This window comes from Corynebacterium sp. UMB9976 (assembly GCF_030212265.1).
Classification (GTDB): domain Bacteria; phylum Actinomycetota; class Actinomycetes; order Mycobacteriales; family Mycobacteriaceae; genus Corynebacterium.
This window is the reverse complement of sequence record NZ_JASODY010000003.1, coordinates 57672-162123: the sequence shown is the minus strand read 5'-3', so window position 1 is coordinate 162123 and position 104452 is coordinate 57672. Positions and strand designations below refer to the sequence as shown.

General features: G+C 67.1%; 91 protein-coding genes and 1 riboswitch (1 of these 92 running past the window's edge). Of the genes, 59 read left to right on the top strand and 32 right to left on the bottom strand.

From position 1 onward, the window contains the following. The first annotated feature begins 287 nt into the window (after positions 1-287). Positions 288-438: riboswitch (TPP riboswitch) on the top strand. The 5 genes from QP140_RS03405 to QP140_RS03385 all read left to right on the top strand — a co-directional run bounded on the left by QP140_RS03405 (position 432) and on the right by QP140_RS03385 (position 5539). Further along, entirely contained in the window at positions 432-2069 is a 1638-nt protein-coding gene (locus QP140_RS03405) for a bifunctional hydroxymethylpyrimidine kinase/phosphomethylpyrimidine kinase (protein ID WP_284758146.1), read from the top strand. Its footprint overlaps the riboswitch before it by 7 nt. 136 nt (positions 2070-2205) lie before the next feature. Beyond that, entirely contained in the window at positions 2206-3546 is a 1341-nt protein-coding gene (gene glmM, locus QP140_RS03400) for a phosphoglucosamine mutase (RefSeq protein WP_284758144.1), read from the top strand. A 210-nt stretch (positions 3547-3756) separates the two neighbouring features. After that, a complete protein-coding gene (locus QP140_RS03395; RefSeq protein ID WP_284758142.1) occupies positions 3757-4071 on the top strand; it encodes a hypothetical protein in 315 nt (104 codons plus the stop codon). Then, positions 4068-5201, top strand: coding sequence for a hypothetical protein (locus tag QP140_RS03390; RefSeq protein ID WP_284758141.1), 1134 nt, complete (start codon positions 4068-4070; stop codon positions 5199-5201). The genes QP140_RS03395 and QP140_RS03390 overlap by 4 nt, the downstream gene beginning before the upstream one ends. Next, positions 5195-5539: a hypothetical protein gene (locus tag QP140_RS03385; RefSeq protein ID WP_284758139.1), complete on the top strand. Its 345-nt coding sequence runs from the start codon at positions 5195-5197 to the stop codon at positions 5537-5539. Before QP140_RS03390 ends, QP140_RS03385 begins: the two co-directional genes overlap by 7 nt. Positions 5540-5569: 30 nt before the next feature. Here QP140_RS03385 and QP140_RS03380 read toward each other — a convergent pair whose 3' ends face one another. From QP140_RS03380 to QP140_RS03370, 3 genes are all read right to left on the bottom strand, one after another. Then, positions 5570-6250 (bottom strand): alpha-ketoglutarate-dependent dioxygenase AlkB family protein, encoded by a 681-nt coding sequence (locus tag QP140_RS03380; RefSeq protein WP_284758138.1) that lies wholly within the window; start codon positions 6248-6250, stop codon positions 5570-5572. Positions 6251-6386: 136 nt separating this feature from the next. After that, the gene (locus QP140_RS03375; protein WP_284758136.1) at positions 6387-7181 is read right to left on the bottom strand and encodes a MerR family transcriptional regulator; all 795 of its coding nucleotides are present in this window, start codon (positions 7179-7181) and stop codon (positions 6387-6389) included. Positions 7182-7336: 155 nt separating this feature from the next. Then, the gene (locus QP140_RS03370) at positions 7337-8293 is read right to left on the bottom strand and encodes an alpha/beta hydrolase (protein WP_284758135.1); all 957 of its coding nucleotides are present in this window, start codon (positions 8291-8293) and stop codon (positions 7337-7339) included. Between the two features lie 2 nt (positions 8294-8295). Between QP140_RS03370 and glmS the strand changes: the two genes are divergently transcribed. From glmS to groL, 7 genes are all read left to right on the top strand, one after another. Further along, the gene (gene glmS, locus QP140_RS03365) at positions 8296-10158 is read left to right on the top strand and encodes a glutamine--fructose-6-phosphate transaminase (isomerizing) (RefSeq protein WP_284758133.1); all 1863 of its coding nucleotides are present in this window, start codon (positions 8296-8298) and stop codon (positions 10156-10158) included. 63 nt (positions 10159-10221) lie between these two features. Next, complete coding sequence (locus QP140_RS03360; protein ID WP_284758132.1) at positions 10222-11163, top strand: ADP-dependent NAD(P)H-hydrate dehydratase; 942 nt, start codon at positions 10222-10224, stop codon at positions 11161-11163. 10 nt (positions 11164-11173) lie between these two features. Further along, complete coding sequence (gene alr, locus QP140_RS03355) at positions 11174-12436, top strand: alanine racemase (RefSeq protein WP_284758131.1); 1263 nt, start codon at positions 11174-11176, stop codon at positions 12434-12436. Next, on the top strand, positions 12423-13067 hold the full coding sequence (gene tsaE / locus QP140_RS03350) for a tRNA (adenosine(37)-N6)-threonylcarbamoyltransferase complex ATPase subunit type 1 TsaE (protein WP_284758130.1): 645 nt from the start codon (positions 12423-12425) through the stop codon (positions 13065-13067). The genes alr and tsaE overlap by 14 nt, the downstream gene beginning before the upstream one ends. Positions 13068-13150: 83 nt before the next feature. After that, a complete protein-coding gene (gene tsaD, locus QP140_RS03345) occupies positions 13151-15745 on the top strand; it encodes a tRNA (adenosine(37)-N6)-threonylcarbamoyltransferase complex transferase subunit TsaD (RefSeq protein ID WP_284758129.1) in 2595 nt (864 codons plus the stop codon). 331 nt (positions 15746-16076) lie between these two features. Then, positions 16077-16376 (top strand): co-chaperone GroES, encoded by a 300-nt coding sequence (groES, locus tag QP140_RS03340; protein WP_041628457.1) that lies wholly within the window; start codon positions 16077-16079, stop codon positions 16374-16376. A gap of 11 nt (positions 16377-16387) precedes the next feature. Then, on the top strand, positions 16388-17998 hold the full coding sequence (groL, locus tag QP140_RS03335) for a chaperonin GroEL (RefSeq protein ID WP_284758125.1): 1611 nt from the start codon (positions 16388-16390) through the stop codon (positions 17996-17998). Between the two features lie 566 nt (positions 17999-18564). On the opposite strand, the gene QP140_RS03330 is transcribed toward groL, so the two are convergent. Further along, positions 18565-18969, bottom strand: a complete 405-nt coding sequence (locus QP140_RS03330; RefSeq protein WP_070758343.1) for a DUF5319 domain-containing protein — start codon at positions 18967-18969, stop codon at positions 18565-18567. A gap of 224 nt (positions 18970-19193) precedes the next feature. On the opposite strand from QP140_RS03330, the gene guaB reads away from it, so the two are divergent. From guaB to guaA, 6 genes are all read left to right on the top strand, one after another. Then, positions 19194-20753 (top strand): IMP dehydrogenase, encoded by a 1560-nt coding sequence (guaB, locus tag QP140_RS03325; protein WP_070758344.1) that lies wholly within the window; start codon positions 19194-19196, stop codon positions 20751-20753. A 148-nt stretch (positions 20754-20901) separates the two neighbouring features. After that, complete coding sequence (locus QP140_RS03320; RefSeq protein WP_284758122.1) at positions 20902-22080, top strand: GuaB3 family IMP dehydrogenase-related protein; 1179 nt, start codon at positions 20902-20904, stop codon at positions 22078-22080. Between the two features lie 228 nt (positions 22081-22308). Continuing rightward, on the top strand, positions 22309-23340 hold the full coding sequence (locus tag QP140_RS03315; protein WP_284758120.1) for an ABC transporter substrate-binding protein: 1032 nt from the start codon (positions 22309-22311) through the stop codon (positions 23338-23340). A gap of 2 nt (positions 23341-23342) precedes the next feature. Continuing rightward, positions 23343-24449: a FecCD family ABC transporter permease gene (locus tag QP140_RS03310; RefSeq protein WP_284758118.1), complete on the top strand. Its 1107-nt coding sequence runs from the start codon at positions 23343-23345 to the stop codon at positions 24447-24449. Beyond that, positions 24446-25270 (top strand): ABC transporter ATP-binding protein, encoded by an 825-nt coding sequence (locus tag QP140_RS03305; protein WP_284758116.1) that lies wholly within the window; start codon positions 24446-24448, stop codon positions 25268-25270. Before QP140_RS03310 ends, QP140_RS03305 begins: the two co-directional genes overlap by 4 nt. Positions 25271-25343: 73 nt before the next feature. Continuing rightward, positions 25344-26915 carry a glutamine-hydrolyzing GMP synthase gene (gene guaA / locus QP140_RS03300; RefSeq protein ID WP_284758114.1) on the top strand — a complete coding sequence of 524 codons (1572 nt, stop codon included), beginning with the start codon at positions 25344-25346 and terminating at the stop codon, positions 26913-26915. A gap of 194 nt (positions 26916-27109) precedes the next feature. Here guaA and QP140_RS03295 read toward each other — a convergent pair whose 3' ends face one another. Beyond that, the gene (locus QP140_RS03295; RefSeq protein ID WP_284758112.1) at positions 27110-27685 is read right to left on the bottom strand and encodes a hypothetical protein; all 576 of its coding nucleotides are present in this window, start codon (positions 27683-27685) and stop codon (positions 27110-27112) included. 260 nt (positions 27686-27945) lie between these two features. Here QP140_RS03295 and QP140_RS03290 point away from each other — a divergent pair, with 260 nt between their 5' ends. The 6 genes from QP140_RS03290 to QP140_RS03265 all read left to right on the top strand — a co-directional run bounded on the left by QP140_RS03290 (position 27946) and on the right by QP140_RS03265 (position 33845). Beyond that, positions 27946-28806, top strand: coding sequence for a hypothetical protein (locus QP140_RS03290; RefSeq protein ID WP_284758165.1), 861 nt, complete (start codon positions 27946-27948; stop codon positions 28804-28806). After that, on the top strand, positions 28803-30464 hold the full coding sequence (locus QP140_RS03285) for a Y-family DNA polymerase (protein ID WP_284758110.1): 1662 nt from the start codon (positions 28803-28805) through the stop codon (positions 30462-30464). The genes QP140_RS03290 and QP140_RS03285 overlap by 4 nt, the downstream gene beginning before the upstream one ends. Positions 30465-30727: 263 nt before the next feature. After that, on the top strand, positions 30728-31414 hold the full coding sequence (locus QP140_RS03280; protein WP_284758109.1) for a hypothetical protein: 687 nt from the start codon (positions 30728-30730) through the stop codon (positions 31412-31414). A gap of 121 nt (positions 31415-31535) precedes the next feature. After that, positions 31536-32699, top strand: coding sequence for a sucrase ferredoxin (locus QP140_RS03275; protein WP_284758107.1), 1164 nt, complete (start codon positions 31536-31538; stop codon positions 32697-32699). Continuing rightward, on the top strand, positions 32692-33447 hold the full coding sequence (locus QP140_RS03270; protein ID WP_442874994.1) for an AzlC family ABC transporter permease: 756 nt from the start codon (positions 32692-32694) through the stop codon (positions 33445-33447). The genes QP140_RS03275 and QP140_RS03270 overlap by 8 nt, the downstream gene beginning before the upstream one ends. Then, the gene (locus QP140_RS03265) at positions 33444-33845 is read left to right on the top strand and encodes a branched-chain amino acid transporter permease (protein WP_070758361.1); all 402 of its coding nucleotides are present in this window, start codon (positions 33444-33446) and stop codon (positions 33843-33845) included. The genes QP140_RS03270 and QP140_RS03265 overlap by 4 nt, the downstream gene beginning before the upstream one ends. A gap of 235 nt (positions 33846-34080) precedes the next feature. On the opposite strand, the gene QP140_RS03260 is transcribed toward QP140_RS03265, so the two are convergent. The 3 genes from QP140_RS03260 to QP140_RS03250 form a co-directional block, all read right to left on the bottom strand. Then, positions 34081-34737: a methionine ABC transporter permease gene (locus QP140_RS03260; protein ID WP_041628562.1), complete on the bottom strand. Its 657-nt coding sequence runs from the start codon at positions 34735-34737 to the stop codon at positions 34081-34083. Positions 34738-34835: 98 nt separating this feature from the next. After that, positions 34836-35927 carry a methionine ABC transporter ATP-binding protein gene (locus QP140_RS03255; RefSeq protein ID WP_284758104.1) on the bottom strand — a complete coding sequence of 364 codons (1092 nt, stop codon included), beginning with the start codon at positions 35925-35927 and terminating at the stop codon, positions 34836-34838. An 87-nt stretch (positions 35928-36014) separates the two neighbouring features. After that, positions 36015-36884: a MetQ/NlpA family ABC transporter substrate-binding protein gene (locus QP140_RS03250; protein ID WP_012359664.1), complete on the bottom strand. Its 870-nt coding sequence runs from the start codon at positions 36882-36884 to the stop codon at positions 36015-36017. A 256-nt stretch (positions 36885-37140) separates the two neighbouring features. Between QP140_RS03250 and QP140_RS03245 the strand changes: the two genes are divergently transcribed. From QP140_RS03245 to QP140_RS03220, 6 genes are all read left to right on the top strand, one after another. Next, positions 37141-40626 (top strand): error-prone DNA polymerase, encoded by a 3486-nt coding sequence (locus tag QP140_RS03245; RefSeq protein ID WP_284758103.1) that lies wholly within the window; start codon positions 37141-37143, stop codon positions 40624-40626. A 172-nt stretch (positions 40627-40798) separates the two neighbouring features. Then, on the top strand, positions 40799-42136 hold the full coding sequence (locus QP140_RS03240) for an alpha/beta hydrolase family esterase (protein ID WP_284758102.1): 1338 nt from the start codon (positions 40799-40801) through the stop codon (positions 42134-42136). A gap of 138 nt (positions 42137-42274) precedes the next feature. Further along, positions 42275-42934: an ECF transporter S component gene (locus QP140_RS03235; protein ID WP_442874993.1), complete on the top strand. Its 660-nt coding sequence runs from the start codon at positions 42275-42277 to the stop codon at positions 42932-42934. Between the two features lie 21 nt (positions 42935-42955). Continuing rightward, a complete protein-coding gene (locus QP140_RS03230; RefSeq protein WP_284758101.1) occupies positions 42956-44656 on the top strand; it encodes an ABC transporter ATP-binding protein in 1701 nt (566 codons plus the stop codon). Next, positions 44653-45438, top strand: coding sequence for an energy-coupling factor transporter transmembrane component T family protein (locus tag QP140_RS03225; protein ID WP_070758374.1), 786 nt, complete (start codon positions 44653-44655; stop codon positions 45436-45438). The genes QP140_RS03230 and QP140_RS03225 overlap by 4 nt, the downstream gene beginning before the upstream one ends. After that, complete coding sequence (locus tag QP140_RS03220; RefSeq protein ID WP_284758100.1) at positions 45431-46114, top strand: hypothetical protein; 684 nt, start codon at positions 45431-45433, stop codon at positions 46112-46114. The genes QP140_RS03225 and QP140_RS03220 overlap by 8 nt, the downstream gene beginning before the upstream one ends. Positions 46115-46211: 97 nt before the next feature. Here the strand turns inward: QP140_RS03220 and QP140_RS03215 are convergent, their stop codons facing one another. Then, a complete protein-coding gene (locus tag QP140_RS03215) occupies positions 46212-47552 on the bottom strand; it encodes a saccharopine dehydrogenase family protein (RefSeq protein WP_284758098.1) in 1341 nt (446 codons plus the stop codon). A gap of 171 nt (positions 47553-47723) precedes the next feature. On the opposite strand from QP140_RS03215, the gene QP140_RS03210 reads away from it, so the two are divergent. The 3 genes from QP140_RS03210 to QP140_RS03200 all read left to right on the top strand — a co-directional run bounded on the left by QP140_RS03210 (position 47724) and on the right by QP140_RS03200 (position 49631). After that, positions 47724-48281 (top strand): tRNA (cytidine(34)-2'-O)-methyltransferase, encoded by a 558-nt coding sequence (locus tag QP140_RS03210; protein ID WP_284758161.1) that lies wholly within the window; start codon positions 47724-47726, stop codon positions 48279-48281. A gap of 86 nt (positions 48282-48367) precedes the next feature. Beyond that, positions 48368-49231, top strand: coding sequence for a bifunctional methylenetetrahydrofolate dehydrogenase/methenyltetrahydrofolate cyclohydrolase (locus QP140_RS03205; RefSeq protein WP_141759423.1), 864 nt, complete (start codon positions 48368-48370; stop codon positions 49229-49231). 28 nt (positions 49232-49259) lie between these two features. After that, positions 49260-49631, top strand: coding sequence for a DUF3017 domain-containing protein (locus QP140_RS03200; RefSeq protein WP_070758380.1), 372 nt, complete (start codon positions 49260-49262; stop codon positions 49629-49631). 109 nt (positions 49632-49740) lie between these two features. Here the strand turns inward: QP140_RS03200 and metX are convergent, their stop codons facing one another. After that, a complete protein-coding gene (gene metX, locus QP140_RS03195; RefSeq protein WP_284758095.1) occupies positions 49741-50907 on the bottom strand; it encodes a homoserine O-acetyltransferase MetX in 1167 nt (388 codons plus the stop codon). A 15-nt stretch (positions 50908-50922) separates the two neighbouring features. Beyond that, entirely contained in the window at positions 50923-52245 is a 1323-nt protein-coding gene (locus QP140_RS03190; RefSeq protein WP_070761523.1) for an O-acetylhomoserine/O-acetylserine sulfhydrylase, read from the bottom strand. Between the two features lie 495 nt (positions 52246-52740). On the opposite strand from QP140_RS03190, the gene QP140_RS03185 reads away from it, so the two are divergent. Then, positions 52741-53421: an MOSC domain-containing protein gene (locus QP140_RS03185; RefSeq protein WP_070758384.1), complete on the top strand. Its 681-nt coding sequence runs from the start codon at positions 52741-52743 to the stop codon at positions 53419-53421. Positions 53422-53603: 182 nt separating this feature from the next. Here QP140_RS03185 and QP140_RS03180 read toward each other — a convergent pair whose 3' ends face one another. Further along, positions 53604-55841: an NADP-dependent isocitrate dehydrogenase gene (locus QP140_RS03180; RefSeq protein WP_284758091.1), complete on the bottom strand. Its 2238-nt coding sequence runs from the start codon at positions 55839-55841 to the stop codon at positions 53604-53606. 232 nt (positions 55842-56073) lie between these two features. Here QP140_RS03180 and QP140_RS03175 point away from each other — a divergent pair, with 232 nt between their 5' ends. The 10 genes from QP140_RS03175 (at position 56074) to QP140_RS03130 (ending at position 67736) form a co-directional block, all read left to right on the top strand. Next, the gene (locus QP140_RS03175; RefSeq protein ID WP_336620620.1) at positions 56074-57282 is read left to right on the top strand and encodes an MFS transporter; all 1209 of its coding nucleotides are present in this window, start codon (positions 56074-56076) and stop codon (positions 57280-57282) included. A gap of 54 nt (positions 57283-57336) precedes the next feature. After that, positions 57337-58371, top strand: coding sequence for an exodeoxyribonuclease III (locus QP140_RS03170; RefSeq protein ID WP_148813224.1), 1035 nt, complete (start codon positions 57337-57339; stop codon positions 58369-58371). Positions 58372-58388: 17 nt separating this feature from the next. Continuing rightward, positions 58389-59270: a trimeric intracellular cation channel family protein gene (locus QP140_RS03165; protein ID WP_284758088.1), complete on the top strand. Its 882-nt coding sequence runs from the start codon at positions 58389-58391 to the stop codon at positions 59268-59270. 11 nt (positions 59271-59281) lie between these two features. After that, on the top strand, positions 59282-60334 hold the full coding sequence (gene trpS / locus QP140_RS03160; RefSeq protein ID WP_148813228.1) for a tryptophan--tRNA ligase: 1053 nt from the start codon (positions 59282-59284) through the stop codon (positions 60332-60334). A 147-nt stretch (positions 60335-60481) separates the two neighbouring features. Then, a complete protein-coding gene (yhjD, locus tag QP140_RS03155; protein WP_284758085.1) occupies positions 60482-61567 on the top strand; it encodes an inner membrane protein YhjD in 1086 nt (361 codons plus the stop codon). Between the two features lie 92 nt (positions 61568-61659). Further along, positions 61660-63027: an adenosine deaminase gene (locus QP140_RS03150; protein ID WP_284758083.1), complete on the top strand. Its 1368-nt coding sequence runs from the start codon at positions 61660-61662 to the stop codon at positions 63025-63027. 208 nt (positions 63028-63235) lie between these two features. Continuing rightward, complete coding sequence (locus tag QP140_RS03145; RefSeq protein WP_284758158.1) at positions 63236-64210, top strand: substrate-binding domain-containing protein; 975 nt, start codon at positions 63236-63238, stop codon at positions 64208-64210. Then, a complete protein-coding gene (locus tag QP140_RS03140) occupies positions 64211-65359 on the top strand; it encodes an ABC transporter permease (protein WP_284758081.1) in 1149 nt (382 codons plus the stop codon). 155 nt (positions 65360-65514) lie between these two features. Then, positions 65515-66258, top strand: a complete 744-nt coding sequence (locus tag QP140_RS03135) for an ATP-binding cassette domain-containing protein (protein ID WP_284758156.1) — start codon at positions 65515-65517, stop codon at positions 66256-66258. Between the two features lie 155 nt (positions 66259-66413). Then, positions 66414-67736 (top strand): hypothetical protein, encoded by a 1323-nt coding sequence (locus QP140_RS03130; RefSeq protein WP_284758080.1) that lies wholly within the window; start codon positions 66414-66416, stop codon positions 67734-67736. A 181-nt stretch (positions 67737-67917) separates the two neighbouring features. On the opposite strand, the gene QP140_RS03125 is transcribed toward QP140_RS03130, so the two are convergent. The 4 genes from QP140_RS03125 to QP140_RS03110 form a co-directional block, all read right to left on the bottom strand. Beyond that, a complete protein-coding gene (locus QP140_RS03125) occupies positions 67918-69198 on the bottom strand; it encodes a hypothetical protein (RefSeq protein WP_284758079.1) in 1281 nt (426 codons plus the stop codon). An 11-nt stretch (positions 69199-69209) separates the two neighbouring features. Further along, positions 69210-69386 carry a hypothetical protein gene (locus tag QP140_RS03120; protein WP_187441111.1) on the bottom strand — a complete coding sequence of 59 codons (177 nt, stop codon included), beginning with the start codon at positions 69384-69386 and terminating at the stop codon, positions 69210-69212. Positions 69387-69467: 81 nt separating this feature from the next. Then, positions 69468-70565, bottom strand: coding sequence for a C40 family peptidase (locus tag QP140_RS03115; RefSeq protein WP_284758077.1), 1098 nt, complete (start codon positions 70563-70565; stop codon positions 69468-69470). Next, positions 70565-70909: a hypothetical protein gene (locus QP140_RS03110; RefSeq protein WP_284758075.1), complete on the bottom strand. Its 345-nt coding sequence runs from the start codon at positions 70907-70909 to the stop codon at positions 70565-70567. The genes QP140_RS03115 and QP140_RS03110 overlap by 1 nt, the downstream gene beginning before the upstream one ends. Before the next feature lie 135 nt (positions 70910-71044). Between QP140_RS03110 and upp the strand changes: the two genes are divergently transcribed. Then, positions 71045-71692: a uracil phosphoribosyltransferase gene (gene upp, locus QP140_RS03105; RefSeq protein WP_012359692.1), complete on the top strand. Its 648-nt coding sequence runs from the start codon at positions 71045-71047 to the stop codon at positions 71690-71692. Here the strand turns inward: upp and QP140_RS03100 are convergent. Beyond that, on the bottom strand, positions 71633-73240 hold the full coding sequence (locus QP140_RS03100) for a phospho-sugar mutase (protein WP_284758072.1): 1608 nt from the start codon (positions 73238-73240) through the stop codon (positions 71633-71635). The two genes, upp and QP140_RS03100, sit on opposite strands and share 60 nt — an antisense overlap. Next, a complete protein-coding gene (locus QP140_RS03095; protein WP_284758070.1) occupies positions 73237-74085 on the bottom strand; it encodes a purine-nucleoside phosphorylase in 849 nt (282 codons plus the stop codon). Before QP140_RS03095 ends, QP140_RS03100 begins: the two co-directional genes overlap by 4 nt. A gap of 143 nt (positions 74086-74228) precedes the next feature. On the opposite strand from QP140_RS03095, the gene QP140_RS03090 reads away from it, so the two are divergent. After that, complete coding sequence (locus QP140_RS03090; protein WP_070759557.1) at positions 74229-75440, top strand: amidohydrolase; 1212 nt, start codon at positions 74229-74231, stop codon at positions 75438-75440. Positions 75441-75549: 109 nt separating this feature from the next. Here QP140_RS03090 and QP140_RS03085 read toward each other — a convergent pair whose 3' ends face one another. The 4 genes from QP140_RS03085 to QP140_RS03070 form a co-directional block, all read right to left on the bottom strand. Beyond that, positions 75550-76107 carry a DUF1707 SHOCT-like domain-containing protein gene (locus tag QP140_RS03085; RefSeq protein WP_284758068.1) on the bottom strand — a complete coding sequence of 186 codons (558 nt, stop codon included), beginning with the start codon at positions 76105-76107 and terminating at the stop codon, positions 75550-75552. Positions 76108-76116: 9 nt separating this feature from the next. After that, positions 76117-77730, bottom strand: a complete 1614-nt coding sequence (gene glpK, locus QP140_RS03080) for a glycerol kinase GlpK (protein WP_284758066.1) — start codon at positions 77728-77730, stop codon at positions 76117-76119. Between the two features lie 18 nt (positions 77731-77748). After that, positions 77749-78327, bottom strand: coding sequence for a hypothetical protein (locus QP140_RS03075; protein ID WP_284758065.1), 579 nt, complete (start codon positions 78325-78327; stop codon positions 77749-77751). 284 nt (positions 78328-78611) lie between these two features. Continuing rightward, positions 78612-80354, bottom strand: coding sequence for an acetyl/propionyl/methylcrotonyl-CoA carboxylase subunit alpha (locus QP140_RS03070; RefSeq protein WP_284758155.1), 1743 nt, complete (start codon positions 80352-80354; stop codon positions 78612-78614). A gap of 332 nt (positions 80355-80686) precedes the next feature. Here QP140_RS03070 and prpD point away from each other — a divergent pair, with 332 nt between their 5' ends. After that, positions 80687-82210: a 2-methylcitrate dehydratase PrpD gene (gene prpD, locus QP140_RS03065; protein ID WP_284758063.1), complete on the top strand. Its 1524-nt coding sequence runs from the start codon at positions 80687-80689 to the stop codon at positions 82208-82210. Positions 82211-82361: 151 nt separating this feature from the next. Beyond that, positions 82362-83549, top strand: a complete 1188-nt coding sequence (locus tag QP140_RS03060; RefSeq protein WP_284758060.1) for a bifunctional 2-methylcitrate synthase/citrate synthase — start codon at positions 82362-82364, stop codon at positions 83547-83549. Between the two features lie 99 nt (positions 83550-83648). On the opposite strand, the gene QP140_RS03055 is transcribed toward QP140_RS03060, so the two are convergent. The 3 genes from QP140_RS03055 to QP140_RS03045 form a co-directional block, all read right to left on the bottom strand. Continuing rightward, a complete protein-coding gene (locus QP140_RS03055) occupies positions 83649-84299 on the bottom strand; it encodes a Maf family protein (protein WP_284758058.1) in 651 nt (216 codons plus the stop codon). A gap of 63 nt (positions 84300-84362) precedes the next feature. After that, positions 84363-84695: a hypothetical protein gene (locus tag QP140_RS03050; RefSeq protein ID WP_284758056.1), complete on the bottom strand. Its 333-nt coding sequence runs from the start codon at positions 84693-84695 to the stop codon at positions 84363-84365. Between the two features lie 48 nt (positions 84696-84743). Continuing rightward, complete coding sequence (locus QP140_RS03045) at positions 84744-86240, bottom strand: acyl-CoA carboxylase subunit beta (protein ID WP_284758054.1); 1497 nt, start codon at positions 86238-86240, stop codon at positions 84744-84746. Between the two features lie 102 nt (positions 86241-86342). Here QP140_RS03045 and QP140_RS03040 point away from each other — a divergent pair, with 102 nt between their 5' ends. The 4 genes from QP140_RS03040 to purE all read left to right on the top strand — a co-directional run bounded on the left by QP140_RS03040 (position 86343) and on the right by purE (position 89654). Beyond that, on the top strand, positions 86343-87224 hold the full coding sequence (locus QP140_RS03040; protein WP_284758052.1) for a biotin--[acetyl-CoA-carboxylase] ligase: 882 nt from the start codon (positions 86343-86345) through the stop codon (positions 87222-87224). Next, complete coding sequence (locus QP140_RS03035; RefSeq protein ID WP_284758050.1) at positions 87224-87766, top strand: hypothetical protein; 543 nt, start codon at positions 87224-87226, stop codon at positions 87764-87766. The genes QP140_RS03040 and QP140_RS03035 overlap by 1 nt, the downstream gene beginning before the upstream one ends. Positions 87767-87834: 68 nt before the next feature. Then, positions 87835-89097 carry a 5-(carboxyamino)imidazole ribonucleotide synthase gene (locus QP140_RS03030; RefSeq protein WP_284758153.1) on the top strand — a complete coding sequence of 421 codons (1263 nt, stop codon included), beginning with the start codon at positions 87835-87837 and terminating at the stop codon, positions 89095-89097. A 29-nt stretch (positions 89098-89126) separates the two neighbouring features. Further along, a complete protein-coding gene (gene purE, locus QP140_RS03025; RefSeq protein WP_070759582.1) occupies positions 89127-89654 on the top strand; it encodes a 5-(carboxyamino)imidazole ribonucleotide mutase in 528 nt (175 codons plus the stop codon). A gap of 124 nt (positions 89655-89778) precedes the next feature. On the opposite strand, the gene QP140_RS03020 is transcribed toward purE, so the two are convergent. From QP140_RS03020 to QP140_RS03000, 5 genes are all read right to left on the bottom strand, one after another. After that, positions 89779-90102: a hypothetical protein gene (locus QP140_RS03020; RefSeq protein WP_284758047.1), complete on the bottom strand. Its 324-nt coding sequence runs from the start codon at positions 90100-90102 to the stop codon at positions 89779-89781. Between the two features lie 13 nt (positions 90103-90115). Then, positions 90116-90946, bottom strand: coding sequence for a carbohydrate ABC transporter permease (locus QP140_RS03015; RefSeq protein WP_070759584.1), 831 nt, complete (start codon positions 90944-90946; stop codon positions 90116-90118). Continuing rightward, a complete protein-coding gene (locus tag QP140_RS03010; protein ID WP_246818143.1) occupies positions 90943-92001 on the bottom strand; it encodes a carbohydrate ABC transporter permease in 1059 nt (352 codons plus the stop codon). Before QP140_RS03010 ends, QP140_RS03015 begins: the two co-directional genes overlap by 4 nt. A gap of 309 nt (positions 92002-92310) precedes the next feature. Then, complete coding sequence (locus tag QP140_RS03005) at positions 92311-93564, bottom strand: ABC transporter substrate-binding protein (protein ID WP_284758044.1); 1254 nt, start codon at positions 93562-93564, stop codon at positions 92311-92313. 187 nt (positions 93565-93751) lie between these two features. Continuing rightward, complete coding sequence (locus QP140_RS03000; protein ID WP_070758257.1) at positions 93752-94828, bottom strand: ABC transporter ATP-binding protein; 1077 nt, start codon at positions 94826-94828, stop codon at positions 93752-93754. 61 nt (positions 94829-94889) lie between these two features. On the opposite strand from QP140_RS03000, the gene QP140_RS02995 reads away from it, so the two are divergent. The 4 genes from QP140_RS02995 (at position 94890) to QP140_RS02980 (ending at position 99006) form a co-directional block, all read left to right on the top strand. Then, on the top strand, positions 94890-96143 hold the full coding sequence (locus tag QP140_RS02995; protein WP_284758042.1) for a sensor histidine kinase: 1254 nt from the start codon (positions 94890-94892) through the stop codon (positions 96141-96143). A 96-nt stretch (positions 96144-96239) separates the two neighbouring features. Then, entirely contained in the window at positions 96240-97034 is a 795-nt protein-coding gene (locus QP140_RS02990; RefSeq protein WP_284758151.1) for a response regulator, read from the top strand. A gap of 181 nt (positions 97035-97215) precedes the next feature. Next, on the top strand, positions 97216-98187 hold the full coding sequence (locus QP140_RS02985; protein ID WP_284758040.1) for an ABC transporter ATP-binding protein: 972 nt from the start codon (positions 97216-97218) through the stop codon (positions 98185-98187). Between the two features lie 60 nt (positions 98188-98247). Continuing rightward, on the top strand, positions 98248-99006 hold the full coding sequence (locus QP140_RS02980; RefSeq protein WP_284758039.1) for an ABC transporter permease: 759 nt from the start codon (positions 98248-98250) through the stop codon (positions 99004-99006). Between the two features lie 97 nt (positions 99007-99103). Here the strand turns inward: QP140_RS02980 and QP140_RS02975 are convergent, their stop codons facing one another. Both QP140_RS02975 and QP140_RS02970 read right to left on the bottom strand, forming a co-directional pair. Then, on the bottom strand, positions 99104-99898 hold the full coding sequence (locus QP140_RS02975) for a TIGR03089 family protein (RefSeq protein WP_284758038.1): 795 nt from the start codon (positions 99896-99898) through the stop codon (positions 99104-99106). Between the two features lie 37 nt (positions 99899-99935). Continuing rightward, complete coding sequence (locus QP140_RS02970) at positions 99936-101720, bottom strand: LCP family protein (protein ID WP_284758037.1); 1785 nt, start codon at positions 101718-101720, stop codon at positions 99936-99938. Positions 101721-101923: 203 nt separating this feature from the next. On the opposite strand from QP140_RS02970, the gene QP140_RS02965 reads away from it, so the two are divergent. The 3 genes from QP140_RS02965 to QP140_RS02955 all read left to right on the top strand — a co-directional run. Then, a complete protein-coding gene (locus QP140_RS02965) occupies positions 101924-102988 on the top strand; it encodes an SDR family oxidoreductase (protein WP_284758035.1) in 1065 nt (354 codons plus the stop codon). 10 nt (positions 102989-102998) lie between these two features. Further along, on the top strand, positions 102999-103955 hold the full coding sequence (locus tag QP140_RS02960; RefSeq protein ID WP_070758271.1) for a glycosyltransferase family 2 protein: 957 nt from the start codon (positions 102999-103001) through the stop codon (positions 103953-103955). 296 nt (positions 103956-104251) lie between these two features. Then, positions 104252-104452, top strand: the 5' portion of a protein-coding gene (locus QP140_RS02955) for a sugar phosphate nucleotidyltransferase (RefSeq protein ID WP_070758273.1). Its footprint extends 912 nt past the window's final position; only the first 201 of its 1113 coding nucleotides appear in the window; its start codon is at positions 104252-104254; its stop codon lies off the right edge, out of view.

The window sequence follows — 104452 nt, the reverse complement described above, 5'->3', positions numbered from 1 at the left end:
ACTTCGTGCTCTCAATGGAAACTGCTCCCCACTAGTCGGTAACTGATTTCTCAGTCCAACTAATGGGGAGCAGTTCATCGGCCGGGCGGGGGTTTCGGCGTTCCTGGGGTGGGTGCAGCCCTGGGGAGGTGCTGTTGCAGGCATTGGGGGGCAGTTGCGGGCTTGGGGGCAGTTGCGGGCATCGGTGCGGCTGCAGGCATGGGACACACCCGCGGTCAACGAACGATCCGGCCTAGCCCGGACCAACCTCAGCCCGACAGTTGCTAGGCTGTGGAGCCACAGGTCAAAAATACCGCAAGGGGTGCGGCCCTGACCGCCCGCAATCCGCGCAAATGCGCAGGTGGCAGATACTCGCCGCCAGCCGTCGAGGCCGCTGAGAACACACCCTAAGAACCTGATCTAGTTCGTACTAGCGAAGGGATGCTCGCACCATGCAACACTCCACACTGTCCAACCAGCCCGGTACCAGCGGCGACGCGACCGCGAACACCGCCAACGCCAACCCAACCCCCGCGATCCCGCGCGTGCTCTCCATCGCGGGCACCGACCCCACCGGTGGCGCGGGCCAGACCGCGGACCTGAAGTCCATCGCAGCGGCCGGCGGCTTCGGCATGTCCGTCATCACCGCCCTGGTCTCCCAGAACACCCACGGCGTGCAGGCCATCGCGGAGATCGACCACGCCTTCGTCCGCAAGCAATTCGACTCCATCTTCGGGGACGTCACCGTCGACGCCATCAAGATCGGCATGCTCGGCGACGCAGCGACCGTCGCCCTCGTCCGCGAGGCGCTGCGCGAGAACCTGGCGCCCGTCGTCGTCCTCGACCCGGTCATGGTCTCCAGCTCTGGTCACCGCCTGCTGGAGGAGGACGCGGAGGACGCGGTGCGCGGCCTGGTTGCGGACGTGGACGTCATTACCCCGAACGTCCCCGAGCTCGCCGTCCTGACGGGGAAGAACGCCGCCACCGACTACGACGCCGCCGTCGCCCAGGCCCAGCCGCTCGCCAGGGAGAACGACACCATCGTCATCGTCAAGGGCGGCCACCTCAGCGGGGAGCGCGCGGACAACGCCGTCGTATACCCGGACGGGCGGGTGGACCGGGTGCCGACCTACCGCATCGATACGCGCAATACCCACGGCACCGGCTGCAGCCTCTCCTCGGCGCTGGCCACCCGCATGGGGCTCGGCGAGGACGCCGGGACCGCGCTGCGCTGGTCGACCCGCTGGCTGCACGAGGCGATCGAGAACGGTGAGAAGCTGCAGGTCGGCGACGGCACCGGCTTCGGCCCCGTCGACCACAGCCACCGTTCCCGCCGGCTCGAGCAGGTCGCGAGCAGCGAGATCTGGCCGCACCTGCGTGGCGAGCTGCCGGAAGGTCAGGGCTACGCCGCCGCCCCGACCCCGCACCTGGAACCGGCGGGGCCGCACACCCGCCGTCTGTGGGAGCTGACGGGCCAGGTGTGGCAGGAGATCATGGAGCTGCCGTTCATCCGTGGGCTGGCTTCCGGGCGACTGCCGGAGGAGGATTTCAACTTCTACCTCGCCCAGGACGCCCTGTACCTGAACCGCTACTCGCGCGCGCTGGCGGAGCTGTCCACCAAGGCGCCGGATTCCGCGGGCCAGGTGATGTGGGCGAACTCCGCGGCCGGCTGCATCGAGGGCGAGGCAGAGCTGCACCGTTCCTGGCTGAAGGGCCGTGGGATCGAGGACGCGTCCGCGAATCCGGTGGCGCCGTCCCCGGTCACGCTCGCGTACACGAACTTCCTGGTCGCGACGGCCGCCGTGGAGCCGTATGTGTGCGGGGTCGCCGGGGTGCTGCCGTGCTTCTGGCTGTACGCGGAGATCGGGCTGGAGCTGACGCGGGCGAATCACGACGCCCACCCGTTTAAGGCCTGGCTGGATACTTACGCTGACGAGGAGTTCCTCTCCGGGGCGCGGGAGGCGATCCAGCGCACCGAGGCGGCTTTCGAGGCGGCGAGCGAGGAGGAGCGGGAGGCGGCGACGTCCGCGTACCTCAACGCTGCGGTCTACGAGCGGGAGTTCTTCGACCAGGCGGATCGCCGCTGGTAGCAGACGGCGGCGTCGGTTCTTCCCAGTAGTTAGACGACGACGTCCTAGCTGGTCGAGGCCCGTTCTCTGGTGCGCCACCGCACCCGCTCGCGCCGCAACCCGGCGGTGTCGCAGGCCTCTTGTAAGCTATTGAGCCATGGGAAGATTGTTCGGAACCGACGGTGTCCGTGGCCTTGCTAACGAGAAGCTGACCGCCCCGCTGGCAATGCGGCTGGGCGCGGCGGCGGCCCGGGTACTGACGGAAAAGAAGTCCACTGACCGCCGCCCGACCGCGATCATTGGCCGGGACCCGCGCGTGTCTGGGGAGATGCTCACCGCTGCCCTGTCCGCAGGCTTGGCTTCGCAGGGTGTGGACGTGCTGGACGTGGGCGTGCTGCCCACCCCGGCGGTCGCGTTCCTGACCGATGATTATGGCTCCGACATGGGGGTTATGGTCTCCGCGAGCCACAACCCGATGCCGGATAACGGCATCAAGTTCTTCGCCATCGGTGGGCGCAAGCTCGAGGACAGGATCGAAGACGAGATCGAGCAGGAGATGGGCAAGCTCCCGGAGGAAGGCCCCACCGGTGCGGCCATCGGCCGGGTCTTCGACCAGTCCCACAGCGCGCTGGACCGCTACCTGCACCACCTGCAGCAGGCGGTGCACACTCGCCTGGACGGCATCAAGGTCGTGGTGGACTGCGCCCACGGCGCGGCCTACCAGGCCGCCCCGATGGCCTACGAGGCCGCGGGCGCGGAGGTCGTCGCCGTGTCGAATAAGCCGAATGGCTACAACATCAACGACGGTGTTGGTTCCACGCACATTGACCAGCTGCAGAAGGCTGTCGTCGAGCATGGTGCGGACCTGGGCCTGGCGCACGACGGTGACGCCGACCGGTGCCTCGCCGTGGACGCGCAGGGCAACGTCGTCGATGGGGACCAGATCATGGCCGTCCTCGCGCTGTCGATGAAGGACGGCGGTGAGCTGAAGCGCAACACGCTGGTCGCGACGGTGATGTCCAACCTCGGGCTGAAGCTGGCGATGGAGCGCAACGGCATCACACTGCGGCAGACGCAGGTGGGCGACCGTTATGTGGTGGAGGACCTGCGCGCCGGGGATTACTCCCTGGGCGGCGAGCAGTCCGGCCACATCGTGATCCCGGAGCACGGCACGACCGGGGACGGCCTGCTCACAGGGCTGTTCCTGATGGCGCGGATGGCGACGACGGGCAAGACGCTGGCGGAGCTGGCGTCCGCGATGCAGGTGTTGCCGCAGACGCTGATTAACGTGCCGGTGTCCAATAAGGCTGCCATCGCTGGTGACGAGCGGGTGAAGCAGGCCATCGCGAAGGCGGAGGAGGAGCTCGGCGAGACCGGCCGGGTGCTGCTGCGCCCGTCCGGCACCGAGGAGCTGTTCCGCGTGATGGTGGAGGCCGCGGATTCCGCGACGGCGCGCAAGATCGCCGGCCAGCTGGCCGCAGTCGTCGCCGAGGTGTAGCCGGGCGCGGGCCGGGGCTCAGTCTGCGCGTAGGCGTTGCATCCGGGCCTGGGGTTCGCGCCACGTGCCCACGAAGCCCCGCGGATTTCGGATTTTCGGGAACCTTTCGCCCCGTGGCGTTGTCTAATAGGGCGGAAGGTTTTTTGCTGCCCGGTGCCGGCCACGACCGGTAGGCGTTGGGCGCGATGCGCGAAGGGGGGCGCGGGGGACGTGTCTGAGGGGTCGAAGTCGCTTGCGGTGGAGCCGCAGAAGCTGATCGAATACGCGGAGCTGCTGGGGCGCCACCAGCAGTCTTGGTCGCAACTTTTGGCAGGTCAGCGGCCAGACATCGCAGCCAGCGCGTTCGGGGAGGGCTTGAGCGCGCAGGGGCACCGCGTCGAGCGTGTGCTCGCGCAGCTGCATGAGTTGCGGCAACGCCAGTCTGAGCAGGTCGCAGCGGAGGCGCGGGCAGCTTCCACGCTGGCCCGGGACGCCGAGGACGCCGATCACACTGCGGCGGGCGTGATTACTGAGGTGCTCCGATGAGGCAGCAGCAGCGCGTGGAGCGCGCCATCAAGCAGCTGGCCAGTTACGGTGTTCCGGTGGGGCCCGCGGAGTCCGCCGCTGGATTCACCCGCGGCCTGGACCCGGACGCCCTGCAGTCCGCCGCCCATCTTTTGTTCAGGACGCCACCGCCGGTGCTCCAGGCGGACCCGAAGGATCTTGCGGGCTGCGGGGGCGTGCAACTAGCCCAAGCGTGTGCTGCGCAGCAGCAGTACGACCAGGGCTTGGTGCATGTTGCGGAGTCCGGCCGGGGTGCCACGGAGCTCATCGGCAACCTCTGCGAGCACACCGCCGCGGAGGTGGAGCGGATCGTCTCCCGCTTCGAGGACCAGGTGGAGCAATCCCGCATCGCGCTGCCGGAATGCCCGCCGGAGCTGCTGAAGGCGATGGGGGATTCGGCCCAGCGCGCGGTGTGTGAGCAGCTGGAACGCCGCAACAAGGCGCTCACCGAGGCGGCTGATCAGCTGGTCGCGGATTGCGAAGCGGCCGTGGCTGGCAGCGAGGGGGAGGTACAGCTCAGCACCACCGATCCCGCGGTGCTGGAGGCGGTGACCGGACAGGACGCCGGCGGTGGCCACGGTGAGCAGCCGGAGCAGGGCAGTGCGGTTGTTCAGGGCAGCCCGGAGGGGCAGGACGCCGCGCCGGTGGCCGGCACGGACTCGCCGGAACATGGAACCCCAGGGGCCGAGGATTCGGCAGCCGGAGCGGAACAGACGGAGGAGCCACCACAGCCCCAGGAAGCCCCGAGTCCTGAGGCTGACGCGGCAGATCCAGGCAACGGTGATTCTGCGGCCCACGATGCAGGAGGAACCCCGACGGACGGCGGGGAGGGGCAGTCGGGTGATGAGGCACCCGTCGTCGAACTGGAGACCTCCGGGGCGCTGCCGCAGGACGTCGAGCCTGCCGAGGTGGCGGCCTGGAGCCCGGATATCTGGCTGGCCGAGGGCGCGGGCACCGCCCAGGCAGAGCAGGCTTTCCATGCTTCCGGCGATGGGGCGATCGGTGGGGTGAATGCTGAGCCCGGAGGCTCACCCGCGGTGAAGCCCGCGACTACCGGGATCACCCTGGAACGGACCTATGAGGTGGGGATTGAAAGGAGCGGGCAGTGGTAGACCGCGATAAGTACGAGGCGATCATGGGGGAGTTCCTCGCCCGCATGGATGAGGCAGCGACGGCCTTCGAGCGTGAGATGTCCCAGCACCGGGATACCCTGGAGAAGCTCGTGGAACGCCAAGCCCAGGCGGGGCAGGACGGCAAGAGCGCTCACGGGGGCTTCGACGCCAGCACTGCGGGTGGCCGGGAGGCCGCGGATCGGGCGGCTGGTGCCGCGGGTGTCGATAGCGAAGAGCCTGCGAGCCACCGGGCGGGGGCCGGTCATCCCGGCCCGGGCCTGGCGGAGCGGGACCTCAAGCGCAACGGCTGGTGCGTGCCCGCGAACCTCTTCGACTAGGGGCGCCAAGCGGGTTCCTCCTAGGCGCAGCTAGCGGTCATCTAACTGCCTGAAGGTGATGTTGATCCGGCCTTCTTTGAGTCCGCATCCGTCGGGGAGGGTCTCGGGCCTGGTCTGGGGGACACCGTGGAAGGCCAGGCGCTTCGGTCCACCGAAGACGATGACGTCGCCGCTGATCAGGGTCACTTCATCCCACGGTTGGTTGCGAGTCTCGGTGCTCCCGATGCGGAACAGGGCCTCATCACCGATGGACAGCGAGACGACCGGTGCCAGCGAGTTCTCGTTGCGGTCCTGGTGCATCCCCATGCTCGCGCCGGGCGGATAGTAGTTGACCAGCGCCATGTCGGGCCGGAAGGTTTCCGCCCAGGCGGACAAAGCGGCGTCGTAGCGCGCGGCGCTGGCCAATGCCTGCCTAGCGATCTCCGCGAGGTTCTTCGGCACTTGGGGCACGCGATGCCCTGCGACGTGGGTGACGTAGCGGTACGTCGGTTCGGTCACCCACATGCGGCCCAGGTGCAGCATGAATACCTGCATGCGGCCGCTTTTCAGCTGCGGGCGGCTCATGCTCAACGGGGTGCCTGCCAGCTCACGGGCGACCTCGCGGAGCTGGGAGATGACCGCGGCCTGCTGCCCAAGCTCGAGCCAGCCCGGAAGGTGTACGACGCCAGGGGTGATGCGGGCGTCGTCACGCGGGAGGTCGTCGAAAAGCATAGTGTCCGATTCTAGGGCGCTTCGGCGCTAGCCTGCCTGACCTGAAGGAACGTGGCATCAAGCTTGAGATGGTGAAGCTCAAGCGTGCCCCGGGGTTAACGCCACATGTTCTTTGTGATGGCTGTCTATCTTTAGCTTATGCCCATTCCGGGTTCTCGAGGTCTACGCCATGTGCAGCGGCGACGTGCTCGATCGCGTCGGCGAGCCACTGCGCCAGGCCTTCCTGTTGGCGCTCGTAGTACTCCGTGAACCGCGGGTCGGTGATGTAGCCGCGGGAGATCAGGTAGTGCTTTGCATAGCTGACCGGGAAGAACTCGCTCAGCACCTCTCGGTGCTCGGCGACCAGCTGGGCGGCTTCGTCGCTATCCGGAGCGACGCTACCAGCCACCGCTGCGGCGAGCCGGGCGTCCACAGCGTCGAACTTTTCCTTGTGAGCAGCCCAGTCCTGCGCGTCCCAGTTGCTGGTGCGCTGCTGGCTGATCTGCCAGTCGTCGGTACCTTCGTATCGTTCTTTGGCCTCGGCCTGGTGCTCCGCGAAGTTCGCGTTGCCGATGATGCGGCCGATCTCGTTGAGGTCTGGCTTGTTGTTTGTCATTTCCTTCTCCAATAGTTCGTCGATGGCGGTGAGCATGTCCGTGAGGTGAGCGCGCTGATCGATCAGGCTTTCACGCTGCCTGCGCAGGTGCTCGATAGCGGAGGATTCGCCGGCGAGCAGCTTCTTGATCTCAGCGAGCTTCATCCCAGTGACTCGGTAAATCAGGATGTGCTGGATTCGCTCCACATCCTCAGGGGTGTAGAGGCGGTAGTTAGACCAGCTTCTTTCGGTCGGAGTCACGAGCCCCTGGCTTTCCCAGTGGTGCAAAGTGCGCACTGTGATTTCCAAAGCCTCGGCTACTTCTCCGACGGTGTAGAGAGTGTCTTCTGTAGCCATGAACCTCATTGTGCTGCCTGACGCAGCGTAAGGGTCAAGCCCTCTTCGCAAAGAATTTTTGCGCAACAGAAAACCCGTGGTGCCCGACTCTTTACAGTCAGGTCCCACGGGTTAGTAGCCCCCGGTTGGCGGGAGCGCTCCCGCCCAGCTGCCAGCTAGTCCAGCCGGATGTTGCTCAGTGCTTCCTCAACGTCGATGTTCTCCGGCAGCTCGCGGTACAGCTCCAGCTGATCCTTCACGCTGGTGTCCTTCAGCTCCGCGCGAGGGTCGCGGAAAGCCTTGTACTTCCGGGACTCATCAGCCAGCACGAAACCAGTCATCAGGCCACGCACCATCTCTTGCGCCGAGAACTCTGGCAGCCCGGAGCCCATCACTAGGCGGCGACCGTAGTTCTCGTGGAAACCGGCCTGCGAGGCCTTATCCATCCGGCGGTACACAACTTCGCCCTGCCAGTTCGCGGCCAGGCGCTCCGGGTTACCGGACGGGGCGGCGTGAATACCACCAGGGGAGAGCACCAGGCCCGGGGCGTCCACGTGCTGCGCGGCGTCGTACGGGCTCGGGTTCGCATCAGCCGGGTACACAGCCATCACACCAGCCAGGGTCGGCTTGTCCCCATAAGAATCAAAGCTGTCCTTGACGTACTCGCGGGCCGTTGCCGCCAGCACCGCCGCCGATGCGCCCATGCCGTGACCAGCCAGGTACAGCTTCGATGGGTGCACCGTCACGTTGCCCTGACCCAGCTTCACGCCAGCCAGGATCTGCAGGGAGGTCTCCAGGTCAGAGGCGAAGCCACGGTGGTTCGGCAGCACGCCGCGCTCCGTATCGGGAGCGGCCACGGCGAAACCCCAGCTCGCAAGGTGCCGCAACGTTGCGTGGTAGGCCTTCGCGCCCACCCGCCAGTCGTGTCCGAACGCGATGCCCGGGATGCCCTTGCCCTCGGCAGGGGTGTATACGCGGCCCGGGATGCCAGCGAAATTCAGGTCGCCGGTGAGCACCCGGTGCGGGCCACGCTTGCCGAGCCTTGGAACGAGGTTTTTCAAACTATCAGCCACGCAACTCACACTAGTAGAAAGTGCTTCCGCATGGGCCAAGCAGGCGTGTATCGTTTCCATTTATGTGCGCAATCGTTGGATACGTAGGAAAGAACCAAGCCCTGGAAATCGGGCTCGATGCACTGCAGAGGATGGAGTACCGGGGCTACGATTCCGCCGGTATCGCCGTCAATAACGCAGAAGGTATCCGCGTAGAAAAAGCCGAGGGCAAGCTCAGCAACCTCGTCGAGCGCATCGACATCATCGGCCGCGACACCCTGACCGGCAACACCTGCCTGGGGCACACCCGGTGGGCAACCCACGGTCGCCCGAACGACGTCAACGCGCACCCGCACCTCTCCTTCGACGGCAAGGCCGCCATCGTCCACAACGGCATCATCGAGAACTTCGCCGCCCTGCGCGACGAGCTCGAGGCCCGCGGCATCGAACTCGTCTCGGACACGGACTCCGAGGTCGCCGCCCACCTGCTCGCCATCGAGTACAACGAGGGCGAGTTCGCCGGGGACGTCAAGGCCTCCGCGCTCGCCGTCCTGCGTCGCCTGGAAGGTGCCTTCACTGTCCTGTTCACCCACGCTGACGAGCCGGACCTCATCGTCGCCGGTCGCCGCAACACCCCGCTGATCGTCGGGGTCGGGGAGGACGGCATGTTCCTGGGTTCGGACGTCGCCGCCTTCATCGCCCACACCAAGAACGCCGTCGAGCTCGGCCAGGACAGCGCCGTCGCCATCACCGCTGATAACTACGAGATCATGGACTTCGACGGCGCCCCCGCCGAGGGCAGCCCGTTCACCATCGACTGGGACCAGGAGGCCGCCGAGAAGGACGGCTTCGACTCCTTCATGATGAAGGAAATCCACGAGCAGCCCGCCGCCGTCCGCGACACCCTGGCCGGCCGCTTCGTCGACGGCAAGGTCGTCCTCGACGAGCAGCGCCTCTCCGACGACGACCTCCGCAACATCCAGAAGGTCTACGTCGTCGCCTGTGGTTCCGCCTACCACTCCGGGCTGCTGGCGAAGTACGCCATCGAGCACTGGGCCCGCATCCCCGTGGAGATCGAGGTCGCATCCGAGTTCCGCTACCGCGACCCGGTGCTGAACCAGCAGACCCTCGTCGTCGCCGTCTCCCAGTCCGGCGAGACCGCCGACACCCTGGAGGCCGTGCGCCACGCCAAGACCCAGGGGGCGCGCGTGCTGGCGGTGTGCAACACCAACGGCTCCCAGATCCCGCGCGAATCCGACGCGGTGCTCTACACCCACGCCGGCCCGGAGATCGGCGTTGCCTCCACCAAGGCCTTCCTCGCCCAGGTCGCGGCGAACTACGTGGTCGGCCTGGCGCTCGCCCAGGCACGCGGCACGATGTACCCCGACGAGATCGGTGACATCTACGACACCCTCGCCGAGCTGCCCACCAAGATCGAAAAGACCCTGGAGCTCGCCGAGCCGATCGAGCAGCTCGCCGAGGAGCTCGGGCCCGTGAAGACGATGCTCTTCCTGGGGCGCCACGTCGGCTTCCCTGTCGCGCTCGAGGGCGCATTGAAGCTCAAGGAGCTGGCTTACATCCACGCCGAGGGCTTCGCCGCCGGTGAGCTCAAGCACGGCCCGATCGCCCTGATTGAGGACGACCTGCCGGTGGTCGTCGTCGTCCCGTCCCCGACGGGCCGCCCGGTGCTGCACTCCAAGATCGTGTCCAATATCCAGGAGATCCGCGCCCGCGGTGCGAAGACGATCGTCATCGCGGAGGAGGGCGACGAGGCGGTGCGCCCGTACGCCAACTGGCTGCTGGAGATCCCGGCCACGGGCACGCTGATGCAGCCGCTGCTGTCCACCGTCCCGCTGCAGTTCCTGGCCGCGGACATCGCCCGCCAGTGCGGCAACGAGGACATCGACAAGCCGCGCAACCTGGCCAAGTCCGTCACCGTGGAGTAGTCCTCGGGGCGCCCGGGCTACTCCGGCATTAACTCACCACTCACCACACAGGAGCTTCGCCCCATGCCGAATTTTTTGGACGACACCCCGCCCGGCGAGTTGCTCGCCGCACGCGATTGCCTGGTCGCGGCCGGGGAGGTCTGGCCCTCCCCGCAACCACTGGAGGATAAATACGCCGGTGTTGTGGGTATTTTCGCCGGCTCCGATACCTTCCCGGGGGCCGCGCTGCTGGCGCTCAAGGCGGCGGTGAAATCCACCGCTCCCATGGTGCGCTACGCAGGCCCCGTGGACCCGCGCCTGATCGCCCTGGCCCTGCCGGAGGTGGTCAGCGCCCCACGCCCGGAGAAGGCCGGGAGGGTGCAGGCCTGGGTCGCAGGCCCCGGTATCGACGAGGAGTCGCCGGAAGCGCTGAACATCCTGGACTGGCTGGTGCGCCAGCCCGAACCCCTGCTGCTGGACGCCTCGGCGCTGCAGCTGGCGGCGAAGAACACGCAGTTGCTGCGCGGAATTATCAACCGCCGCACCACCGGCCGGGCGACCGTCCTGACCCCACACGCCGGGGAGTTCGCCGTCCTCGCGCGGGCGCTGGGCAACGAGGAGCAGGCCGAGGCCGCGGCCGTCGACCAGGACTTCGACCGCCGCCGCACGGCGTGCGCCTGGCTGGCCCGGGAGACCAAGTCTGTGGTGCTGCTCAAGGGGCGGCACACCATCGTCTCTGATGGCGATGTCGCCTGGGGCGTGGACGCAGGCCACTCCTGGTCCGCCACCCCTGGCTCCGGGGACGTGCTCGCGGGCATCGCCGGTGCTGTGATTGCGGCGGCCGAAGAGGCCCCGCTGCTGCACTGCATCCTGGGCGCGGTGGCGGTGCACGCGGTGGCGGCACTCCGTGCTGCGGAGACCCCGGAGGGCGTTGCGCCGATCTCGGCGTCCGACATCGTGGAGAGCATCCATGCCGTGGTCGCCGTCGCGCTTCGGTACGCGCATGAAGAAGCCGACGGCGACTAGCCTTAAGGCCATGACCCACACCCCGAAGGACAAAACGGGTCACGGCGAGCTTATCCAGCTCATCGTCGACCTGGGAGCACTGGCCACCAACACCCGCTTCTTCGCGAACTTCGTCGCGCCTGCCCAACTCATGGCGGTCGTGAAGGCCGATGGCTACAACCACGGCGCGCTGCGTATTGCGCAGACCGCGCTGGATCATGGCGCGGCCGTGCTGGGGGTGGCCACTGTCCCGGAGGCTCTGTTGCTTCGCGACGAGGGCCCGGTGAAGGACGGCGAGCCGGCCACCATCTTCGCCTGGATGTGGGAGCCAGCCATGGACTTAAGCCCGGCCTTTGGCGCCGAGTTGATCCTGGGCGTGCCCTCCCTGGCACACGCCCGTAGCCTCATCGACCAGGCCCGCTCCTGGCAGGGCAAGGCACGCCCGGTGGTCGGCGTGATGGCCGATACCGGCATGTCCCGCTCCGGGATCAGCCCGGCCGAGTGGCAGGAGACCATGGCGCTGCTCGCCGCCGCAGAGAAGGAGGGCCTCATCGCGGTGGACGGGGTATTCACGCACCTGGCGTCCGCGGATGAGGACACGCAGCGCGCCGTGACCGACCGGCAGCACCAGCGCTTCCAGCAAGCCATCGCCGACTGCCGGGCCGCGGGCATGGCAGTGCCCCGCAACCACATCGCCAACACCCCGGCAACGCTGACCCGCCCGGACATGCACCACGAGCTCGTGCGCCCTGGCCTCGGCGTCTACGGCGTGGACCCGGTGGCAGGCGGAACCCCCACCGGGGCGGCGGAGAACGCCGTGACGGGACTACCGGACGTCCTGCCCCTCCAGCGGACGATGAGCATGCGCGCGAAGGTCATCACCACCCGCGTCGTCCCGAAGGGCGAATCCGTCAGCTACGGCGGCATCTGGACCGCCCCGGAGGACACGCGCACCGCCGTCGTCGCCGCAGGCTACGCGGACGGGGTGCCACGGTCGGCGTCCGGAAAGATGCAGGTCAGCATCAACGGCGAGAGCTACCAACAGGTCGGGAGGATCTGTATGGACCAGTTCGTCGTCGCCCTGGGGCCCGCCGAGAGCGCTGCCGCCGAGGCCGTGCAGCCAGGTGACTGGGCCGTGATCTTCGGCGATCCGGCAGCAGGGGAGCCCGGCGCGGAGGACCTGGCAGCCGCTGCCGATACCATCCCCTATGAGATCGTCACGATGCCGCGCGGGCCACGCGTCCAGCGGGTCGTCGTGGACGTGGAAGGCGAGGAACACGTTGTCGAACGCTAAGGCTGGCAGCGGGGTGGACCTGGGCGAGGTAAAGGGGCACGCGCATGCCCGGACCCCCGAAGACATGCGTGCCATCGGCCGCGATCTGGGGGAGCAGCTCGCCGCGGGCACCGTCGTGATCCTCACCGGGCCACTCGGGGCGGGCAAAACCACCATCACGCAGGGTATTGCCGAAGGGCTGGCGGTCAAGGGGCGCGTGCAGTCGCCGACCTTCACCATCGTGCGCACCCACAAGCCCGGGGCGCGCGGCATTCGGCTGCTGCACATGGACGCCTACCGCCTGCTCGGCGAGGGGGTGGCCGAGTCCATCGCGCCGGGCGAGCAGCTCTCCCGCGACGACGTCCTGGACACCCTGGAGTCCCTGGACATCGACGCCGACCTGGACGACGCGGTGCTCGTCGCCGAATGGGGGCGCGGGGTCGTGGAGGAGCTCGCGGACCGGGTGCTGGACGTGGAGATCACGCGTGCTGTGGGCGCCGAGGGAGACGATGACGGCGACGTCGCGGCCACGGACATCAACGGTGATGGCGCGGACGTCGTAGATGGCGACCTCGCGGACGGCGGGGTCATCGACATGACCGACGGCGACGAGGACGACCCGCGCGAGGTCCACTGGCGCTGGCGCGAGTAGCTGGTGCTGTCGGGTGGGGACGTCCTACCGTGCGCTGATGGAGCGCGAAAGGCGTGTCTGCGCGGGGTAGTACACTAACCCCCATGCTCGTGCTCACGATTGATACCGCCACGTCCTACGTTGTTTCTGGCCTCGTTGAGGTCAACCGTCGGGCGGGCAGTTGGGGCACGTTTGAGTACTCCGCGACCACGCTCTCGCAGCGGGTGCAGCGCAACCCGCGCGGCCACATGGAGCTGCTCGTTCCGCATATTCAGGAGTCCCTCGCGGAGGCGGGGCTGCGGCCGCGGGACGTTGAAGCGGTGGTCGTCGGCACGGGTCCGGGGCCGTTTACGGGGCTGCGCGTCGGGATGGCGACGGGGGCGGCGTTTGCGGACGCGATCGGTGTTCCGGTGTTCGGGGTGGATTCGCTGTCCGCCACCGCCGCCAGCGTTGCGGCTGGTCACCAGGAATGTCTCGTTCTTTCCGACGCCAGGAGGCGCGAGTGGTACTCCGCCACCGCCACCGAGGCGGGTCGGCTGATCGCCGGGCCGGCCGTGGGCAAGCCCGCGGATGTGCTGGCCGAGCACGGCTCCAAGCCCATCGCGGTGGCGCTGACTGCCGAGGTAGCGCGTGCGATCGAGAAGCTTGAGGGGGATGAGAAGGCTGCGACCGAGGCCTGGCGCATCATCACGGAGGATGCGTACCCCACGCCCGAGGGGCTGGCGCTGGCGGGCGCGGATCAGCTGTGGTGGCTCGAGGGGGAGGGGCACTTCGTGGAGCGGCTGCGCCGCCCGCTGGTGGCGCAGTATTTGCGTCGGCCGGATGCCGCGGAGCCGAAACGCAAGGAGCGCACGGCCGCGGTGAACTTCGCCGCGGCCGCCGAGGACGTGGCGGCTTTCGATCGGCTGGAGGCCGAGCAGCGGGAAGCGGAGGCCACGCTGGAGGGGGCGCAGGCCGAACCCGCTGGTGGCGCCGCCCAACCCGCGAATGCCGAACCTGCAAACGCCGAACCCGCGAATGCCGAACCCACAGCGGAGCTGCTGACCCTGGACAGTGCCTCCCTGGCTGACCTGGCGGCGATGGCGCGGATCGAGCAGGAGCTGTTCAGCGAGGAATCCCCGTGGTCCCTGGAGGCCTTCCGCGCTGAGCTCGCCAACCCCCGCAACTACTACGTCGCCCTGCGGGTGGCCGGTCAGCTGCAGGGCTATGCAGGCATCGCGCTCAACGGGCCGACCGCGGACCCGGAGTGGGAGATCCACACCGTCGCGCTGTCCCCGGAGCAGCAAGGCAAGGGATACTCCAGGCTGCTGATGGACAAGCTCTTCGAGCCTCTGCAGGTCATCGGCGGGCCGGTGTACCTGGAGGTCCGGGATGGCAATGCCCCGGCCGTGGGGCTCTACGAAAGCTACGGCTTCGAGGTCACCGGCCGGCGCAAGGGCTACTACCAGCCCTCCGGTGCCGATGCCCTCACCATGTTCCGGCCGGACGAGAAGCGCCCGAGCCAGGCGGAAGAGGGGGCCCAGGATACGGGTGCTCGGGACGCCGCCGCCCAGGACGTCTTCGCGCCGGGGAGCGCTACCGATGCTGCAGAGTCCATGCTCGTCATGGGTATCGAAAGCTCCTGTGACGAGACTGGCGTCGGCGTCGTCCGCATGAGCGCGCCTGCCGCTGAGCAGGAGGAAACGGGCAGCGCCCCGGTCGTCGAGGAGCTTGTCAACCAGGTCGCGAGCTCCATGGAACAGCACGCCCGCTTCGGCGGCGTGGTCCCGGAGATCGCCAGCCGCGCCCACCTGGAAGCCATGCAGCCCACCATGCGGGCGGCGATGCGCAGCCTGCAGAAGCAGACCCGCATCGGCCAGCGCCCGGACGCCGTCGCCGTGACCATCGGGCCGGGGCTCGCCGGTGCGCTCATGGTTGGTGCCGCCGCAGCCAAGGCCTACGCCGCTGCCTGGGAGGTGCCGTTCTACGCCGTGAACCACCTGGGCGGGCACGTCGCCGTCGAGGCGCTCACAGAGGAGGGCCGCGAGCCACTGAAGAATGCCATCGCGCTGCTCGTCAGCGGCGGGCACACCCAGATCCTGCAGGTCGACGGCGTGGGCAAACCTATGACGGAACTCGGCAGCACCCTCGACGACGCCGCCGGCGAGGCCTATGACAAGGTCTCCCGCCTCCTCGGGCTCGGCTACCCGGGCGGGCCCGTCATCGACCGCTTGGCCCGCCAGGGCAACCGCAAGGCCATCGCCTTCCCGCGCGGCATGATGCGTCCGCAGGACTCCCGCTACGACTTCTCCTTCTCCGGCCTGAAGACCTCCGTCGCGCGCTTCGTCGAGCGCGCCGAGGCCGCCGGGCAGGTGGGGGAGAACGCCATCCCCGTGGAGGATGTCTGCGCTTCCTTCCAGGAGGCCGTGGCCGACGTGCTCACCGCCAAGGCTCTGCGCGCCTGCGAGGACACGGGTGCGAAGGTGCTGCTGCTCGGCGGCGGAGTCTCCGCGAACTCCCGGCTGCGCGGGCTGGCCGCCGACCGCTGCCGCGACGCCGGGGTGGAGCTTCGCATCCCGCCGCTGCCGCTGTGCACCGATAACGGCGTGATGATCGCCGCCCTGGCCGCGCAACTCATCAGCGAAGGCGCTCAGCCAACCGCGATGTCCGTCGGCACCGATCCGGCACTTGAGGTCGAGGTTCCGATCCTCACCGACTAGGCGGAAGATACGCACCAGCGGTGGTGGGGGCGTCGTCGTTAAAACAAAAAGGGAGGGGGACAATGGACGGGAACTGGAGGGGCGCGCCGTCTGTCGACGCGCGACCGCGGCGGCAAGTCAGGGCGGGGCTGAACAAGCCTGAGTAAGCCCGACTCAACCGGCACTGTTGAGGGTTAGCACTTGGGTGGGTAGAGTGCTAGTCAGGTTGTTTGACACACAGTTGTTCACCCGCGACGACGGCTGTGCACGGAAAACAAACCGGCACAAAAGAACCCAGCCCCAAAGAACGGGGCACAAAGAAAACCTTGAGGAATACACGGAGGTATTCAACGTGGCTAACGTCAACATCAAGCCGCTCGAGGACCGCGTTCTGGTCCAGATCGTCGAAGCAGAGACCACCACTGCATCCGGCCTGGTGATCCCAGATTCCGCACAGGAGAAGCCGCAGGAAGCAACCGTCGTCGCAGTCGGCCCGGGCCGTTGGGCAGACGATGACGACCGCATCCCGATGGACGTCAAGGAAGGCGACACCGTCATCTTCTCCAAGTTCGGCGGCACCGAGCTGAAGTACGAGGGCCAGGAGTACCTGCTGCTCAACCAGCGCGACATCCTCGCCGTCATCGAAAAGTAAGCGGGTAACGCATGTCCAAACTCATCGCATTTGATCAAGAAGCCCGCCAGGGCCTCCAAAAGGGTGTCGACACGCTCGCTGACGCGGTGAAGGTGACGCTCGGCCCGCGCGGCCGCAACGTCGTGCTGGACCGTGCCTTCGGTGGCCCACTGGTCACCAACGACGGCGTGACCATCGCCCGCGACATCGACCTCGAAGACCCCTTCGAGGACCTCGGTGCGCAGCTGGTGAAGTCCGTCGCCATCAAGACCAACGACATCGCAGGTGACGGCACCACCACCGCCACCCTGCTGGCCCAGGCGCTCATCAACGAGGGCCTGCGCAACGTCGCTGCCGGCGCCAACCCGATCGCGCTGAACCGCGGCATCGCCACCGCCTCCGAGAAGGTCGTGGAGCTGCTGAAGGAGCGCGCACAGGAAGTTTCCGACGCCGCTGCGATCGCCAACGTCGCCACCGTCTCCTCCCGCGACGAATCCATCGGCACGATGGTCTCCGACGCCTTCGAGAAGGTCGGACGCGACGGCGTGGTCACCGTCGAGGAGTCCCAGTCCCTCGAGGACGAAGCCACCGTCACCGAAGGCCTGTCCTTCGACAAGGGCTTCCTGTCCCCGTACTTCGTCACCGACACTGACTCCGGTCAGGCCGTCCTGGAGAACCCGCTGGTCCTGCTGGTCCGCGAGAAGATCTCCAGCCTGCCGGACTTCCTGCCAGTCCTGGAGCAGATCGCCCAGTCCGGCAAGGAAGTACTGATCATCGCCGAGGATATCGAGGGCGAGCCCCTGCAGATGCTGGTGGTTAACTCCATCCGCAAGTCCCTGAAGGTCGTGGGCGTGAAGTCTCCGTACTTCGGCGACCGCCGCAAGGCATTCATGGATGACCTGGCCATCGTCACCGGCGCCACCGTCGTCGACAAGGAGCTCGGCGGGAAGCTGTCCGCCGTCACCCTGGACGACATGGGCACCGCGCGCCGTATCACCGTCACGAAGGACGAGACCGTCATCGTCGACGGCGGCGGTTCGCAGGACGCTGTGGCTGAGCGCCGCACCCAGCTGCGTCGGGACATCGAGAACACCGACTCGAACTGGGACCGCGAGAAGCTCGAGGAGCGCCTCGCGAAGCTCTCCGGCGGCGTGGCTGTGCTGCGCGTCGGTGGCGCGACCGAGACCGAGGTCAACGAGCGCAAGCTGCGCGTCGAGGATGCGATCAACGCGGCACGTGCCGCGGCGCAGGAGGGCGTGATCGCCGGTGGCGGTTCCGTGCTCGTGCAGATCGCTGAGGAGATCGACAAGCTGGCTGCTGCTGAGGCCGGCGACGAGGCCGTGGGCATGAAGACCCTGGCTAAGGCGCTGCGCCGCCCGGCGTTCTGGATCGCTGAGAACGCTGGCCTCGATGGGGCAGTGGTGGTCTCCAAGACCGCGGAGCAGGAGAATGGCTCCGGCTTCAACGCTGCGACCCTCGAGTACGGCAACCTGCTGGAGCAGGGCATCATCGACCCAGTGAAGGTCACGCACAGCGCCGTCGTGAACGCCACCTCGGTGGCGCGCATGGTGCTGACCACCGAGACCGCTGTGGTTGATAAGCCAGAGAAGGCTGAGCCTGCAGCTGGTGGTCACCAGCACTAGCAGGTAGGGCGCTCTTGGGTGCTCTGGGCGCTCTGGGGTGGCGCTAGAAACGCGCCCTGGGGATGCTCTTGGGTGGCGCGCCCTGCGCAACCTTGGAGTGCTCTGGAACGCATTCTGGGAGCGCGTAGCCCCCGGGACTAGTTCATCGTGAACTGTCCCGGGGGTTTCGCTTTGGGTATTGCTTCCGCCTCGGGCGCGTGGGGCCACCTCGCCCCGTTTTGCAGAGTTTGATGCCGGAAAATCGTGGAAAACCGGCATTAAACTCTGCAAAACATAAAAGAGCAGAAGGGATGGGGTGCTGGGGCCAGTGGGTTGGGGCGCCGGCCCGGGCTCCGTGCAGAGCGAAAGCCCCGACAGGAAAGGTCGGGGCTTTCGGGGCAGTGGGGGCTGGCCATGCCTGGGGTGCGGTGGGCCAACTGAGCACTGGGGCCGGGCGTTGCGCCGGCCGGGCGCTGGGGAGGGGCGAAGTGGAAGTGCGGTTTTGGGCCGTGGTGTGTCAGGAAACGTGCGAATTGTGGCACAGCACAGCCCAAAACGGGGGCTGGTCATGCCTGGGGCTTTAAAAGCTACAGCCGGCCGGTCCAGGGGAAGCGGGCGCGCAGCTGCTCGTTGGCGAAATCCATCGCATCCGCATAACCCAGGCAGTAATCCCAGGTCACATAATCCTGCGGGGAGGGTGCAGCCGAAGGCTCATGCACCGGCAGGTGCTGGTGGTTCAGCATGGAGACGATATTCGACTCGATGATCCCCCAGTCGTAGTAGTGCTGCTCATCGCAGTCCTCGCAGAGCATCGCCACGCCCCGCACGCCGTGCGGCTCCAGCAGCTCCCGGAAGACCCGCACATTCGCGAGGTCTTCACGCAGCGCGGCTTCCTCAGCCGCGTCGATCGGCTCCATGACATCATCGCCCTCGATGGGCCCCAAAAGGGACGCCGGATCGTTCGGATCATCCGCGAAGGGATCCGGCGGCATCTGATAGTTACTAAAGCTCACGAAACCCACCGTACCCGCAAGCCAACCCGGAAAACACATTGCAGACGTTTAGCGCTAAAGTAAGGGCTAATAAAAGCTCGTAACCGAAGCTGCGCTAGCGATTCCGGCACAACCCGCAGGCAGGTGCGTGTCTCGCGGGGAAAGCGGAAGACCTTCGCCAGTGCGGATCGTGCGCTGACAATGCGATGGAAGGATCAGGCCTTATGGCAAACCCACAGTCCACTAACAACTCTCAGGCAGCCCAGCGCGTGGAGACCGGGGGCGACGATCCGAACAAGGTCGCTCTCACCGGGCTCACTTTCGACGACGTCCTCCTGATCCCGGATGCGTCCGAGGTCATTCCTTCCGCCGTGGACACCGCGACTCAGTTCTCGCGCAACATCAAGCTGAACGTCCCTATCGCCTCCGCCGCGATGGATACCGTCACCGAGGGCCGCATGGCCATCGCCATGGCTCGCCAGGGCGGCATCGGTGTGCTGCACCGCAACCTCTCCGTCGAGGCGCAGGCCGAGCAGGTCGAGATCGTCAAGCGCTCCGAGGCCGGCATGGTCACCAACCCGGTCACCGCGAGCCCGGATATGACGATCGAGGAGGTCGACGAGATCTGCGGTCGTTTCCGCATCTCCGGCCTGCCGGTCGTCGACGAGGATCAGACCCTCCTGGGCATCATTACCAACCGCGACATGCGCTTCGAGCGCGACGTCAACCGCCCCGTCCGCGAGGTCATGACGCCGATGCCGCTCGTCGTTGCCGAGCAGGGTGTCTCCGCCGACGCCGCGCTGCGCCTGCTGTCGGAGAACAAGGTCGAGAAGCTGCCGATCGTCGATGGTGCGGGCAAGCTGACCGGCCTGATCACCGTCAAGGACTTCGCGAAGCGCGAGCAGTACCCGAACGCTGCGAAGGATTCCTCCGGCCGTCTCCTCGTCGCCGCTGGTATCGGTACCGGTGAGGACGCCTGGAAGCGCGCCACCGCCCTCGTCGACGCTGGGGTGGACGCCCTCGTTGTCGACACCGCGCACGCCCACAACCGCGGCGTGCTGGACATGGTCTCCCGCGTGAAGAAGGAGTTCGGCGACCGCGTGGACGTCATCGGCGGCAACCTCGCGACCCGCGAGGCCGCGCAGGCGATGATCGACGCCGGTGCCGACGGCATCAAGGTCGGTATCGGCCCGGGCTCCATCTGCACCACCCGCGTCGTCGCTGGTGTCGGTGCCCCACAGATCACCGCGATCATGGAGGCAGCCGTCCCAGCCCGCGCCGCTGGCGTCCCGATCATCGCGGACGGCGGCATGCAGTACTCCGGTGACATCGCCAAGGCCCTGGCAGCTGGCGCATCCACCGTGATGCTGGGCTCCATGCTGGCGGGTTGCGCCGAGACCCCGGGCGAGGTCGTCACCGTTGGTGGCAAGCAGTACAAGCGCTACCGCGGCATGGGTTCCCTGGGCGCGATGCAGGGCCGTGGCCTGACCGGCGAGAAGCGTTCCTACTCCAAGGACCGCTACTTCCAGGCCGATGTGAAGTCTGAGGAGAAGCTGGTGCCGGAGGGCATCGAGGGTCGCGTGCCGTTCCGCGGGCACCTGGACCAGATCCTCCACCAGCAGGTCGGTGGCCTGCGCGCCGCCATGGGCTACACGGGTGCCGCCACGATCGAGGAGCTGAACAACGCTCGCTTCGTGCGCATCACCTCCGCTGGCCTGCGCGAGTCCCACCCGCACGACGTGCAGGGCATCGCCACCGCACCGAACTACGACCCGAACCGCTAAACCCCATCGGCCGGCTTCGCGCACACCGCCGGAGCCGGCCGCTACCGGTTAGCCTCGTTCTAGAGATAAGCCTCCCACCCCTGACCAGCGGGGTGCGCCGCCCACACCACCGCAGCGCACCCCGCTGGCCCACGAAATAAGGACCAACATGCAGGAATACAAGGACATCGGCCGCGGTCGCTCCGCACGCCAGGTCTTCGGACTCAACCAGATCGACATCGTGCCTTCGCGGCGCACGCGTTCCTCCCGGGACGTGGACACCTCCTGGCGCATCGATGCCTATGAGTTCGACTTCCCGATCATGACGCACCCGACCGACGCCGTGGTCAGCCCGGAGTTCGCCATCGAGTTCGGCAAGGCCGGCGGGTTGCCCGTCATCAATGCGGAGGGCCTGTGGGGCCGTGCGAAGGATCTCGACGCCGCCTTCGGCGAGATCGTTTCCGCGGCGGAGCGCGGTTACTTCGGCTCCTTCAACGAGGGCGCGGACGAGGACGTCACGGCCGAGGCGCTGGAGACTCCGGAGTTCGCCGCGAACCAGGTGCTGCAGCGCCTGCACCAGCAGCCGCTGGACCTGGACCTGCTCCAGGAGCGCCTGCAGCAGGTGCGCGACTCGGGCGTGCGTTTCGGTGTGCGTGTCTCCCCGCAGCGCGCCCGCGAGCTCGCCCCGACGCTGATCGCCGGCGGTATCGACCTGCTGGTCATCCAGGGCACCCTGATCTCCGCGGAGCACGTGGACACCGACGGTGAGCCGCTGAACCTCAAGGAGTTCATCGGCTCCCTGGACGTCCCGGTTATCGCCGGGGGAGTGGTGGACTACACCACCGCCATGCACCTGATGCGCACCGGCGCGGCCGGCGTGATTGTGGGCGCAGGCCCGGTGACCAACAACCAGTCTCTGGGCATCGACGTCCCGATGGCCACCGCCATCGCCGACGCTGCCGCTGCTCGCCGCGACTACCTGGATGAGACCGGTGGCCGCTACGTGCACGTCATCGCGGACTCCGAGCTCTCCTGCTCCGGCGATATCGCCAAGGCCATCGCCTGCGGCGCGGATGCCGTTGCCCTCGGCGCGCCCCTGGCTGCCGCGGAGGAGGCCGGCGCCCCGAACTGGTTCTGGCCTTCCAGCGCAGCACACCCGAAGCTGCCGCGTGGCACCGTGGATGCGCTGCTGCCGCCGACCTCCGTGCCGCTGAACCAGCTGCTCTTCGGCCCGACCCCGGACCCGCTGGGTCACGAGAACCTGGTGGGTGGCCTGCGCCGCTCCATGGCGAAGTGCGGTTACACCGAGGTCAAGGCCTTCCAGAAGGTGGATATCGTGGTCCGCTAGAGCCACGAAAAGAGCGCGCAGCAATGCTTAACTCAGCGCGAATCAATGCCTGATTAATGGCGCTGCGCGGCGCCGGAAAACTCAGAAGAATGAAGCGGTCGAACTCCTGTTTGTGAGTTCGACCGCTTTCTTCATTTCCAACATGACAATCAAATATTCACTCGGTAAGTTGAGAGCTGTCTGCCTTATTGCAACGGGCGATTGATTCAACTTCTTTTGGAGGAATATATGAAGCGCGCACACAAGCTCCGTACTGCTGGTCTCATGAGCATTCTGGCTTCCGGGGCTCTCGTCCTCGGGGCGTGCTCGGATGCCGGCGAAAACGGGGCACAGGGCTCCCAGAACAACGCCTCGGGGGAGGGCTTCGAGTTCAGCAACTGCGGCTTCACGATGCAGCTGGATAAGCCAGCCGAGCGCATCATGTCCGTCGAGCAGGGCACCACGGACAACGTCCTCGCCTTCGGCCTCGGCGACAAGCTCGCCGGCTACTCCCACCAGAAGGACGCCCCGCTGGAGGGCTACGAGGATGAGATGAAGAAGTCCACGGAGGTCTCCCCGGAGATCGCCACCGCCGAACAGATCCGCACGGTGGACCCGGACGCCATCGTCTCCCCGTTCGAGTCCGTCTACACCGACGACCAGTCCGGCACCCGCGAAGAGTGGAAAAAGCTGGGCGTTGCGACGTGGTACTCCAACGTCGAGTGCCGTGACAAGGACGGCAACGAAGGCAAGAACGGCTTCGACCTCCTGCTGAAGGACTACCAGCAGCTCGGCCAGCTCTTCGGCGCCGAGGACAAGGCCGCCGAGCTCGAGAAGAAGCACAAGGAGCACGTCGACGCAGCCACGGAGAGCGTCAAGGACGCACCGAAGGATCTCTCCGGCGCCCTGCTGTACTCCATCTTCGACGGCGCGCCCTACATCGGCGGCAAGCTCTCCATCGCACAAGACATCTTCGACCTCACCGGCGTGAAGAACGTCTTCGAGGACGCTAACGAGGCATGGCCGGAGCTCAGCTGGGAGGCCCTGGCTGACAAGGACCCGGACTTCATCGTCCTGGCTGACCTGCCGGGCCGCGGCGCACCGGGAGACAAGGCCGAGGAGAAGATCGAGATGCTGGAGAAGGACCCAGCAACCCGTAACCTCAAGGCCGTGAAGGAGAAGCGTTACGTCATCGTGAAGGGCATCGGCCTGTCCGGCTCCGTCCAGTCCTACGAGCCGCTCGAGGACGTCGCTGAGTACGTGAAGAACTGGAAGAACTAGGTATGGCATCGAGCACTGACACTCGCCGCGAGCCCGGAAAGGGCGCGAAGGCATCCCCCCTGGAGGGCACGAAGCTCGCACCCGCGCGCCGCGTGCCCACCTGGGTGGCGTGGGTCGTCGGGCTGATCCTGCTGGCCCTGGTGTGCTACATGGCTCTGTTCATGGGCGCGGCCACCCTGACTCGCGACGAGGTCTGGGGCTCGATCACCCACAAGCTCGGCATCTTCGCCAGTGATTCCCGCCCCGCGCCCAGCCTGATCCGTCAATCCATCCTCTTTGACCTGCGTATTCCGCGCATCGTCATGGGGATCTTCGTCGGCGCGGGCCTCGCGGTCGCGGGTGCCTCGCTGCAGGCGATCACCCGCAACGATCTTGCGGAGCCGTACCTGCTGGGTGTCTCCTACGGTGCCTCCACCGGCGCGGTCGTGGCTCTGCTGCTCATGCCCGTCAGCTTCGCGCTGGGCCTGACCGGCGGCGCGGCCATCGGTGCCCTCCTGAGCTTCGGTCTGCTGATGCTCCTGCTGCGTGGCACGGGCTTCGTCTCCACCCGCGTGGTGCTCACCGGTGTGCTGGTTGGCCAGTTCTTCTCGGCCATCACCAGCCTCATCCTGGTTGCTCGTGGCGACGCGGAATCCGTCCGCGGCATCACCTTCTGGCTGCTGGGTGCGATGGGCGCCTCCCGCGCCAACACGATGTGGATCGTGCTGATCACCGTGGTCATCACCAGCCTGCTGATCTGGATGATGTCCCGTTACCTGGACGCCATGAGCTTCGGTGACGAGACTGCGAAGTCGATGGGCGTGCCCGTCGTCGGGGTGCGCGCCTCGGTGCTGATCCTGGTCGCCCTCATGACGGCGGCGACCGTCTCCGCCGTCGGTGCGATCGGCTTCATCGGTCTGCTTGTACCCCACGCGGTGCGCATGATCGTGGGCTCCTCCCACGCGCGCCTCATCCCGCTGTCTGCCTTGGTCGGTGCGATCCTGCTGGTGTTCACCGACGCTCTGGCCCGCAGCGTGTTCCAGCCGCAGGAGGTCCCGGTCGGTGTGTTCACCGCACTGCTGGGCGTGCCACTGTTCTTCTTCATCCTGAACCGGGGGCAGCGAGTATGAGCATCGTCGAAATCCAGAACGTCTCCATTACCTACCACCGCAAGTCCACCCCGACGGTGGCCAACGTGGACGCCTCCTTCGAGGCGGGGTCGATCACCGCGCTGGTGGGGCCGAACGGTGCCGGTAAGTCCACCTTGCTGAAGTCCGTCGCCGACGTCGTGGACTTCGACGGTGAGGTCATGATCGACGGCGCCCCGTTGCGTAGCTACAGCCGACGCGAGAAGGTCAAGCAGGTCGCGTTCGTCGCGCAGCACGGTAACGCGAACTCCGAGCTGCTGGTCCGGCAGGTCGTCGAACTGTCCCGGATGGCCTCCAAGGGGCCGTTCGCCCGGCAGACGGACGAGGACCACGACGCCATCTCGCATGCGGTGGAGCACGCGGACGTCGCCCATCTGATGGATCGCACGTGGAACACCCTGTCTGGCGGTGAGCAGCAGCGCGTCCAGCTGGCCCGTGCTATCTCGCAGAGCGCGAAGGTGCTGGTGCTGGACGAGCCGACGAACCACCTGGATATCCACCACCAGTTCCGCCTCATGGAGCAGTTGCGCCACCTCGCGGCCGATCACAATGTGTGCGTGATCGTCGCGATGCATGACCTGGGGCTGGCCTCCCGCTACTGCGACCAGATTGTGCTGTTGGAGGACGGCGCGCTCGTGAAGTCCGGCACCCCGCACGAGGTCTTCACCCCGGAGCGGCTGATGAGCGTATTCGGGATCGACGCCGAGATCACCACGGTGGGCGGCCACCTGGACCTTGCGGTGAATAGTGCGGTGCCGAACTGGAAGCACCATCACGAGCCGAAGGGAGACCTCGCGCACTAAGGCGGTGCGAAGTCCCCCGCGGGTGTTACCCACCCCGTGGGGGACTAGCCGTATATGCGATAGGATGAGCAGCGTGAATCACCAAAATCATCAGCCAGTCCTCGTGGTGGATTTCGGCGCGCAGTACGCACAGTTGATCGCGCGCCGTGTGCGTGAGGCTCGGGTCTATTCCGAGGTTGTTCCGCACACCGCCACCATTGAAGAAATCAAGGCCAAGAACCCTGCGGCCATCGTGCTGTCGGGTGGTCCGAGCTCGGTCTACGCCGATGGTGCACCGGCCCTGCAGCCGGAGCTGCTGGAGCTGGGCGTGCCGGTGTTTGGCATTTGCTACGGCTTCCAGGCCATGACGCACGCGCTCGGCGGCACCGTCTCTGAGACGGGGCAGCGCGAGTACGGCCGCACCGAGGTCGAGATCCTCGATGACGGCGGCGTGATGCACGCGGGTCTGGGCTCGCACAAGGCCTGGATGAGCCACGGCGACGCGGTTTCGCAGGCCCCGGAGGGCTTCACCGTCACCGCGAAGTCCGCCGGCGCGCCGGTCGCCGCCTTCGAGTGCCTGGATCGCCGCATGGCCGGCGTGCAGTACCACCCGGAGGTTATGCACAGCCCGCACGGCCAGGAGGTGCTGGAGCGCTTCCTCACGGAGGTCGCGGGCCTGGAGCAGAACTGGACCGCCTCCAACATTGCCGAGGAGCTCATCGAGCAGGTTCGTGAGCAGATCGGCGAGGACGGTCGCGCTATCTGTGGCCTCTCCGGTGGCGTGGACTCCGCCGTGGCCGCCGCGATCGTGCAGCGCGCCATCGGCGACCGCCTGACCTGTGTGTTCGTGGACCACGGGCTGCTGCGCGCAGGGGAGCGCGAGCAGGTGGAGAACGACTTCGTCGCCGCGACCGGCGCGAAGCTGATCACCGTGGACGAGCGCGAGGCCTTCCTCAAGCGCCTGGACGGCGTGACCGACCCGGAGGCCAAGCGCAAGGCCATTGGTGCGGAGTTCATCCGCTCCTTCGAGCGCGCCGTCGCTGGCGTGCTGGCCGACGCCCCGGAGGGCTCCACCGTGGACTTCCTGGTCCAGGGCACCCTGTACCCGGACGTCGTCGAGTCCGGCGGCGGCTCCGGCACCGCGAACATCAAGAGTCACCACAACGTTGGTGGCCTGCCGGACGACGTCGAGTTCAAGCTGGTCGAGCCGCTGCGCCAGCTGTTCAAGGACGAGGTCCGCGCGGTGGGTCGCGAGCTCGGCCTGCCGGAGGCTATCGTCGCCCGTCAGCCGTTCCCGGGCCCGGGCCTGGGCATCCGCATCATCGGTGCGGTCAACGAGGAACGCCTGGAGACGCTGCGCGCGGCGGACAAAATCGCCCGCGAGGAGCTCAGCGCCGCTGGCCTGGACGGCGAGATCTGGCAGTGCCCGGTCGTCCTGCTCGCGGACGTGCGCTCCGTGGGTGTGCAAGGCGACGGCCGTACCTACGGTCACCCGATCGTGCTGCGCCCGGTCTCCAGTGAGGATGCCATGACCGCCGACTGGTCCCGCATCCCTTATGACGTGCTGGAGAAGGTCTCCACCCGCATCACCAACGAGGTGGCGGAGGTTAACCGCGTGGTGCTGGACATCACCAGCAAGCCGCCGGGAACCATCGAGTGGGAGTAATCCCAGCAGCTTGAGGCGCCTCCCTAGCAGTGCTCCTCAAGCAGAAAGGCGCGTCGCACGATGAGGTGCGGCGCGCTTTCGCGTTCGTGGGGAGGCTGGGGCGTGGGCTAGCCAGGATCAGCGGGCAGTCCGCACTGTAGGGCAGGGGCACTGGCGTTGAGCTGGACCGTGCACCTGGCTCAGAACGCGGGGGCTTAAGCGTCGTCCCGAACCTGCCCGGTCCCGGGCTCGGCGAGATAGCGGGTGCCGTCGATGCTGGGGAAGGAGATCCACGCATAGGCCCCGGCCAGCGCGAGCACGATCAGTGCCGCGATCCAGGAGTGGATCTGGAAGGCGGGCAGGATCATCAGCGCGAGCCAGAGGGGGAATAGCGGCATGATCTGCGCGACGGAGGTCTTGTACTTCCGCCCCGTCGACTCCACGGCCGCGCGCACCTTCTTGCGGTAAGGGTGGCTGAAGGTCACGAGGAAGCCCGCCCCGATGGCGATGACCAGCACTAGGACCTGCCAGGTCGTCGCCAGCGGCATGACCATCGCTGCCACGCCGAGCCCGAGCAGGAGGGACGCGGCGGCACGCACGCCCTCGGGGGCGCGGACGAGGATGGTCGCCTCGCTGGGGGCGCTGCCCTGCTTGTTCCGCGGTGCGCTGTTCTGGGATGCGCTGTCCCGCGCTGCGCTGTTTTGCCGCGCTGCGCGATTCTGCTCAGCGCGCGGGGAGCGCTGCGGGGTGGGGCGCTGGGCGTTCTTGCGGGGCTGGTTCTTTTTGCTCATATGTGACGAGTCTAGTTCCTCGCGGCTGCGCGGTCTTTTTCGGCGGTGAGCAGGGCGTTGGTGAACCGCGCCAGGTGGGTCTAGAATCCCTGAATTAGAACATCTGTTCGACTTGTCTGGTGTGTTTTCTATTTTTTAGGACGTCAATCCGGTCGGCCTGGCTGGAGCTGTGAACTCAACCTTAAACCCCGGCGGGAGCGGGCTGGCCTGCATGTTTCCCGAGCTGATGGTGCCGATATAGAGGAGGGAGTGCTGTGCCCATGCTGATCGACGAGAGCAATGTTGTCCATGCGATCGAAAAGCTCAAAAGCAACCGTGCGGCGGCGCGGGCTGCAGCGCAGACTGTGGCCACGGGTTCGCGTGCGGCGGAACCTCGGGGCATGGCGGAACCTCAGGGCGCAGCGGAGCCACGGGGTGTGGCTGGGCTGCAGAGTGTGGCGCAGCCTCAGGTTGTGGGCCAGGAGGCGGAATCTGCCCGAGCGGCCGCGCCGCTGCGCGCGGTGGCGCCCGAGCCCGCGACGGTGGGGCGGGCGCGGACGCTCGGCATGCCCGAGTGGCTCGCGGGCCAGCTTGCTGGCGGTGGGCTGGCGCGCGGGGCGGTGACCGCGATGGCAGACTGCCCCGCCGCGGTCGTCGATATTCTTGCGCATGTCACCGCGAACGGCGGGTGTGCTGCGGTGGTGGGGTATCCGAACCTCGCCCTGGCGGCCGTCGCTGCGGCGGGCGGGGAACTCTCCCGGCTGATCATCGTGCCGGATCCCGCGCCGCACGTCGGGGCGGTGCTCTCGACCCTGGCGGAGGGGGTGGATCTGGTGGTCTACGTCCCCGTCCAGCGGGTCACGCCCACCTTCGCTCGCCCCGTAGAGGCGCGGCTGCGCAAGAGCAGCTGCGCGCTGCTCAGCTGTGGTGCGCCCTGGCCGGGTGCGCGGCTGAACCTCGACGTGCAGGTGGCTGGCGTCCACGGGCTGGGGCGGGGGAGCGGGCGTATCCGCTCTATCAGCGTGGCCGGGCGCGTCTGGGGAAAGGGACAGCCGCCGCAGCGCATCACGGCGGAACTGACGGGCCGCCGCGATGGTGCTGGTGGCCAGGTCGATCGGGGTCGGATCGAGGTGGCGCTGTGACTGGCCGGGGGAAAGCGGGAAGTGCCGAGGCGGGCGCTGCCGCGGCCGAGCGCGTGACTGTCCTGTGGTTCCCGGATTTCCCGGTCTACGCCGTGGGGCTTGCCCGCGGCTGGGATATGCTGCGGCCTGCTGCCACGATCGCGGACTATCGCGTCCAGGCCTGCAATGCCGCTGCCCGGGCGCAGGGGGTGCGCCAGGGGATGAAACAGCGTCACGCGCTCGCGACCTGCCCGGAACTCCGGCACGCGCCCGCCGACCCGGTGCAGGAGGCCACGATCCACGAGGACATCGTGGCCGCCCTGATGGACGTGGCTGCCGGAGTGGAAACACTACGTCCCGGCCTCGTCGCGCTGCCCACCCGGCCGCTGGCGAATTACTACGGCGGGGAGGCTGTGGCTGTTGAGCTCCTGCTGGACTCCGCAGCTCGGCTGGGGGTGGAGTGCCTGGCCGGCACCGCCGACGACCTGATGCCCGCCGTGTGGGCGGCTCGCCGTGGGGTGCACGTCCCGCCCGGTGGAAACTCCAGCTTCGTGCCCACCCTGCCCATCGGGTTTTTGGCGGTGGAGGCTGTGTTGAGCGCCCCCGCTGAGCTGGTCAGCACCCTGCAGGAGCTGGGGGTGCGCAGTCTGCGGGACTTCGCGGCGTTGGGCCGGAAGCACGTAGCGGGGCGCTTCGGTGCCGAAGCTGTGTACTGGCACCGAGTGGCGTGCGGCGAACCTGGTCGGGAGGTCTCCCCGCAGCGCCCCACCCAGCCCGTCGAAGTGCTGCATCAGGTGGAGGAACCCATTCGGAGCACCGAAACCGCGGCCTTCGTTGCCCGCCAGGCAGCCGCCCGGTTGCACGGGGAGCTCTTCCGTCGCGGGGAGGCCTGCCTCCGGCTGACCGTGCGGGTTCACCTCAACCCACCTGCGGAGTACACCGGCCCCACCGTGGTGGAGCGCGCCTGGCGCTGCCGCGAGCCCCTGACGGAAGAGGACACCGCCCAGCGCGTCCGCTGGCAGCTCGACGGCTGGATCACCCGGCTGCGCACCAAGGTTGGCGAGCCGGAGCAGGATGGCTTTGAGGATTCCGCCGCCGGAGTGGTCGCCATCGAGCTGCTCCCGGTCGAAACGGTGCCCGCCGGTACTATCGCCGAACCTCTCTGGGGCGGGGCGGACGAGGGGCTGCGCGCAGCTCGCGCCGCTGCTGGGCGCGCACAGGCCCTCATCGGCATGGCCGCCGTGCAGCAGGTCGTCCACCGGGGTGGGCGCGCCATCGGTGGGCGCGTTCTCACGCTGCCCTATGGAGAGGAAGTGCCCGAGGAGGTTTCCGCGCAGCCCACGACCCAATGGCGGGGTGAGCTGCCCGCGCCGCTGCCCGCGACCGTGGGGGAAATCGCTAACCCCAGCGCGGGGCACCCGGCCGCGGCGATCGCAGTGCTCGGCGATCATGAGCAGCCCGTGCACGTGACCGGCCGGGGTTTGATGAGCGACTCGCCCCAACGGCTGCGGTGGGGTAACCGAACACTACCCATCCGGGGGTGGGCTGGCCCCTGGCCCGTGGACGAGCAGTGGTGGGCCGAAGGAAAGCGCTACGCGCGCCTACAGATCGCCACTGATGAGGGTGCCTACCTGCTGGTATGCAAGGGCCAAAAGTGGCGAATCGAGGCGACTTACTGAGAGTCGACTGAGTTGCGTTAACGCTGGAAAGTGGGGCGAGGGGGGTGGTGGCGGAAAAATAAAACGGAAATAGTTTTTCAAAGGAATGTACTGGAGCTAAGAAAATAGTAAGCTGCCAGACACTGGGGCGAACCGGGGTCATTCCAGAGAACGAGATACCCCGGCAAGCGACAGGCGGGACCGCCTAGCGCACCCAGTTCCCAGTCCTCAAAGACACAAAGGCCAGCGCGCCGGCGCGGGTCAGAATGAAAGGGTCCAAAGAAATGGCGACCAAGAAGATCAACGCAATCGGCAAGGCCACCATTGCCCTCACTGCAGCGACGGCCGTCGCCATGGGCGGCGTCACCGCCGCAGGCGCAAGCCCGCTGGGCAGCCTGAGCAGCCTCGGCTCCTCCGCCCCGAAGGACCTGGAGCAAGCTCAGGGCAAGGAGTACAAGCTCGGTAACGTCGGCGGTCCGGCCTGGAACGTGGACGTCTACAAGCAGCTCGTCACCGGTGCTGAGACCGTGCGTCCAGGCGCGACCGTCAAGACCCGCATCAAGATCCAGGGTGTGAAGGGCGAGACCAAGGTCAGCGACCTCATCGAGCGCATGCCGGAGAGCTTCCAGCTGGTCAAGGTCGAGACCTTCGAAAACGGCCTCCTCGGCAGCAGCATCAAGCAGCTCGACCAGAGCCAGTACGGCGTGACCACCAACGACGGCGTCAAGCAGGTCAACGTCGGCCTGAAGGAAGGCCTGCTTTTCAAGGGGGACAGTACCGTCAGCACCCACAAGTCCCTCGTCGTCGACTTCACCTGGAAGGCTGGCTCGAAGGAAGGCACCTTCGCCACCGGCGGTGGCGCAAAGGTCGGCGCAGTCGTCAACAACTACAAGGTCTTCGACAACGGCCCGAAGATCACCGTGAAGAAGGGCGCTTCCAAGCCATCCGGCAGCATCTCCCTCAGCTCCTAAGAGCACCCGTGGGCCTTCCGCCCACCTCACGGGCGTGAGCCCCGAAACCCTCAGCGGCCGCGATCAACCGATCCGGCCGCTTAGGTCTGCCTAAGGCCTTCCATTTGGTACCTTGTCAGTTATGGCTACCAGCAGAAATCCACTCGCGGGAGTCTCGCCACACGAGTTCACCACCGAACAGCTCGACGACGCCCCCACCATTTGCTCCACCTTCACCGGAGAGCAACTCGCTGGCACCGCAAAACCCGGAAAAATCATCCTCTGCCTGGAGTTCTACACCGGCTGGGGGCACGACATCCTCGACGGCACCGCCTTCGGCGCCGAACTGAACGCGAAGATCAAAACCTTCCTCAAGGACAACGGGGCCGAACTCCAGTTCATCCGCCGCCCCGGCCGGGAAGGCCAGGACCGCCGCCAGAACAACACCCGGGTGCTCTATATCGCCTGGGCCACCGGCACCGAACCCGTCCTCGAGAGGATGAACCTGCCCAGCGTGGAGACCCTCCTGGACCTCGATCTGAGCACCCCGGGCAATACCCCGGGTGCTCGCCGCGTCGACCACCCCATCCTGCTGGTCTGCACCCACGGGCGCCGTGACCGCTGCTGCGCCGTCCGTGGCCGCCCGCTCGCCGCCGCGCTAAGCAAGCGCTTCGACGAGCCCGGCGTAACCGGGGACGAAGGCATGCCGGGGAGCCAGCCCGCCGCGAACCCCGCGCTCACCCAGAACCACGCCGACGCCGCCGGAGTGGGAGCCGGACCGGTGGACCCGAAGCACGCCGAATTCGACGATCACTCCTCGGTAGACCCCATCGACCCGATCATCTGGGAATCTTCCCACACCAAGGGACACCGCTTCGCGCCCTCCATGCTCCTGTTGCCCGCCAACTACTCCTTCGGCCGCATGGCCGAGGGCGGGGCCCGCAGCATGGTGGAGCACGCCCAGCGCGGCGAGCTCTGGCTGCAGGGCAACCGCGGCCGCGGCTGCCTCGACCCCGCCAGCCAAGCCGCCGAACTCCGCGTGGCCCACGAGCTCGACGACCGCGGTCTGCCCGTCGGCCTCGCCGCGCTGACGTCCTGGGAAGAAACCCCGCAGAACAGCGACGAGGACACCACGCAGTCCGCCGCCGACGTCGCCGTCCGCGTCGTGGAAGATACCGCCTCTGGGCTGCGCTTCCGGGTCCGCATGGAGCGCCGGGACAGCGTCATGGTCGTGTCCTCCTGCGGAGATAACCCCAAGCGCTCGAAGTCGTGGATCGCCGTCGACTGCGAGGAGATCCTTGGCTAACCCGCGGCGTACCGAAGAGAGGAACCTCGACCAGGGCGGCATCCGCCACGCCATCGGGCTGGCCATGCCGGTGGGCCTCGGCATGGTTCCGCTCGGCCTGGCCTTCGGCATCCTGCTGACCCAGATGGGCTTCGCGTGGTTCTGGGCGCCGATCTTCTCCGTGGTGATCTACGCCGGCTCCATGGAGTTCCTGGCGCTCAGTCTCGTCACCGGGGGAGTGGGGCCACTCTCGGCCGCGCTCTACGGGCTGCTGGTGAACTTCCGGCACGTCTTCTACGCCCTGAACTATCCGCTGCACGTCATCCGCAGCAGGCTGGCCCGCGCCTACGGCATCTACGCGCTGACGGACGAGACCTATGCGATCGTCAGCGCCAACCCCAATCAGCGTTTCACCGGCCGCCAGGTCATCGCCATCCAGATCGTCCTGCAGTGCGCGTGGGTCGGTGGGGGAGTCCTCGGCGCCCTCTTCGGCGACGCCATCCCCTGGAAACTCGAGGGCATGGAATTCGCGCTCACCGCGCTGTTCGTCGTGCTGCTGATCGAGTCCTTCCTCGCCACCAGGGACGTCTCCCTGGTCCTCACGGCCGTGGTGACCGCCGCGGTGGCGCTGCTGGTCTCCCCGGGCAACATGCTGATGATCGCGATGCTGCTCTACTTCGCCGTGCTGCTCGCCCGTTTCTACCTCCCGGGCCTGGACCGCGCCCTCCAGCTGCGCTGGCGCACCGGGGACGAAAGGCAGGAAGTATGAGCCCCCAGCCCACAGTTCTGGCCGCCGAGGCTGTCCACGCCGCCGAGGCTGCCGGCAGCTATGGCCTGCCCGCGGGCGTGAGCCTCGGCACCACCATCGGCGTGCTGCTCCCGCTCTGCATCGTCACCGTCGCCCTGCGCGGCCTGCCCTTCGCGGCCCTGCGCTCCTTCCGGGAATCCAAGCTCGTCGCATGGCTCGGCATGGGCATGCCCGTGGGCGTAATGAGCATCCTCGTGATCTACACCGCCGCCGACCGGATGGCCGCCCCCGGCGGCCTGGCCTCCCTGCTCATCGCGGTGGCTTTCACCACGGCCTGGCATCTGTGGCGCCGCTCCGCCACCCAGTCCATCCTGCTGGGGACGGTGTTCTACGTGCTGCTCGTCAACCTCGTCTTCTAGACGACGACGCCGCGCCCACCGCCGAACCTGTTCGTCACCGTCGCCCGCCCCCGCGGCAGCGCACACCGGTCCTCGCGCTCACCCCCCCGCTCGGCCAAAGCCCATTCGCTCCAGGCTCACTCGGTCCAGGCCCAGCCCCGCTTTAGACAGAAAAAAGAACGCCGCCCCCGCACCGAAGTGCAAGGGGGCGACGTCCTCAAAAGAGGGGCACAAAACCCCGGAGAAGGGTGAGCTTCTAGCGGCGCATAACCTTCTTGGCCAGCCAGTTACCGAACAGCTGAGCAGCCTGGACGATAACGATGATAACCAGCACGGTGATCCACGTGACCTCGTCATTGAAGGCGCGGTAACCGTAGACAATCGCGAAGTCACCCAAACCGCCAGCGCCGATGTAGCCAGCCATCGCGGACATATCCACGATCGCGATGAACATGAACGTAAAGCCCAGGATCAACGGCCCCAGGGCCTCCGGGATAATCACCGTGAAGATGATCCGCAGCGGCGAGGCACCCATGGACTTCGCCGCCTCGATCACGCCCGGGTCGATGGTGACCAGGTTCTGCTCCACGATGCGGGCCGCGCCGAAGGTCGCGGCGATCACCATGCCCAACACCGCGGCCTTCAGACCGATACGGCTACCCACCAGGGCGTCGCTCAACGGACCGATGGCGGTGAGCAAGATGATGAACGGAATCGGGCGAACAAAGTTCACCAGGAAGTTAATCACCCAGTAGATGGGCTTATTCGACAGCACCCCGCCCGGGCGGGTGGTGTACAGCAGCATGCCGAAGACCAGGCCCAGCAGGCCACCGATGACGAGGGTGGCCAGCACCATCGTCAGGGTGTCGTAGATCGCCTGGGTGAAAGTGCCGCCCAGCCGGTCCCAGTCCATCGCGGCGAGCACGAGGGTGTCCGGGGACGCGGTGGCAGGGGCGGTAGCGGCTGTGGTGGCGGTGGAGCCCGCGGCGGTCGGGAAAGTAGTCAGCGCGCTCATCGGATCTCCTCAATATCGGTTCGCTGGGACAGGTCGGCGTAGAACTTCTCGATCGCTGCCTCACCGGCGGCGTCCTGAGCGGTCACGCGCACGGTCAGGCGGCCGAAGGAGTGGTTCTGCAGGGTGGTGACCCCGCCGTGGACGATGTTCACGCTCACATCCGTAGCCGAGAGCTCGGAGACGGCGTCGAAGAAGCCCACACCCTGGTTCATCGTGATGGTGAACAGGCGGCCGTCGCCGGCCTGCAGGGCGTCCGCCTCCACGTTGTCCGGGGTGTTGCGCAGGGAGGTAGCCACGAAGTTCTTCGCGACCTCCGTCTGCGGGTTGGAGAAGACCTCGTAGACCGAGCCCTGCTCCACCACGCGGGCGTTGGACATGACGACCACCTGGTCGGCGATGGAGCGGACGACCTCCATCTCGTGGGTGATCACCACGATGGTGATGCCCAGCTCCTCGTTGACGCGGCGCAGCAGCGCGAGCACGTCGCGGGTGGTGGAGGGGTCCAGCGCGCTGGTTGCCTCGTCGGCGAGCAGCAGGCTCGGGTTCGTCGCCAGGGCGCGGGCGATGCCCACGCGTTGCTTCTGGCCGCCGGAGAGCTGCTCCGGGTAGCTGCGGCCCTTATCAGCCAGCCCCACGAACTCCAGCAGCTCGGCGACGCGCGCCTCGCGCTCGGCCTTCGGCATGCCCTGCAGCTTCAGAGGGTAGGCGATGTTGCCCGCCACGGTGCGGGAGGAGAACAGGTTGAACTGCTGGAAGATCATGCCGATATCGGAGCGCAGCTTGCGCATCTCCGGTTCCTTCAGCGGGACGATGTCCTGCCCGTCGAGCAGGATCTCGCCGCTGGTTGGCTTGTCCAGCCCGTTGATCTGGCGCACCAGCGTGGACTTGCCCGCGCCGGAGTAGCCGATGATGCCCACGATGGAGCCCGGCTGGATGGTGATGTTCACGTCCTCCAGAGCGGTGATCGACTTGCGTCCCTGCTTGAAGACCTTGTGGACGTTGCGAAATTCGATTCCCGTTCCCGTGCGGTCGCCCCGCGGGGTTGCGGGGCCGGCCGTGTCGGGGGCGGCGGATGTGCCTTGGGCCATTGGGGTGCCTTCCGGTTTAAAAGGCGTGCCTCGGCTGGCGGGCTGGTGGGCCGGCCATGCGAGACACGCCTTTTTGGGGGTTGGGTTTTACTGCTCCTTGAGCTTCTGCTGGGTGGTGTCCAGCACCTTCTGCAGCTCATCGCCGGACATGGTCACGGCGACGGAGGTGCCCTTGGTCTGCTCGTCGATGGCGTCCTGGACCGGCTTGGAGTGCCAGATCTCGACGAGCTTCTTCAGGTCCTCTTCGTCCTTGCGGTCCTTGGTGGTCACGAAGCCGTTGATGTACGGCTGTGCCTCCTCCTTCTCCGGGTCGTCCTGGAAGATGGCGGTCTTCGGGTCGATGTCCGCGCGGTCCAGGAAGGAGTTGTTGACGATGGCCGGGGTGCCGTCGAGCCAGGAGGTAGCGGTCTGGGCTGCGTCGACCGGGGTGACCTTGATCTTGGACTTGTCGGTGTCGATGTCAGCCGGGGTCGGGGTCAGCAGACCTTCCTTCTTCAGGGTGACCAGGCCAGCCTGGACGAGGACGTTGATGGCGCGGCCCTGGTTGGTGGAGTCGTTCGGGATGGCGACCTCGCCAGCCTTCTCGACGTCCTTCAGGTCGGAGTGGTCCTTGTAGTACAGGCCCAGCGGCAGGATCTCGGTGGCGCCGACCGGTGCGAGGTCGGTGTTGTTGCCGTTGTTGTACTCGGCCAGGAACATCATGTGCTGGAAGTTGTTGACGTCGATCTCGCCGTCGGTCAGCGCACGGTTCGGGATGGAGTAGTCGTTGAAGGACTTGATCTCGGTCTTCAGGCCGGCGTTATCCAGCTCCTGCTTGAAGACCTGCCACTGCTTCTGCTCGGAGTCGGTGGTGCCGATGACGATGGTGTCGTCGTCGTTGCCGCCGGAGCAGGCCACGAGGCTGAAGCTGGTGGTCAGGGCGATCGTCGCGGCCAGGGCCTTGCGTCGAAGAGTCATGGTGATCCTCCTAGATCTGGGGGTGTCCGCCGTGTGCCGTCGTTGGCACGGGTGTTTTTTGTTTGGCGGGTCACTGTTTGTTGAAGGCAAATTTAGCACCGTGGGGCAGCATGGACAACTTGGTCTATTTTCTTGTCATTTATGCACGTGGTGTCGTCGATTTCTGCCTTGAGGGAATGGCGGTACTGGGGCGGTAGGCAGGGGTGAACGCTGCGCTATATCGAATGGGTGTTTGATTTAGGGTAGGGTTCTTTCCGTGACGTATACGCGCGGATTCAACAACCCCAAGGCCCTCAGTTGGTCGCGGATCGAGCGTATTCTTTCGGGGAAAACCACAGGTGAGAGCGTTGAAGCCCGATCTCGGAACGAGGTGGGGCGTGGCGAGCAGGGCGGTGGCCGACGTGGCGATTACCCCGGCGAGGCCCAGTCCGCGGAGCGGCTTGACCTCAGGCGCGGGAAGCAGCCTGATGGGATCCGCGGGGCGCGAACCGCGGCGGGGGAACCTGGGGGTAGGGCGCGCGCAGCCGCAGCGCACGTGGAGTTCGCGGAGCTGCGCGCCGCCAGCAGCTATCACTTCCTCCACGGCGCCAGCGAACCCGAGGAACTGGTGGAGCAGGCCATCGCACTCGGCATCACCGCGCTGGCCTGCCTCGACCGGGACGGCATGTACGGTGCTGCGCGCTTCGCCACCGCCGCCGCAGAGGCAGAGGGCGAGCTCAAGACCGTCTTCGGGGCGGAGCTCAGCCTCGACGGGGCTCAGGCCCCCGGCCTGGCGGTGCTCTGCCGCGGCCAGGAGGGCTACCGGCGGCTTAGCCGCAGCATCACCACCGCCCGGATGACCCACCGGGATAAGGACGCGGTCGAATACCCCAGCCTCGACGAGCTCGCCGAAGCAGCCGGCGGGCACTGGCGCGTCCTCATCGACGCCGCCCAACTCGCCACCCCCGGCCGGGCTGCTGAACTGCTCGACGCCTTCGGTGCGCAACACTGCCTCGTGCAGCTGCAGCTGAGCATGGACCCGGCCGACGTGGACCACAACCAGGCCCTCCACGCCTTCGCCACCACCCACGGGCTGCGCGAGATCCTCTCCTCGCAGCCCACCTGCGCGACCCCCAGCCAGGCCCGCCTGGCTGGGGCCAAAGCCGCCCTACGGCGGCGCTGGGACGTCGCCCGCGCCGAACCCGTTACCCACCCCATGGGCGGATCCTGGCTGCGCTCCGGGGCGGAACTGCGACAGCTCGCCGGGGACTGCGCCTGGCTCGCGGAAGCCACCGCAACCAGCGTGGACGTCGCCGAAGAATGCGCCTTCACACTCAACCTCGTCGCCCCGGAACTACCGCACTTCCCCGTGCCGGAAGGCCACAGCGAGATGTCCTGGCTCCGCGAGCTCGTGGAAAGAAACGGCACCCACCGCTACGGGTGGCGCGGCTCCACCGCAGCGGCGCAGAAGGCCTGGGAGGTCATCGACCGGGAGCTCGACGTCATCGAAAAACTGGGCTTCCCCGGCTACTTCCTCATCGTCCACGACATCGTCGACCACTGCCACAGCAACAACATCCTCTGCCAGGGGCGCGGCTCGGCGGCGAACTCCGCCGTCTGCTTCGCACTCGGCATCACCTCCGTCGACGCCGTCGCCGCCGGCCTGCTCTTCGAACGCTTCCTCTCCCCGGAACGCGAAGGGCCGCCGGACATCGACCTCGACATCGAATCCGGACGTCGCGAGGAGGTCATCCAGTACGTCTACCGCCGCTACGGGCGGGATAACGCCGCCCAGGTCGCGAACGTCATCACCTACCGGCGCAAGGGGGCGCTGCGGGATGCCGCCCGCGCGCTCGGCTACCCGGCAGGCCAGGTGGATGCCTGGACCCGAGGTACCGCCGAGGCGCCCGAGCGGGTGCGGCAGCTTGCTGAACAGCTGATCGGCCAGCCCCGCCACCTGGGTATCCACTCCGGCGGCATGGTCATCTGCGACCGCCCCATCGCGGACGTCGTACCCACCGAGTGGGCGCGCATGGAGAACCGCTCCGTGGTGCAGTGGGATAAGGACGACTGCGCGGCCGTCGGACTGGTGAAATTCGACCTACTAGGCCTGGGCATGCTCGAAGCCCTGCATCATGCCATTGACCAGGTGGCCATCCACCGCGGCCGCCACATCGAGCTGTGGCGCCTGGCCCCGACCGAGGAAGCGGTCTACGAGATGCTCAGCCGCGCCGACGCGGTGGGCGTATTCCAGGTGGAGTCCCGCGCCCAGATGAACACCCTGCCCCGCCTGCGCCCCCGGCGCTTCTACGACCTGGTCGTGCAGGTCGCGCTGATCCGCCCCGGCCCCATCCAGGGTGGGTCGGTCCACCCGTTCATCCGGCGGCGCAACGGCCTGGAACCGGTGACCTTCGACCACCCGTGCCTGGAGCCCGCGCTCGGCAAGACCCTCGGCATCCCGCTGTTCCAGGAACAGCTGATGCAGGTCGTGGTGGATGCCGCCGGGTTCACTGCGGCGGAGGCCGATACGCTGCGCCGCGCGATGGGCTCCAAGCGTTCCCCGGAGCGGATGGCGCGGCTCAAGGAGCGCTTCGATGAGGGCCTGGAGCGCACCAACGGGATCGCCGGGGAGGTCGCGGACCGGTTGTGGGAGAAGATCACGGCGTTTGCGGCCTATGGCTTCCCGGAGTCCCACTCCCAGTCCTTCGCCGCACTCGTCTACTACTCCGCGTGGTTTAAGTACCACTATCCGGCGGAGTTCTGCGTGGCGCTGCTGCGCGCCCAGCCGATGGGATTCTACTCGCCGCAGTCGCTGATCGCGGACGCCCGCCGCCACGGGGTGCGGATCCTGCCGGTGTGCGTCAACGCTTCCGGGGTGCAGGCGGACACGGATCTCTCGGCAGGTTCTGCTGCGTCTTCTTCCTCTTCTTTTGACGACGTCAACCGCGCCCGCGGGGTGCACGGGCTGGGGCGGGGCACCGCGGAGCCCATCGGTGCGATCCGGCTGGGGCTGGCATCCATCGCGGGGATCAGCGAGGAGGCGGCCGAGCGGATCGTCGCCACGCGGGAAGAGAAGGGGGAGTACCGGCAGGTCAGCGACCTCTCCCGGGAAGCCGGGCTCAGCGTGGCGCAGGTGGCGGCCCTGGCGCGGGCCGGGGCCTTAGAGAGCCTCGGGCTGGATCGGCGGCAGGCGGTGTGGGCAGCGGGGCTGGCGGCCACGGAGCGGGAGGGCATGCTGCCGGGGACGTCCGCCCCGTCGGTTCCCGCGCTGCCTGGCATGAGCGCCTTCGAGCTGGCTGCCGCGGACCTCGCGGCCACGTCGGTGACCCCGGACGGGCACCCCGTTGAGCTGCTGCGGGGCCAGCTTTCCCAGTGGCACGACCTGCCGGTGCGTGCCGGGGTGCGTCGCGGGCAACGCCGGGGTGGGGCGGCGGTGGTGCCCGCCGTGGATCTGCTGCACGTGCCGGATGGTTCGCGGATCCGGGTGGCCGGGGTGATCACGCACCGGCAGCGCCCGGCCACTGCGGGCGGGGTCGTCTTCCTCGGGGTGGAGGACGAGACCGGCATCGCGAACGTGATGCTCACCCAGGGCTTATGGAAGAAACAGCGGCAGGTGGCGATGACAGCGCGCATCGTGGTGGTCCGGGGGATCGTGCATAACGCGGAGGGTGCGGCCAGTGTTACCGCCGACCTGCTGGAGGCCGTGGAGCCGGAGCTGGGTGGTGCCGCGGCGCTGGGTAGCCCGTCGCGGGATTTCCGCTGAAGTGCCCCGGAGCTGGCTACCGGGTCGGCCGTGGTCGCGGCCCTGGTCGGCGGCGGTGATGGTGAGGACATGCCTGTGGCCGGGGGAGGCGGGGGCGATCACAACGTGGGGAATAACACTTATGCGATTCACCGATTGACAATCAGCGCGCCCACCCTTCAAGATCGGGGGAATGACCACCCCTAGCCCTTCCGGGCGCCCCACCAGCCAGCGGCGCTATATGCTGCGGCGAATCATCGCCCTCGCGCTGGCAGCCGTGGCCATTGGGCTCGCCGCCGGGGCCGGGGTGTGGCTGCAGAAAAATACCGGCTGGAGCGTCGACTACCTCACCCGAAAAAGCCGACACAGCCTGGTCAGCGAACGCACCGAGCACGAATCCGCCGTGGCCATCCCGGAGCGCTCGAGCCGGACGGCGGGGACCAGCAACGACCGCACCCCGGGGGCAGGCGGTACCGGGGAGGACCAGGCCGGCGCGGGCAGTGAGCCCAGCACCCGTGGGGGTAGCGGGGGAGAAGCCAGCCAGGGTGCTGCCACGGACCCAGCCACGAGCACCAGCCCCGCGCCCGTGCTGCGCAATACCCAACACTCCGCCCCGCTGCGGGGTGCCCCACGCCCCGGGCACAATGGCCAAGTCCAGCTGACATCGGGCGGACTGAACCGCCAGGCAGTGTTGCATGTGCCCGCCGACGCCCTGCCCCGCCAGTCCCAGACCACCCGGCCCAAGCCGCTGATCCTCGCCTTCCACGGCTATGGGCAGTCCGGCGCAGCCATGGCCCGCTTCGGCGACCTCGCCCGGGACGGCGCCATCGTCGCCTACCCCGACGGCGTCGACAAGGCGTGGGCGGGCGCACCTTATGCCACGGCCACCGGGAAGCAAGACCTGGCCCTGGTCCGGGACCTGATCAACCGCATTGCCGCCACCTACCAGGTCGACGACCTGCGCATCTACGCCGCGGGAATGAGCAACGGCGGCGGCTTCGTCGCAAAGCTCGCTTGCGAGATGCCCCAGGAATTCGCCGCCTTCGCCTCGGTCGCAGGGGCCTATTACAAGGGCACCTGGCAGAACTGCGCAACACGGGCACAGCGTGGCAAAGAACACCCACAGTTCCACGGCAGCAGGGCGACGTCCTTCCTCGAAATCCACGGGGAGGACGACAGCCGCATCCACTACGAGGGCGGCTCCCGCTACGGCACCCCGTACCTCGGGGCGATGAGCTTCACCTCCGCCTATGCACACCGTGCCTCCTGCTTCGGGGCCCCCGCGGTCCGCAACGTCACCCCCATTGTCCGCCGCTACCAGTGGCGCGACTGCGCGGCGGATAAGGACGTCATGCACATCGCGGTGAAGGGGATGGGGCACACCTGGCCCGGCGAGGGCGAAGCCGCCCGGCCCGGTGAGTCCGGGATTGCCGGGGTGCGTAACGACGGGGGCCAGCAGGAAGCGAACCCCACCCGTGCGGTCAATGCCGGGGCGGAGATCTTGAGTTTCTTCACCCGCCACCGGAAATAGGGTCCTCCGGGGCGGCTGCTAGGGTTAGACCCGACCAACGCGGGAGTCCGGGAGAAAGTCCGGGCTGAGAGGGCGCCAGCACCGTGGTGCCGACCGATGAACCTGATCCGGATCATGCCGGCGATAGGGAGGATAAGCGTGAGCATCACGCCCGAAAAACCATCACAGACCAGCGAAGCCCACGGCTTCTCAGGTGAGCAGCAGGCTGCCCAACATAGTAGATCTTGGCGCGTGGTGGACATCATCGTCGCCGCCGTGCTCGGCGTGGCCTGCGGCCTGATCTTCTGGGTCTGGAACGGCATTGGGGGCGCGGCCTACGGCGTGTTCGACGCTGCCACCCCGGGCCTTGGCGGGCTCGCGGTCGGCATCTGGCTGCTCGGCGGCGTGCTGGGCGGGCTGATCATCCGCAAGCCGGGCGCGGCACTCTTCGTCGAGGTGCTCGCCGCCGTCGTTTCCGCGCTGCTGGGTAACCACTGGGGCATAGAGACCGTTTATTCCGGCCTGGCCCAGGGGCTGGGCGCGGAGCTGGTCTTCGCGATCTTCGCCTACCGCCGCGCCGGGCTGGGCGTGGCCATGGCCGCCGGTGCTGTGGCCGCCATCTTCGAATTCATCCTGGAGCTGGCGACCAGCGGAAACTACGCGAAGTCCCTGGCCTTCAACGCCACCTACCTGTCCACCATGATTCTCTCCGGCATCGTGCTGGCGGGCCTGGTGGGCTGGCTGCTCGTCCGCGGTTTGGCTGCTACCGGGGCGCTCGACCGCTTCCCGGCGGGCAGGCAACGCCAACAACTGGTTTAGGCCGCTCAAGGGGAGAAAACCATGACGAGCCACGGGCGGCCGCCGGGCGGGGCGGTCGTGGAGATCACCGACTTCGGCTGGCGCCACGCCGGCCGGAAGAACCCGGCCATCGCGAACATCACCGCACGCCTGGAACCCGGGGAGCGCGTCCTGTTGCTCGGGGCCTCGGGCGCAGGTAAATCCACCCTGCTCGCCGGTATCGCCGGGGTGCTGGGGGATGCCGAGGACGGCGAGCAGCGCGGTGCCATCCGCTTGGACGGCAAGGACCCGGCCCAGGCCCGGGGCCTGGTCGGCATGGTGCTGCAGGACCCGGACTCGCAGGTCATCGCCGCCCGGGTGGGCGACGATGTTGTTTTCGGCTGCGAGAACCTCGGCATCCCGCGGGAAGAGATGTGGCAGCGCGCCACGGAGGCTCTACGCACCGTCGGGCTGGGGGAGCTGGACCTCGACCGGTCCACCCACCGGCTCTCCGGCGGGCAGAAGCAACGGCTCGCGCTGGCCGGGGTGCTGGCCATGCGCCCCAGGGTGATTGTGCTGGACGAGCCCACCGCCAACCTCGACCCGGAGGGCGTGGCCGAGGTGCGCGACGCCGTCATCCGGGCCTGTGAGGACACCGGCGCCACACTGATCGTGGTCGAGCACCGCGCAGCCACCTGGGCCGGGCACGTCGACCGCATCCTCGTGCTCGGGGAGACTAACCCCAGCGGCGTGGAGGAGCAGGTCAGTGCCGGGCGGCAGGCCGGGGGAGTGCTTGCAGACGGCCCGGCCGAGCAGATTTTGGAGACTCATGCCGAGCGGCTCGCCGAGGCTGGTATCTGGGTGCCGGGGGTCGCTCCCGCGCTGCGCCGCATGGGCACCCCGCCGCCCGAGCTGGGCGCGTTGAAGGCCGCGCCCGGTTCAACTGGCAACCAGGGCCATGCTGATCACCAGAACCATGCTGGCAACCGAGGCACCGTTGCCCACCCGATCGACGCTGAAACAACCATCGACGCTGCGTCCCTGCACGCAGACGGGGACGCCCACGCGAGCGGGAAGCCACTGCTGCGCACCCGCGACCTGGCCATCGGCTGGGGCCAGCACACCATCCGCACCGGCATCACCGCTGTCCTGGAGCCGGGGTCCACCTGCCTGACCGGCGGCAACGGCACCGGAAAATCTACCTTGGCGCTCACCCTCGCGGGCCTGGTTCCCGCGGCGGGCGGGGAGCTGGACGCCAGTGGGCTCCAGCCTGCCAAGCACAGGCGCCGGGAAACCCCGGACCCCCGCAGCTGGCGCTCGAAGGACCTGGTCCGCCGCATCGGATACGTCTTTCAAAGCCCGGAGCACCAGCTGGCCGCCCGCACCGTCCGCGACGAGCTGCTGCTCGGCCCCAAGGCTGCCGGGATGGATGCCGCCGCAGCCGAGCGGCGTGCCGATGAGCTGCTGGGCACCCTCGGGCTGAGTCACCTCGCGGCCGCCAACCCCTTCACCCTCTCGGGTGGGGAGAAACGCCGGCTCTCAGTGGCCGCGGTGCTGGCCACTGAGCCGCGCCTGCTGATCCTGGACGAACCGACCTTCGGCCAGGACCTCAACACGTTCACCGCCCTGGTCGGGTTGCTGCAACAGCTGGCGGACGGTGGCATGGGCCTGCTGTCCATCACCCACGACGCGGATTACTTCGCCGCGCTGGGCCAGCACCACTGGCACCTTCCCCAGGGCCCCGGCCTGGAGGTGCGGGCATGATCCTGGAACGCATCGACCCATCCACCCGGCTGCTCGCGCTCGCCCTACTCACCACCCCGTTGCTGATCAGCATCGATATTGTCAGCGCCAGCGTGTCCTTCGCGCTGACCCTGCTGGTCGTCGCGCCCCTGTGCGGGGTCGGGCCTGCCCGGCTGTTCCGCCGGGCTTGGCCGCTGCTGCTCTTAGCCCCGCTGACGGGTGTGAGCATGCTCTTCTACGGGCGGGCCAGCGGGCAGAGCTACTTCGAATGGGGCTTCATCCACATCACCGAGAACTCGGTGCAGCTGGCCATCGCGGTGATGATTCGCGTGCTGGCGGTGGGCGTGCCCGCCGTGGTGCTCACCGCGGACATGGACCCCACCCGCCTCGGCGACGGCCTTGCACAGCTGTGGAAACTGCCCACCCGCTTCGTCATCGGTGCGGTGGCGGGCGTGCGCCTGGTCACGCTATTCCGAGAGGACTGGACGGCCGTGGAGCGTGCCCGCCGCGCCCGCGGCCTGGGGGACGAGGGCAAGCTGAAGCGTGCGCTGCAGCAGTCCTTCAGCCTGCTGGTGCTGGCGCTGCGTCGTGGCGCCAAGCTGGCCACCGCGATGGAGGCCCGTGGGTTTGGCGCCACCCATAACGCCGAGGGCCAGCCCATCGAGCGCACCTGGGCTCGGCAGGCTCATTTCGGCGGCTGGGACTGGGCCGTGGTTGTGGGCTCCTTGGCACTGAGCCTGCTTTCCTTGGGGATCGCCGTGTGGACCGGCCACTTCGTGCTGCTGGGCGTGCAGAATGGCTAGCGCGCCGTGGCTATCGCCCGCAGAAGCCACCCGCGAGCTCACCGCCTGGGTCGCCGGCCAGCGAGGCTGCGGAAATACACAGATCGAGCCCGCTAAAACACCCCACCGCCGTGTGGGGCGCGCCCCGCGGTGGGTGATTCTTATTGACGGTCGCAGCGGCTCCGGCAAGACCCACTTCGCAGAACACCTCATGACCACACTCGGTGCGTCCAGCCACCAGCCCGGCGTATCCCCGAGCACACCCCCGGATCCCAACACCACGCCCCAGCTGGTGCACCTGGAGGATTTCTACCCCGGCTGGGGTGGGCTCTTCGCCGCAGCCCGCATGCTCGCCGCCGAGGTGCTGCAGCCCAATTGCCCGGGCTTTCGCCGCTGGGACTGGGAGAAGAACACCCCCGCGCAGTGGCAGCCCCTGGACCCCGGCCGCCCACTAATTGTCGAGGGCATCGGTGCCCTCAGCCCCGAGGCTCTGGCCGTGCTGCGCCGCCGCGGCATCCCCCACCGGACCCTGGTGCTGGATGCCCCCACCCAGCTGCGCAAGCACCGCGCGCTGCACCGCGACCCCTACTACGCCCCCTGGTGGAACATGTGGGCCGCCCAAGAGCGCGCCCACATCAATCGGCGCCCCGCCCCGGACCTCGTCGTCGCCAACGGTCCCGCGCGAGCGGAGAGCTAAGCCACCGGCACCGGACTCGTTCACATCGGCCCTGTCGACACGGCGGGACCGCACGGCAGGGCCCCACACGGCCCCGCCCGGCTGCCGAACTGCCCGGTTACTGCGGGGTGGAGGTGCGGTAGAGCCCGCCTCGCGCCACGTCCAGGCGCATCCCGGACTCGCGGAGGCGACGCACGTACACCATGCCCAGGCCCGTCGCCGGGGTCAGCACGCCACCTTCAGTTCCCGGCAGCTCCGCCTCATCCTTGAGCAGCGTGAGCGCTGCGGTGCCCAGCATCCGGGAGGTCGAGCGGTAGCCCGGATCTCCCTGGGAGTACAGGGTGGCGATGTAATCCGGCTCCACGTTCGGCGCCGGATTCGGCTTCACGAAGCCGTGGAACACGCAACGGAAGTAGCCGTTCTCCTGCGCCTTGCTCGTCGGACCTTCGCCCGGCTCGGGTGCCCACTGGGAGATGAAGTCCCGCAGCTTCGGCGCCTTCATCGCGGTCAGCATCGTCCAGTTAACCCCACCCATTGCGTAGGCCTGCGCGCGGCCCTTCAGGCCCGGCCCGGTGGACTGGAACTCGCGGTAGCGCAGGGACTTTCCGTACTTGAAGCCGCTCAGCGCATTGGAGCGGCGCACCACGCGGGTGTTCACCGAGGCCATGAGGAAAGGCCCGGCCCAGCCCTCCGGGGCGCCGACGGTCTCGGTCTGCAGCACGCCATAATCCGGCTGCTCGCCCAGCTCCGGCTCCGCCTCGCGATCCGGGCTCAGGGAGTACGGGTCAGCCAGCACGCGCCTCTGCTCCGGGTCGCGCTGTGCGGCCTGGAACTGCTCGCGTGCGGACTCTACGGTGCCGCCGGACATGGCCCCGCGCATGCTGACCAGGTTCGTCACCTCGGCCAGCTTCTTGCCATCCTTGGCCGCGGCCTCGTTGATCAGCAGCATGCCGATATCGGAGGGCACGGAATCGAAGCCACAGGCGTGGATGATGCGCGCCCCGTTGGCCTTCGCCACGTCGTCGTACTTGTCGATCATCTTCCGCATGAACAGCACCTCGCCGGTGGAGTCCACGTAGTGTGTGCCGGCCTCCGCGCAGGCGCGCACGAGGTCCTCGCCGTAACGCACGAACGGACCCACCGTGGAGATCACCACGCGGGTGTTCCTCGCCAGCTCGGTCATGGCGTCCTCGTCGAAGGCGTCCGCCTCCACGATGCGCCAGTCCATCACGCCCTCGTGGATGGTCAGCAGCTGCTGCTTGAGGAAGACCAGCTTCTCGCGGTTGCGGCCGGCCAGCGCGATGGTGACGTCCTTCGGCGCGTGCTCCGCCAGCCAACCCGCGAGGATCTTGCCGACGAATCCGGTCGCGCCGAACAGGGTGATGTCCACCGGGCGCTGCTTTCCGCCGGTCGGGGTCTTCTTGCCTTGCGGTGTGGCGTCCTTCGGTGCATCAGCCATGTCTGATCGACCTCTTTCATCGTCTGATGGGCTTCGTGCCCGATCGTCGGGGTTCTTCCCCTCCATTCTTACCGTGTTCCGGTGCCGTCAGCGCCCGCGGGCGCGGTTAAGGTGAGTGGCGTGTCTTCGCAGCCTTCCACTCCCGCTTCCGCCGCAGGTCGCTCTTCTTCTTTGACGACGTCACCCCGGCCGGCCGCCGATCCGCCCTTCCATATCCTGTTCGACCAGCCGCAGATCCCGCCGAACACGGGCAATGCGATCCGCATGTGCGCGGGCACCGGGGCGGCACTGCACCTGGCGGGCCCATTGGGTTTCAACTTCGAGGAGAAGCACGTCCGCCGCGCCGGTCTGGATTATCACGACTTGGCGGAGGTGCAGCTCCACGAGGATTTCGAGGCCGCGGCCACCCACCTGACCGGGCTGAGCCGTAAGCAGGCAGAGCTGAGTCGGCAGCAGGCAGCAGACGGTGCCCCGCCCCGGGCGAGGGTCTTCGCTTTCACGACGCACGCGGAGACCTGGTTTACGGACGTGGGCTTCCGCCGCGGTGACGTCCTCCTCTTCGGCCCCGAACCCACCGGCCTGGACGAGGCGACTCTGGCGGATCCCCGGATCACCGCGCAGCTGCGGATCCCGATGCTGCCGGCCCGTCGCAGCATGAACCTCTCGAACGCGGCGGCGGTGGCAGCGTACGAGGCCTGGCGGCAGCTGGGTTTCCCGGGCGGGCAGTGACCCGCGTTCGGGGTCTTCGCCCTGAAGTGGGGGAATGGGGGCGCACGCCGGTGGGGTAGCGCTAGGCCTGTGGAATAATGGCGGGCATGGCTGCGATTACCCTGGATGGAAAGAAATACCGCGACGAGATCTTCGCGGACCTGAAGCAACGAGTCGACGCTCTGCGGGACAAGGGGATCACCCCGGGCCTGGCAACGGTCCTGGTCGGTGACGACCCGGCGAGCCACTCCTACGTGCGGATGAAGCACAAGGACTGCGAGCAGATCGGCGTGAAGTCCATCCGCAAGGACCTGCCGGCGGACGTGACCCAGGAGGAGCTCAACGCCGTCATCGACGAGCTCAACGCGGACCCGGAGTGCACCGGCTACATCGTGCAGCTGCCGCTGCCGAAGCACCTCGACGAAAACGCGGTGCTGGAGCGCATCGACCCGGCCAAGGACGCTGACGGCCTGCACCCGGTGAACCTCGGCAAGCTGGTGCTCAACGAGCCCGCCCCGCTGCCGTGCACCCCGAACGGTGCGATCAGCCTGCTGCGCCGCTACGACGTCGAGCTGAACGGCGCGAAGGTCGTCGTCATCGGCCGTGGCGTGACTGTTGGCCGCCCGATCGGCCTGATGCTGACCCGCCGCAGCGAGAACGCCACCGTTACCCTGTGCCACACCGGCACGAAGGACCTGAAGGCGGAGACCATCAACGCGGACATCATCGTCGCTGCTGCAGGCAAGCCGCACATGCTGACCAAGGACATGGTCAAGCCGGGGGCGGCGATCCTCGACGTCGGTGTCTCCCGCCTGGACGGCAAGCTTGCCGGCGACGTGCACCCGGACGTCTGGGAGGTCGCGGGCGCGATCTCGCCGAACCCGGGTGGCGTGGGCCCGCTGACCCGCGCCTTCCTGGTCCACAACGTCGTGGAGCGCGCCGAGCTCCTCGCGGAGCAGGGCGAGAACTAGGGGATTAGAGCTGGAGGAGCTGGGCACGATGCCGGACACCCCGAACGAGCGGGCGGAGGCCGCGCAGATTGGCGCTTATCGCCGACAGCTGCTGGCCAACCCGCACGACCGGGACGTGCCCGCCTCCCCGCTGCCGGTGATCGCGCAGCGGGCGCTCATCGGGGTGTTTTTGCTGCTTCTGGCGGTGGGGGTGTTCTTCATCGCGGCGGATCGTTGGCGCCGCGGCACCACGGCGATGGGGGCAAGCCTGGTGTTCTTGGCCACGATCCGGTGGGTCGTGGACTCCGACGTGCTGGGGATTTTCGCGGTCCGCAGCCGCAAATTTGATTGCTTTTTCGCCGGGGGCGTGGGGCTGTTGATGATGTACCTGGCGATCAGCGTGGACACGCTGGGCAGCTAGGGGGCATCCGGACCAAGTCCTTGCGCGGGGGTCGCGCGGAGCTGGGTATCCCGCGACGCTGGGCGTGGGGGTTGGGTGGCGGTTGTTCGGTGGCCGCCCTTAGCGGTTCCTAGCGGTTGTGGTGCTGCAGGATCTCCGCGCGCTGCTCCGGATTCTCGGCCAGCTCCTCGGCGGCCGTGAGGAACTTCTCAAGCACATTGCCCATCTGGCGGGCCTCGATGAGGAAACCATCGTGGCCGGTGGGGGAGGTGATCTGGGACAGCCCCAGGAAGGCTCCCAGGTTGCGGGAGAGGTGCTCCTGCTGGTGATAGGGGTAGAGGATGTCCGTGTCGATGCCGCAGACCATCGTGGGGACCGTGGAGTTACCCAGGGCGGCGTTCATGCCGCCGCGATCCCGGCCGACGTCGTGGCGGTTCAGGGCATCCGTCAGGGTGACGTAGGAGCCGGCGTCGAAGCGGTTGCGCAGCTTCATCGCCTGCCGGTCCAGGTAGCCCTCGACCGAGAAGCGCTGATTGGGGGAGCGGTACTTACCCAGCGGGTTTTCGCCCCGCTGCGGCTCGGCGCCGAAGCGCTCGTCGACCTCCAGCTCGCCGCGGTAGGTCAGGTGTGCGATGCGGCGCGCCTCTCCCAGGCCCCAGACCGGTCCCATGCCGGCCTCGTAGTAGTCCCCGCCGTGCCACAGCGGGTCGGCCTCGATCACGCGGATCTGCGCCGATTGGATGCCGATCTGCCAGGCGGAGGCGCGGGCGGAGACGGCGATGAGGAGGACGGCGTCCATCATCTCCGGGTAGAGCAGCGACCACTCGAGGGTGCGTGCCCCGCCCATGGAAGCACCGACCACCACGTGGACCCGGGGGATCTCCAGCACGTCGAGCAGCTGCTTTTCGGCCTGCACGAGGTCGCGGATGGATAGGCCCGGGAAGCGGGAGCCCCAGAAGCCACCCTCCGGGTGCAGGGAACCGGGGCCGGTGGAGCCCGCGCACCCACCCAGCGCGTTGGCGCAGAGCACTAGGTACCTGGAGGTGTCGATCGGTTTGCCCACGCCGACCATGTCGGCCCACCAGTCGGTGGCGTTGCCGTCGCCGGTGAGGGCGTGCTCGATCAGCACGATGGGGCGCTCCTCCGGCGGCGTGGATACCGCCGCCTGCTCGGCTGCGTCGTAGAAGGCGTACAGCCGCAGTGAGGTTTCGGGAATGCTTGCGCCCGCCTCGGTGAGCACCTCGCCGATGGGAATATCGGCGTAGGAACCGGAGGCGGGCAGCAAGTCGGAGCGCATAGAAAACCTCGTGAGTTAAATCTGCTCGAAGCCCTGCTCGAGGTCGGCGATGATGTCGCGGACGTCCTCGATACCGACGGACAGGCGAACCGTTGCCTGGGAGATGCCCGCGTTGCGCAGGTTCTCCTCGGTGGACTGCGAGTGCGTGGTGGTGGCCGGGTGGACGACCAAGGAGCGTACGTCACCGACGTTAGCGAGGTCGGAGTGCAGCTTCAGGGAGTCGATGAACTTCCAGGCGGCCTCGCGCGGGTCGGCGTCGCCGGTGGCCAGGTCGAAGGCCAGAACGGAGCCAGTGTACTCCAGGCCCAGCTTCTCCTTGACCTTGTTCCACGGGCTGGACTCCAGGCCGGCGTAGGCGACGCTGGCGACCTTCGGGTGCTTGTCCAGGAACTCGGCGACCTGCTTGGCGTTCTCGTTGTGCTGCTTGACGCGCAGGTTCAGGGTGTCGAGACCCTGGACGGCCAGCCAGGCGTTGAACGCGGAGAGGGTGGCGCCGGTGTCGCGCAGCAGACCCGCACGAGCCTTCAGGCCGAAGGCTGGCTCGCCGAGGTCGGCGTACTTCAGGCCGTGGTAGGCCGGGTCCGGGGTGACGAAGCTCGGGAAGACCGGCTTGCCGTTGCGCTCCTGGGTCCAGTCGAACTTGCCGCCGTCGACGAGGATGCCGCCGATGGCGGAGCCGTTGCCGGTGTAGAACTTCGTCAGGGAGGAGACGGAAACGTCGGCGCCGAGCTCCAGCGGCTTGACCAGTGCTGCGGTAGCCAGCGTGTTGTCGATGATCAGCGGGACCTTGTTCTCGTGGGCAACCTTGCTGATCTCCGGGATGTCCAGGACGTCCGCCTGCGGGTTGGCGAAGGTCTCGCCGAAGAAGGCGACGGTGTTGTCCTGAACGGCGTCCTGCCAGGACTGCGGGTCATCCGGGTTCTCGACGAAGGTGGTGGTGATGCCCAGGCGCGGCAGGGTGACGAGAAGGAGGGTCTCGGTGCCGCCGTAGAGGCGTGGGGAGGCGACGATGTGGTCACCGGAGTTCGCGACGTTGATCAGCGCGGCGGTGATGGCAGCCATGCCGGAAGCGAAGGCGACGGCGTGGACACCACCCTCGAGGGTGGCGAGGCGGTTCTCGAGGACCTCGACCGTTGGGTTGGTCAGGCGGGAGTAGATCGGGCCCGGATCCTCGAGCGCGAAGCGCTGCTTGGCGTGCTCGGCGTTGTCGAAGACGTAGCTGGTGGTCATGTGGATCGGCAGGTTACGGGAACCGGTCGGGTCCAGGGTCTGGCCGGCGTGGATCTGCTGGGTGGCAAAGCCCCACTCTGCTGCGTTGGAGTTGTCGTACTTTGGCATGGTTTTCCTGTCTCTTTCGTGTGTTTGAGTCTGTGTTGTGAATCGTGGCGATCCGGGTGGATTGTGCCGCTCGATCGCTGTGTGGTGACTCACTTTATAGTCCCCGCTGAAAAAAGTAAACCGCTCTGTCTATTTTCGGGGTCTTTATGCGTTAACGGTGCAGGTCAAGAGCGTTTAAAAATTTATACCACTTAGTCTACTTTTGGGTCTTTTGGGGGCTGTTGCTCGGTGGTCCTGGGGTCGTATTGGCGGTTTTTAAGTACCGCTCGGTATGGGTTCATGCGGTGGGTGGCAGCAGCGCACGAAGCGCTGTTTTGCACCGCATCGGATGGGAGGTAGGAGGTCTGGGCTTCAACACTTTTGGCGGAAAAATTGCGGGTCGCACCTGCAAACGCAGTTGAGTCACTAGGGTGGGGTGGTGCACGGGATAAAGAAAGAATCCCAGCGCAACGAGCAAAAAATCGGGCCCACAAGGCGCCAGAAAGGACCTGCACCATGGCGAATACAGACGCTGCATTCCTGATTGACGCAGAGCCGAGCGTGCTCCAGGTGGCAGTTGGTCGCCCACAACCCAACCCCGCCGGAACCTACGAGCACACCGGCATCGAAAAGCTGCCGCAGTCGCACATCGACGTGCTCGCGCCGGGCCCGAACTACGGCGACGGCAGCGGCGTCGTTGGGGATACGATCGGCGACGATAAGCACCACGGTGGGGCAGATAAGGCCGTCTACGCCTTCGCCCGCGAGGAGCTGGACTTCTGGGAAGGGGAGCTCGGCCGTGAGCTCGTCTACGGCAGCTTCGGGGAGAACATCACCACCGCTGGGGTGAAGTGGTCGGAGGTCTACATCGGCCAGCGCGTGTCCATGGGTAGCGCTGAGCTCGAGGTAAGCGTGCCGCGCACCCCGTGCGCGACCTTCGCCGCCTGGCTCGATGAGAAGGGCTGGGTCAAGCGCTTCGCACAGCATGGCGACTGCGGCGCCTACTTCCGCGTGATTACCGCCGGGCGCATCCGCCCGCTGGACGAGATTCGCTTCGGACCGGTGCCGGAGCATGGTGTCACGATGGGGGAGGCCTTCGCCGCCAAGCTGGGCGATAAGGAAGCCGCCCGCAAGGTTTTCGACGCCGGGGTGCTTCCCGGGCACCACCATGAGCAGCTGGGCCGTCTGCTGAACTGAGACATGAGCAGCGGGGCCGCCCGCTGAACGGCGACCGGGCCGGGGCAGGGGGAGCTCCCGGCTGGCGGAAAAGAAAAACTGGGCCTAGCGGCGCTATCTCTAGCGCGCGAGGCCCAGTCGGCTATATACCTCCGCTGACCCCCTGGGGGCGGGCCTGATGCAGGCCCAGCAGGGGAGGTGTACTAGCCCTCCAGGGAGTTATCCGCTGCAGCGAGATCGTCGATGATCTTGTTGAATGCAGCGACCGGACGCATCACAGCGTTCGCCTTCTCCTCGTCCAGGTGGTAGTGGCCACCCAGCTCCACGGACTTGCCCTGGATGTCGTTGAGCTCCTTGATGACCTCGTCCTCGGCAGCCTCCAGCGAGTCGGCGACCGGGGCGAAGAGCTTGGCCAGGTCGGCGTCGTCCTTCTGATCGGCAAGCGCACGAGCCCAGAACATCGCCAGGTAGAAGTGGGAACCGCGGTTGTCGAGGGTCTTGACCTCGCGCTGAGGGGACTTGCCCTCCTCCAGGATCCGCTCGGTAGCAACGTCCAGCGCGTCGCCCAGCACCGGGGTGCGTGGGTTGTTGTCGGTGTCCGCCAGCTTGCGCAGGGACTCAGCCAGCGCCAGGAACTCGCCCAGGGAGTCCCAACGCAGGTGGTTCTCCTCGGTCAGCTGCTCGACGTGCTTCGGCGCGGAACCGCCAGCACCGGTCTCGAAGAGGCCGCCACCCGCGATCAGCGGAACGATGGAGAGCATCTTCGCGGAGGTGCCCAGCTCCAGGATCGGGAACAGGTCGGTCAGGTAGTCACGCAGCACGTTACCGGTGACGGAGATGGTGTTCTTGCCCTCGCGGATGCGGTCCACGGAGAGCTGGCAGGCCTCGACCGGGGAGAGGATGCGGATATCCAGGCCCTCGGTGTCGTGGTCCTTCAGGTACTTCTCGACCTGGGTTGCCATGTTGCGGTCGTGGGCGCGCTCCGGGTCCAGCCAGAAGACGGCCGGGTCGCCGGTCTTGCGGGCGCGCTCGACGGCCAGCTTCACCCAATCCTGAACCGGGATGTCCTTGGCCTGGCAGGCGCGCCACAGGTCGCCCTCGGAGACCTCGTGCTCCATGAGCACGTCGCCGGCCTTGTTGAGGACCTGGACCTTGCCGTCCGCCTCGATCTTGAAGGTCTTGTCGTGGGAGCCGTACTCCTCAGCCTTCTGCGCCATCAGGCCGACGTTCGGGACGGTGCCCATCGTGGTCGGGTCGAATGCGCCGTTCTTGCGGCAGTCGTCGATGACGACCTGGTAGACGCCTGCGTAGGAGGAGTCCGGCAGCACGGCCAGGGTGTCCTGACGGGCGTCGTCCTTGTTCCACATCTTGCCGGAGTCACGGATCATGGCCGGCATGGAGGCGTCGACGATGACGTCGGACGGGACGTGCAGGTTGGTGATGCCGCGGTGGGAGTTGACCATCGCCAGATCCGGGCCGTCTTCCAGGCCCTTGTCGAATGCGGTGCGGATCTCCTCGCCGTTGTCCAGCTCGGACAGGCCGTCGAGGATGGCAGCCAGGCCGTCCTCACCGTCGAGGCCGGCGGCCAGCAGCTCCTCGCCGTACTGCTCGTAGACGTCGGAGAAGTAGGCGCGCACTGCGTGGCCGAAGATGACCGGGTCGGAGACCTTCATCATCGTTGCCTTCAGGTGCACGGAGAACAGCACGCCCTCAGCCTTCGCGCGGGCGACCTGGGCGCGCAGGAACTCGTCGAGCGCTGCCGCGCGCAGGACGGTGGAGTCCACGATCTCGTTCTTCTGTACCGGCAGGGAGTCGCGCAGCACAGTGGTCTCGCCGTTGGCCTTCACCAGCTGGATGCGCAGGTCATCCTCTTCCGGCATGATGACGGACTGCTCGTTGTGGCGGAAGTCGTTGGCCTCCATGGTCGCCACGTTGGTCTTGGACTCGGCGGTCCACTCACCCATGGTATGCGGGTGGGTGCGCACGTAGTTCTTCACGGCCTTCGGCGCGCGGCGGTCGGAGTTACCCTCGCGCAGCACCGGGTTCACGGCGGAGCCCATGACGGAGCTGTACCGGGCGTAGGCGTCCTTCTCCTCCTCGGTGTTGACCTCGAGAGGGAAGTCCGGCAGGTCGTAGCCGGCCTTCTGCAGCTCGCCGATGGCTGCGCGCATCTGCGGGACGGATGCGGAGATGTTCGGCAGCTTGAGGATATTGGCCTCAGGGGACTGGGTCAGCTCGCCGAGCTCCTTGAGAGCGTCGTTGACCTGCTGCTCCTTCGGGAGCTTATCGTTGAAAGCGGCCAGGATACGACCTGCCAGCGAGATGTCACGCGTTTCCACGTCCACGCCGCAAGTCGATGCAAAAGCTTCCACGATCGGCTTCAGCGAATACGTGGCCAGAAGTGGGGCCTCGTCGGTACGGGTGTAAATGATCTTGGCCATAAGGCGGTATCTCCCTGCTTTCACATCGTTTTCGGTGAACCGTTAAAAGTCACTCGATTTTTATCGTGCTACCCAGCTTACGTGAAGTAGAAAAATCGTGAATCATACGGGTACTGTCGCAACTTCGCTTGCGAAAGGCGAAAAAAGTTATTAAAAATATTGATTCTTTTTCGTTACTTCGTATTCATCCGGCCCAGCCAAAGAATTTCAGGAAGCGTGCCCCGTGCCAACCATGCCGAATCGCCGCCCCGTGCCAACACAAACCACCATGGGCAGCCGCAGGAGAATCATCACCATGCTGGCCATCGCGCTCGGTGGCTTCGGCATCGGTACCACCGAGTTCGTGGCGATGGGGCTGCTGAACCTCATCGCCGAGGATTTCCAGATCTCGGAGGCCACGGCCGGGCACGTCATCTCCGCCTACGCCCTCGGCGTGGTGGTGGGTGCCCCGCTCATCACCACGCTGACCAGCACCGTGCCGCGCCGTCGCCTGGCACTGGTGCTCATGATCGCCTTCACGATCGGTAACGGGCTGACCGTGCTGGCCAGCAGCTATAACATGCTGCTGATCAGCCGCTTCATCGCCGGCCTGCCACACGGTGCCTACTTTTCCGTCACCGCGCTCATCGCCGCCTCGATGGCCCCGCCGGGGCAGCGCGGCAAGGCGGTGGCCTTCTCCGGGCTGGGACTCTCGGTGGCCACCGTCGCAGGTGTGCCCGCCGCGCAGTGGCTGGGCACCCACTTCGGATGGAACTTCGCCTTCCTGCTCGTCGCAGTGATCGGCCTGGTGACCTTCGTGGCGCTGTATATCTCGCTGCCGCACATGACCCTCATGCCGAAGAGCAACCCGATCACCGAGCTCGGCGCTCTGATCAACCCCCAGGTACTGCTCACCCTGGCGATCGGCACGGTCGGCTTCGGCGGCATGTTTGCGGTCTATACCTATATCTCCTGGACGCTGACCGAGCGTGCAGGCTTCAGCGAAACCCTCATCTGGATTCCCTTGATGGTCTACGGCATCGGCATGGTTTTCGGAACCTGGTTCGGCGGCGTGCTGGCTGACCGGAACCTGGAGTACACCATCGCCGGCAGCCTCATCTGCCTCATCGTGGTGCTGGGCGCGTTCTACTTCACCTCCACCAACGCCATCGCAGGCATCGCCAACTTCGGCCTCATCGGATTCCTGGGCTCCTGCCTGGTCCCGAGCCTGCAGACCCGGCTGATGGACGTCGCCCGGGACGCCCAGAACCTCGCCGCGGCCCTCAACCACTCCGCGCTGAACATGGCCAACGCCGCTGGTGCTGCGATCGGTGGCGCGGTCATTGGCGCTGGCTTCGGCTATGCCGCCCCAGCTCTCGCGGGTGCGGCCCTGGCTGCCACCGGTGCGGTGGTCTGGCTGCTGGCCTTCCTGCTACGACGTCGCCAGCTCGCCACCGCCTAGCCCGCGGCTTACGCGGCTGCTGGTATGTCCGGGCCACGGCCTATATTGGTGGGCATGGGTTTTACTGTCGCTACGGTTAACGTCAACGGAATCAGGGCGGCCGCGAAGGTGCGCCACGAGAACAACCAGGGCATCCTCCCGTGGTTGGCCGCCCACCCGGCTGATGTGGTGCTGATGCAGGAGGTCCGCGCCGACGAGGCGCAGACCGCCAAGGCCATCGCCCCCGCCCTGGAGGACGGCTGGCATCTCGCCCAGGCGCCAGCCGCGGCCAAGGGGCGGGCCGGGGTGGCGATCCTGTCGCGCCTTCCACTGCGGGACGTGCAGATCGGCTTCGGCCACGAGGCCAACCCGGAACACCCGGGCGCGGTGGAGGCCGCCCGCGAGTTCGACGACTCTGGCCGCTACATCGAGGCCACCGTGGACGCCGAGGTCGGGGGCACAACCCAGCCGATCACCGTGGCCTCCCTCTACCTGCCCAGTGGTGCCAGCGGCACCGAGAAGCAGGACGAGAAGTTCCGCTTCCTGGATGCCTTCGCGCCCTTCATGCACCAGCGTGCCGCGGCCGCCGAGGCCGGCGGGCAGCAGATGCTCATCGGCGGTGACTGGAATATCTGCCACCGCCGCGCGGACCTGAAGAACTGGAAGCCCAACCGCAACAAGTCCGGCTTCCTGCCCGCCGAGCGCGCCTTCCTTGACCACGTGCTCGGCACCTACCCGGACGGTGCAACCCAGGTGGGCGATGCGGAGGACTCCGGCCGGGTCGGTAACCCCGCCGGGGCGGCCGAGGACTTCTTCGGTGCCGTGGACTACCAGCCCGGCGAGCTCGCGCAGGCCCGCATCGCGGCAGGCGCCGCCACCCAGCCAGGCTGGCACGACGCCGTGCGCCACCTCCACCCCGAGGAGGACGGCCCGTACTCCTGGTGGAGCTACCGCGGCAAGGCCTTCGACACGAACGCGGGCTGGCGTATCGACCTGCACGCCGTCACCGGTGGACTGCTGGAGCACGCCGCCGCTGCCCGGGTGGACAAGGCGCCCACCTACGACCAGCGCTGGTCCGACCACAGCCCCGTGATCCTCGAGTTCCGCTAAACCCACCGGGAGACGGCATGTTCCTGATCGTCCTCTTCGTCATCGGCATCACCGCCGAAGGCGCGACCGGCGCCCTGGCCGCCGGCCGCGAGCGCATGGACCTCTTCGGCGTGGCCATCATCGCGTGCGTGACCGCCATCGGCGGCGGCTCTGTCCGCGACGTGCTGCTGGGGAACTACCCGCTGGTGTGGGTAGAAAACCCGATCTACCTGGTCTTCGTGCTCGTCGCCGCGTTCATCACCGTGGCCATCCCCGTGATGATGACTTACTTCCACTGGGTCTTCCTCATCCTCGACGCCGTGGGGCTCTCTGTGTTCACGGTGCTCGGCACCCAGATCGCCCTGGGCGCCGGGCACGGGGCGCTCATCGCGATCGTCGCGGCGGTGCTCACCGGCGTGTTTGGCGGCGTGCTCCGCGACATCATGAGTAACCGCGTCCCCCTGGTCTTCCAGGGCGACCTCTACGCCTCCGTCGCGGTCTCCGGATCCATCCTCTACCTGGCGCTCAACGCCGCCGGGGTGAACGACAACGTCAACGCGATCATCGTCCTCGCGTTCACCTTCGGCCTGCGGCTGTGCGCCATCTTCTTCCACTGGTCACTGCCCGTCTTCGAGTACCAAGAGCGCGAGTTCACCCGCGACCGGGAGCACAGCCTGTCCAACCGCCTGCTGAACAAGGCCCGGGAGCTGCGCCCCGCAGGCCCCCGCCAGCTGCGCATCACCGAGGGTATCGCCGGGCTGCGGCACCGCCACCACGGCGAAGACCCGGGGGCAACCGCCACGGGAGAGGGCCCACGCGCCGGGGGACAAGCGGCGACCGAGACGGACGTCGACAAAGAATGTGGCTGCGAATGCCACGGACAGGGGGACGGCGACACGCAGCCGAAACCCGGTGAGTAGCATTAGAAGACATGACAAGCAGCGAAAACCCACAGCACAGCGATAACGGCGCGAAGAAGCAGCGCGTCGTCTCCGGACTCCAGCCCACCAGCGACTCCTATCACCTGGGCAATTACCTCGGCGCGGTCAAGCAGTTCATTACCCTGCAGGATGACTACGACGCCTTCTACTTCATCCCGGATCAGCACGCCATCACCGTGCCGGGATATAGCCCGAAGGACCTGCGCAACCGCACCCTCGCCGGTGCCGCGCAGCTGCTCGCGCTCGGCATCGACCCGGAGCGCTCCACCCTTTTCGTGCAGTCGCACGTCCCAGAGCACAGCCAGCTCGCGTGGGTGCTGATGTGCATCACCGGTGACGGCGAGGCTCGCCGCATGACCCAGTTCAAGGACAAGGCCAGCAAGCAGGGCAACGAGAACACCACCTCCGGGCTCTACGCCTACCCAATGCTCATGGCCGCGGACATCCTGCTCTACCGCCCGCACCTCGTGCCAGTGGGCGAGGACCAGCGCCAGCACCTGGAGCTGACCCGCAACCTCGCGGAGCGCTTCAACTCCCGCTATAAGAAGACCTTCGTGGTGCCGGAGGGCATGATCCCGCAGGGCGCGGCGAAGATTTACGACCTGCAGAATCCGACCGCCAAGATGAGCAAGTCCACCGACAACCCGCGTGGCCTGGTGAACCTGCTGGACGACCCGAAGGTCTCCGCCAAGCGCATCCGCAGCGCGGTGACGGATAACGACAATGAGATCCGCTACGACGTCGAGAACAAGCCGGGCGTGTCGAACCTCCTGGTCATCCAGTCTGCCCTCGGTGACAAGAGCATCGACGAGCTCGTCGCCCAGTATCAGGAAGCGGGCTCCGGCTACGGTGACCTGAAGAAGGACACCGCCGAGGTGCTCGAGGCCTTCTGCTCGCCGCTGCGCGAGAAGTACAACGAGTACATGGACGACCGCGCCGAACTGGAGCGCGTCCTGGCCAAGGGCGCGGAGCGTGCCCGCGAGATCGCTGCGAAGACGGTGGAGCAGGTCTACGACCGCGTCGGTTTCCTGCCAAAGCCCTAAACCGGCACACCGCGAATCTTAAAACGACATAATGAGGTACGTGCCCAGGTCGGCCAACTGCGGTCCGGCGCGTGCCACGAAAAGATCCGACCCCGGATCGACAACCCGAAGCCCCGAAAGCCTGCCCAAGGAAGGATGGACGCGCTGATGGCGAAAACATCAACGACGCCCGACTATGACAAGCTCGACGCCTACGGCGTGGAGCGCAGCCGCAAAGACGACGAAGGGGCGCTGGTCAAGCTCCGCGACAAGTGGCCGTGGTTCGACCACATCATGCGGATGAACGAGCGCTACGGCGAGCAGGGTGGCAACCAGTTCGCCGCGGGGATTACCTACTTCTCCGTCCTGTCTATCTTCCCGCTGACCATGCTCGTGCTGGCGACGGTCGCGATCATCCTGGCGAATAACCAGGAACTGTTGGACAAGGTCATGGACCAGGTGACGTCCATGGGCAGCGGCGAGATGGGTGACACCCTGGGCACCATCGTCGAGGGAGCAATCGATCAGCGTAAGTCCGTGTTCTCCATCGGTCTTCTGCTGGCCCTGTGGTCCGGCCTGAGCTGGATGAATCACCTGCGCATCGGTGCTTCCGAGATGTGGAAGGTCGATAACAGCCCGGAGAATTTCATCAAGGGCAAGCTCTCCGACCTGCTGGGCCTGTTGGGGCTGATCCTGGCCCTGGTCGTGGCCTTCGCCGTCACCACCATCGGTAACTCGGGACTGACGGTCAAGCTGCTTGGCCTGGTGGGGCTGGACGAGGTCCCGGGCATCCGATTCATTACCTTCCTCGTGGCCCTGGTCGTCGCGCTGCTGGCCAACCTGCTGGTGTTCTTCTGGCTGATGGTCTACCTGCCGCGCGCGAAGGTGCCGCGCAAGTCCGCCTTCAAGGCAGCCATCATCGGTGCAGTCGCGTTCGAGATCTTCAAGCAGTTCGCCACGATGTTCTTCTCCAACGCGCTGAGCAACCCAGCGGGCGCGGCGTTCGGCCCGATCATCGGTGTGATGGTGCTGTTCTACTTCATCTGGCGCATCACCCTGTACTGCTCCGCATGGGCAGCCACCACGCCGGAGTCCCTGGCCATGATGACCCCACCGGTGCCACCGGCCGCAGTGATCCGCGTACGCCAGGAGGTTCGCACCGGCTCCACCGACGCCGGCCGCGCCGGGCTGGTGGGTGTCGGAGCCGCCGTGGGTGTGGTCCTGGGTGGGGCCATCCGCTCGATCTTCAAATAAGCCGCCGGTTTCCTCACCGAGCTTCACATGGCGGGGTGGTTAGACCTCCCGCCCACCACCATGGGGCACAGCTGCCGAGTAAGCTGTGCCCCATGATTGATTCGGACGTCATTGCATCCCTGCCCAAGGTCGAACTCCACGACCACCTGGACGGCGGCCTCCGGCCAGCCACGATCGTGGAGCTGGCCGCCGAGATCGGCTACGAGCTGCCCACCACGGACCCCGAGGAGCTGGAGAAGTGGTTCTACGACGCTGCGAACTCGGGCGACCTGCCGACGTACCTGACCACCTTCGACCACACCACCGCCGTCATGCAGACGAAGGAGGCGCTGGTTCGGGTGACCCGCGAGGCCGTCGAGGACTTGGCCGCGGACAACGTGGTCTACGCCGAGCTGCGCTACGCCCCCGAACAGCACCAGGCCAACGGGCTGAGCCTGCAGGAGGTCGTGGAGGCCACCGTGCAGGGCGCGAAGGAGGGCGAGCGCGCCGCCGCCGCGAAGGACAAGCGCATCCACGCCCGCCTGATCCTGTGCGCCATGCGTCATGCCGACCGCGCCACCGAGATCGCGCAGCTGACCGTGGATAACTACCCGATCTCCAGCCCGGGCGAGGGCTACGTGGTCGGCTTCGACATTGCAGGCGCAGAGGACGGCTTCCCGGCCGCCAACCACGCCGAGGCTTTCCAGCTGCTGCGCGAGAACCTCGTTCCCTTCACCATCCACGCCGGCGAGGCCGCGGGCGTGGAGTCCATCAAGGACGCCCTGGTTCAGGGCACCCTCCGCCTCGGCCACGGCGTGCGCATCTACGAGGACTTGAACGCCACCCTCTCCGGCATCGAGCTGGGGCCGGTAGCCCGCCACGTGCGCGACCGGGGCATCCCGCTGGAGATCTGCCCGACCTCCAACACCCAGACCGGTGTTGCCGAAGAAATCGCCGATCACCCCTTCAACCTGCTCTACGAGCTGGGTTTCGTGTGCACCGTACACACCGATAACCGCCTGGTCTCCGGCACGACGATGACCCAGGAGTTCGAGCGCCTCGCGGAGGTCTTCGACCTGGAGTACTGGCAGATGCTGGAGCTGACCACCAACGCGCTGGACCACGCCTTCTGCGATGCCCCGCTGCGCGCCGAGCTGGAGCAGACCGTGATCTACCCGGCCTACGCGAAGCTGGGGGAGGAGCTGGGCTTAAGCACCGTTGGCGGCGCGGCTGCCGGTCACGAGCACGATCACGGCGGCCACGACCACGAGCACATCGGCGGGCCAGGCCAGGGCATCTCCGCGGGCCTGCAGGGCCTGCACAGCCCCAACGGCGCGGCCGGGGCGCTTGGGGAGGACGCCAACCTGGAGCTGTCCATGGAGAACCTCAAGGCGGAGCTGGAGCAGCTCGGCCTGAGCCTCGACGACGAGCCCGGTAGCGACGAGGGCTCCACGGACGAGGGCTCCGCGGAGAAGGAGTAACCACGACACCCCGCCGCCTGCGCCCACGCGCGTGGTGCCGCGGGGCGGGGCGTATCGGCGCGGTATCGATGCAGTACAGCGCGTCTTGAAGGATTCAGAAGGCCCGCTCGCGGTTTGACTTAGGCCTCTGACCTGCGAAAAATCGGGAATCGTGCAGAAAAATAATCCCCGAATCAACACCGCGTTCAAGCGAGCCCTCGCGGTGCTCATGGCGCTGTCGATGGGCACGGTTGCGGCCTGCTCCGCCACCGGCGGTCGCCCGCGCGAGAACGCGAACGGCGAGGGCGGCGCGGCCGGTGGCGTCGATACGCCCCGCTACACCGTCGCGATGATCAGCCACGGCGCGCCCGGCGATACCTTCTGGGACCTGGTCCGCCGCGGCGCGGAGGACGCCGCGAAGAAGAACAACATCGAGCTGCGCTACGCCAGCTCCCCGCAGGCGCCCGACCAGGCCAACCTCGTGCGCAACGCCATCGACTCCCAGGTCGACGGCATCGCGCTGACCATGCCCACCGCCGAGGCGCTGGGTCCCATCGCCCGCCGCGCCACCGAACAGGGGATCCCCACCGTCGGGCTGAACTCCGGCATGGGCCACTACGAGCGCTACGGGGTGTCCGCCTTCTTCGGCCAGGACGAGCACGTCGCGGGTGAAGCCGCGGGTGAGCGGCTGGCCCAGGACGGCGCGAAGAAGGTGCTCTGCGTGATCCACGAGCAGGGCAATCCCTCCCAGGAGGCCCGCTGCGGTGGCGCTAAGAAGGCCCTCCAGGCCAAGGGAGGCGGCACGCTGGAGACCCTCTACGTCAACGGCATGGATATGACCAGCGTGACCTCCACGGTCCAGGCCAAGCTCGCCCAGGACCGAAACATTGACTGGGTTCTCAACCTCGTCGCCCCAGTGGCCCTGGCCTCCGTCAACTCCGCCCGCGCCGCTGGCTCCGATGCCAAGATCGTCACCTTCGACACCGACGCCGAGCTCGTCACCGCCATCAAGGACGGCACGGTGCAGTGGGCCGTGGACCAGCAGCCCTACCTGCAGGGCTACCTTGCGGTCGACGCGCTCTGGCTCGCCAAGCGCAACGGTGCAATTCCAGGTGGTGGCCAGCCCGTGTTCACCGGCCCGGCCTTCGTGGACGCCAGCAACGTGGACAAGATCGAAGACGCCGCGAAGGAGGGGCTGCGCTAAATGTCTGACCCCACACCCGAGCACGCCACCGGCCCGGCAACGGCGGAGAAGAATGCCCAGGCGGCGCCGAACCTGACGTCGTCCCCGGACACAGAAGCCACCGCGGACACCGCAGCCGACGGCGCAGCGGAACAGAACGCAGACAAGGGCGGCGAGAACGCCGTCCTCGCGGCTTTCAAGCGCCCCGAGCTGACCTCCCTGGTCGGCGCGATCCTCATCTTCGCGCTGTTCATGATCCTCGCCCCGGCCTTCCGCAGCGCGGACGCCTTCGCCACCGTGCTGTACTCCAGCTCCACGCTGGGCATCATCGCGCTCGGCGTGGGGCTGCTGATGATCGGCGACGAATTCGACCTTTCCTCCGGCGTGGCCGTGACCACCGCCGCGCTCGCCGCCACGATGCTGAACTACAACCTGTGGCTGAACTCGTGGACGGGCGTGTTCCTTTCCCTGATCATTTCGCTGTCCATCGGCGCGATCAACGGCTACCTGGTCACCAAGACCGGCATTCACTCCTTCCTGATCACCCTGGCGATGTTCCTCATGCTGCAGGGCATCAACCTCGCCGTGACGAAGCTGGTCACCGGGCAGGTCGCCACCCCAACGATCTCCGACATGGAGGGCTACAATTCCGCCAAGGCGTTCTTCGCCTCCAGCTTCGAGGTCTTCGGTGTGGACGTGCAGATCACCGTGGTGTGGTGGCTACTGTTCGTGGCACTGGCCAGCTGGTTGCTGTTCAAGACCCGCTTCGGTAACTGGATTTTCGCCGTCGGTGGGGACGCCGACGCCGCCCGCGCCGTGGGTGTTCCCGTGCGGCGCGTGAAGATCACCCTGTTCATGTTCGTGGCCTTCTCGGCGTGGTTCGTGGGGATGCACAACCTCTTCGCCTTCGACTCGATCCAGGCCGGGCAGGGCGTGGGTAACGAGTTCCTGTACATCATCGCCGCCGTGATCGGTGGCTGCTCGCTGACGGGTGGCCGCGGCACGGCGATCGGCACGGCCATTGGTGCGCTGATTTTCGGCATGACCAACCAGGGCATCGTGTATGCCGGTTGGAACCCGGACTGGTTCAAGTTCTTCCTGGGCGCGATGCTGCTGCTGGCCGTGCTGACCAATAATTCCTTCTCTCGGGTGCAGGGAGGTGCCAAGTGACTCGCGGAAACAAGCGGAAGGACGCGGCGACGGTGACGTCGACCGGGACGGGCGCGGCAGGCGACGTCGTCGCCGATAAGGGCGCCGTTGTTGACGGCGCTGCTGATAAGGACGCCGCCGGCGCCGAGGACGGTGCCACCCCGCCGATCATCGAGATGCGCGGCCTGGAAAAGGCCTATGGCGAGCGGCTGGTTCTCAAGGGTATCGACATGGAGATCCGCCCCGGCACCGTGACCTGCGTGCTGGGAGATAACGGCGCTGGCAAGTCCACGCTGATTAAGGCGCTTTCTGGGCTGCACCAGCCCACCGGCGGCGAGATGCTGATCGACGGGGAGCCAGCGAGGCTGCGCAACCCGAAGGACGCCCTCGACCGGGGGATCGCCACCGTGTATCAGGATCTCGCGGTGGTGGGGCAGATGTCCGTGTGGCGGAACTTCTTCCTGGGCCAGGAGATCACCGGCGCGCTGGGGCGGCTGAAGGCCGACGAGATGCGCAAGATTACCGCCGAGCAGCTGGAGAAGATGGGCGTGAACCTCCCGGATGTGGAGGTGCCGATCAGCACGCTGTCCGGTGGCCAGCGGCAAGTCGTGGCGATTGCACGGGCGATCTACTTCGGCGCGCGCGTGCTGATCCTGGACGAGCCCACCGCGGCGCTGGGTGTGAAGCAATCCGGCATGGTGCTGCGCTTCGTGAAGAGGGCCCGGGAATCCGGGGTGGCAGTCATCTTCATCACCCACAACCCGCACCACGCCTACCTGGTGGGGGATCGCTTCATGATGCTGAACATGGGCGAGCAGGTGATGAACGCTGACCTGGCGGACGTGACGCTGGAGGAGCTCACGGTGGAGATGTCCGGCGGCGGGGAGCTGGACGCGCTGAGCCACGAGCTGCGCAGCTAGCCGCGGGGGCTGGCTGCGGGGGGATCCCAGAGTGGGGGCTGGGCCGATTCTTAAGGGGGGCGATTGAATGCGCTCGACCGGGGCTTTAAGGTGTAGCCGAGAATTAAAAAATATGAGCTAAGTCCCATATTTTTTCATCGAGTTGAGGATTCACTATGACGAACCCGGAGTCGAACGGGCAGCAGAGCAACACGCCTGAGGAGGGCGGGCAGCCCGCATCCCAGGGCGGTACCGCGCAGCCACAGCAGCCGCCGCAGAACTGGCGGGGCCAGCCCCAGCAGGGTTATGGCCAGCCCCAGCAGGCGCAGCAGGGGAATTGGCAGGGCCAGCAGGCACCACAGAACTGGCAGACACCACCCCAGGGCAATTGGCAAGCACAGCCCCAGCAGGGCTACGTCCAACCTCAGCAGAGCAACTGGCAAGGCCAGCAGTACGGTGCTCAGCCACAGCAGGGAGCGTGGCAGGGTCAGCCACAACAGGGCAACTGGCAGGCCCAGCAGCCAGGTAATTCTGGCCCCGGAACCGGGGAGAAGATCAGCGCCGCCGTGGGGCAGCGTGCCTTCGCAGCGGCAACGAGCCTGCAGAGCAAGACCCTCCCGCGCCTGATGGGCGGCATCCTCGGGGTGCTCGCCGTGCTTCAGCTGATCGCGGGGCTGCTCGCGTGGTACCGGATGAGCGCCACGGCTTCCTTCATGGGGATCACGGCAGGTGGGGACGTGAAGATCAACGGCTTCGGCTCCCTAAAGGTCGCCGCAGAGATTCCGTTCGAGGGCAAGCACACCGAACGCGAATTTCTCTGGCAGGCGTTCCTCGTGGAGGCCATCGTCCTGGCCCTCGTGGTGGCCGCGGCGGTGTTGGTCTTCCGGAACCTCAAGTTCAAGATAGCGGGTATCTTGGCCGCTGCCTCGGGTGGACTGGGAGTGCTTTATGCGATCATCTTCTCTTCGCAGCTGCGGGAGCTGATCAGCTCCGATGCGGAGGACTTCCTGGACATGGTGAACTTGAGCGAGCAGGGGAAGGGCTTTGGTTTCTACCTCAGCGTTCTCATCAGCCTCCTCACCATCGCAGTGGGCGTGTGGCTGATCGTGAAGAAGCCAGCAGAGATCGACGCGCAGCGCAATAAGTTCCTTGGTGATGTGGCGAACCGCTCTAGCAAGCAGGCCAATGCTGCCCAGCAGCCTGTGCAGCAGCAGGGGAACTGGCAGGGTCAGCAGTACGGTGGCCAGCCACAGCAGGGCAATTGGCAGGCCCAGCCGCAGCAGTACGGTGGCCAGCCACAGCAGGGGAACTGGCAGGGCCAGCCACAGGGCTATGGTCAGCCTCAGCAGTACGGCGGTCAGCCGCAGCAGGGCCCGGGCCAGCAGTACGGTGGTCCGGCGCAGAATCCGTCCTCCAATGAGCAGGGCGCCCCAGCCGACGGCAACCAGCCCGGAGCGCCCGGCGACCAGGCCAGTGGCGGAGACGCCTCGCAGGACTAGCGGATTCCCTGGGGCTCACTGAGCCCTGACCCGGTACGCACGGCTGGTGCTGCTGGCGCGGGGCGGGGCTCAGCACAATGCCTGGGCTACGGGCCTAGAAGAACATCAAAGGGCGCCTCCCGAAAGATCATCCTTTCGGGAGGCGCCCTTTTCAGCTTCCTTAGGCAGCTAGCGGCTCACGCTAGAACTTGCTGAAGCGCTTGATGAGGTCATCCTCCAGCTGCTTCCAGCCGCGCACCTCCTCGTCGAAGGGTGCGGTCGGGGTGGTGCCCGACGGCGAGCCCGTGACGTAGGCGATGTAGGTCTGCAGGCGCGGGAAGCCGACCAGAACCTTGTTCACGGCGTCGTCGCCCGCCCAGTCGGCGGCGTCGGCCAGCAGCTCATAAGCGCGGCTTAGCTGCTTCGGATCCACCGCGTCCACGGACTTGGCGATGTCCTCGCGCAGTCCGGTGAAGGTGTACTGGTTCAGGTCGTGAACCGTGACCTCCAACTCGCCGGCATTCGCGGCCTGGACGATGTCGCCCCAGGTCTCCATCTCCTCGAGGTCGTGCTGCGGGGCGTCGATGAGCCAGCGCACCAGGGAGCGAGGGTTGGGGAAAGTGTTGATCTGGCCGTGGCGGCCCAGGAACACCGGCTTGCCACCCACGTAGCAGCGCAGGGTGTAGACCCGCTGGCCGTTCAGGGAGATGCGGATCGGGTCAATGCCGGCCTGCGCCCATACCGTCTTGTCGTACGGGTCGGCGTTCTCGTCGGCGGTGCTGCCAGCAGCGGCCTTCTCCGCGGCGGCGTCCTCCCGCTTCTTCGCGGCGGCGGCGCTGGCATCGGCCGCAGCCTTGTCTACTGCGTCGATGCGCTTCTGGGACTCCGCGACGGCCGTCTCGTCCACCTTGACCTCGGTGAGGCCGTCCTCGAGGTCGTCGAGCATCTCCGCCCACGCGCCGAGCACGATGCGGCCCATTGCGGTCCATTCTTCGACGCCGTTCTGGCCGGAGTAGTGGTCCGCGCCGCGGTAGATGTTCTGCAGCATGGAGTAGGAGCCGAACCACTTGTTGATCGATTCGATGCCAGCGACACCGCCGATGGACTGCAGCAGGCGGTATGCGCGGCTGACGTCCCGGACGTTCTCGTAGCTTGCCCGGCCGGCCAGCTGGTTCGGGGTCTCGATCAGGGAGATCTCTTGGATCTTCTGCGCCGACATCTGGGTGTCGGCGTCCGCCTTGAACTCCTGCCACTTCGGGTGTTCGGCGAGCACGTGATCGTTGCTGCCGACAACGTGGGCGTGGAGTTCGGCGGGGGAGGAGAACACGGAGATCGTGTCGTCCTTACCCAGGAATGCCTGCCACTTTTCGCCCCTGACGACCCACAGTGGGGCCCAGACGGTGTACCAGGTGCCGCTGGTGGTCTCCATCTTCAGCGTGACGAGCTGGTTTGGTTTAAACGTTGTCGGTTTGGAAGCTGCCATGATTGCGGATTCTACCCGGCCGGATCCGAACTCATAGCCTCGACATTGCGAAGCCGGGCGTCGAGCACCTTCGGCACCACCGCAGGGGGAGCGCCGAGGAACTGCGCTTGAAGATATTCCTGCTCCTCGGGCTGCGTGACGATCCGCGCCAAGCCCGGAACGCTCCGGGAAGAATGAGCCCCACCCATGTTGTGAAATCCCCCTTTGATAAACCGGTCCAGTGCGAACTGGCTCGGTGAACCTTTTCAGTGCCCACAGACTAACCCCGGCTAGCCGGTGGGGCGGTAGAAACCGTGGAAACCCATGCCGATGTTCTCTGTGCGGATCGGGCTGATACCCACCGGGTCGCCCGCTTCGATCAGCTGGCCGTCTTCGATGACCATCGCCACGTGACCATCCCACACCGCTAGATCCCCGGGCTGCACCTGGTCCATCGGGATCTGCGGGCCCACCGCCTGCTGATCGGCCAGGCGGGGAAGCTCCACCCCGGCCTGTCCGTAGGCCCACTGGACGAAGCCGGAGCAGTCGAAGCCCTGGCCTGGTGTGGTGCCACCCCACACGTACGGGGTGCCCAGCTGCGTCTTCGCCGCGGCCACGGCCTTGGCAGCCGCCTCGGTCGGGGCACCCGCCACAGCATCGCCGGAATCCGCGGCGTCACCGGAATTCGCAGCCGCCCCACCGGGAGCCGACCCGGATCCCGTGGCCCCACCCGGGTTCGCCGCTGCGGGAGGCTGTCCGCTCGCCCCTTCGGACGGCGCGGGTGCTTCCGGGATCGCCTCCGCCGGCACCACGGTGGCCGTCGCCTCCTCCGCCAGCCCCAGCAACTCCTGGCCTAGCGCCTGCACGCGGGCCTCCGCCCGGCCCAGGTGCTTGCAAGCGATGGCCTGCGCCTCCGCCAGCGCCACTGGTGCGGTCGGGCCGAGCAGCTGCACCGGATTCACCGCGCCACCGATCTCCGCCAGAGCTTCCATCGCGATTGCCCCGACATCCTCGATCGCCGCCAGGATGGCCTGCTGCCCGCGCCCGGCGACCGCGTCCAGCCCCTGGCGGACTTCCTCAATGAGGTCCACCGCATCCGAACCTTGCGCGAACTTGGCGGCCATCGCCCCACCGGCCTCGCCGAGCACAGCCGACCCGACTGTCTGGATGACCTCCCCGGCTAGTCCGCTGACCCCGGAACCCAGCAGCGCGGACACTCCAGGCTGCAGCGGCTGTGGGATGAGGGCCGCGATGGGCTCCACGAGCCCCAGAAAATCCGGAACACAGCCACCCCCGCCGAGCACCGAGCCAGCCATCTCCCCAAGAACGGAGCCGGCCACTTCTTCGATTACGGAGCCTCCAGCTGGTGCCAATACCGGTGCACTCATCACTGAACACCTCCCTCGAGGGCAGCAAAGCCAGCCTGGGCTGTCTGCTCATGCTCGTCCACGCGGCCCCGGAACTCATCCAGCGCACCAGCAGCGCCCTGGTAGAACCTCGCCAACTCCCCGGTGGCCCCGTGATGCCGAGCCCGGGCCTGCTGCAGTGCGGCCAGGAAGCTCCCCAACTCCGGCAGGAATGGCAGCTCCACGTGTGGCGTATGCGGCGGGGCTGTCGCAGCCAGCTGCTCCGCCACTGCCCGCGCCTCCTGCGCCGCTGATTGAATCCGCTCCTGCTCGGCGATCACCTGACCGCCACTGTGTCCCCCAATACCGTTCGTCAAAGGCACCATTGTTCCCCCTGAATCTTCCCTGAATCGTCTCGGTGCGTGAAGTAACTCAGAGGTATTAGACAACGAGGACGGTCATTTGGTTCCCACCCATGCCAATTTTCTCGCGTGCGCCGTGCCTAACGTAGATTTGGAGTCATGGACATCAAGGTGGTCAATCATCCTCTCGTGCGCGCCCGTCTGACGATTATGCGCGACGCCCGCAGCAACAACGTGGTCTTCCGCGACGCCCTCGCGGACCTCGGCGCGATGCTGATCTACGAGGCCAGCAACGACCTCGAGACTGAATCCTTCGACGTGGAAACCCCCGTCTCCACCGCCGAGGGGCACCGGCTGAAGAACCCGCCAATCATCGTCCCCATCATCCGCGCCGGCCTCGGAATGATCGACCCGGCACTCTCGATGATCCCGGACGCCCAGGTGGGCTTCATCGGCCTGGCCCGCGACGAGAAGACCCACGAGCCAGTCCCGTACCTTGAGGCCCTGCCGGATGACCTCTCCGGGCAGCCCGTCATGTTGGTCGACCCGATGCTCGCCACCGGTGGCTCCCTGCTCAATGCCGTGGAGCTGCTCGTCGAGCATGGTGCGGACGACATCACCTGCGTGTGCATGGTCTCCGCCCAGCCGGGCGTGGACAAGCTGGTGAACTCCGGCCTGCCGGTGCGCAAGCTCGTCACCGCCACGATCGACCCGGCGCTCGACGAGAACGCTTACATCGATCCGGGCCTAGGCGACGCCGGCGACCGCCTCTACGGCCCGCGGAATATCGACCTCGAGAGCCGCTAGCCCCGCCTCCACCTGCTCGCGGTCCGTGGCCTCGCCCACGGCCTCCAGGTAGAACTTCGCCTTCGGCTCCGTCCCGCTCGGCCGGGCCACGACCCGCAGCGCCACGCCGTCTGCATTGCCCACCAGGCGCAGGCCCTCCGCGGCCTCCTCGCCCAGCAGTTCGGCGCTCATCGCGGCCCCCGCCAGGTTTTCCGGCGGTGCGGCCGCGAATTTTTTAATGACGTCCGTGGCCTGCGCAATGGACTCCAAGCGGATCGACAGCTGGCTGGAGCGGAAGCAACCGAACTCCTGCTCGATGACCGCCAGCTCGTCCGCCAGGCTCCGTCCCGCAGCGGCGAGCTCCGCCGCCCACGCAGCCGCGACCAACGCGGTGGCGATGCCGTCCTTATCTGCGACGATGCCGGGGGTGGGGCAGGTGCCGATGGCCTCCTCGTAGGCGAAAGCCAACTCCCCGGGGCGACCTTCCGCTGCGCGCGCCAGGTGCTTGAAGCCCGTCTTCGTCTCCACGTACTCCCACCCGCTGGCCTGGGCCATCACACCCAGCAGTTGGGAGGAGACGTAGGTCGTCGCGACCACCGGCGGGGCAGCGGCGTCTGCCGCCACGCCAGAGAGCACGCGGCGGGCCAGCAGCGGGCCGGCCTCGTTGCCACTGAGCATCCGGTAGGCCGGCTCGCCACCAGTGGGCACGCCAAGCATGCAGCGATCCGCATCCGGGTCGAGTGCGATCAGCAGGTCCGCGCCGACCTCCTTACCCAGCGCGAGCAGCAGGTCGGTCGCGCCGGGCTCCTCCGGGTTGGGGAAATCCACGCTCGGGAACTCCGGGTCCGGCCAGCGCTGCGCTGCCACCGCATGGATATCCGCGAAGCCATTGGCTTGCAGTACAGACTCCAGCGTGTCCCCGCCGACCCCATGCATCGGGGTATAGGCGATGGTCAGGGCTCGCCGTGCGGTGAGCACCGCGTTCTCGCTGCTAACAACCGGGGCGCTGATCGCGGACTCGTAGCCCTGGGATGCGCCGAGTTCTAGCTGCACGCTGCGGGAGCGGGCGACCTCCTCGGCCGCCGGCTGGGCCGCGATGGCTGCCTCGATCTCGCGATCGGCGGGGGAGACTAGCTGGGAGCCACCAGAAAGGTACAGCTTGTAGCCGTTATCGCCCTTCGGGTTGTGTGAGGCGGTGATCTGCACGCCGGCATCCAGGCCACGGTCGCGCACCAGCCAGGCCAACACCGGGGTGGGGTTGTTGCCACCCAGCAGGGTGACAGTGAATCCCTTGGCTGCGAATACCTCGGCGGTGGCTCGCGCGAAGGTTTCGGAACCGTAGCGGGCGTCGTGGGCCACCGCTACGGCGATATCGGCTGCGGCCCGGTCTGCGTGTTGGGCGATCAACCAATCGGCCACCCCGGCGGTCGCCCGGGTGACAGTCGCGACGTTCATGCGATCCGGGCCCACGCCCACTGGGGCGCGCAGCCCCGCGGTGCCGAAACTCAAGCCCGGCTGGGAACTATTGTCCTGCGGGGCTGTGTTCATGTCCTGCGGGGAGGGGCTCACGACAGGATCACGCTCGCGAGCAGGGAACCCATCTCCTGAGCCGCGGCCTGGCCGGCGGCCAGCACCTCCTCGTGATTCAGCGCCTCACCGGTCACCCCCGCCGCCAGGTTCGTCACCAGCGAGATACCGAGCACGTCCACGCCAGCCTCCCGGGCAGCGATCGTCTCGTAGACGGTGGACATACCCACCAGGCCCACCCCGAAGGTGCGCAGCATGTGGATCTCCGCCGGGGTCTCGTACTGCGGCCCTGGCATCATCGCGTACACGGCCTCACGGATGCCGGGTCGCAGGGCCTTGACCTTCTCGCGCAGCTCGGGGGAGTAGGCATCCACCAGGTTCACGAAGTTCGCGCCCACCAGTGGGGTCTTTGCCGTGAAATTGATGTGATCGCTGATCAGAACCGGCTCGCCCACAGACATGCCCTCAGTCAGCCCGCCGGCCGCGTTGGTCAGCACGACCTGCTTCACCCCCGCAGCGGCAGCCGTGCGCACCGCGTGCGCGCACCGCCACAGCTCGTGGCCCTCGTAGGCGTGGGTGCGACCCAGCAGGATCAACACGTTGCGCTCGCCGATGCGCAGCGCCCGAATGGTGCCCCCGTGGCCCTCTGCGGTGGGCGGCAGGAAGCCCGGCAGATCGGACATCGGGAACTCCTGGACGTCGCTTTCCGCGGCCTCACAGACCACGTCCGCAGCTGGTCGCCAACCGGAACCCAGGACGATGGCGGCGTCGAAAGCAGAAAAACCAGTCTTCTGCAGCAACGCCGCGGCAGCCTGCTCCGCGAGCTCGTAGGGGGCCTGCCCGGGATTCGACGCAGCGGGCGAGGATTGCGCATTGTGGCTAGACATGGCCCAAGGCTACCGCGAAGTCACGCGCCACAGGGGTGGGCATATAGAATGGTGTTTCATGCGGCGTAACTAGACAACTCGGTCTTGAAGCGCCACAATCAGCAGACATCGACAATTATTGGCTTTAAGCCGGGAGGCATGCAGTGCAACACGGCGGACCCACCTCTGAGGCGGCCCAACTCACTCAGTTCGTCACCCTGTGGCTGAACGAGAACGTGGACCGTCTGATCGAGTGGCGGCGCCACCTGCACCGGAATCCGGAACTCTCCCACATGGAGGACGGCACCACCGCCTTCATCATGGGGATCCTCCGCGACGCCGGCCTTACACCGCAGGAGATGACCTGCAAGGGAGCCACCGTCGACATCGGGCCCGACACCGCACCGATGATTGCCTTCCGCGGGGACATCGACGCCCTCCCGGTCACCGAAACCACCGGCCTCGAGTTCAGCTCCACCGTGCCCGGCGTGATGCACGCCTGCGGCCACGACATGCATACCACCATCCTGCTGGGGCTCATGGTCGCCCTGGCTGCCTACGTCGAGGAGTACGGCGAGGACGCCCTGAGTGTGCGGGTGCGTGGCATCTTTCAGCCCGCCGAGGAGGTTCTGGACGGTGGGGCCAAGGACGTCATCGCGGCCGACGCCCTGCGTGGGGTGAACCAGATCTTCGCGGTGCACTGCGAACCGAAGCTGCGCTGCGGGCAGATTGGTGTGCGCGTGGGTGCGATCACCTCGGCCACGGACGTCATGGAGATCGTCCTGCGCGGCCCCGGCGGCCACACCTCGCGCCCGCACCTGACCGCGGATCTCATCAACGCCGCTGGCCTGGTCGTCACGATGCTGCCGCAGCTGCTGAGCCGGCGGGTGGACCCACGTAGCGGCACCGTCGCCGCCTTCGGCTCGATCCACGGCGGCCAGGCCTTCAACGCGATCCCTGAGGAGGTCCGTCTCGTTGGGTCCTTCCGCACCGCGGAGGTCGGGGTGTGGCGCGAAAGCGAGGCGATCGTCCGCGAGCTGCTGGACGAGATCGTCGCCCCGACGGGCGCGACTGCGGAGCTGCACTACACGAAGGGCGTGCCGCCGGTGACCAACGACGACGTCGCGACCGCGCTGCTCGCGCAGTCCGTGCGCAACGTCGATCCGCACTCCCTGGTGGAGGCGCCGCAGTCCAGCGGCGGGGAGGACTTCTCCTGGTACCTGGAGCACGTGCCGGGCTCGATGGCACGCCTGGGAACGTGGACCGGCGAGGGGGAGAAGCCGGATCTGCACCGGCCGAATATCATCTTCGACGAGCGCGCCCTGGGCATCGGCGTCCGGCTCTTCGCCGGGGTCATCGACCAGTTCCGTCCCTAAGTGGAGCCCTGCGCTGTGCTCCGCGCCGGAGAGACGGCGCGACTGGGCTGGAGTCAGCGAGGGGTAGTGGCGCGGGACGCCGGGGGAGCATCAACCCACGGGGGCAGTCTTAGCGGTTGAGGCGGCGCTGCTGGCGTAGCTGGCGAACGGCGTGGCGCTGTTCGCGCTCGAGCTGCCGATTCGTCGGCATGTACCACGATTCCGGGCCAATCTTGAGCATGTACAGCAGGATCGCCATGACGGGGATGATCCACATGAACCAATCCGAGACGGTGGTCAGCATGAGTGCGCTGACCACGGAGAGTGCCATGATCCCGCCGCGGATATTGCGCCCCCGCTTGGAGGCCACGGCGACCTCCTCGGCGGTATACACCTGCCTGCCATAACCCGGCACCGCAACCACCTGCGATGGCTGCGCCTGGTCCCCGCGTGGGATGCGGGGGAGATCCAGGAAAACCTCCGAGAGCTCGCCATGCACCCTGGCGTTGGCGATGTGGCGGCAGCGTTCGTCGTACTCTGAGATGTCTAGCCGGCCCGCCTCGAGGTGCTTCGAGAGCAGGTCCATGGCCTCTTCGCGCTCCTTATTCCCGATGCGGACAGCGCTGCGGGGATCGGGCCGCGAACCGTGTTCCCCCGGCCGGTTCTGCGGGGCATTCGAAAAAGTCATATAACGAGCCTACGCTTTCGTGGCCCAGTCGAAGGTGCGTTCCACAGCCTTATTCCACATGCGGTAGAGCTCGTCCCGCTCTTCTTCGGAAGCCCGTGGGGTGAAGGTGTGCTCCTCCTGCCACAGGCGCCGGATTTCCTCCTCATCCCGGAAGAAGCCCACCGCGAGGCCCGCGGCATAGGCCGCACCCAGGCAGGTGGTCTCCGTGATTTTCGGGATCGTGACGCTCACGCCCAGCTGGTCGGCCTGGAACTGCATCAGCAGGTCGTTTTCCACCATGCCGCCGTCGGCCTTCAGGCTGGTCAGCGGGACGCCGGAGTCCGCGTTCATCGCCTCGACGACCTCCCGGGTCTGGAAGGCGGTGGCCTCCAGGGCGGCGCGCGCGATGTGGGCTTTCGTCACGTAGCGGGTGAGCCCCGTGATCACCCCGCGCGCCTCGGGCCGCCAGCGGGGCGCGAGCAGCCCGGAGAAGGCGGGGACCACGTAGCAGCCACCGTTATCCGCCACGGAGCGGGCGAGGGGCTCGATCTCGTCGGCGGTGTTGAAGAATCCCAGGGAGTCGCTGAGCCACTGCACCAGCGAGCCGGTCACGGCGATGGAACCCTCCAGCGCGTACTTCGGGGGCTGATTACCCAGCCGGTAGGCGATGGTGGTGATCAGCCCGTGCTTGCTGCGCTGCGGCTCGTCACCGGTGTTGAGCAGCAGGAAGCTGCCGGTGCCATAGGTGGACTTCGCGTCCCCCGGTTCCAGGCAGGCCTGCCCAAAGGCAGCGGCCTGCTGATCGCCGAGGATGCCAGCAATCGGCACGCCCTGCACCGGGCCGGAGCGGCGCACCCGGCCGATGACCTCGCTGGAGGCGACGATCTCCGGCAGCAGGGACATCGGGATGTCCCAGATCTTGCAGAGTTCCTCGTCCCACTGCTGGGTGGAAAGGTCCATCAGCATGGTGCGGGAGGCGTTCGTGACGTCGGTGACGTGCTTGGCGCGCTGGCGTCCTGCCTTGGCCCCGGAACGGCGACCGGAACGGGAGCGGGAGGAACGGGTCAGCTCCCAGATCACCCAGGTGTCGATCGTGCCGAAGGCCAATTCGCCGCGCTCCGCACGCTCGCGGGCGCCGTCCACAAGGTCCAGGATCCAGCGGATCTTCGACGCGGCGAAGTACGTCGACGGCGGCAGGCCGGTGCGCTCTTGGATGAGCTCCCGCTCCTCGTCGGTGAGCGCGTCGACGAGGTCGGAGGTGCGGGTGTCCTGCCAGACGATCGCGTTGTAGATCGGCTCGCCGGTGGCCCGGTCCCAGATCACCGTGGTTTCACGCTGATTGGTGATGCCGACGGCCGCGATCTCGTCCGGGGTGATGTCCTCGGAGGCAGCGGCGTCGGCCATGACGCGACGGATGTTGAGCCGGATCTCCTCCGGATCGTGCTCCACCCAGCCCGGATGCGGGAAGATCTGCTCGTGTGGCAGCTGGCTGCGGCTCACGATGTCCCCGCGACCGTCGAAAATGATGCAGCGCGTGGAGGTCGTCCCCTGGTCGATGGAGAGGACGAATCCCCGACGGGAGTTGGTTAGGCGGGCGTATTGCTCGGCGACCTGGTTGGAAAACTGATTCGCGAGGGCGTCCATCGTGTGCGGCTGCGGGGCCTAGCGGTTTTCCCGACCGCGGAGAACTGCGGACACGACGAGCAGTGCGATACCGCTGCCCACGCCGATCATCGAGATCCAGCGCAGGGTATTCAGCGAGCCGCCGGACTTGGCGGAGATGTAGTTCTTCCCCTCGTTGCACGCGATGTGCGCGCCCTGGATGTTCTCGGTGAACTCCACCCGGGCATAGACACCCTTGACCTTGGTGAATGGCAGGGAGACGTCCTTGATCTTGACGTCCTCGTCGGTGAGATCCTCCAGGTCCTTGACCTTGTCGTGGATGGGCTTGCTGCCGGGGCCAAAGAAACCACAGGCGGTGGCCTCGAGGGCGTCCTTATCGGCGAGCAGGTAGTAGGAGGTGTCCGCCTTCACCGCGGTGGGGTGATCCTCGGAGAAGCCCTTGACGGAGGAGAGGCTGACGATCCACGTGATCGCGCCGATGACCAGGAAGACGGCACCGATGATTCCCAGCAGCTTGGGGGAGACCCGTTGCGTGCCGCGGTCGCGCTCTTCTGCCTCGGTGGACGTGTCGGTCACCAGATCCGGTTGGTCCGTGGGGTCGAGGTGGTTATCGGTCATAGATTTTGAAACTCCGCAAAACAGGGTGGGCACCGGGAGCAAGCGAACCACGCCGCGAACTGAAAGCCACGTTCGCAGCCAGAAGCGCCGCCCCCAAGGGCATAGGCCAGGCCTCATCACTGGGGTATGGGTGACCTCCAGCGTGGACCAGATCTACTAATCCATTCTAAACAGACCCACATGCCGGTGGGTAGCTCACCCTCACTCTCGCGCCCTGTGTCGCCTGGCGAACTCTGTCGGAGGCGCCGGGAGCGGCAGGGCAGAAGGGGGTGGAGTCAGCGGGGCTAGTCGTCGAGAATCTCGAAGAGAGCCTGGTTCTTCGTCACGCTATCGCCCGGGGCGATAGCGAGTCCGGTGACCACGCCCGACTTGTGTGCCTGCAGGGCGTTTTCCATCTTCATAGCCTCCAGCACCAGCAGAGTGTCGCCCTCGGCGACCCGCTGGCCCTCCGAGACCTCGATCTTCACGATCGTGCCCTGCATCGGTGCGGCCACGGTATCGCCGGTGATAGCGGCCTCGCCGGCGGCGGCGCGACGGCGCGGGGCCCGCTTCGTGCGGCCACCAGCGGCCATCAGCTCGCCCGGGACGGTGATCTCCACGCGGCGGCCCTCCACCTCGACGGTGACGCGCTGGCGGGGCAGCTTCTCCTCGCCGCCCGCCGCTGCGGATGCGTCCTCCGTCGACTCGGGCAGGGAGCCGTCCCACTCCTCTTCGATCCAGCGGGTGTAGACCTTGAAGCCATCCTCCGCGGTGAAGTCCGGGTTGTTCAGCATCTGCTGGAAGAAAGGGATGACCGTCGGCAGTCCAGCAACCTGGAACTCCCGCAGTGCACGCTTCGAGCGGGCGATGGCCTGCTCGCGGTTCTCGCCCCACACGATGAGCTTGGCCAGCATGGAGTCGAATTGACCGCCGATGACGGCGCCTTCCTCGATTCCGGAGTCCATGCGCACGCCCGGGCCCGAGGGCTCGCGGTAGTCGGTGATCATGCCTGGGTTTGGCATGAAGTTATTGGCTGCGTCCTCGCCGTTGATGCGGAACTCGATGGCGTGGCCACGCAGCGTCGGGCGGCTGGTCCGGGACAGTGGGCGGCCTTCTGCGATGCGGAACTGCTCGCGCACCAGGTCCCAGCCGGTGATCTCCTCGGTGACGGGGTGCTCGACCTGCAGGCGGGTGTTGACCTCCAGGAAGCTGACCAGGCCGTCGGAGCCAACCAGGTACTCCACGGTGCCCGCGCCCTGGTAGCCCGCGGCGCGGCAGATCTCCTCGGCGGACTCGTAGATCCGGCGGTTCTGCTCGGCGGTCAGGAACGGGGCTGGAGCTTCCTCGATGAGTTTCTGGAATCGGCGCTGTGTAGAACAGTCGCGGGTGGAGGCGACCAGGACGTTGCCGTGCTTATCTGCCATGACCTGCGCCTCCACGTGGCGGGCGCGGTCGAGGTAGCGCTCGACGAAGCACTCGCCGCGGCCGAAGGCTGCGATGGCCTCGCGGGTGGCGGAGTCGAAGAGATCTGGGATCTCCTCCATCGTGTAGGCGACCTTCATGCCGCGGCCACCGCCACCGAAGGAGGCCTTCACGGCAACCGGGAGGCCGTGTTCCTTGGCGAACTCCTCGACCTCGGCGGCGCTGGAAACGGGGTGCTTCGTTCCCGGTGTCATGGGAGCATCGACCATCGCGGCGATCTGGCGTGCGGTGACCTTGTCGCCGAGGCGGTCGATGGCCTCCGGCGGCGGGCCGATCCAGTTCAGGCCAGCGTCGATGACGGCGCGGGCGAAGTCCGCGTTCTCTGCGAGGAAGCCGTAGCCGGGGTGAACGGCATCGGCGCCGGACTCCTTGGCCGCGGCGATCAGCTTGTCGATGTTCAGGTAGCTCTCGGCGGAGGTCTGCCCGCCCAGCGCGAAGGCCTCGTCGGCCATGCGGACGTACGGGGCATCGGCATCCGGCTCGGCGTAGACCGCGACGGAGGCGATGCCCTCGTCCTGTGCGGCGCGGATGATGCGGATCGCGATTTCGCCGCGGTTGGCGATCATCACCTTCTTGATGGGGGTGATGCCCTCGGAGCTGGCCGTCGCAGCAGCATCTTGAGCTGGCGCGCTCGACACCTGATCCGTCTTGGCCGTCACGACGTTAACTCCTCCAATGTGGGTCCTCTTTGAACTCATCACCCTACCGCTATTCGTTTCCGAATTGTTACCTGGCACGCGGTGTTTCGCTCAAGCTCTACTGAACTGGGGTGGGGCTGACGTGCTCTCACAAGCCAACTATGAATTCTCTCACTCGCTGGCTTTAGAGAAAGTGCTTCGCGTGTCTGCTGTGCAGTCTATTAGTTTCGCCAAGCTAAGGAGTTGTGAGGAGGCTCATAGTGGAAAACCACGTTGTCCGTACCCGAAAGTCTGCCGAGGAGTTCCCCAGGGAGGAACATCTGGCGTGGAAGATTGCGACGATGGCCGCCGACCCCGTCGCCGTCGACGAGGACGTCGAGGAGATGGTCGTCAACCGCGTGATCGACAACGCGGCCGTCGCGGTGGCCTCGGTGCTGCGCCGCCCGGTGTCCTCCGCCCGCGCCCAGGCCCTATCGGTCGGCCGTCCGCTACAGGGGGAGGGCGCGACCGTCTTCGGCGTGGCGGACAGGGTCTCCCCGGAGTGGGCGGCCTGGGCCAACGGGGTGGCGGTGCGAGAACTGGACTTCCATGACACCTTCCTGGCTGCGGACTACTCCCACCCGGGGGATAACATCCCCGCCGTGCTCGCGGTCGCCCAGCACCGCGGTGCGGACCTGGGGCTGACCGGCAAGGACGTGGTCCGGGGGATAACCACCGCCTACGAGACCCAGGTCAACCTCGTGAAGGGGATCTGCCTGCATAAACACAAGATCGACCACGTGGCCCACCTGGGCCCGGGTGTGGCTGCGGGCCTGGGTACCCTGCTGTCGCTGGATCCGGAGCAGATCTACCAGGCCATCGGCCAGGCGCTGCACACCACGACCGCGACCCGCCAGTCCCGAAAGGGAGAGATCTCCAGCTGGAAGGCCCACGCCCCAGCCTTCGCCGGAAAGATGGGTATCGAGGCCGTCGACCGTGCACTGCGCGGGGAGGGGGCGCCCGCCCCGATTTGGGAGGGCGAGGACGGCGTGATCGCCTGGCTCCTGGACGGGCCGGAGGGCGAGTACACGGTTCCGCTGCCGGAGCCGGGGGAGCCCAAGCGCGGGATCATGGACACCTATACCAAGGAGCACTCCGCCGAGTATCAGTCCCAGGCACCCATCGACCTGGCCCGGCGCATGCGCGATCAGGTCGGTGATCTGAGCCAGATCGAATCCATCGTGCTGCACACCAGCCACCACACGCACTACGTCATCGGCACCGGCTCCGGAGACCCGCAGAAGTTCGACCCGCACGCCTCGCGCGAGACCCTCGACCACTCGGTGATGTACATCTTCGCCGTGGCCCTCGAGGACGGCACGTGGCACCACGAGCACAGCTACGCCCCAGAACGGGCGCAGCGGCCGGAGACCATCGAGCTGTGGCGGAAGATCTCCACGGTGGAGGATCCGGAGTGGACCCGCCGCTACCACTCCGAGGATCCCGCGGAGAAGGCCTTCGGGGCACGCGCGGTGATCACGCTGAAGGACGGCACCGTCATTGAGGACGAACTCGCCGTCGCCGACGCGCACCCGTTGGGCGAGCGTCCCTTCGAACGCGCCAACTACGTCGAAAAGTTCCGGACCCTGGCGGAGGGCGTCATCGACGAGGCGGAGCAGAACCGCTTCCTGGACGCAGCCGAAAACCTGCCGACGATGAGTGCTGCGGAATTCGGGGAGCTCAACATCCGATTCTCAGCGGACACCCTGGGTCGCGCGCCGCAGATCCCGCGGGGCATCTTCTAGCGCGCAGCGGAACCTCGACGGGCGCGGAGGACGGGCGCGGAGGGGCCCGAAGACCAACAGCAACCGATTCCACGCAGCGCCCGAGCCGCAAGCACCAAAGCCCAAGAGCACCACCTGAGCCACAGCAACGAGGAGCAAAGGAGCTTCCACCATGAGCACGAACACGCAAAACGCCAACGCCCAGAACAACGCAGCCGAGCAGCCGGAGGTCCGCAAGGGGCTCTACGGGGTGGTCGCCGACTACACCAGTGTCTCGAAGGTCATGCCGGAGACGAACTCGCTGACCTACCGCGGCTACGCCGTCCAGGACCTCGTCGAAAACTGCACCTTTGAGGAGGTGTTCTACCTCCTGTGGAACGGCGAACTGCCCACCGAAGAACAGCTGACCGAGTTCAACAAAGCAGGCCGCTCCTACCGCAAGCTCGATGCCGGGCTGATCTCCCTGATCCACTCCCTGCCCACCGACTGCCACCCGATGGACGTCATGCGCACCGCGGTGAGCTACATGGGAACCAAGGACCCGGAGCACTTCACCCCAGACCGGGAGCACATCACGCACGTCGGCCACAACCTGCTGGCCCAGCTGCCGATGGCCATGGCCATGGACATCCGCCGCCGAAAGGGCGAGGACATCGTCGCCCCGGACCCGGAAAAGGGGGTGGCGGAAAACCTGCTGGCCATGGTCTTCGGCAACGGGCCGGACTCGCCAGCGAGCAACCCGGAGGACGTGCGGGACTTCGAGAAGTCCCTCATCCTCTACGCCGAGCACTCCTTCAACGCCTCCACCTTCACCAGCCGCGTCATCACCTCGACCCGCTCCGACGTGTACTCCGCGATCACCGGCGCGATCGGCGCACTGAAGGGGCCACTGCACGGCGGTGCCAATGAGTTCGTCATGCACACCATGCTGGAGGTCGACGACCCGGCGAAGGCAGAGGAGTGGGTCAACACGACCCTCGATAACAAGGAGCTCATCATGGGCTTCGGCCACCGCGTCTACAAGAACGGCGATAGCCGCGTGCCGAGCATGGAGCAGTCTTTCCGCGCGCTGGCCGAGCGCCACGATGGGGCTAAGTGGGTGGCGATGTACGAGAACCTCGCCGCGGCGATGGACAAGCGCACCGGGATCAAGCCGAATCTCGACTTCCCGGCCGGCCCCGCCTATTACCTGCTGGGCTTCCCGGTGGACTTCTTCACGCCACTATTCGTCATCGCCCGCGTGGCGGGGTGGACGGCGCACATCGTGGAGCAGTATGAAAACAACTCGCTGATCCGCCCGCTGTCGGCCTACAACGGGTCCGAGCAGCGGAAGGTCGTGCCGATCGCCGAGCGAGGGTGATAGGCAGGGCACACCGCGACGCTGGGAACCCGGCTAGCCCCCGAAGCTGATGCCGGTGGCGCGCCGGGGCGATGACCGTATCAGCCACCCTGGCCGGGGCTAACGGTTCCAGAAATCCGAGACGCTGAGCCCGAAGTGCTCCAGCGCCTGGCGCACCAGCGGCAGGGATAGCCCGATGACGCTGGAAGGATCCCCCTCGATGCGGTCGATGAACCAGCCGCCGAGGGCCTCCAGCGTGAACGCGCCCGCGCAGCCCCAGGGCTCGCCGGAGGCGGCGTAGGCCTCGATGTCCTTATCGCTGGCATCCGCGAAGAACACACTCGTGGCCGAGGAACCCTCGAACCAGTACCCGTCGTGGTAGATCGCGTGCCCGGTGATCAGCTCCGCCCGCTTGCCCCGTTGCTGCTGCCAGCGGCGCACGGTCTCCTCCGCGGTGTGCGGCTTTCCCTGCAGCTCCCCGTCGAGCAGCAGCATGCTGTCCCCACCAATCAGGACGTCGCCCTCGCCCAGCTGGAGCCCATCCTCCAGGACGACATTCGCCTTGGCCTTGGCCAAGTGGCAGACCTTCTCGGCGGGGGTGGGGGTACGCCCCTGGCCCGCGGCCGTGTCGATCAAACGCTGCATCGCGGCGTCCTCGTCCACACCGGAGACCTGGACTACTGGCTCCACCCCGGCGCTGCGCAGGATGGAGAGCCGGGAGGGGGAGGAGGACGCCAGCACGATGCGTGGGGTGGCCTGCGAATCAGGCATGTCTCGCTCCTTGAAAGGGACGGGAGTTAAGTATCGGTGTGCCGCCGCCGCGATGAGCGGCAGCTAGGCCTGCGGCAGATTCGGACTGCGGAAGCCCGCCGGATTCGGCTCCGGGGCATTGGGAAAGGGCTCGCCCGCGGAGCCATACCAGCCGCGGGTGTTCGGCTTGGCGCGGCGGCGCTCCTCGGCCTGCTCGGTGAGCTCGCCCACCAGCTGTTCGAGGGCCTGGCGCTGGATGGGCGTGGGATTGCCCTTCACCACCTCGACGGCGGCCTGTGGCTCCGCCTGCGGCGCCTCCTTTTCAGCCGACGCGGCACCGGTGCGGTGGGTCAGCCGTGCGCTGGTGAGCTCTGTTGGCTGTGTCTTGCGGCGGGCGCGGGAAAACTTTCTGCTCATGGATGCTCCAAACGTGTGCTTGGCGGGGGCTCGGTGGGCAGCGGGGCGCTAGAAGGTGACGATGCTGTGCTTGCGCGGGTAGCCGTCCTCAACCTTGCGCTCCAGCAGGGCGAGGCCTTCCACTAGCTTCTGGCGGGTCTCACTCGGCGGCAGCACCGCATCGACCAGCCCGCTCGCCGCGGCCTCGTAGGGATCCTGGGAGCTTGCCTCGTCCGCGCCGATCTCGGCGGCGAAGGTATCAGCGTCCGCCACCGCAACCTCCGCGGTCGGCCACGCGAAGACCAGGTCCGTGCCCATCCGCTTTGCAGCCAGGGCCAGGTAGGCGGAGCCGGTGGCCTTGCGGGTGATCATCGTGATCTTGCCGACCGACGCTGCAGCCGTGGTGTGGAAGAGCTTCGCGGTGCGGCGGATCACCGGCGCGTCCGCCTCCTCCGGCAGGAAGCCCGGGGCGTCGACGAAGGAGACCAGGGGCACGTTGAAGGCGTCGCAGAGCTGGATGAAGTAGCTGACCTTCTCCGCGGAGTCGATGTCGATGCCACCCGCCTTGACGGTGGGCTGGTTGGCGATCACGCCGACTGCGCGACCTTCAAGGCGGGCGAAGCCGGTGATGATGTTCGGCGCGAAGCCCAGGCTCAGCTCCAGCAGGCTGTCCTCGTCCAGGACTGCGGCCAGCACATCGCGGACGTCGTAGGTTTCGGACCCGGAGTCCGGGATCAGGTGGTTGATCTCGTGGACCAGCGCGGCAGCGTCGGCACCCTCCTCGGCGCGGCGGTTCGCCAGCTCGGTGTTTACAGGCTCCGTGGCCGGTGCGATCGCCCGGTTATTGGAGGGCAGGTAGCTCAGCACGTCGGCCACCGTGTCCTGTGCGGCGGACTCGTCGGGGACCACGATGTGGGCGGTACCAGTCTCCTGAGCCTCGACCACCCCGCCGGGGTTGGCGTCCATAGACAGGGAACCCTGCCCGTCGATGGAGATGACGACGTCGGACATCGCGATCCCGTGCACCTGCACGCCACGGCACTCGCCGGCGACGACCGCGATCTGCGGGATCACGCCCGAGGCCTGGGTCTGCAGGCGCAGGATGCGGGAGTACATGTCCAGGGCGATGATGCCCTCCTTGAGACGGGCGCCTGCACCCTCGTAGAAGCCGATTACCGGGGTGCCGGACTTCAGCGCCAGCTCCAGCACCTTAATAATCTTCGCGCCGGTGGTCTCGCCGATCTTGCCCTCAAAGAGGGTCGCATCCTGCGAGAAGATACAGACCGGGCGGCCGTCGATGGTGCCGTGGCCGGTGACCACGCCATCGGTCAGCGGGCGTTCCTTCTCCAGGTCGAAGGCCTTGGAGCGGTGCCGGGCCAGAGCATCGATCTCCACGAAGCTGCCATCATCCAGCAGCGCTTCCACCCGTTCGCGGGCAGTGAGTCGACCGGCGTTGTGGACCGCCCGCACCGCGTCCTCCCCGGCAGGTTGGCGGGATTTCGCCAGGCGATCCTGGAGGTCCGCGATCTTTCCGGCCGTGGTGGACGTGTCATTCTGAGGATTCATGGCACACAGTCTAGATCATGCAGCGGGTCAGTCCCTATGCCACACGAGCTGGGTGGCTGAGGATGGCGGGGTGTGTCCGCGCCGTGTTCTAACATCAAGGGCATGCAAACTTCCCGTGTTCTTCTCGACGCCGCCACCTTGCGCGAGGTGCTGCCCGCCCTCGGCTGTGGGGCCGTGGAGGTGCTCGATCAGACGACGAGCACCAATAGCGTGCTCGCTGAGCAGGTCCGGGCGGCGCTGGCGGCAGGCGAGGAGGTGCCGGAGTTCTCCGTGCTCTTTGCCGAGGAGCAGACGCAGGGCCGGGGGAGGCTGGACCGGGCGTGGGGTGCGCCGCGCAGCAGTCAGCTGATCGTCTCTGTTGCCGCTCGACTGCCGGGGGTGGATGTGGCGACCCGGCTGGGGCTGTTGCCACTGCTGACCGGTGTCGCGGCGGTGGACGCGGTGCGCGCGGTGAGCCGGGCAGCTGGTGCGGAGGTCCCGGCGGAGCTGAAGTGGCCCAATGACGTGATGGTGGACGGCCGGAAGCTCGGCGGGATCCTCGTGGAGGCCGTGCAGCTTGAACCCGAACCGATCGTGGTGATCGGCCTGGGGCTGAACGTGGATCTACAGCGCACGGAGCTGCCGGTGCCGCATGCGACCTCCCTGGTTCTGGAGGGCATGCCAGGCGACCAGGAGTCGAGCGAGGGCGGCCCCGGAGTGCGCACCCGCCTGGCCATCGCGCTGATCGACGAGCTGGTGGGCGGGCTACGCCGCTTCATCCAGCTGGGCGGGGCACCGCAGAGCGTGCTGCCGCGCTACCGACAGGTCGTCGCCACCCTGGGCACGAAGGTCGTGGTCCACCTTCCGGACGGCACGACCACCCACGGCGTCGCCCGAGACGTGGAGGGTACCGGTGCGCTGGTTGTGGACGTCGACTGTGGCGGAGAGCTGGTCGTCGCCGCCGGCGACGTCACCCACCTGCGACCCGCGGAAGGGGAGAGCTGATGGCCTTCGGGAAAATCACCTTCGAACCAGGCGAGCAGATTCTCGCCGAGCTGTGCCCCAACCGTCGCTCCCTGCTCTTCCCCGTGCTGGAGCTGCTGCTGATCACCGGGGTCACCTGGGCACTGATCGGGATGATCGACCACTACCTCGACGCGGAGGCGCTCCGCCTGCTCGGCTATAGCCTCCCCGTGCCCAGCCAGCTGGCGATGCACGTTGGCGAACCGTTCTACGTTGCGGCCCAGTGGGGTCGGCGCGCGCTGGTGATGCTGTGGCTCTTCCTGGCCTGGCGGCGCTGCGGGCGACAGATGATCTTCCGCGCCCGCAGCCGGATGATGCTCACCAACGAGCGCCTCATCACCGCCACCGGGCACTGGCGCAGCCAGACTGCCCAGGTGCCGCTGGAGTACATCGTGGACGCTCGGGCGAAGGGCTCCACCGTCTCCGTGTTCGTGATGGGAACCCGCAATCCGATCGTGCTGCGGGACGTGCCCTATGCCAAACGCTTCGTCCGGCTGATCCGCAGTTACACGCGGGCACTATGATTGGCCGTGTGAAAGATTCAGCTCATTCTTCTGCACCATCCGCTTCCAATCCCAACGCTGAGGTCGGCATGACCCGCGCCGCTGACTGGTCCATCGCCCGGGCGGCTGCCCACGCGCCGGGCGCCCCATTGGTGACCATCATCGGCGATGGCCAGCTGGCCCGCATGATGCAGCAGGAGGCCGTGGAACTGGGCCTCTCTGCCCGCGTGCTTGCCGGCTCCGCCGATTCTTCTGCCGCGCAGGTCACCGCGGACGTCGTGCTGGGGGACTACACCAATAAGGCACACGTCGCGGAGGTCTCTAAGGACGCCGATGCCGTGACCTTCGACCATGAGCACGTGCCAAACGAGTTCCTCGACGAGCTCATCGCCGCGGGCATCAACGTCCAGCCGCAGCCGAAGGCCCTGATTAATGCGCAGGACAAGCTGATCCAGCGCCAGCGCCTCTCCGAGTTGGGCGCCCCGGTCCCGGCCTTCACCGCCATCGCGAACACCGAGGACGCCGCTGCCTTCTGGTCCACCACCGGCGGCAAGGTCTGCCTCAAGGCCCGCCGCGGCGGGTACGACGGCAAGGGCGTGTGGTTCCCGGACTCCGAGGCCGAGCTCAACGAGCTGGTCACAGAACTGCTGGACAAGGGCGTGCCGCTGATGGCCGAGGAGAAGGTGGAGCTTGTCCGCGAGCTCTCCGCCCTGGTGGCCCGCACCCCGTCGGGGGAGGCTAAGGCTTGGCCGATCACCGAGTCCGTGCAGGAGCGCGGCATCTGCGTGGAGGCCGTCGCCCCAGCCCCGGGCCACGACGGCGAGGTCCTCAATCAGGCCCGCGAACTGTCCCGCACCATCGCCACCGAGCTGGATGTCACCGGCGTGCTCGCCGTCGAGCTCTTCGAGTTCCGCGACGCCGACGGTGAGCTGGCGATCAGCGTCAACGAGTTGGCCATGCGCCCGCACAACACCGGGCACTGGACCCAGAACGGGTCCGTGACCAGCCAGTTCGAGCAGCACCTGCGCGCAGTGCTGGACCGCCCGCTGGGCAGCACAGATCTCACCGCGCCCGCCACGGTCATGGCCAATGTGCTGGGGAACGACGATGCCGACCCGGCCATGCCGATGCACGAGCGGATGGACCAGGTGTGGCGCCGCTTCCCGGCGGCCAAGATCCACATGTACGGCAAAGACTGGCGCCCGCGTCGCAAGATCGGGCACGTGAACCTCTCCCTGCCCGCAGGCCAGCCCGCGACCGACGAAGCGGTGGCACAGCTGCGCCGCGACGCCCGCCTGGCCGCGGACTTCCTCGTCGCCGCCGAGTGGTCCGACGGCTGGACCGAAGCCTAGAAACCGATCAGCCCCAGGAGGCACATAACATGACTAGCAACAAGAACTCTGCCCCCACCGGCCCGCAGGTCGGCCTGATCATGGGCTCCGATTCCGACTGGCCGACCGTCGAACCCGCCGCAGAGGTGCTGGCCGAGTTCGGCATCCCGATGGAGATCGGCGTGGTCTCCGCGCACCGCACCCCGGAGCGCATGCTGGATTATGCCCGCGAGGCACACAAGAACGGCGTGAAGGTCATCATCGCCTGCGCTGGGGGTGCTGCGCACCTGCCGGGCATGGTTTCGGCAGCCACGCCGCTGCCGGTCATCGGCATTCCACGTGCTCTGAAGAACCTCGATGGCCTGGACTCCTTGCTCTCCATCGTGCAGATGCCGGCGGGCGTGCCGACCGCCACCGTCTCCATTGATGGTGCGAAGAACGCTGGCCTGCTGGCCGTCCGCATGCTCGCGGTGGCTGACCCGGAGCTCATGGAGCGCATGGTGAAGTACCAGGAGGATATGCGCGATAGCGTCATGGAGAAGGACGCCGCCTTGAAGCGCAAGCTCCTCGGCGAGTAGTTTCCAGCTGCCGCAAAGCTGGGCCTCGCAGCTCAGCAACGCCATCGCCGGGCCTCGCAGCTCGGCCAGGAAAGGCAAAAAGCGCCCCTCGGGGCGCTTTTTCTTTGTGCTCTCCAGGGGCGCTCTAGTACTCCCGGTAGCGACGGTAGCGACGCCACACCAGCCAGCTCAGCAGCAGTAGGACCGCGAAGAATACACCGGGCCAGGGGGAGGGTTCGGGCTGGAAGACATTCCACACCGCCTGCACCCCGGCCAGCAGGGTGAAAAAGCCCACGAAGCCCAGGGCGGACTCCCAAACCAGCTTCTTGCGCTGGCCGTCCGGATCCACCTCGCCGGCTGGAGCGCCACACCGGGCAGCTCCACCGGCGCGCTCGTCCAGCCCGCTGGCAGCCCCATCGACTGGCCGGTCCTCGCGCGTGCCCCGCGCCGCGTGCTCAGGCTTCGACACGATCAACCAACCCCTACTTCACGCCACCGGCGGTGAGCCCGGAGACGATGCGGCGCTGGAAGACCAGCACCATCACGACCAGCGGCACCGTCACCAGCGCGCCGGCAGCCATCGTCGCCGCGTAGGGGAACTCGTAGGCCGAGGCCCCGGAGAAGCGGGCGATCGCTACGGTCACCGGCTCCACGGCGGGGGTGGACAGCTGCTTGGCGAGCATGAACTCGTTCCAGGTCGCGATGAACGCCAGGATGGCCGTCGTAAACAGGGCGGGCGTGGCCAGCGGAAGAATGACCTTCCGGAAAGCCAGGCCACGGGAGGCGCCGTCCACGCGGGCGGCCTCCTCCAGCTTCCACGGCAGCTCGCGGAAGAAACTAGTCAGCGTGTACACCGTCAGCGGCAGGACGAAGGAGATATTCGGGATGATCATCGCCTGGTAGGTGCCGATCCACTCGATCTTGGAGAAGAGCTGGAACAGCGGGGTGACCAGCGCGATGCCCGGGAACATTGAGGCCGCCAGGATGATGCCCGTGACCAGCCCCTTGCCGCGGAAGTCCACGCGGGCCAGGGCGTAGGCGGTGAACACGCCCACCGTGAGCGCGATCGCGGTGGTCGCGGCACCGATGATCAGTGAGTTGCCGATCGCCCGGAGGAAGTTATTGCCGGCGTCGGTGGCCAGCGCGTCGCGGAAGTTCTCCAGCGTCAGGTGGCTGGGCAGCGGGTTGGTGGAGAAGGTGTAGCGCTTGTCGCGCAGGGCGGTGACCACCATCCAGTAGAACGGCGCGAGACCCCACGCCAGGATCACGATGACGGCGAGGTAGTTGCGCAGAGTCTGGGTTGCCTTCTTCATCGCTGTCCTCCCGTCGCTGCGGTATCTACGGTGTGCGCGCCCTGCGCGCCCGCTGCGTTGCCCTTGTCGGGGACGTCGCCGCGGTCGGTCTCAGCCTTCTGCTCGTTCTTCTTCGTGGCGACGCTCCCGCCGCGCAGCCTGCTCAGCAGAGACTTCTTTGGCTTGCTGCCAGCATCCTGGGTTCCGCCGATATCGGCGCCCAGGAACCTCACCATCACGTATGCCACCCCGAAGATCAGCAGGAAGATGAGGGTGGACAGGGCGGAGGCGGAGTTGTAGTTGCCCTGCTTGGTATCCGTGATCACCAGCTGGCTGATCACAGCAGTGGGGGAGTTGGAGGACTCGGAGATCATGATGACCGGCAGGTCGTACATGCGCAGCGCGTCCAGGGTGCGGAAAAGCACCGCGACCATCAGCGCCGGGCGGACCAGCGGCAGGGTGATCTGGGTGAACTGCTGCCACTTGGAGGCCCCATCCACGCGGGCGGCCTCGTAGACACCCTGCGGGATCATCTGCAGGCCCGCGAGGATCAGCAGCGCCATGAAGGGTGCGGTCTTCCACACGTCCGCGATGATCACCGCGAAGCGGGCGGCCCACGGGTCGGTGGTCCAGTGGATCTGGGTGCCGAGCAGGGAGTTGATGATGCCCTGGTCGGCGAAGATGAACTGCCAGAGCTTCGCGGTCACGGCGGTGGGGATCGCCCAGGGCACGAGTACGGCGGCGCGCAGCAGGCCGCGGCCGAGGAAGCTGCGGTTCATCACCAGTGCCATCCACAGGCCCAGCAGGGTCTCCAGGCTGACGGTGACCACTACGAAGAAGAGGGTGATGCCGAGCGCGGGGTAGAAGTCCGTCGGCAGCATGCCGGAGGTGCATTCCACCACGGTGCCGTTCGAGCTCATGCAGCGCTGGGCGATCCACGTGAGGTAGTGGTCGAAGCCTGCGAAGCCACCCTCCACGAACATGCCGGTGTCCGGGTCGAGGTGCCGGTTGGCCTGGAAGGAAAGATAGATGGCCCGCAGGATCGGGTAGCCGATGACCAGGGCCAGCAGCAGCATGGCCGGGCCGACGAGCCAGACCGCGCGCAGGTCACGGCGCGGCTTGGTGGGGCGCGTTGCCTTCGCCTTCCTGCCGTGTGGCGCGGTACCCGGTGCAGGCGCCTGGTCGGCCGGTGCCGCCGATGTCGGCGAGGTGCTCACAGGCTTTCTCCTTTTGCCGTTGACGGGCCCGCCGGGGACACCAGCGGGCGGGTTGCATAAAAAGCATAGTCGCCACCCCCGACAGGAATGGCGAGGCGGCCACCACATCATGGTGATGCGGTGGCCGCCTGTGTTTCGCACGTAGCGACGAGAGGGGTGAAGAGGCGCTTAGCTTTGAGCGGACTCGATGGCCTTCTTCATGTCCTCGGTGGCCTTGTCGATTTCGCGCTTCTGGGTCAGCGCTGCGTAGGAGTTATCCTGCACCGCCTTGGACAGGGCGTCGTAGGTCGGGGACGCCGGGCGCGGCTTCGCGTTCTCCAGGGAGACCTTCAGGGCCTCCATGTACGGGAACTCCTCCTGGATGTCCTCCTCGTCGTAGATGCTTGCCAGCACCGGCGGGAAGGATGCCTTGGCGAAGGAGCGCTGGTTCTCCTCGTTGATGATGAACTCGATGAACTCCTTGGCCGTGGCCTTGTGCTTGGAGTTGATGTTGATGCCGTTGTTGTAGCCACCCAGGGTGGACACGCCGACGCCGTCCTTACCGACCAGCGGGGAGACCTCGGTCTTGCCCTTCACCGCGGAGCCCTCCTCCTCGGCGTTGGTGTACATGTACGGCCAGTTGATCGCCATTGCGGTCTGGCCCTGCGTGAAGGCGAGGTTGACCTCTTCCTCGGTTGCGCCGGTGGAGGCGGAGGAGATGGTCTTGTCCTGGTAGGCGTCCACGAGAGCCTGCAGGCCCTCCTGGGACTTCTCATCGGTGACGGTGACGTTGCCGTCCTCGTCCATGATGGCCCCGCCCCAGCCGCGCATGAAGCTGTCGGTCATGACGGTCAGGCCCTCGTACTGCTTCAGGGTCGCGGTCAGGCAGTCCTGGTCCTTGACCTCCTTGCACTCCTCGACGAGTGCGTCCCAGTTCTCCGGGACGTCCTTGACGATGTCGGTGTTGCGGTACAGCAGCTGCGCGTTGGTGTTCTGCGGCAGCGCGTAGAGCTTGTCGTTGTAGGTTGCGGACTCCACGGTCGGCTTCAGCAGCTTGCTGGTGTCGACCTCGAGGTCGCCCTCCAGCGGTGCGAGCCAGCCGTTGGCTGCGAACTGTGCGGTCCAGACGACGTCCAGTGCCATGACGTCGATGTCGTCCTGACCTGCCTGCAGGGACTGCACCAGGGTGTCGCGCTGGGCATCGGCCTCACCGGCGAGCTCCTGGAGCTTCACCTGCTCGTCCGGGTGCTCTTCGTTCCACGCGTCGATGATCGGGCGGAGCTTGTCGGTGTCGTTCTTGCCCATCGCGAAGGTGATGGGGCCGCGGGCGTCGGCGCCCTCCTGGCCCTTGGCGGAGTCGTCGGAGCCGCCGTCGGAGCAGGCTGCCAGAGCCATGCCGGATGCCGCGAGGATCGCCAGCATCTTCTTGTACTGGTTTGCCATAGTGGAGCCTTTCTAGAAGGTATTCCCGGCTGACCTTCCCGGCGAAAGATGCAGGGAAGCCACCCACCGCCGCGCCGCTGGGGCGCGCTGGTGAGTGGCAGTCAGCGGGAAAGCTGAAAAGTCTGCACCCCAAGTTTAGGTAATCGGGGGGTAGATCCCACGATGAATATCTTTCTAGTGGTTAATTCTAGCCCCGGCCGTTACCCCCGACCCGCTCCTGGGTCTGGGCGTCGAAGAAGTGGATCCGGGCGCCTGCCGCCGGTGTGAGCACCACGGTCTGCCCGATGGCGGGCTGCCCGCCCGCCCCACCCCGGGCCACGAGGGTGCCGTAGTCCGTCTCCGCATAGATATAGGAGTCCGCGCCGAGCTCCTCGACGAGGCTGACCTCGCCGCGGACGCCGTTGGCCGAGCCCTCGGTATCCACGGTGAGGTGCTCCGGGCGCACGCCCACGATCAGCTCCTTGGCTCCACCATTGCCCGCGTAGCCGGCCGGCAGGGTCTCATCGAAGCCCGGCAGCGGCTCGGTGGTGCTCAGCAGGTTCATCGCAGGCGAGCCGATGAAGCCCGCCACGAAGGCGTTATCCGGGTTCTCGTAGAGCTCCTTCGGGCTGTCCACCTGCTGCAGCACGCCGTCCTTGAGGACGGCCACGCGGTCACCCATCGTCATCGCCTCCACCTGGTCGTGGGTGACGTAGACGGTGGTCACCCCCAGGTTTTTCTGCAGCTTCACGATCTGGGCGCGGGTCTGGACGCGCAGCTTGGCGTCCAGGTTGGACAGCGGCTCATCCATGAGGAAGACCTGCGGCTCGCGGACGATCGCCCGGCCCATGGCCACGCGCTGCCGCTGGCCACCGGAAAGGTCCTTCGGCTTGCGGTCCAGGAACTCCTGCAGGCCCAGGATCTCCGCCGCGCGATCCACCCGCTCGGCGATCTCGGACTTCGAGCGCTTGGCGACCTTGAGCGCAAAGCCCATGTTCTCCCGCACCGTCATGTGTGGGTAGAGGGCGTAGTCCTGGAAGACCATCGCGATGTCGCGAGCTGCCGGCTCGGTGCCAGTGACGTCCTTGCCGCCGATGGCGATGTGCCCGCCGCTCGTCGCCTCCAGGCCGGCGAGCGCGCGCAGCGTGGTGGACTTTCCACAGCCGGACGGGCCCACGAGCACCAGGAACTCGCCGTCGGCGATGTGCAGGTCGAGGTCCCGCACGCTGGGTCGCTCCGCGCCGGGGTACTGGATCGTTACGTCATCGAATTTCACGTCGGCCATGGGGAAGATGATACTTCAGGACGACGAGCCCCCGACCCAGCCGACCCTAGAATGTCGAACTATGCCCGAAAACAATGTACCCGGCGCGCTCGGCCACAACCCGCTGAGCACCGGCCCCCTCGGTTCCAACCCGACGTGGTGGCGCGACCCGGCTCGGCGCCTGCAGTTCCTCGTCATCTCGCTGCTTTTCCTCCTGCTTTCCTTTCCGGAGATTGGCTTTGCCTCCGGCCAGTCCGGGGGTTGGCAGGCGCCGATACTCCTCGCTGGTCTCGCCATCTCCTACGCAGGCTTGGTTGTGCAGCAATGGCGCGTGGAGCTGGGGGTGGCGATGATCGCGGTCGGCCTGGCCCTCTCCGCCCTGTCCGGGGGGTTAGCTGTGTTACTCGGGTATCCGCTGGTGTGCTGGCAGGTGTACGTCATTCGGGCGCACCTGCCGCGGCGACGGAGGATGTGGCTGGCTATTGCAGTGGTCGGCAGCCTCGCGGCGATCACCTGGCAGTTCATCGCGGACCGGTTGTATAACCCGATCTTTTCTGAGCAAATCACCCTAAAGGAGGTGCTGGCCGACCCGGAGATTTGGGGGACCATCGGCATGGCAAGCCTGCTGGCCCTGGTGTCCATCGCCCTGTGCTGGCAGTTCGGCAAGCAAGCCCACCGGCGCCAGGAGGAGGTCGCCAACCTCGCGGCCCGCGCGGAACTGGCCACGGTCTCCGAGCGCAACCGCATCGCCCGCGAGATGCACGATATCGTCGCGCACTCCCTGACCGTCGTGATCGCGCAGGCTGATGGCGGCCGCTATGCGGGGCGCAAGGATCCGGAGAAAGCCATCGAGGCGCTCGAGACGATCTCCACCCGCGGCCGCGAAGCGCTGACGCAGATGCGCAGCCTGCTCTCCGTCCTCCACACGGAGGAGGGCCGGGACGTCGCGGCAACCCCGGGGATCTCCGGTATCCAGGACCTCATCAGCGACGCCAACCGCTCCGGCGCCCACGCCACCCTCGCCGTCGAGGGTGAGGAGGTTCCGCTCGACGAGGCGAAGGGGCTGACCGTCTACCGGGTGGTGCAGGAATCCCTCACGAACGTCATTAAGCACGCGGGCTCCGTCGAGGTGCGCGTCCGCCTGATGTGGGAGGACGCGCGCCTGACCGTCATGGTGGATAACGCCCCGGGCGAGGAGCAGCTGACGGGTAGCGGCCGGGGACTGACGGGTATTAAGGAGCGCGTGCGGATCCACGGTGGGAAGGCCAGCTGGGGGTCGAGCGCGCTCTTCCCCAGCGGCTGGAATGTCACGGCCACCATTCCACTCGGCGCGTAGGGGCTGCGTGTCTGACCGCAGTGCTACCGTGACGGCAGCAGGCCAGCAGAAGAACTAATGACCGAAGAATTTTTAAAAGGCGAGGGGCACGCAAACATGATCACCGTGGGATTGGCTGATGACCAGCAGCTCGTGCGCGCCGGCTTCGCGATGGTGCTGGATAGCCAGGATGACATCTCCGTGGCCTGGGAGGCCGCCGACGGGGCCGAGGCCTGCGAGCTGGCCGTAGCCCAGCCCGTGGACATGATCCTGATGGACGTGCAGATGCCCACCATGGACGGCATCGCGGCGACCCGCCGGATCCTCAACGATCTTTCTCCCACGGGACCGGCGGGGGATCCCACCCGGGTGATCGTCCTCACCACCTTCGATAGCGATAACTACGTCCTCGGTGCCGTCACCGCCGGGGCCAGCGGTTTCCTGCTCAAAGACGCCGACCCGGAGGAACTCATCAACGCGGTCCGCATCGTCGGGGAGTCCACCGCCGTGATCAGCCCCGCGGCGACCGCGAAGCTCATCCAGCGCCTGCGGGCGGACGGGGCCGCAGGCAGCGCCGCGTGGCAAGCGGGGTCACCCGCGCCGGGTGCGCAAGCGGAGGATCCCGCCGCCACGACACCGGCAGCGACGCGGCAAGACCCGCCGGATGCCGAGGATGACCTTGGCCTGGTGGATCCACTCACCCCACGCGAGCGGGAGATCCTCTGCCTCATCGCGAAAGGACAAAGCAACCAGGAAATCGCGGAGAAACTCTTCATCTCTCTGCCGACGGTAAAGACCCACGTCGGGCGGGTTCTGATGAAGACCGGCTCGCGGGACCGGGTGCACGCCGTGCTCTTCGCCCTCAAACACCACCTCGTGGACCCGGAAGAATTGCTGACCGCCGAAAGCTAAAAACAAACCGGAGCAGGAACGCCAACCCGGTGGGGAGAACTGCAGAACCACCGCGCCACGGTGAGCCGCGGGGATGACCGGAAGGGGCGGACGTCATACCCCGGTATGAAAGAACAGAAACGGCGATAATCATCCGCCGGACCGATGTTCCAGGGTGGGGCTAGGCACGAAACTGTGAAACATGATCACAGTTGAACAGCTCAGCAAGAGTTACGGAAAGAACCAGGTCCTGAAGGACATCAGCTTCCACGTCCCGGACGGGAAGGTCACCGGCTTCCTCGGGCCAAACGGTGCGGGCAAGTCCACCACGATGCGCTGCATGCTCGGCCTGGACCGGGCAAGCGCCGGGCACGTCACCTTCAGCGGCGAGTACCGCGACGGGCAGTCCTACGACGGGGCCTTTGCCACACTAAAGAACAAGGCGCAGATCGCCGGCGCGGTGCTGGACGCCTCCTGGTTCACCCCGGCACGCACCGGACGCAACCACTTGCGCGTACTGGCACACGGCGCGGGTATCAGCGACAAGCGCGTGGATGAGTGCCTCGAGATCGTGGGTCTGAGCAGCGCGGCGAAGAAGAAGGCCGGCGGCTACTCCCTCGGAATGAAGCAGCGCCTCGGGCTGGCAGCGGCACTGCTCGGCGACCCGCAGCACCTCATCATGGACGAGCCCGTCAACGGCCTGGACCCCGAGGGCGTCACGTGGATGCGCAACACCATCCGCGCGCTCGCGGCGGAGGGGCGCAGCGTGCTGGTCAGCTCCCACCTGCTCAGCGAAATGCAGCTCACGGCCGACCGCCTCGTGGTGATCGGCAAGGGGCAGATGATCGGGGAGTACTCGATGGACGAGTTCCTCGCCGGCGGCACCGTGGTCACCGCGGAATGCCGGGAGGCGGTGCTACTCAGCGAGAAGCTGCAGCACAAGGGCCTGAAGGTGGAGCTGCAGCGGCCCCGCAGCATGCGCATCGCCCTGCCGGAGGAACTCAGCGAGGAGGAGCTGCGCGAGATGGTGGCGCAGACCGCGCTGGAGGAGAACTTCCTCATCACGAAGCTGGCCGCGGAGACCGCGAACCTGGAGCAGCGCTTCCTCGCGGCGACGTCCGAGGCACAGGAGTACCGCACGGGCGCGGTGGCCGGCGCTGGCGCGGAGCATTAAGCCACACCGAACAGAACAAGCTAGAAGACCAGCGCGAGAACAAGAAAGAAGGCGCACCCCATGAGCAGCTTCCTCAGCTCTGTGAAATCCGAAACAACGAAACTCCTCACCCTGCGCAGCACGTTGATCTACTTCATCCTGCTGGGCGGTTCCATCGGCGGGCCGGTGTTTTTGTACCTCCTCCTGTCGGAGACGCCCCTCAAGGTGGACTTCTCGGACGTCGGCCTTGGCGGCATGATCGCCCTGATGATCTGCATCGTTTTTGGCGCCTCCACCACGGCCGGCGAGATCAGCACGAAGATGCACGCCCAGGCCTTCCTGACGCAGCAGTCGCGGTGGAACTGGCTGGCCGCCCGTGGCCTCGTTGCCAGCGTCTTCGTGGTGTTAACCCTTGCGCTGGCGATGGCGCTGACGGTGCTGATGATCGTGATCTGGCCAGGAGCGACCTTCGTGGGTGAGCAGAACAATACCGTCTGGTCGCTGCTGATCGGCGGGGCCGCGTTCACCCTGCTCGCGCTGGGAACCGCCAGCCTGTTGCGCTCCCGCGTCGCAGGTATCGGTGTGCCGCTGGTCTGGATGCTCGTCGTGGAGCCACTGATTTCCCTCGGCGGCGAGAAGTTCGACATCCTCCGGAAGATTTCCGACGTCATGCCAGCGAATACCATCAACGAAATCCAGCGGTATTACACCCTTGAGGGCTACGGCGCCCTGATGGAGGATGCGCACACCCCGGCGTTCTACCTGACTGTGCTGGCGGTGTGGGTCGTGGCCCTGCTGGCCCTGGGCTTCTTCCGCAACTGGCGCGCGGACGTGCGCTAGGCGAGCGCAACCAGGGGGTTGGCAATACTGGCGCGTGGCTTCGGCCGCGCGCTTTTCGTATTTCGGCGCTTGTCAGCGGGCTGGGTACCCGCCGTTATTAGTTAACGAGGCGGGCGTTTTCCGAGGCTGCGAGTTCCGCGAGCCGCTCTGGGGTGGCATCCGTGCTCATGACGACGGCCCCGCCCGCAGCCCAAGGCCGCAGAGTTTCCGCCAGCTGGACCGCGTTGTTCCAGGGGCCGAAGATCATGCGCTCGCCGTCCGCGGCGACGTCGTCGTTCTTAGTGGTGGCCAGCCACTGGCCCTCGCTGAGCTGCTCGCCACCGCTGGCCGCCAGCACCCGGCCCTCATCGACCGGGGCGGACGAGCCCAGGAATGCATCGGGCTGAACCCGCAACTCGGGGGAGAAGTCATTCAGACCGAAGGGCAGCTCGCCGCCCGATTCCGTGACGCCACGGCCGAAGGGGTCGGTGGAGAGGACGAAGACCTCCTCGATCGGCTCGCCCAGCTCGCCGATGTCACCCAGGCCGCCCACTGTATCCAGCCCGCCCAGCCCGTCGTCGGCCAGCTGCTCGGCCAGCTCGACAGAGTCCGTGAACGCAGCAACCGGCGGGGCGGCGGCGTCGGAAAGGGAGTCGGGGAGGGGACCGCGGGCGTCCACGACGGTCGCACCGATCAGCCACGCACCCACCGCGATCGTCACCGGCTGCCAGCCGGGCTCAGCGTCGCAGACAATCACCGACCCAGGCCCCGCCCCCAGACCGAGCAGGAGGTTAGCCACCTTGGACTGCCAATTCTGCAGCGTCTGGGCAGAGAGCTCCATGCGGCCAGCATCGGTGTAGGTGGTTAGCCGCGGGGCGGCGGGATCGTTCAGAAGGGCAGAGAGAGCATCCATGCGCCCCATCCTAGAGACGCCACCCGCACGGGTGCGCCTAGTTCACGCACATCGGGCCGTCACCGCCTGCGTCGATTTCCTCGACCGGTGGCTTGGCCGTCGGGTCCTCGGTGTTCTCCACCGGGTTGCCGTCGCCGCCGATGCTGCCCGTCTGCCCGACGGTGTTGCTGTCCTCGCCGGATTCGGTGCCCTCGTCCGGGATCCCGTCGCCGTCGAGGTCGCGCATGCCCTCGGTCAGCGTGCCTGCGTTCGGGTCATTCGGCTCGACCAGCGGGGCGGTGCCAGGCACGGAGCCCGGGCCGGAGTAGGTGCCCGCCAAAGTGACGGAGAGTTCCTTGTCATCCAGGGAAGGATCCTCGACGATCTCCAGGCCACCGAGCTGCTTGGCCAGCCCACGGGCGGCCGGGTCGTTCTTATCCTTCGCGTTGACCTGGGACTCCGAGACGCCGGTCTCCTCGGAGTTTCCGACCTCGCCTTCCTTGTATCCGTAGTTTCGGGTCAGCTCGGAGACGTTCGCGGCCACCCCCGGGATGTTGGAGGCGTTGAAGACGTTCACGCGGTAGTCTGCCGCGTCGTAGTCCTCGATCGGGCCGTCCTCGCCCTTATCCTTGGTCGCCTTGTCGCCGCCGTCCTCCGGGGCGTCCTCGCCGAGCAGTTCGTTGAAGAACTCGTGGACCTGATCGACGTCGACGGTGACGATGGATTCACCCATGTCGCCGACCCCGTCGATGGAGGTCACGGGGATGGTCTGGAACTTCACGTTGCCGCCGGCCAGGTCCTGCATCTGGGTGGCCAGGGACATGACGTCCCAGCCCTGGTCCAGGACCACGGAGCGTTCCACGGCGTCGTTGATGCGGTTCAGTGCGGTGGGGTCGGTCAGGGTCTTGGAGGAGAGCACCTTGTTGACCAGGGAGGCCATGTAGGCCTGCTGGCGGGTGATGCGGTCCAGGTCGCCTCGGGGCAGGCCGTGGCGCTGGCGGACGAAGCTCAGCGCCTGCGAACCCTTGAGCGTGGAGCGGCCCTTCGGGAAGTCCGCGCCGGACAGCGGCTCCTTGACCTTCTCCTTCAGGCAGACGTCCACGCCGCCGACCGCGTCGGTGAGCAGGACGAAGCCGAGCAGTCCGATCTCGGCGTAGTGGTCGACGGTGATGCCCGTCAGGTCGGCGACGGAGTGGATCAGCGCCTGGCGGCCGGCCTGCTTGGAGGCTTCCTCGTCGCTCTTCTCCTGCTCAGCGTCCGCCGGCTCGGTGCGGCGCTCGGCGATCTTCTGTTCTTCCTCGAACTTCGCGGTGCCGTAGACGCCGTTGAGCTTCATGTTGCCGTTCGGGGTGGCGACGTACGTGTCGCGTGGCAGGGAGACGGCGGTTGCCCCGGAACCGTCGTTGGGCACGCGGATGAGGATGATCGTGTCCGTGTTGGTGACCTCCTCCTCGCCCGCGTTGAGCATGTCGATCTCCTGCTGGCTCAGGGGGTTGCCCTGGGCATCCGTGCGGGAGTCGATGCCGACCAGGAGGATGTCGGTTGCGCCGTCCTGGTTATCGCCGAGGGCGAGCTCGCCGGTCTGGGCGAGCCGCCCGTCGAGCTGGCCGATCGCCTTATACCCAACCGCGCCGAGCACCAGCACCAACGCTGAGACCGCGGCGAGCACCATGCGCACCGGCTTTGAGCCGATCTGGCGGGTGGCAGTATCCCCGGGGGCGGGCATGATTTGGCGGGAGGAGCGCCGCGGCGTGGCAGGCTCCGAATCCACCCTGCCTGCGCGATCAGTCCGCGAGCGGTAGGCGCGGGGCTGCTGGTCGCCAGCGTTGGGGGGCATAGTCATAGGGTTTTCTTCTCATTCCCGGTTGGCAGATCCGCTGGGGCGCGGGCGGCCTCGTGGCACACAAAACTCCGATAATTATAGGACTTTTCCCTTGCCAAGCCCACCACCTCCAGGGTGGGCGCAGCGGCCGCATGGGCGGCTGCTGTTTCCCCGACTGGCTGTGGGGCCTTAGTTGGCTGTGGGGCCTGAGTAATCTGGACGCCATGCCACAGTCACAGGATTCCCCGACCAACCCCGAGCGCCCGTTGGGCGCTCACGGCGACGCTGCCCGCAGCACCGGCGCCGGCCGTGAGGCTGACCGGATGTACGAGAGCCTCGCTGCGGGAACGGGAACAACCGGTGGCGTGGTGCCCGGCATCGTCGTGCTGGGTGCCGGGGGCCAGCTGGGCACAGCGCTTGTGGCCGGGCTGGCAGACCACGCCGCCCCGGTGGTGGCTGTGGGCCGCGCCGAGCTGGACCTGACCGCCAGCGATGAGGAGTGCGCCACCGCCCTGCGGGCAGCCATCGAGCAGGCGGGTGGCCGCGACGTTGTGGTTATTAACGCCGCTGCCTGGACGGCGGTCGACGCTGCGGAGGACCCTGCGAATACAACGACGGTCGAGCGGGTGAACGGGACCGCGCCGGGCGTGCTCGCGCAGGTGGCAGCCGCGCAGAACGCGGGTTTCGTCCACATCTCCACCGACTACGTCTTCAGCGGGGAGGCAGGCAGGCCGCGGGCGGTGACCCCGGAGGATCCCCCGGCGCCGGTGAATGAATACGGCCGCACGAAACTGGTGGGGGAGCGCGCGGTGCTGGACGCCGGCGGCACCGTGGTGCGCACGGCCTGGGTATTCAGCGGCCCCACCGGGCCCGGGCGAGACTTCCTGGACACGATGGCGGGGCTGGCTGACCGCGGTGTGAACCCGGCGGTGGTGGACGATCAGTGGGGCAGGCCGACCTTTACCGGGCACCTCGCCGCAGGGCTTATCGAGCTGGCAATCACGCTGTGGCGCCAGCGCCCGGTGGATGCGGATGCGCGCACGCCGGAGCTGCCGCGACTACTGCACGCCACCGGTAGCGGGGAGGCGACGACCTGGGCGGGGTTCGCCGCCGCAATCTTCGACGCCACCGGCCACGACCCGGCCCGCGTGAGCCGAATCCCGACCGCGGAGTACCCCACCCCGGCGCGCCGCCCGGTCGGGGTGTACCTGGACACGAGCTGCTGGGAGGCGGCCGGGCTTTCCCCGCTGCCAGCGTGGCAGGACGGACTGCGGGCGGCTCTGGGGTAACGTTCCCCCCGTGGCACCCATAGCGATTATCACGGTGACGTACTCGCCTGGCGAGTACCTCACAAAGTTCCTGGACTCCATCCCCGCTGCTGCCGAGCAGGGGGCGCACGTCGTCATGGTCGATAATGGTTCGACGGACGGCGCGCCGGAGGCTGCCGTCGCCGACCGTGGCGGACGTATCAGCGGGCCCGGGGCTGAGTCTCAGGACGCCGCCCCGGATGTGGCTGGTAATGCGAAGGAACTGGGCCTGGAGCTGCGCTATTCGGGCGGCAACATCGGCTACGGCTCCGCGATGAACCTCGGCGCCCGCAACCTCCGCGACCTGCGTGACGCGGGTGAGATCGACGATGAGTTCCTCATCATCTCCAACCCGGATGTCGTCTTTACCCCGGGGTCTATCGACGCGATGCTTGAGTGCGCCCGCCGCCACCCGCGCGCAGGGGCCATCGGCCCACTGATCCGCGAGGCAGACGGTTCTGCCTACCCGAGCGCGCGCAGCGTCCCTCGCCTGGGGGCTGGCATCGGGCACGCCCTGCTGGGTGGGGTGTGGCCGTCCAACCCGTGGACGAAGCAGTACCGTCACGACGATGACCTGGACCGTGAGCGCGAGGCCGGCTGGCTGTCCGGCTCCTGCCTGCTGCTGCGGTGGAAGGCCTTCGAGTCTGTCGGTGGCTTCGACGAGCGCTACTTCATGTACATGGAGGACGTGGACCTGGGCGATCGCCTGGGCCGGGCGGGCTGGCAGAACATCTTCACGCCCACCGCGGAGATCAGCCACGCCAAGGGGCACGCCGCGGGTGAGCACCCGGAGAAGATGCTGCCCGCCCACCACGAGTCCGCGTACCGCTTCCAGGCCGACCGCCTGCCCGGGGCGAAGAATGCGCCGATCCGTCTGCTGCTCAAGGTCGGTCTTTCGGTGCGCGCCAAGGTTTCGGTGTGGCTCGCCGCGCGGAAGCGCAGGGGCTAGCACCGAAAGCCCCGGCCTCGAAGCACGCACGCTGAGATGCGTCGTGTTGCGGGGCTGCGCATTTTTTTCGCAGAGCCTTCCGCCCGGCTGTGGCGCGCTGACGGGAAAATTTTCCCCAGTGTCTCGGCGCCCCGGCGTGGAGGCGGGATTATCACCCGCGGGCGCGCTAACGTGCCTAGGGACACCAACCCCACGATCGGTCGGTCCCAGCAGGGCGCCGGTGAGCTGCTCGTCTGGGGTGAAGCGAATAGTTTTTTGACTGTCTACAGCAGTTGCCGAACACGAGGGAGTAAGCGATGGCAGAGGTGCCTCAGGACAGCCTTGATACCCGAGCTCTGGCGGAGCAGACTGACGCGGTGATCCTCGTCGGTGGGAAGGGCACCCGGTTGCGTCCCCTTACCAACAGCACGCCGAAGCCGATGCTTCCGGTGGCAGGGGCCCCGTTCCTGCAGCACCTGCTGGCCCGCATCAAGGCTGCGGGGATGACCCACGTGGTG

Bases quoted from the DNA above. Each gene is read 5' to 3' on its own strand.
- QP140_RS03405 (WP_284758146.1), top strand. From the start codon at position 432: ATGCAACACTCCACACTGTCCAACCAGCCCGGTACCAGCGGCGACGCG.
- glmM (WP_284758144.1), top strand. From the start codon at position 2,206: ATGGGAAGATTGTTCGGAACCGACGGTGTCCGTGGCCTTGCTAACGAG.
- QP140_RS03390 (WP_284758141.1), top strand. From the start codon at position 4,068: ATGAGGCAGCAGCAGCGCGTGGAGCGCGCCATCAAGCAGCTGGCCAGT.
- QP140_RS03380 (WP_284758138.1), bottom strand. From the start codon at position 6,250: ATGCTTTTCGACGACCTCCCGCGTGACGACGCCCGCATCACCCCTGGC.
- QP140_RS03375 (WP_284758136.1), bottom strand. From the start codon at position 7,181: ATGGCTACAGAAGACACTCTCTACACCGTCGGAGAAGTAGCCGAGGCT.
- QP140_RS03370 (WP_284758135.1), bottom strand. From the start codon at position 8,293: ATGGAAACGATACACGCCTGCTTGGCCCATGCGGAAGCACTTTCTACT.
- glmS (WP_284758133.1), top strand. From the start codon at position 8,296: ATGTGCGCAATCGTTGGATACGTAGGAAAGAACCAAGCCCTGGAAATC.
- QP140_RS03360 (WP_284758132.1), top strand. From the start codon at position 10,222: ATGCCGAATTTTTTGGACGACACCCCGCCCGGCGAGTTGCTCGCCGCA.
- alr (WP_284758131.1), top strand. From the start codon at position 11,174: ATGACCCACACCCCGAAGGACAAAACGGGTCACGGCGAGCTTATCCAG.
- tsaD (WP_284758129.1), top strand. From the start codon at position 13,151: ATGCTCGTGCTCACGATTGATACCGCCACGTCCTACGTTGTTTCTGGC.
- groL (WP_284758125.1), top strand. From the start codon at position 16,388: ATGTCCAAACTCATCGCATTTGATCAAGAAGCCCGCCAGGGCCTCCAA.
- QP140_RS03330 (WP_070758343.1), bottom strand. From the start codon at position 18,969: ATGCCGCCGGATCCCTTCGCGGATGATCCGAACGATCCGGCGTCCCTT.
- guaB (WP_070758344.1), top strand. From the start codon at position 19,194: ATGGCAAACCCACAGTCCACTAACAACTCTCAGGCAGCCCAGCGCGTG.
- QP140_RS03320 (WP_284758122.1), top strand. From the start codon at position 20,902: ATGCAGGAATACAAGGACATCGGCCGCGGTCGCTCCGCACGCCAGGTC.
- QP140_RS03315 (WP_284758120.1), top strand. From the start codon at position 22,309: ATGAAGCGCGCACACAAGCTCCGTACTGCTGGTCTCATGAGCATTCTG.
- QP140_RS03310 (WP_284758118.1), top strand. From the start codon at position 23,343: ATGGCATCGAGCACTGACACTCGCCGCGAGCCCGGAAAGGGCGCGAAG.
- QP140_RS03305 (WP_284758116.1), top strand. From the start codon at position 24,446: ATGAGCATCGTCGAAATCCAGAACGTCTCCATTACCTACCACCGCAAG.
- QP140_RS03295 (WP_284758112.1), bottom strand. From the start codon at position 27,685: ATGAGCAAAAAGAACCAGCCCCGCAAGAACGCCCAGCGCCCCACCCCG.
- QP140_RS03290 (WP_284758165.1), top strand. From the start codon at position 27,946: ATGCTGATCGACGAGAGCAATGTTGTCCATGCGATCGAAAAGCTCAAA.
- QP140_RS03280 (WP_284758109.1), top strand. From the start codon at position 30,728: ATGGCGACCAAGAAGATCAACGCAATCGGCAAGGCCACCATTGCCCTC.
- QP140_RS03275 (WP_284758107.1), top strand. From the start codon at position 31,536: ATGGCTACCAGCAGAAATCCACTCGCGGGAGTCTCGCCACACGAGTTC.
- QP140_RS03265 (WP_070758361.1), top strand. From the start codon at position 33,444: ATGAGCCCCCAGCCCACAGTTCTGGCCGCCGAGGCTGTCCACGCCGCC.
- QP140_RS03260 (WP_041628562.1), bottom strand. From the start codon at position 34,737: ATGGACTGGGACCGGCTGGGCGGCACTTTCACCCAGGCGATCTACGAC.
- QP140_RS03255 (WP_284758104.1), bottom strand. From the start codon at position 35,927: ATGGCCCAAGGCACATCCGCCGCCCCCGACACGGCCGGCCCCGCAACC.
- QP140_RS03250 (WP_012359664.1), bottom strand. From the start codon at position 36,884: ATGACTCTTCGACGCAAGGCCCTGGCCGCGACGATCGCCCTGACCACC.
- QP140_RS03240 (WP_284758102.1), top strand. From the start codon at position 40,799: ATGACCACCCCTAGCCCTTCCGGGCGCCCCACCAGCCAGCGGCGCTAT.
- QP140_RS03230 (WP_284758101.1), top strand. From the start codon at position 42,956: ATGACGAGCCACGGGCGGCCGCCGGGCGGGGCGGTCGTGGAGATCACC.
- QP140_RS03225 (WP_070758374.1), top strand. From the start codon at position 44,653: ATGATCCTGGAACGCATCGACCCATCCACCCGGCTGCTCGCGCTCGCC.
- QP140_RS03220 (WP_284758100.1), top strand. From the start codon at position 45,431: ATGGCTAGCGCGCCGTGGCTATCGCCCGCAGAAGCCACCCGCGAGCTC.
- QP140_RS03215 (WP_284758098.1), bottom strand. From the start codon at position 47,552: ATGGCTGATGCACCGAAGGACGCCACACCGCAAGGCAAGAAGACCCCG.
- QP140_RS03205 (WP_141759423.1), top strand. From the start codon at position 48,368: ATGGCTGCGATTACCCTGGATGGAAAGAAATACCGCGACGAGATCTTC.
- QP140_RS03200 (WP_070758380.1), top strand. From the start codon at position 49,260: ATGCCGGACACCCCGAACGAGCGGGCGGAGGCCGCGCAGATTGGCGCT.
- metX (WP_284758095.1), bottom strand. From the start codon at position 50,907: ATGCGCTCCGACTTGCTGCCCGCCTCCGGTTCCTACGCCGATATTCCC.
- QP140_RS03190 (WP_070761523.1), bottom strand. From the start codon at position 52,245: ATGCCAAAGTACGACAACTCCAACGCAGCAGAGTGGGGCTTTGCCACC.
- QP140_RS03185 (WP_070758384.1), top strand. From the start codon at position 52,741: ATGGCGAATACAGACGCTGCATTCCTGATTGACGCAGAGCCGAGCGTG.
- QP140_RS03180 (WP_284758091.1), bottom strand. From the start codon at position 55,841: ATGGCCAAGATCATTTACACCCGTACCGACGAGGCCCCACTTCTGGCC.
- QP140_RS03175 (WP_336620620.1), top strand. From the start codon at position 56,074: ATGCCGAATCGCCGCCCCGTGCCAACACAAACCACCATGGGCAGCCGC.
- QP140_RS03170 (WP_148813224.1), top strand. From the start codon at position 57,337: ATGGGTTTTACTGTCGCTACGGTTAACGTCAACGGAATCAGGGCGGCC.
- QP140_RS03165 (WP_284758088.1), top strand. From the start codon at position 58,389: ATGTTCCTGATCGTCCTCTTCGTCATCGGCATCACCGCCGAAGGCGCG.
- trpS (WP_148813228.1), top strand. From the start codon at position 59,282: ATGACAAGCAGCGAAAACCCACAGCACAGCGATAACGGCGCGAAGAAG.
- yhjD (WP_284758085.1), top strand. From the start codon at position 60,482: ATGGCGAAAACATCAACGACGCCCGACTATGACAAGCTCGACGCCTAC.
- QP140_RS03150 (WP_284758083.1), top strand. From the start codon at position 61,660: ATGATTGATTCGGACGTCATTGCATCCCTGCCCAAGGTCGAACTCCAC.
- QP140_RS03145 (WP_284758158.1), top strand. From the start codon at position 63,236: ATGGCGCTGTCGATGGGCACGGTTGCGGCCTGCTCCGCCACCGGCGGT.
- QP140_RS03140 (WP_284758081.1), top strand. From the start codon at position 64,211: ATGTCTGACCCCACACCCGAGCACGCCACCGGCCCGGCAACGGCGGAG.
- QP140_RS03135 (WP_284758156.1), top strand. From the start codon at position 65,515: ATGCGCGGCCTGGAAAAGGCCTATGGCGAGCGGCTGGTTCTCAAGGGT.
- QP140_RS03130 (WP_284758080.1), top strand. From the start codon at position 66,414: ATGACGAACCCGGAGTCGAACGGGCAGCAGAGCAACACGCCTGAGGAG.
- QP140_RS03125 (WP_284758079.1), bottom strand. From the start codon at position 69,198: ATGGCAGCTTCCAAACCGACAACGTTTAAACCAAACCAGCTCGTCACG.
- QP140_RS03120 (WP_187441111.1), bottom strand. From the start codon at position 69,386: ATGGGTGGGGCTCATTCTTCCCGGAGCGTTCCGGGCTTGGCGCGGATC.
- QP140_RS03115 (WP_284758077.1), bottom strand. From the start codon at position 70,565: ATGAGTGCACCGGTATTGGCACCAGCTGGAGGCTCCGTAATCGAAGAA.
- QP140_RS03110 (WP_284758075.1), bottom strand. From the start codon at position 70,909: ATGGTGCCTTTGACGAACGGTATTGGGGGACACAGTGGCGGTCAGGTG.
- upp (WP_012359692.1), top strand. From the start codon at position 71,045: ATGGACATCAAGGTGGTCAATCATCCTCTCGTGCGCGCCCGTCTGACG.
- QP140_RS03095 (WP_284758070.1), bottom strand. From the start codon at position 74,085: ATGTCTAGCCACAATGCGCAATCCTCGCCCGCTGCGTCGAATCCCGGG.
- QP140_RS03085 (WP_284758068.1), bottom strand. From the start codon at position 76,107: ATGACTTTTTCGAATGCCCCGCAGAACCGGCCGGGGGAACACGGTTCG.
- glpK (WP_284758066.1), bottom strand. From the start codon at position 77,730: ATGGACGCCCTCGCGAATCAGTTTTCCAACCAGGTCGCCGAGCAATAC.
- QP140_RS03075 (WP_284758065.1), bottom strand. From the start codon at position 78,327: ATGACCGATAACCACCTCGACCCCACGGACCAACCGGATCTGGTGACC.
- QP140_RS03070 (WP_284758155.1), bottom strand. From the start codon at position 80,354: ATGATCGCCAACCGCGGCGAAATCGCGATCCGCATCATCCGCGCCGCA.
- QP140_RS03060 (WP_284758060.1), top strand. From the start codon at position 82,362: ATGAGCACGAACACGCAAAACGCCAACGCCCAGAACAACGCAGCCGAG.
- QP140_RS03055 (WP_284758058.1), bottom strand. From the start codon at position 84,299: ATGCCTGATTCGCAGGCCACCCCACGCATCGTGCTGGCGTCCTCCTCC.
- QP140_RS03050 (WP_284758056.1), bottom strand. From the start codon at position 84,695: ATGAGCAGAAAGTTTTCCCGCGCCCGCCGCAAGACACAGCCAACAGAG.
- QP140_RS03045 (WP_284758054.1), bottom strand. From the start codon at position 86,240: ATGAATCCTCAGAATGACACGTCCACCACGGCCGGAAAGATCGCGGAC.
- QP140_RS03040 (WP_284758052.1), top strand. From the start codon at position 86,343: ATGCAAACTTCCCGTGTTCTTCTCGACGCCGCCACCTTGCGCGAGGTG.
- QP140_RS03035 (WP_284758050.1), top strand. From the start codon at position 87,224: ATGGCCTTCGGGAAAATCACCTTCGAACCAGGCGAGCAGATTCTCGCC.
- QP140_RS03030 (WP_284758153.1), top strand. From the start codon at position 87,835: ATGACCCGCGCCGCTGACTGGTCCATCGCCCGGGCGGCTGCCCACGCG.
- purE (WP_070759582.1), top strand. From the start codon at position 89,127: ATGACTAGCAACAAGAACTCTGCCCCCACCGGCCCGCAGGTCGGCCTG.
- QP140_RS03015 (WP_070759584.1), bottom strand. From the start codon at position 90,946: ATGAAGAAGGCAACCCAGACTCTGCGCAACTACCTCGCCGTCATCGTG.
- QP140_RS03010 (WP_246818143.1), bottom strand. From the start codon at position 92,001: ATGCTGCTGCTGGCCCTGGTCATCGGCTACCCGATCCTGCGGGCCATC.
- QP140_RS03005 (WP_284758044.1), bottom strand. From the start codon at position 93,564: ATGGCAAACCAGTACAAGAAGATGCTGGCGATCCTCGCGGCATCCGGC.
- QP140_RS03000 (WP_070758257.1), bottom strand. From the start codon at position 94,828: ATGGCCGACGTGAAATTCGATGACGTAACGATCCAGTACCCCGGCGCG.
- QP140_RS02995 (WP_284758042.1), top strand. From the start codon at position 94,890: ATGCCCGAAAACAATGTACCCGGCGCGCTCGGCCACAACCCGCTGAGC.
- QP140_RS02990 (WP_284758151.1), top strand. From the start codon at position 96,240: ATGATCACCGTGGGATTGGCTGATGACCAGCAGCTCGTGCGCGCCGGC.
- QP140_RS02985 (WP_284758040.1), top strand. From the start codon at position 97,216: ATGATCACAGTTGAACAGCTCAGCAAGAGTTACGGAAAGAACCAGGTC.
- QP140_RS02980 (WP_284758039.1), top strand. From the start codon at position 98,248: ATGAGCAGCTTCCTCAGCTCTGTGAAATCCGAAACAACGAAACTCCTC.
- QP140_RS02975 (WP_284758038.1), bottom strand. From the start codon at position 99,898: ATGGATGCTCTCTCTGCCCTTCTGAACGATCCCGCCGCCCCGCGGCTA.
- QP140_RS02970 (WP_284758037.1), bottom strand. From the start codon at position 101,720: ATGACTATGCCCCCCAACGCTGGCGACCAGCAGCCCCGCGCCTACCGC.
- QP140_RS02965 (WP_284758035.1), top strand. From the start codon at position 101,924: ATGCCACAGTCACAGGATTCCCCGACCAACCCCGAGCGCCCGTTGGGC.